Here is a 115,343-nt window from a genome sequence, read left to right as displayed (position 1 = left end):
AAAACCGCGTCGGCGTACTTGCCGGTGAACGTCTCGAAGGTGCGGTAGCTGCACCGTTGTGGCCCGAGCGGCGTGATCAGCTGGTCGCGCGTGCCGAGCAGGCCTGGGAACGTGTCGCCGGTGTCGTAGCGCAGCAGACGCGGTGGCTCGACCTCGCGGATGTACTCGCGGCTGACGAACGTTCCCTCGCCGCCGTCCGGACGGGGCAGCGTGAGGTCGATCGGCGAGTCGATCTCCAGCGTCGTGGCGACCGCCAGCGTGTAGGGATTCCACTGTGGATAGTTCGGGTAGTCGAGCAGCACCTCCCACACGAAGGAAGCAGGCGCGTCGATCTCGACGACCACGGATTCGATGAGGTGAGTCATGCCGGCATGTACTCCCCGCCGTTGACGTCGAGCACGGCACCGGTGACCTCGGAAGCGTGCCGGGACAACAGGTACAGCACCGCGCCGGCACACGCGTCGTCGGTCGGGATGCGGCCCAGCGGGTTGCGGGCGGCGATCTCGTCGTAGACGTCCTGCTCGGTGATCCCGCGCGCCTCGGCGGTGAACTTGAGGTAGAAGCGCACGCCCGGCCCGTCCAGCCAGCCCATCACGGCCTGGTTCGCGCGGATGCCGTGCTCGCCCAGTTCCAGGGCCAGGAACTGGGTCGCGGTCGCCATCGCGGCCTTCGCCACGGCGTAGCCGCCCTCGCCGCGCATCGGTTTGCGGGTCGTCATCGTGCCGACGTTGACGATCGAACCGCGCCCGGCGGCCTTCATGTGCGGCACGACCTCGCGCGTCACGTTCAGCGCGCCGAACAGGATGATGTCCATCGACCGGCGGACCGCCTTCTCCGGCGTCTCCAGCAGGTCGAACCAGCCCGGGTGCCCGAACGCCGAGTTGACCAGGCCGGTGATCGTGCCGAACCGCGCCACGGCCGTTTCGACCAGCTCCGCCACCTGCTCGGGCCTGCGCACGTCGCACTGCACGCCGACGGCCTCGCCACCCGCGGCGGCGATGTCCTTCTCCGCCTGCTTCATCACGTCGGCGGAGCGGGCGGCCATCACGACCTTGGCGCCCTCGGCGGCGGCGCGGACGGCGAGTTTCGAGCCCAGGCCGGGGCCGACGCCGGTGATCACCACCACCTCGTCTTGCAGCATCACAGGTAGACCTCCGAGTAGAAGGCGAAGTCACGGCGCAGCCGGTCCTCGGACAGCCCGAAGTCCTCTGGCGTGTAGGAGTGCGAGCCGTGCCGTTCGGTGCGGTTGCGCGCCAGGTAGGTCTCGAACGCCGCCTCGTCGGCGGGACCGGCGGGGAGGCCGAGCGCGTCCAGCACCTCGCGGGCGACTTCGAGCGGTTTGCTGACGGTGTCGGCGAACCGCACGTCCACGAACCGGTCCGGTCGCGCGGACCGGGCGGCGGCGAAGTCCCGCAACGTCTGAGCGAATCGACGGGACCAGTATTGTCCTATGAGGACCGAATCGGCATTTTCGCTGTACTGCGAGGACATCGCGCGCACCATCGACGCGTACGACGGCACGGCGTTGACCGGAGAGCGGTGCGTCATCACGATCTTGCAGGTGGGGAACTCGTCCAGCACGGTGTCGACGGCGGTCAGGTGGTGCGGCGACTTGAGCACCCACGGCAGTGAGCGCTCAACGTTCTGCCACTGCAACACCTGCAGCCACTCGCGCAGCTCGCGGTACGCCGGGCGCTGGTCGGCGGACCGCAGCCAGTCGCCGTAGGAAGGTACCCAGTAGAACGAGTCGAAGCTCATCGACACGAACGTCCGGTCCAGCAGGATCACGTCCTCCTCCGGCCCGTCCCACACGACGGTGTGCAGGTCGCCGAAGTCGGGGGAGAGTTGCGAGAACACCTCCATGCGTTCCTGCGCACGACGTTTGCGCTGTGCGGCGTCCGGACCTTCGCCGGGGAACGGCAGCGGGTAGGCGACCTCCCACGACAGCGTGGACGTGACCTGGGGCGACGCCGCCAGCAGCCGGTGCAGCAACGTCGAACCGGTGCGCGGCAGGCCGCAGATCTCGGCGGCCACCCGGACTTCGACGTCGAGCACCTCGGGGTTGGCACGCTGCAACGCGCGCAGGCGCAACCGGTCGGACAGCAGCGCCGTCAGTCGATGCCTGGTCAGCTCGAACCCCAACGGGGACAGGGCGGCCTCGGTGTTGAGGCTGCGCACGAGCACGTCCAGCGGCTCGCGGAACCAGTCGTCACCGAAGTCCGAGAGCCCGGTCTTGGTGGAGGCCTTCTCCAGCAGTTCCGGTACGTTCAGCGCGGTCGTGACCGTCATCGAACCTCCTCCAGGGGCACCACACGGCACTTCGGGATCGGATGAACGCTCGCGCCGAGCCAGCGCAGCAACGCGGTGCCGGAACTGTGGCCGCAGGTGTCGATCCAGTTGCCGACACCGGGATCCTCGGCGGCGACCACGATCGTCAAGCGCCCTTCGGACAACGACGCCGTGTGCTTGTTGACGGTGATCTTGCGGCGGTGGTCGAGCGACTCCATCCACCAGTTGTCCAGCTGGAAGTTCCAGTACGGGCAGTCCGGCACGTCGGTCTCGATCACCCACGCCTCACCGGGCCCCAGCACCCAGTACCCGTGCAGGTAGAAGATCTCCGGATCGCCGCCGGCCCGCTGGAACATCTCCTGACCGAAGTCGGGCAGTTCGTTGGGACGCGCCATGAACGTGCGCGTCCAGTGCGCGAACGTCGCCGCGGTGCCGTGCACCGACAAAGCCGCCCGCTGCAACGCTTTCGCCAGGAACTCGGGCGTCAGCGCGGCCGGTTCGGCAGGGCCGCCGATCTGCTCGATGTGCCACTGACCGGGAACTTCAGAGCCCCGGTCGAGGTACGTCTGGCGCACCACCAGGCCGGTGGAGTCGGGGGCGAGCGGCAGCCAGTTCCCGTCGTGGGGAGCGGCGCTCGCGATGATCTCCACCGTGCCGTCCGGCGCGATCGTCAGGTCCGCGTCGGAGAGTTCGCCGGTCGACGCCATCGTGCCGTCCTTGGCGTACCGGTTGGCCTTCGACCCGATGCTGAAGTACGCGATGGTGCCGCGGGTCCCGGTGATGCGGTACGTGCGGTCGCCGCGGACGTTCGCGGACAGGTAGACGTTGTCCGGGTTGTCCGCGCCGATCTTCACGAGGTCGAGCTCGTGGAACCGCGGGAAGTCGGGATCGGCGTTGTCCAGGCAGGAGTACAGCATCTCGCGCGTGAGCCGGGCGAGGTACCGGTAGCCCTCCGCCCGGTCGAGCGGAGTGTCCGGCGCCTGGTCGGACAGGATCACCTCACCGGCCTTCTCCAGCGCCCGGCAGAACTGGGACCACGCCTGATCCGGCACGACTTCCTCCAGAATTTAGAACGTGTTCTAGCTGAACGTACACGATTTTGGACAACGTTCAACAGACGCCGAGCGTGCGAAGCCTGGCCACCACGGCGTCGGCCGCGGCCTGCGGGCTCAGCGTCGTCGTGTCGAGCCGGACCTCGGGTTCCAGTGGCGGTTCGTAGGGGGAGTCGATGCCGGTGAAGTTCGCCAGCTCACCCCTGCGAGCCTTGCGGTACAGGCCTTTCGGGTCGCGCTGCTCCGCCACGGCCAGGGGCGTGTCGACGAAGACCTCGCAGAACTCGTCACCGCCGACGAGGCTCCGTGCCAGCGCCCGCTCGGCCCGGAACGGCGAGATGAACGAGACCAGCACGATCAGCCCCGCGTCGACCATCAGCGCGGCGACCTCGGCGATCCGCCGGATGTTCTCGACGCGGTCGGCGTCGGTGAACCCGAGGTCGGAGTTGAGGCCGTGCCGGACGTTGTCGCCGTCGAGCAGGAACGTGTGCCTGCCTTCGGCGTGCAGCGTCTTCTCGACCAGGTCCGCGATCGTGGACTTGCCCGCGCCGGACAGCCCGGTCAGCCACACCACGCACGGCCGGTGCCCGTTGCGCGCGATCCGGGCCTGCTTGTCGACGGTGAGCGTCTGCCAGCGCACGTTCGACGGGCTCAGCGCGAAGTCGATCATCCCGGCGCCGACGGTGGCGTTGGACAGCCGGTCGAGCACGACGAACGAGCCGAGATCGCGGTTCACCCGATAGCTCTCGAACGGCACGGGCGCGTCGAAGTGCACGGTGTCGACGCCGATCTCGTTGAGCCCCAACGCCTTCGTCGCGGTGAACCCGACCGTGCGCGCGCCGATCTTCGCCAGGTACTGCCGGCCGGGCAGCAACCCGTCCTCGTGCAGCCACACCAGCCGCGCCTGGAACGAGTCCGCGACGCCCGGCGGATCCTGCGCGGCGCCCAGGACGTCGCCCCGGCTCGCATCGACGTCGTCCGCGAGCACGACGGTGACCGACGATCCGGTCGGCGCCTCGTCCAGGTCGCCGTCCATCGTGACGATGCGGGCCACGGCGGTGGTCCGGTTGCCGAGACGGACCGTCTCGTCTCGTCGGAGAGTTCCGCCCAGCACGCGCCCGGACAGCCCGCGGAACGTCGCGTCCGGCCTGTTCACCCACTGCACCAGGAAACGAGACGAGACGTCTCGTCTCGCCAGAGGTTCCACCGATTCCAGCCACTGCAGCAGGGTCGGCCCGTCGTACCAGGGGGTGAGCTCGCTGCGCCCGACCACGTTGACGCCCTCGGTGGCCGACATCGGCACACAAGTGATCGCGTCGAGGTCCAGCTCCGCGGCGAACTCCGCGAACGAGGCGCTGACCTCGTCGAAGACGTCCCGCGAGTAGCCGAGCAGGTCGAGCTTGTTCACGGCCACGACGACGTGCCGAACTCCGAGCAACGACACAATGCGCGCGTGCCGGCGCGTCTGGCTGAGCACGCCCTTGCGCGCGTCGAGCAGGATCACCGCGGCATCGGCGGTGGACGCGCCGGTGACCATGTTGCGCGTGTACTGCTCGTGTCCCGGGGTGTCCGCGACGATGAACCGCCGCGCCTCGGTCGCGAAGAACCGGTAGGCGACGTCGATCGTGATGCCCTGCTCGCGTTCCGCCGCCAGCCCGTCCACCAGCAGCGCGAAGTCCAGCTCGCCGCCGCGCGTGCCGACCCGCCGTGAATCGGCCTCCAGCGCCGCGAGGTGATCGGCGTACAGCAGCTTCGACTCGTAGAGCAGGCGCCCGATCAGCGTGCTCTTCCCGTCGTCCACGCTGCCGCAGGTGATGAACCGCAGAAGCTCCATCAGAAATACCCCTCCCGCTTCTTGCGCTCCATCGACCCGCTCTGGTCGTGGTCGATCACCCGTCCCTGCCGCTCCGAGGTCGTCGCGGTCCGCATCTCCTCGACGATCTCCGCGACCGTGCGGGCCTCGCTGCGGACCGCGCCCGTCAGCGGATAGCAGCCCAGCGTCCGGAACCGGACCAGCTCCTGGCGTGGTTCCGAGGACAACGGCATCCGGTCGTCGTCGACCATGATCAGTGCGCCGTCGCGGTCGACCACGGGCCGTCGCGCCGCGAAGTACAGCGGCACCACGGGAATCCGTTCGCGCTCGACGTAGCGCCACACGTCGAGCTCGGTCCAGTTCGACAGCGGGAACACCCTGATGCTCTCGCCGGGCGCGACCCGCGTGTTGTAGAGCCGCCACAGCTCTGGCCGCTGGTTCTTCGGATCCCACTGGTGCTGCGCGGTGCGGAACGAGAACACTCTTTCCTTGGCGCGCGAGGCTTCCTCATCGCGCCGGGCGCCACCGAACGCCACGTCGAACCGGTGCTCGTCCAGTGCCTGCCGCAGGCCCTGGGTCTTCCACAGGTCGGTGTGTCGCGCCGAACCGTGGTCGAACGGGTTGATGCCCGCGGCCACGCAGTCCGGGTTGCGGTGCACGATCAGCTCCAGGCCCAGCTCGGCGACCGTGGCGTCCCGGAACTCGATCATCTCCCGGAACTTCCACGTGGTGTCGACGTGCAGCAACGGAAACGGCGGCCTGGACGGGTAGAAGGCCTTGCGCGCCAGGTGAAGCAGCACCGAGCTGTCCTTGCCGATCGAGTACAGCAGCACCGGCCGCTCACTCTCCGCCACGGCCTCGCGGAAGATGTCGATGCTGTCGGCTTCCAACTGGTCGAGGTGGTCCACGCCCTGAGAGTAGCGACCAAACCGAACAACGTTCAATATGCTTCTGAACGTTGTTCAAAGTAAGCTCCGATTCGTGAGCACCGAGCAAACGGCCTGGGGTGACGCGGAGGGCAGGCGGCGCGACATCCTGTCGTCCGCCGAGCTGATCCTCGAAGAGCAGGGCTACGCGGGCCTGACCATGCGCGCGATCGCGGTCGGCGCGGGCGTCAGCTCCGGCACCGTCTACCAGTACTTCTCCGGCAAGGAGGACGTCTTCGCGGCGCTGATGGAACGCCGCCTGGACGACCTGCGACGCACCCTCGCCCAAGTCGACCGCGGCCTCGGCATCGCGGGCGTGCTCAAGGAGATCGAGCCCCAGATCACCGAGCTGTGGCGGCGTTTCGGCCGTTCGGCGGCGCAGTGGGAGGCCAAGGTGCTCTCCGGCGGCCGCAGGGGCAAGGAGGTCGCCGGATCGGCCCAGGACTACCGCAAGACGCTCAAGGCGCTCGCGAAGACGTTGAACGAGACCGCGGAAGCCTGCGGCCAGAAGCTGATCGACGATCCCGCGCTGCCGCACTGGGTCTGGGACTCGCTGATCGGCCTCGCCGACGACCTGCTGCTGCAGGGCGCGCGGATCAACCGGGTCAAGCCGGCTCAGCTGATCGAGTTCGCCACCGGTGCGATCGAGCGGGGCGTCATCGCCCGCTGACGAGCTGGTCGTAGCGCCGCCGGATGCTCGTGCCCAGCACGCTGACGTCGGCCCCGTAGACGTGGATCGAGATCGCCACGGAGCTGGAGTTGTTGCACACCTTGTGGATGTCGCCCGGCGGCACCAGGTACGACGCCACGCCCTCCGGGGTCTTGTTGACGCGCAACGGAATCAGCCGATCGCCGCGCAGCCGGTAGGTGGTCTCTTCCTCTTCGCCGACGTAGGTGCCGACGACGCACCACGAGACGTGGTCGTGGATGCACGTTTCCTGGCCCGGCAACCAGACCAGCGCCACGACGGAGAAGCTGCCGTCCGGCTCCACGTGCAGGACGTGCTGGCGGTACGCGTTCGGGTCGGGTTCCCGTTGCGCCGCGCTCAGCAGGAACGGGTCGGTGAGGTGGCCTTCGAGCGTCCTGGACACCCGTGCGGCGACGGCCGCGTCGTCACCACCGCCGGCGATCGCGGCCCGGAGCGAGCCCACCAGAAGCGTGGCCGTGGGGGAGAGCAGGCTGTGCGTCATGAGCGGGTCCTCCTTCGAGGAACGGGGAGATCAGCCGATCAGCACCGTGCCTGTCAGCACGAGGACGACGATCACCGTGGTCGAGAGCAGGCCCAGCAGCAGCACCGCCGGGCCGGAGCGGATGAGGGAACGCAGGCGCACCGCCGTGCCCAGGGCGAACATGCCCGCGGCCAGCAGCACGTTGTCCACGAACGTCGCCGCCGACAGCACGACGTCGGGCAGCAGACCAGTGGCGCGGATCGCCGCCATGGTCAGGAATCCGAGCACGAACAACGGCACGAGCGGCGGACGCTGCCCGGACGTCGGGTACTTGAGGCGTTCGGCGAAGCTCACGGCGGCGAGCATCGGCGCGAGCAGCACGACTCGCGTCAGCTTCACCGCGACGGCGATGGCCAGCGCGCCGGTGACGGGTCCGGCCGCGGCGACGACCTGCGCGACCTCGTGCACGCTGCCGCCCGCCCACACCCCGTACTGCGCGGGCGTGAGGCCGGTGAGCGGGAACAACGCGGGCAGACTGAACATCGCGACGGTGCCGAAGAGCGTGACCAGGCCGAGCGCCTTCGCGACGTCGTCCTCGTCCTGCTCGCGCACGCTGTTCATCGCGGCGACCGCGGAGGCGCCGCAGATCGAGAACCCGGTCGCGATCAGCAGCGACAGGCCCTCGCTCACCCCGAGCACCCGGCCTAGCCACCGCGTCACGACGAACGTGACGACCACGGCGACGACCGCGAGCAGCAGGATCTCGTAGCCGAGCTTCAACACGTCCTGGAAGACCAGTTTCAGGCCGAGCAGCACGACACCGAGGCGCAGCAGACGGCGTCCGGCGAGCTTCACGCCCGGAGTGACCGACCGCGGCAGCGTCACGACGTTGGCCACGACGGCACCGAGCAGCACCGCGACGGTGAGTGCGCTGACCGAGGGCTGCAGCCAGGACACGACCATCGCGACCGCGACACCGCCCGCGACCAGGGCCAGGCCGGGCAGCACCGAGTCGGTCGTGCGCGGAGTGGTCCTGACGATGCCCATACCGCCAACCATGACCAGTGCGAGCTATGCGCAGTAGATGGCCATTTGTTGGGGGCGTATAAGGCGCGCTTATGCCTTCGCCGACGCGGAGATCAACGCGTCCACGGTCGCGCGCATGATCGGCAGTGTGATCAGGTCCGGCCACGTGTACAGCGAGGTGAGCCGTTGCGCCGCCGAGGCCACCTCGACCACGGTCAGACCGGGGTGCTTCAGGAACGACAACAGCAGCCTCGGCACCAGTGCGACGCCCAGACCTGCGGTGACGAGACTCTGGATGGCCAGGTTGTCGTCCGTCGAGCAGGTGATGTCCGGGACGAACCCGGCCGCCCCGCACGCCAGGTGCAACGCGCGCTGGCACCGCACACAACCGGCGATCCAGCGTTCCTCAGCCGCCTCGGACAACGACACGCGCTCGCGCCCGGCGAGCCGATGGCCCGAGGGGACCAGCAACGCGAGCGGTTCGCGCAGCAACGGCACGCTCAGCATGCCGTTGACCGTGGCCTCGTCCTGCGGTTCGTCCAGGTAGCTGAAGCTCAGCACCACGTCGACCTCACCGCGCCGCAGCAGCGCGAACGAGTCCGGCGGCTCCTCCTCGACGAGTTCGAGCCGCAGCTGAGGCCGTTCCTCGGCCAGGATCGCCGCCGCCGCGGGCACCAGCGAGACGTTGGCGCTGGGGAACGCGCAGATCCGGATCGTGCCGATGTCGTGCGTCGCGATCGCGCTGACCTGCTGGTGCGTCGTCGCCAGCTGGTCGAGCAGGTCCGACCCGCGTTCGGCCAGGATCCGGCCGGCCTCGGTGAGGTGCAGTCCGCGACCTGTCCGCACGAACAGCGGCCCGCCCACCTGCCGTTCCAGCGCCCGCATCTGCTGGCTGACGGCGGGCTGGGTGCAGTGCAGCAGTCGCGCGGCGGCGCTGAACGATCCGGTTCGCGCTACCGTCGCGAAGACCTCGAGCTGGCGGGTGTCGAACATTTCCGCACTGTAAGCCTCACTTGCCGGTGACGAGCGAGTCCAGCGTCGCGCCGTTGTGCTCACCGCAGTGGCGGCGGGACGCGTCGAGCGTCATCGGTTTCTCCGCCTCGGCGGGTCTGCCGACCTGCCCGAAGAGCCGTCTGAGCAGTTCGATCTGCTCGTCCAGGCCTGCCCGCAGGAAGTCCCCGCAGCTCGACTGGACGGTGAGCCGGTTGTCCGACGGCATCAGGTCCACCGGCCCGAGGACGAACAGCAGGGCGATGACGATCGCGAGCCCGAAACCGATGACCGCGCCGCTGGTGGAGCTCTTGCGCGGTGCCAGCCAGATCTCGGCCTGTTCCACGAACGGCTCGGCGGGCGACAACTCGGTGTCGATCCAGAACTCGATGCTGTCGCCGCCGGTCACGTCGAACTGGACGTGCCCGGCGGCGAGCATGATGCGCACTATCTGGCCGCGGTCGTAGGAACCCGTCCAGAACGGCTCGGGCCGCACGAGCACCAGCCGGTCGGGCAGCAGGAACACGACGTCGCGCTCGCCCCTGGCGAGCCGCTCGGTCTGGCCGGGGCCGACGACCGTGCCGGCCAGGCGGGCCATCACCAGGGCGTGTTCGTGCTCGTCGAGGGCCTCGGCGGCCGACGACCACAGATCGGGTTCCACGTCACTGCTATCGCTGCAGGCAGGGACGTTAGTTAGCCGTGGCCGCCGAGGTTCCTCCGAATGCCGTTCTAGAAGGTCAGCTTCCAGGAGTTGATGTAGCCGGTGTCCTGCGCCGCGACGTCCTTGACCTGCAGCTTCCAGGTGCCGTTCGCGACCTCGCTCGACGCGTTGACCGTGTAGGTCGCCACGACGTTGTCGGCACTGTCGTTGCTGCTCGAAGCCTTGAGCCGGTACGCCGTGCCGTCCGGGGCGATCAGGTCGATGACCAGGTCACCTCGGTAGGTGTGCACGATGTTGACGTCGACCTTCAGCGTCGCCGGGGCGTTGCCGGTGACGCCCGAGACCGTGATGGGGCTGGTCACGGCCGCGCCGGCGTCCGGGATGGCCACGTCGGCGGTGTTCTCGAACGAGTTGCCGGGAGGAGTGCCGGTGTCGACCGCGGCGTACGCGTCGGCGCGACCCTCACCGAAGAAGTTGTTCTTCGCCGTGGTGCCGCTGCAGCGGCTGTCGGTGCAGCTCAGGTCGTCCGCCTGGGTCACCAGCAGCGTGCGCAGCTGGGCAGGGGTGGCGGTGGGGTTGGTGGACTTGAGCAGCGCGGCGACGCCCGCGACGTGCGGGGAGGCCATCGACGTGCCGGACTTGGAGCCGTAGCCGCCGCCGGGGACCGTGGAGTAGACGCTGTCACCGGGCGCCGCGACGTGGATCTTGTCGGTGCCGAAGTTCGAGAACGACGACTTGGCGTTGCCCGAGGTGATCGACGCGACGCTGACGACGCCGGAGACCTCGGTCGGGACGCTCAGGCAGGCGTTGGTGACGGTGCGCGTCGCCGGAGTGGAGTCGTTGGGGCTGGTCGTGTCACGGGACTTGCTCGCGAGGTTGTAGTTCTCGTTGCCCGCCGCGGCGACGCTGAGCACGCCCTTGCCCTCGGCGTAGGCCACCGCGCGCTTCACGCCTTCGAGGATCGCGTCCTGGTCGGCGTTGTCCGGGCAGTTGAACAGCCACGGGTCGGTGTAGTAGCTGTTGTTGGTCACCTCGAAGCCGCGGTCACCGGAGAAGACCATGGCGCAGATGGTGTTCTCGGGGAAGAACAGCCCGCTCGGCTTCTCGGCGATGCGCACCGACGCGATCTTCACGCCGGGGGCGACACCGATCACGCCACGCCCGTTCTTCGCGGCCGCGATCGTGCCGGCCACGTGCGTGCCGTGCGTGTCGGTGTCACGCCACGAACCCGCACGCGTGTCGAGCTTGCCGTAGGCGCACGAGCCGGAGTTGGCGGCGTCGAAGTTGCCCTTGAGATCGTCGTGCAGGTCGTCGACACCCGTGTCGAGCACACCGACCGTGACGCTGGACGACCCCAGGTTCTTCGCCCACGCCTTGTCGGCACCGATCTGGGTCATGTCCGAGCGCACCGGCTCGGTCGTCGACGGAGCGGCCTGCGACTTCGCGGCGGGAATCGGCGGGTTCGCCGCTTCGGCGGGGATGTCACTGGTGCGCGTGGCACCGACCTTCTGCACACCGCTGATGGTGCGCATCTTGGTGGCGAAGTCAGCGGCACCGGAGTGCGCGACGATGACACCGATGGCGTCGTAGCTCGTCCACACCGTGCCACCGTTGCTGCTCACAGCCGTCGCGGCACCGGCGGTGGCACCGGGCGCCGTGATGACGAGATAAGCACGCGTACCTGCGGCGGGTGCCGCCGCGGCGGGGGTGGCCGCCGTCAGCACACCGGCGCCCACGGCCGCGGCGATGACCGCGGTCCGCAGGCGTGATCGTGAACCCAGGAACACGATTCCTCCAACTCCTAAGCGGGCGTTGCCCGCGCACTTCGCGCGGGTGCAGGGGCCCGTCGAGTCATTAGAGGAGGTGGGACGGCATTCGGGACGCGCGATTTCAGAAATGCCCCGTTCGGCTCACTACGAACGTCGCACGTCAGGCGTGGCGCGTGAACAACCCGACGAAGTGGTTCATGTCGGCCTGCACGCACGCCTCGTCGGCGTGTTTGCCCGTGCAGCCCGGCGCCCACCCGCTGCCGTCGCCGTAGTCGGAGAAGTGGAACCCGATGCCCGCCGCGGTGAGGTTGGCGGCCGTGACCAGTGCGGTCTCCCTGGCCCGGTGCTCGAACACCGCCTGGATCGGGTTGACCGTCAGGTCACCGCCGTTGCCCGTGTACAGCGCGACGCCCATGCCTCGGAGGCTTCCGACGTGGTGCGCCGGGCTCTGCGCGTTCCAGATGCTGTCGAACGGCCAGATCGGCGGCCCGAAGACCGCGTCGGCGTTCACGGTCGGCGTGCCACTCGCCGGGTTGACCAACGTGGCCGTGATCGCCGCACGCAGCTCGGAGTTCCGCAGGTCGAGCCCGCCGGAGAAGCTGCCGGCGTAACCGAACAGGTCGGGCCGGTGCTCGGCGTAGTGCAGCGCCCCGAAGCCGCCCATCGAGTGCCCGACGATCGCGCGATCCGCCTTGGCCGCCTTCGTGCGCAGGTTGGCGTCGACGAACGGGATCACCTGCTCCAGGTGGAACGTCTCCCAGTTCTGCGGCCCCGCGGCGCCGGGGTTGACCCAGTTCGAGTACCAGCCGCGGCCACTCCCGTTGGGCTGCACGGTGATCAGGTCCTTGCCGGCCGTCGCCTTCTCGACGACCCGCTGGTTCCACTGCGCGTCGGGCCGGTCCGGGTGGCCGTGCAGGTAGTACTGGACCGGGTAGCTCTTGGTCGTCGCGTTGTAGTCCTCCGGCAGCGTGACGACGATGGCGTGCCTGCCGGGTTCCTGGCCGTCCAGGAGAGTCGGCGTGGGCACCTGGTTCGTGGACACGCTGAAGATGAACGTGCGGTGGTTGTCGTCGACCCACCGCGGCTGGCTCGTGACGACCAGGCCGAATCCGTCGGTGAATTGCGGTGGTGACGCCTCGGCGGCTTTCGCCTCGGGACTGGACAACGCCAGTGCGGCGGTCAGCACGGCGAACAAGCACGTTCCGCGTTTTCGCGCGGTGCGAAATCGAATCGACATGGAATTCCCCCTCCGGTTTTCTTTCGAGCACGTCGATCATGGCGTTGTGCCTGCTCGGTGACCAGGCCAGGGACCGGCCATTGGTGGCCGATTGGACACGCCGAGCCGCATTCCGGGACCCTGACGCCATGACCGAGCCGTCGAAGCAGTTCCCGATCCGGGCAACGACCTCGGGATTCGGTTCGGTGCTGAAACTGGGGGCGGTAGGGCGGCGAAGAAACGGCCTGGTGAATTCGCAGGCGGAGAAACTCGCGGAAACCATGAGCCGGCACTGCCGCCGGGAGGAGGAGAACCGCGGCCTGTACGACCCCGGCCCTCTGGCGGTCCGATGGCGGGCGCGGACCGCCCTCGGCGCGGGGAAGGAGGAGGACACGATCGCGGACGTCTACCGGAACCTCCCCGGCGAACGGCTGGTCGTGCTCGGCGAGCCCGGCTCCGGCAAGACGATGCTGACGATCCGGTTCGTGCAGGAGTTCGTGCGCGACCGCGCCGCCTCGGACCCGGTGCCGGTCATCTTCAGCCTCGCGTCGTGGGACCCGGCGCGCCTCAGCCTGCGCGACTGGCTGATCGAACGGTTGTTGCGCGACCACACGGGCATGGACGCGCAGGTTCCCGGCGGTACGAGCCTCGCCGCCGAACTGGTCGAGGACGGCTGGATCCTGCCGGTGCTCGACGGCTTCGACGAGATCGCGTCCGGTCTGCACGACAGAGCACTGGAGGCGCTGAGCTGCTCGACGCTCCCGTGGCTGCTGACCAGCAGGCTCGGCGAGTACGAGAAGGCGAGCCGCCCGCTCGGCAGGTCGGCGGCCATCGAGCTGTCCGGCGTCACCGCGGCCGACCTCTCCGCCTACCTGCCGGACACCGGCGAGTGGGCGCCGGTGCTCGCGGAGATCGAGGCCCATCCGGAGGGCCGCCTCGCCAAGGTGCTGCGGACACCGCTGATGGCGTCCCTCGCGCGAAAGGTCCACAGCGGCGCCGAGAGCCCGTCCGCGTTGCTCGACGCGAAGAGGTTCCCGGACGAGGCCACCACCGAGGAGCACCTGCTCGGCGGGTTCGTGCCGGCCGCTTACCGCGACTGCCGCCGGTGGGATCCCGACGACGCCCGCCGGTGGCTCGGGCACCTGGCCCGGCTCGGCACGCGGGATCTGGCGTGGTGGGAGCTCGGCGGCGTGGTGAGCCGCTTCCGGCGCATCGCCTCCGTCGTGGTGGCGGTGTCGCTGCTGACCGCACTCTTCGACTGGATGATCTACATGCCGGTGTACTCGGCCGAGTCGGGCATGGCGAAGGGCGTGCGCACGGCGTTGCTGGAGGGCATGTTCTTCGCCCCTACCGCCGGCATCGTGTTCGGCCTGATCTACGGCGTGATCACGATGCGAGGCCACGTCGTCAGGCCGTCGCGGGTGCGACTGCGGCTGCGCGGCCCTCGCACAGGACGGTCATTGCGCGGCTCGATCGCCCTCGGCCTGAGCGGAGGATTCGGGCTGGGAATCGGCTACGGCGTGGTGACCACCCTGCTGCGCGTGTTCTTCGACGAGTTGTTCGGAGACGTCCCAGAAGAGGTGACCATCGCCGACGTGCTCGTGATGACGGTCGTCAACTCGATCGCCTGGGGCCTGATCTTCGCCGTCGCGGGTGGCGCGGTGCTCGGCCTCGCGGCGGCTCTCGAGTCGCCGCTCGACATCAGAAGGGAGTTCGACCCCGTCAGCCTTCTGGTCGAGAACCGCGTGACCGCCCTGCGTCAGGCCGCGGCGTTGGTTCCGGCGGTCACTCTCATGTTCGTGCTCAGCAGCCTCCTGGTCATCGTGCTGCTCGACGGGGTGGTCGCCGTCCTGGAATGGCAGCCTCTCGGCCTCCTGGCGATCGGAGGCATCAGCGGCTGCGTCGGCGCGCTCGGTTACCTGGTCACGTTCACCGCGTGGGGCCAGTGGCTGATCCTGGCCCGCTTCTGGTGGCCGGTGACCGGGCGGATGCCGTGGGCGATGATCGCGTTCCTCGAGGACGCCTACGAACTCGGCGTGCTGCGGCAGTCCGGCGCGAACTACCAGTTCCGCCACGAACGGCTGCGCGACCACCTCGCCCGCCACTAGTCCGCGGCAGGGTCGTAGACGATCCGCCCCTGGTCGAACGCCGGCGTGCGCATCCCGCGTTGCACGCTCTCCACGATGCCGATGTCCTGCTGCTGCAACACCTCGTCGATGTAGCGGACGCCGTCCAGTTCCGCGGCGGTCAGGTCGGTGGTCTCGAAGTAGAGCCCAGAACGGTCGGCAGGCGTTCGAAGCCGCGCAGGATGCGGGTCGGGCGGCGGCGCGCGCCCGGCAGCGGGGCGAGGTCCGGGAAGCGGTCGAAGATCGTGCGCAGGCCGATCTCGCCCTCCATGCGCGCGAGCTGCGCGCCGAGGCAGTAGTGGCGGCCGGCTCCGAACGACACGTGGTCGCGGGCGTTCGGGCGGGTGACGTCGAACGCCGCCGGGTTCTCGAAGACGGACGGGTCGCGGTTGGCTCCGGCGAGCACGGTCGTGATGAGCTGGCCGCGGCGCACGGGAATGCCGGCGATCGTCGTGTCGCGGGCGCACATGCGGCCGGTCAGCAGCACCGGCGGGTCGTGGCGCAGCACCTCGTCCACGGCGTTGCCCCACAGCTCTGGGCGGGTGCGAAGCATCTCGAGTTGCGCGGGATGCTTGGTGAGCAATGAGATTCCGTTGCCGAGGAGGTTCACGGTGGTTTCGAAACCGGCGGCCAGCACGAGGCCCGCGGTGGCCTTCAGCTCGCGTTCGGTGAGGCCTGCGCCGTCCTCGCGGGCGGTGATCAGGCGGCTGAGCAGGTTGTCGCCGGGGTTGGCGCGCAGGGTGTCGAGGTGGCGGGAGAGCCAGGCGTCGAACGTGTTCAGGCCGGTCTCGACGTTGCGGAACACGCGCCACGACAGGCCCAGGTCCAGGCTCGGGGCGGCGGCCGCGCCGAGAGCGAGGACGGTCGCGCGTTCCTGGGGTGGCACGCCGAGGATCTCGCTGATCACGGTGACCGGCAGCAGGCCGCAGTATGCCTCGATCAGGTCGACCGGGCCGGCCGGGTCGAGGTCGTCGAGCAGGTCGTCGGCGATCTGCTGGGTGCGGACGCGCAGCTGTTCGACGGCGCGGGCGGTGAAGACTCGGGTGACGAGCTTGCGGTAGCGGGTGTGGTCAGGCGGTTCGACGGCCAGCAACGACGGCGGCTGGACGGGGTGCATCACATCGGTGGCGGACCACGCGGCGAGCTTGCCGAGGATGCCGGCTCCGAAGCGGGGGCGGGCCGTCACGAACGCGTCGTCGGACAGGATCGCCTTGACGACCTCGTGCCGTGTGGTCGTGTGGCCGATCTTCGTGGCGGCGAGCGGGCCTTGGGCGCGGATCTCGTCGAACAGGGCCGTCAGATCGGCGCCGGTGGAGGCCTCGACGGTGATGCGGCCCTGCAGATCGCCGCGGCGGGCGGCCAGGCGCAGCACGGCACGCGGCAGGGCGTGGCCGATGCTCCAGCGCACAGCCGGTTTGACGTGCTCCTCAGCCAGGCTCGTCACGGTTCGCAGCGTGCCCAGTACGCCGCGGTGAGTCAAGGTCTCGGCCATCCGGCGGAACCCGTGGTCCACTGGGGACAACGCGCTAGGGTGCCGCGCCATGGAGCTCCGGGCGCTGCTCGACCGCATGGACGACGACCGCTTCCGGCTCGAGGCCGAGGAGTTCGTGCGCGAGCAGGGGATCACGACGTTCGGCGGGCTGATCGAGCTGATCACCACCTCCCAGGACGGTCAGGTCGTGCGACAGGGTTACCGCGTGTTCTCCCTGGTGAAGGCGGACGACGAGACCTACCTCGACGCGTTGCGGCACCCTCATCACGGGATCCGCCGGGCGGCCGCGAGCATGTTCCGGGGCGAGACGGCGCTCAAGCACGCGGCGACACTCCTGCCCGTTCTCGCCGACGAGGACCACTACGTGCAACGGGAAGCGCTGTGGGCGTTCGGGACCATGGGACCGGATGTGTTGCCGTTGCTGCAAGAAACCCGCCGCACGGCCAAAGGCGCGTTGCGCAGGGGCGCGTTGATCGGCATCGCGGAGGTCGCCGGACCGGACGCGTTCTCGCCGGAGGACCGCGAGGTGGTCGACCGGTTCGTCCGGTTCAAGCTCGACGACGACCTGTACAGCGTCGACGAGATGCACCTCTGCGGCGGCTGGTACGCGATCAGGACCGAGAACCAGGCGGCGGTGCTGGAGGTCTGCGGGCTGCGGGACCCGGTGCCGGTGACCAAGGTGCTGGGCGCGCAGGCCTGGAACAACGACCACCACGCGTGGACCAAGGACGACGAGCACGTCCGCTGCGCCAGGGTGTACGTCACGGGCTCGTGGGACGGCTGGACGCTGGTGTTCGGGGAGCCGTTCGAGCACGCGACCCGTCCGGTCACCGAGATCTGCGCGGTGCTGAGCGCTGTGTTCGGCGAGGCGCACTACTACGGCATGAGCTGCGGCGACGGCTGGACGGCGTGGTGCGTCGCGGAACAGGGCGAGATCGTCCGCTACTACGACGCGTTCAAGCCGGAGGACCAGGTCGGTGAGCTCGACGTGGAGGACGGCCGTGGCCTGCCGCACGACACCAGCGACGAGAACGACGACCTGGACGACATCTGGGCCACCGAGATCGCCGAGGAGCTGTCGGTCAACCCCGGCTACTTCGAGGGCGACGTCGAGGGGCATGGCGTGCTCGCGCTGACCGAATGCGGCCGCACGCACGGTTCTCCCAAGGGCTACCTGCAGGTCATCAGCTAGGCCTGGATGACCGGCACCTCCAACGCGCGCACGGTCTCGTTGTCCGCGTCCGTGATCACGCCGGCGACCTCGGCGAACGGCAGCACGGAGAACCGCGACGCCGTGCCGATCTTCTCCGAACTGGCCAGCACGTAGGTGTCCGCGGCCTGATGGGCGAGCGCGCGCTTCATCGCGGCCTCGTCCGCGTCACCGGTCGTGAGTCCTGCTTCGGGGTGCACGCCCGTGACGCCGACGAAGAAGAGGTCGGCGTGCACGCCCCGTGCGGCCTCCACGGCAGCGGCACCGCACGCGACCATCGAGTGCTTGAAGAGCCGCCCGCCGATGACGTAGACCTCCACGTCCCGGTGCTCCTCCAACGCGCTCGCGATCGTCGGACTGTGCGTGACGACCGTGGCCTGCAGATCGAGCGGTAGCGCGCGCACGACGGCGAGGGTGGTCGTGCCGCCATCGAGGATCACGGTGCTGCCCGGTTCGATCAACGCGGCCGCCGCTCGTGCGACCCGTTGCTTGCCATCGACCTGCACGCTCTGACGCGTGGCGTAGTCGGCGATGGCGGGGGATACGGGCAGTGCGCCGCCGTACACACGTTGGCAGAGCCCCGCCGCCGCCATGTCGCGCAGGTCGCGGCGGATCGTGTCCTCCGAGATGCCGACTTCGGCGGCGAGGTCCTTGGCGACGATCCGGCCGTCCGTGCGCAGTCGTTCGAGCAGCAGGTCACGGCGTTGGGCAGCCAACATGCACGTTTCTCCTTGTTTTTGCCGAGTCTTGCACATTATGGTCGGTCGCATGCTGATTCTGATCGCAGGGCCCTACCGATCCGGCACCGGGGACGACCCCGCACTCCTGGCGCGCAACCTCGAACGGCTGGAGGAGGCCGCGTGGCCGATCTTCCGCAGCGGCCACGTGCCGATGATCGGCGAGTGGGTCGCGCTGCCCGTGCTGCGCGGCGCCGGGGGAAGTTCGCCGGCCGACCCGATCGCGTCCGAGATCATGTACCCGACCGCGCAACGGCTGCTGGAACGCTGCGAGGCGGTGCTGCGGTTGCCCGGTGAGTCGACCGGCGCGGACGAGGACGTGCGGATCGCCCGCGAGCGCGGACTGCCGGTCTACCGCCGGGTCGAGGACATCCCCGGCTACCGCGCGGCCTGATCTGGATCGAGGACGGCGAGATCGTCTCCGCTGACCCGGCGCGCCCGCCGGTGACCGGCCTCGACTGGACACAGCGGACACGTTGGCGCGCAAGGAGATCTACGTCAGCACCGCGACGGGAAGCGGGTGGTCCAACCGCGAGCGGCAGCGACGAACTCGCGCATCCGGCCGTGGTCCTTCACACCACGGCTCGACTCGATGCCGCTGGACACGTCGACACCCCACGGCCGAGCAACGCTGATCGCCCCGGCCACCGTCTCCGGAGACAGCCCGCCCGCCAGCAACCACGTGCCGGTGGGCGGGTTGTCGGCGAGCCGCGTGATGTCCCACTGCTCACCGGACCCGGCGACGGGGGAGTCGATCAGCAGCAGCTCCTCGCCGAACGCCCCGGTGCGCACGTCGGTGTCCGGTCCGAGCGCCGTCGCCCGAACCAGTCCGAACGGCAGATCCGCCAACTCGTCGAAGGCCTCACGCGGGTAGTCACCGTGCAACTGCAACGCCCGCACGCCCGTCTTCAGCGCCAGCTCACCGGCTTCCGCAGCGCCGATCCCGCGCACCACGGCGACGGTCAGGACATCAGCGGGCACCTCCGCCACGAGCCGGGACGCCAGGTCGACGTCGATCTGGCGGGGACTGCTCGTCAGCACGAAACCGACGGCGTCAGCCCCGGCCTCGACCGCCACGGCGACATCGGACTCGGTGCGCAGACCACAAAGCTTCACGAACACACCACTGACCCTAGTGGTGTGTCCACGGACGCACTGTCACGCAGCTAACAGTCACAAGCAGAAGCGCTGCCCGGTCCTACTTAATGGAAGAGACGGGCAACGGAGGCCGCGATGACTGAACAACAGATCGCAACGTCAGTGCTGGTGATCGGAAGCGGGGGCGCGGGACTGCGCGCCGCCATCGAACTGGCCGAACGCGGAGTCGACGTGCTGGTCGTCGGCAAGCGCCCCAAGAACGACGCGCACACCGCCCTCGCCGCCGGCGGCATCAACGCGGCGCTGGCGACGATGGACCCTGCCGACACGTGGCAGCAGCACGCGGCGGACACCATCAAGGAGAGCTATCTCCTGGCCAACCCGGAGATCGTGCGGGTCGTGGCCGAGCAGGCGCCGCGCGGCATCGAGGACCTCGAACGCTGGGGCATGCCGTTCGCGCGGGAGACCGACGGGCGCATCTCGCAGCGGTTCTTCGGCGCGCACACGTTCCGCCGCACGTCGTTCGCGGGCGACTACACCGGGCTGGAGATCCAGCGCACGCTCGTGAACCGGGCCACGCAGCTCAACGTCCCGATCCACGACTCCTGCTACATCACGCGGATCCTGGTGCGCGACAACGTGGTGTTCGGCGCGTACGGGTTCGACCTGAACACCGGCAAGCGATACGTGTTCCACGCGGACGTCGTCATCCTCGCCGCGGGCGGGCACACCCGGATCTGGCGCCGCACGTCGAGCCGCCGCGACGAGAACACCGGCGACTCGTTCCGCCTGGCCGTGCTCGCGGGCGGCCGGATCCGCGACCCCGAACTGGTGCAGTTCCACCCGTCCGGCCTGCTCGAACCGGAGAACGCGGCCGGCACGCTGGTGTCGGAGGCCGCGCGCGGCGAGGGCGGCATCCTCACCAACGCCCGAGGTGAGCGGTTCATGGCCCGCTACGACCCGCGGCGCATGGAACTGTCCACACGGGACAGGGTGGCGCTCGCCGCGTACACCGAGATCAAGGAAGGCCGCGGCACCCCGAACGGCGGCGTGTGGCTGGACGTGTCGCACCTGCCACGCGAGCAGATCATGCGACGCCTGCCGAGGGTGTACCAGACGCTGCTCGAACTGCAGATGAAGGACATCACCCAGGAAGCCGTCGAAATCGCGCCGACCGCGCACTACTCGATGGGCGGCGTGTGGGTGTCACCCGCGGACCACTCGACGGGCGTCGACGGCCTGTACGCGATCGGTGAGGCGTCCAGCGGCCTGCACGGCGCGAACCGCCTCGGCGGCAACTCGCTCATCGAACTCCTGGTGTACGGCCGGATCGTCGGCGAGGCGGCGGCCGAGTACTCGGCTTCCCTGGACGCGCAACGGCGTTCGCACACCGCGCTCGGCGAAGCGAGGTCCGAAGTGGACGGACTGCTCGCCGCCGACGGCCCGGAGAACGTCCGTGCCCTGCAACGCGCGCTGCGCAACACGATGACCGAGCACGCGGGTGTCGTTCGTGACGAAGCCGGACTGCGCAAGGGACTCGCGGAACTGGACGAGCTGGAGGAACGCATCCGCAACGTCGGCGTGCACCCCGACCTCGCCGGTTTCCAGGACCTCGCGCACGCCTTCGATCTGTTGGCGTCGGCGCTCTCCGCCCGCGCGACCCTGGAGTGCGCCCTCGAACGCCGCGAGACGCGTGGCTGCCACAACCGTTCGGACTTCCCGGACATCGATCCCGCGCAGCAGGTGAACCTCGTCTGGGCGGGCCCCGGCCGGGTCGACCGCGAGGTGATCTCCGCGGTGCCGGAGGAGATCACGTCGCTCATGAGGGACGTCGACACGGCCGGCAAACTGGTCGAGTGAGAACGAGGGGCGGGGAGCGGTCCCCGCCCCTCGCGTTCGTCACGGCCGGGGTGCCCTGAGGTGCTTGCGCGCCTCCAGTTCGTCCGCCTCCACGACGGTCAGCATCGGCTGGCCGGGCGCGCAGAACATCGTGACGACGAAGGCGGATTCCTCGTCGGCCAGGTGGTTGCCGTCCTGGTAGTGGATGACGTCGCCGCCCGGCTCCCAGAACGTCCCGCCCGCGCGGACGACCCGCTCCGGCTCGCCTTCCAGTTCGAAGACGATGGCGCCCTTGACGACGTAGCCGTACGCGGGACCGGAATGGCGGTGCGGCGGCGCTCCGGGACTCGACGGCGGCAGCGTCACGAAGATGGTCATGGCCTCGGCGCCGTCCGGGATCTGGGGTGCTCCCGGCACGGTGCCGATGACCTCGATCTTCGGCGGCGGCCCGCTCTTGTCGGGGTTGTCCAGCTGGTGCGTGTGTTCGTGGCTCATACCAGTGAAGACCGGACACGCCGCCGATCTGTGACAGCGCCTAGACCTGGTGAGCGAGCCTGGTCCGCAGCGCGTCCGCCTCCGGTGAGTGCAACGCGTCCCACTCCTCGACGGCCTGCTCCCACGTCTCGCGCGCCTCGTCGTGATTGCCCATGGCCTCGTGGGTCTCGCCGAGGTGGGTCAACGCCTCGGCGAGCATGTACCGGTCACCCGCGTTCTCGGCGATGCCGATCGCCGTCTGGAAGTGCTGCACCGCCTCCGCGTGGTTGCCGCGGTGGTGCTCGACGTACCCCAGTGTGTCCAACCTGCCGGCACTCGCGACCTCACCGGCCGCGATCGCCTGTTCGGCCCGCACCAGCGCCTCGTCGAACTCGCCGAGCATCGTGAGGCACCAGGCGACTCCGTTCAACGCGTCCGCCTCGGCGGAGCTGTTGCCGGATTCCTGGAAGCACGCGAGCGCGTTCGACACGAGGTCCAGCGCCTCGCGGTGGCCGCCCTGCACGCTGACGAGCCGGGCCAGGCCGAAGTAGGTGTAGCCGAGCGCGTCCGCGTCGCCGGAGACGAGGTCGACCTCCAGCGCCTGGTCCAGCAACACCCGCGCCTCGGCGTGACGGCCCGCCCTGGTGTGCACCCGCGCGATCAGCTTCCACAAGGCGACGAGTTGCCCTTGGTCCCGGGTGAGCGCGATCGCCCGGTGCAGGATGTCGACGTTGGCGGACAACCGGCCGCCGACGTCGAGGAAGTTCGCGATGGCCCGGACCGTCGCGACCACCTCCCGCGGGAATCCGTGATCGGACCGCACGATCGCCAGCAGGGCGGGTGTCTCGGTCTTCAGCCACGACCTGGCGGCGGTGACGTCGGCGTAGGCGACGGCCACCACTCCGTCCGGCAGTGTCGGCTCCGCCAGCCTGCCGGGGTGTTCTTTGGCACGGGCGTGCTCCGCGTTGTACCGGTAGTGCGCCACGAGCCGATAGAGGGCGTCGTGCCGTTCGTCTGGCTGGACCTGCTCGGCCGCGTAGGCGCGCAACAGGTCGTGGAACTCGAAACGCCCCGGCGTGCGTTCCACGATCAGGTGGGCGCGGGTGAGCTCCTGCATCACCCGCCGCGCCGACGTCAGCCCCGTGACGCTGGCGGCCGCCGCGAGGGAGATCTCGGTGCCGGGGTGCAGGCCGAGCAACCGGAACGCCCTGGCCGCCGCAGGGCTCAGCGCCAGGTAGGAGCAGGCGAACACGGCCCGCAGGTCCGTCGCCTCGTCCCCGCTGCCGAACCCGTCCAGACCGCCCAGCTCCGCGGCGTAGGCCGTCAGCGAGAACGACGTGTGCGCGGCCCGTGCGGCCACGACGGCCAGCGCGAGCGGCAGCCCCGCGCACCGGTCGATGATCTCCGCGACGGCGGCGGGCTCCGCGTCCACCCGCTCGGCGCCGAGGCGGTCGGCCAGCAGCGCGTGCGCCTCCTCCCGGCTGAGCAACGCGAGCGGCAGGCTGCGGGCGTTGGTCGTCGCGATCAGCCCGGTGAGGTCGTGGCGGCTCGTGACGACCACGAGGCTGCCCGGCGTGCCCGGCAGCAGCGGACGGACCTGGGCGGCGTCGCGGGCGTTGTCGAGCACGACCAGCATCGCGCGGCCCGCCATCAGCGTCCGGAACTTCGCGGCCTGCGCCTCCACGTCGTCGGGGACGCTGCGGGACGGCACGTTCAGGGCCTCCAGGAACGCCCGCAACGCCTCGCCGGGTGCCATGACCGCGCCGCTGGGGTCGAAACCGCGCAGGTCCGCGTACAGCTGGCCGTCGGGGAAGCGGTCGGCCACCCGATGCGCCCAGTGCAGCGCGAGGGTCGTCTTGCCGATCCCGGCCGTTCCCGAGATCGCGCTGATCACGACGGTCGACGTCGCGCCGCCGTCAAGGACCGCGTCGAGCCGGCCGAGCGCGTCGCCGCGGCCGACGAAGCCCGCGAGTTCGGGTGGCAGCTGGCGGGGCGTCGGCGCGGGTTCGGCACTGGCGGCGGAGAGCAGGTCCTCCTGCTCCTGGGGCCGCAGCGCCAGCGCGGCCGCGAGCTGCCGGACGGAGGCGAGCTGCGGGTTGCGGCGCTTGCCGGTCTCCATGCCGCGGATGGTGCTGACCGAGATCCCCGACCGTTCGGCGAGGGCCTCCTGGGTGAGGCCCGCACGGAGCCGGAAACGCCGGACAGCCCCGGCGAACTCATCAGTCACGAACATTTCGTACCAGGTCTTGGCGATCTTGCGCGCTCGTTTCGGGGTGAGTCGAAACGTCGCCGGCAGGTCAGGTCAGACGCTTCTCCAGCAGCGACGCCTCCTCGGTGCGTCCCTGCTGCCGGTACAGCTCCAGCGCCTCCTCCCACGCCGAACGCGCCTCGGCCCGTTCCCGCACGGCGAAGTGCGAGTCACCGAGCCGTTCGAGGGTGTCGGCCGTTTCCACGACGTTGCCGAGAACCCGGTACAGCGCAACGGCTTCCTGGTAGTGGCCGATGGCTTCGGCGTACGTGCCGCGCTGGTGTTCGGTGAACCCGAGGCTGTCCAGCGTCTGCGCCTGGCCGGCCAGGTCCTCGATGCGCCGGTACAACGCCAGGGCGGTGTGACAGTGCTCCAACGCGGCGTCGTGTTCGCCGAGACGGGCGTGGAACCAGCCGACGGCGTTGAGCGCGTTGCCCTCCCAGGCTGCTTGGCCGATGGAGCGGTACACCGTGAGGGCCTGCCGGGCGTGATCCAGTGCCTTGCGGTCTTCGCCTTCGCGTTCCCAGGCGGAGGCGAGGGTGTAGTGGGCGTGGCCCTGATGTGGTGCGTCGCCCTGTTCCTCCGCCAGTTCGAGGGCGCGTTGCATGTGCGCGATCGCCTCCTCGTTGTGACCGAGCACGACGAGTGCGCGGCCCAGCAGGCGCAGGGCGAGCGCCAGGGAGAGCGGGTCGAGATGGGCCGCGGAGGCGGCGCCGGTTCGCCAGGCGGACAGCTGGTCGTGCCGGTGCCCTTGGCGGTAGTGGAAGTTGTTGAGTCCCCAGGCGATCTCCCACGCCCTCGCGTGGTGCCCGCGTTCTGCCGCGACGCGCTGCGCTGCCAGGAGGTTGGCGTGCTCGGCGATGAACCACGTCATGGCCGTGCCGATGTCGGGCATCGGCAGCGGAGTGGCTCCCGAAGGGGCGAGATCGATGAGGTGGCGGTGGGTCTCCACGACGGTGTCGGCGGCGGCCGCGGTGTGTGCGTAGAAGCCCAGCAGGCGTTGCAGCGCATCGGAAGTGTCACCGGCCAGGTCGGCGGCGTAGCGCCGGATCAGGTCGTGCATGCGATAGCGGCCGTTCGCGTCCTGGACGACGAGCGAGGCTTGTGTCAGGGCGCGCAGCACGGTCCGGGTGCGGTGCTCACCGAGTCCCGTCAGCCTCATGGCCGCGGGCAGGCTGATGTCCGGGCCTGGTGCGATCGCGAGCAACGAGAACACCTCGGCCTGCTCGGCCGTCAGCGCGCGGTGCGAGGACGACAGCACGGCGGGCAGGCTCGCGGCCGGGTCGATGTCGTCGAGCGCGTCCAGCGTGCTCTCGCGCAGTTCGAGGGCCAGCGCGGCCAGTGTCAGGTGCGGCTGCACGCACGCCCGGCCCGCGACGATGCTCAGCGCCAGCGGGAACCCGCCGCACCGGCCGATCAGCTCGGCGGCGGCGTCCGGCTCGGCCTCGACCCGCGCGGAACCGAGCCGGGCAGTCAGCACGCTGGAGGCCTCGTCCGCGGTGAGCGTGCCGACGGACATGTGGTGCGCGCCGTGTCCCGTGATCAGCCCGGTGAGCGTGCTGCGGCTGGTGACGACGACCGCGCACGTGCCGGTGCCCGGCAGCAGCGGCACGACCTGGGCGGTGTCGGCGGCGTTGTCCAGCACCAGCAGCACGCGGCGGTCCGCGACCAGGCCGCGGAACATCGCCGCCTGCGCGTGCGGGTCGGCCGGGAGGCGGCTCGGCTCGACGCCCAGCGCGTCGAGGAACCCGCGCACGGCCGCCGCGGGATCCATCGGCGCGCTGCCGGGGCTGAACCCGCGCAGGTCGACGAAGAGCTGGCCGTCGGGGAACCGCGCGGCGTTGCGGTGCGCCCAGTGCAACGCGAGCCACGACTTGCCGATCCCGCCCGCGCCGGAGATGACGGAGATTCCCGCGGTGCCGACCTGGTCGAGCACGTCCTGCCGTCCCGCGAACGGCGCGGGCGGCGCGGGCAGCTGGCGCGGCACGGGCGTCGCCGCCACCGGCCGCCCGGTCGCCGCCGCCAGCAGTTCGTCCTGCTCGCCGTCGGTCAGCCCGAGCGCGGCTGCGAGCTGCCGCACCGACGTGAGCTGCGGGTTTCGGCGCTTGCCGGTCTCCATGCCGCGGATCGTGCTGACCGAGACGCCGGACCGTTGTGCGAGCGCCTCCTGGGTGAGCCCCGCCCGCAGCCGGAACCGCCGCATCACCGTCGCGAACTGATCTGCCACGGGCACGTTCCTATCAGGCGTCAGACAGCGAGTCCCAGGCCCGCCACCACCTTCGTCGTCACCGAGGTGGTGCCGATGACCTGGCCCCGCTTCAGGCCCCACGCGTCCTTCGCCAGCACCGTGCGGGAACCGAGGTACTCGCCGGTGGTCTGATCGATGACGATCTGCTCGGTCGTCTCGTTCTCGGTGACGCCGAGCGCGGTGCCGCTGCGGCTGTCGATCACGGCCGCCTCCTCGACGATCTCCAGCCTCGGCAGGTAGGTCAGGGCCTTGTAGACCGAGGCGCGCACCTGTGCCGGGTACACGCCGGTGTCCAGGCCGTCGTTGATCATCTGCAGGAAGGTCAGGCCCTCGTCGCCCGCCACCTCGTCGCGGAGCTTTCCGTACAGCTCACGCGGGTCGAGAGGAAGAGAGGCGAGGTACTCGGGCGACGGGTCGCGGAAGCTGGGCTTGATCTCGTCGTGCAACGCGGGCCCGCCGACGGAGGTGAACTCGCCGTCGGTGTGCAGGTTCTCGGGCACGTCCCGCGCGTTGGCCGCCTCCGACCCGATCAGCCACTGCCTCTCGCCGGTCTTGGTGTGCCGGTAGAGCCATGTGCCCGTGCGGTCGGACGGGATCCACGTCTGCAGCGTCTGGTCCTGCAGGTACATCCACCTGTGCCCGGCGTCGGACACCGACCAGCGGGCGTACTGCAGCACCTGGAGGGCCTGGCCCGGCTGCAGCTTCGCGTCACCGGTGTGCGTCGCGGCCTGGTGGAGCAGTTCGGCCGCGGCGGCGCTGCCCACGCTCGGGCCCTTGTCGCGCGACATCATCGACGGCGCGATCAGGGCGGCGCCCGCGATCACGACCATCGCGGCGGCCGCGGCCACCACCGGGATCCGGCGCCGGCGGCGTGGTGCGAGCGCGACGACCTCGCCGGACTCCTCCGAGTCGATCCGGGCGAGCAGCGCCGCGCGGCCCCGGTCGAACGCGTCGTCGCTCATCGGGGCGACGTCCGACATCGCCCACTTGACCGTCTCGTCCTCGACCTGACGCGTCACGTCACGCATCGTCGTCACCCTCCTGTCCGTTGATCTTCGCCCGCAGCTTGGCGCGTGCCCGGAACAACCGGGTCCGCACCGTCGCCACCGGCGTCTCGGTCACCTCGGCGACCTCGGCCGCGCTCAGATCGGCCCACGCCACCATCAGCAGCACGTCCCGTTCCTCCGGCCGCAGGTCCGCGAGCGTCTCGCCCAGGTCGCTCAGCAGCGACTTGGCGTCCACCACCGCCGCCGTGCGGTCGTCGACGCGGTCGGTCACCGCGCGCCTGCCGTGGTCGCGCGCCCAGGCCCGCAGGCGTCTGCCCTCGGAGCGCACGTGCTGGCGCAGCAGGTTCGTCCCGATCCCGAACAGCCACGCCTTGACGCTCGCGCGGGCCGGGTCGAAGCTCTCACGGCGTTCCCAGGCGATGAGGAACGCCTCGGACACCAGGTCGTCCGCGATCGCGGCGTCCACCCGCAGCGCCAGGTAGCGGTGCAGATCGCGGGCGTGCCGGTCGTACAGCTCGACCCAGGCGTCCCTGTCCAGAGGCTTCGTCACCCCCGGCCCTCCTGTTCGCGCCGGCGGCGCTGTCTCGGTGCTCACGGAAACTATTGGCCGATCGGTGCCGGCGCATTCCCGGCCGGACGGTGTGACCTGCCTCGCCTGATCATCGGCAGCTCCACGAACCGGTGGGTCAGATCGGCGATCCCGATCGCCACCACGGACGTCAACAGCGCCATGACCAGGCCTGATGTGCCCGCGAGCAGCACGATCGAGTGCGCGATCGACTGCACCAGGTAGATCGAGTACGACCGCTCGCCGAGCCACACCATCGGGCGAGCCGACAGCAGCCGTTGCGCCCACCCCGGCGCCAGCAGCGCGGGCAGCATCAGCCCCACGGCGACCGCGTAGATCGGCACCACCGACACGAAACCGGGGATCGCGCCGTCCAGCGCGCCGGAGATGTACGGCACCGACAGATGCACGCCGAGGAACAGCAGGATCACCCACGGCGTCATGAACGGCCTGATCAACGCGAACCCCCGCTTGTTGTTCATCACCAAAGCCAGCGCACAGCCGACGAGCACGGTGAAGTAGTGCACCGACCAGCCCTTGGGGTCGGAAGACACGGTGAACGGCACCACGGCCAACGCGAGCGCCATCAGTCCGACGGTCACCGCCGGACGCCAACGGGGCAACAACGCGAACGCCAGCAACGGCCACACGAGGTAGAACTTCTGTTCCACGCCAAGGGACCACGACTGCCCGTACGCGCCGCCGTGCCCGAACTCGTTGAGGAACGTCAGGTACAGAGGGAAGTCACGGCCGAGCGGGTTCTGCCAGAACTGCCCGGCGATCAGCAGGCCCGCCGCGGTGACGAGCAGGACCACGAAGTAGACCGGCAGGATGCGGAAAGCCCTGCGACGGTAGAACTCCTTCAGGTTGATCCGGCCGTCGCGCGCCTGTTCGCGCAGCAGCAACGTGGTGATCAGGAACCCGGACAGCACGAAGAAGATCTGGACCCCGAGCCATCCCTGCAGGAAGCCCGGCCCGCCGTAGTGGAAGAACACGACCATCAACGCGGCGATGGCACGCACGCCGTCCAGCGCGGGAAAGCGCTTCAGCGCAAGGAACTGCTCGTGGGTCATGGCTCTTCTTGGTCGATGATCCTCTGAGCGTTCCCATGAGGACTGTCACAGTCCCGTTGGTGAAACGCAGATCCGCGGTCCGGCCAAGAAGTAGTCGTGAACGAGATGCTGTTGATCAGAGGGCTCGCCGACGAGGTCCCCCCGATGTCCGCCGGCGCGTTCGAGTCCGGCAGGAGACGACTGCTGACGCGGCACCGCTGGGTGGCCGCACGCAAGGTCGTGCGCGTGCTGTGGTTCGTGGCACTGTCCGCGCTGCCGATCTCCTTGATGGGCATGGGTTTCTACTTCCTGGACCTGCAGGTCTACCGCACCGGCGGGGTGGCCTGGCTGCAGGGACAGGCGCTCTACGTCGGCTTCCCCGGCTCGCTGGACGGCCCGAGGCTGCCGTTCACCTACCCGCCGATCGCCGCGGTGCTGTTCAGCGGCCTGACGTTCCTGCCGGTGTGGGCGGCGAACTCGCTCGTGGTCGTGGTGAACTTCCTGTGCCTGTCGGTGGTGAGCGTTCTCGTCACCGCACGCCTCACCCAGCGTTCGAACGTCGTGTGGACCGTCGGGCCCGCGGTCGCGATCCTCGCCGTGGCACTGGAACCGGTGATCTCGACGCTCCTCTTCGGACAGATCAACCTGCTGCTGATGGCGCTCGTCGTGGTGGACTGCCTGGCTGTGCGCGACCCGCGGTTCCGGGGCCTGCTGGTCGGGGTGGCCGCCGCGATCAAGCTGACCCCGCTGATCTTCCTGCTGTACTTCCTGGTGCGCAGGGAATGGCGGGCGGCCGCGATGTCGACGGCGGCCTTCGCCGGCCTGGCCGTGCTGGGATTCCTGTTCGCCGCCAAGGACTCCGCCGAGTTCTGGTTTCACGCGCTGCTCGATCCGAGCCGGGCCGGTGGTCTCGCGTACATGGCGAACCAGTCGTTGCGCGGTGTGCTGCACCGGATCAACCCCGGCGAGCACGCGGAGTCGTTGCTGTGGCTGGGATTGTCGCTGATCGTCGTGGCACTCGCGGTCGTGGCCGCGCACGGAGCTCGCCACGAGGTCGCGGCGCTGACCGCGATCGCGACGGCGGGCCTGCTCGTCTCGCCGGTCTCCTGGTCGCACCACTGGGTCTGGTGCGTCCCGGCGTTCCTGGCACTGGGTTTCGCCCGCAGGAGCTGGGCGTGGCCGACGCTCGGCGCGCTGCTGGTGATCTTCCTGGTGCAGCCCTTCACGTGGCTGCCGAGCACCGGCGACAAGGAGATGCTGTGGTCGTGGCAGGAGCACGTCTACGGCGACGCGTACACGTGGGTCGCGATCATCGGCCTGGTGGCGGCGGCGATCACCGCCACCAGGCGGGAGCTCAGCAGCGCTTCACGCGCACCGCGCCGCGGCTGGATTCCACGATCGCGAAGGTGAGCCGGTCGGGGTCCGCGGACCCGAGCGCGACGCGGACCTCGGCGTTGATGTTGATGTTGCGCCGTTCACCGCACGGCGCCCACTGGATCTCGGCCGAGCCCGGGCGGTACTGGATCTGCCAGCTGTCGCTGAACGGCCCGGTGAACGGCCGGCTCACCGTCGCGGTGGGCGAGGTGCCCTGCAGGTAGGTGCTGACCCGGCTCAGTCCGGTCGCGCCCTCCTGGAGGTGCGCGTAGCCCTCGTAGGTGGTTCTCGCCAGGCCGTAGGTGAAGCCTTCCGGCACGTTCACCCGAAGGTTGACCTGGCAGTTCTTGCGCTGGTCGAGCGGGGACGAACCGTTGCCCGCCCGCGCGAGGAAGGTGTGGTAGCCGATCGTGAACGTCCGGCCGTCGGTCTGGACGTCGGCGTCGCCCGCCGGACACCCCGAGCCGTTGACGGTCACGACCTCCAGGACGGGTGCCGGGGCCTCTTGTGCGGGCGCGAGGGCGGATAGGGCGATGAGTGCTGCCGCTGCCGTGGTGAGCATGTGGAACCTCTCCGAGGGGTCCGTGGCGGCGGCAGCACCAGACGCTATGACGAATCGCGGTTCGTCAACTGACGGTCACCTGACGATTCACGGCTTGAACGGCACGAGTTCCTCCTCGACGCCGGGCCTGACCACCACGCACGTCGACTCCGGCACCTCCTGCCAGGCCCCCACCAGGTCGGCCAGCGGTTCGGACACGATGAGCCGCGAGTCGTCGGTGAGGTGGTGCAGCGCCGGGTTGTCCGGGTACTGACGGCGCAACGTCGACACGTCGGTGCTGTGGAACAGGCTCCGTGACTTGCCGCGGCTCGAGTAGCGGAACGCCCAGGTCGTCGAGCCGTCCGTGACCGCGACCGTCATCTGGATCGGGTACTCGACGCCCGCGCGCCTGCCGACGTCCTCGACGAACTCGACCATGCGCGCCACCCCGGCCGGCGGATCCTGCTCCATCCCGAAGCTGACGGCCAGGTAGAACATGATCTCCGAGTCGGTCGACCCCTCGATCAGCGGGAACAGCACGGGGTCGATCGCCAGCATCAGCTCGCGCCGCACCAGCGGGAACTTGGCGATGAGCCCGTTGTGCATCCACAACCAGTTCTGGTGGCGGAACGGGTGGCAGTTCGACCGCTGCACCGCGCCGCCCGTGGAGGCCCGCACGTGCGCGAACACCCGGTCGACGGTGATCTGCGCGGACAGTTCCCGCAGGTTGCGGTCGTTCCACGCCGGCTCGGTGCTCAGGAAGAGGCCGGGCGTGCTCGTGTTGCCGTACCAGCCGATGCCGAACCCGTCGCCGTTCACCGCCGTGGCACCCAGCTTGGCGTGCTTGGACTGCATGACGAGCGAGTTCTCCGGCGCGTAGAGCAGTTCCTCCAGCCGGACCGGAGAACCGGAGTACGCGAGCCACCGGCACATGACGAACCTCCCTATAACCAGGCGTTACATGGGAACACGGACATCATGTGAAATGCGAGGTTTGCGGCGGCGCGCCTTCCTCGGGCAGCATGGCGGGGGTGACGGTCCCTCCCGGCTTACGGCCCCCGCCCTACGAGCAGCCGCGCGGGAACTTCGAGACGATCGAGGTGTACGCGCCTGTCGTGCAGGTGGCGCCCCCGGCGGAACCCTCGCAGGAGCCTGAGGAACGCTCGGACATCGCCGTCATCGGCCCGATCGCCGCGCTCGTGCTCGCCCTGACCATCAGCACGCTGATCCTCGAACACCCGGCCGCCCGCGCCGTCGCCGCCGGCCTGGCCACGATCGGGCTGGTCGTGGCCGTCGCGCTCATGCTGATGAGCAAGAAGCCGAAGCCCGGCAAGCACGTGGCCCGGCACGCCATCGATCCCGAGGCGACGGAGCGGATCAATCCCGGCTGGAGCACGCCCGACCGGCGCCGCTGACGGCCTCCCGCATCACCTGAGGGTCGCGAGACCAGCCTTCGCGAACTTCTCGTCCAGGTCACCGCTGGGCGCGCCGCCGACACCGATGCCCGCGACGGACGTCCCGTCGACCGCCACCGGCACGCCGCCGGCCAGGAACAACGTGCCGGGGATGTCCCGCAGCGTCGCGCCCTGGCCCGTGACGCGGCCGGCGAGCTCCGAGGTCGGCGCGTTGAACGACACCGCGGTGAACGCCTTGCGCCGCGCCGACTCCTCGGTCTGCGGGCCCGCGCCGTCACCGGCCAGCAGCACCACCAGGTCGCCGCTGCGGTCGACGACGGCCACGGTGACGCGCTGGTTCTCCTTCTCCGCCGCGTCGAGGGTGGCCTGAGCGGCCCTGATCGCCGCGTCGACGGTCAGCACCTTCTCGGTGCGGGTGGTGGTGTGCTGGTCGGCCGCCGCGTAGCCGCCGCCGATGCTCAGCACGACCAGGGTGGCGACTGCGATCTTCTTGAGGTTCATGGCTCCCACGATGCGCTGATCAGCGCGATTTTCCCTGGTGGTGACGGTTGAACCTCGGTTCAACCCATCGGTTGACCCGCCGGGTGGGCGCGGTCGCCTAAGGTCGCCGACGTGTGGCTGCACAGAGCGATGCACGCGGGCTTCTACGTGCTGCTGACGGCGTCGGCGGCGCGGTACGTCGCGTACCACGGCGCCGATCTCGTGGTGCTCGGCCTCGCGCTCGCTCTCGCCGTGTTCTATCCCGCGAGCGTGCGGTGGACACGGGCGTTGCCGGTCGTGCTCGCCGTGTGGCTGGTGCTGGTGTGGCTGGCGCCGAGCTTCGGCTGGTGCGCGATCCCGTTGTTCTTCCAGTGCCTCCGTCAGCTCAAGCCGCGGGTGGCGCTGCCGATCGCGGCCGTGCTGACGGCGGCCGTGGTGCTGGCCCAGATCAGGCTGGCGGCGACGTTCGACTGGTCGCTGGTGCTCGGCCCGGTCGGCGTCGCGGTGCTGACGGCGGCGGTGTTCTTCGATCGCGCCCGGCTCCTGCACGAGGCCGGGGTGCTGGAGGAACGCCAACGCCTCGCCCGCGAGATCCACGACACCCTGGCCCAGGGCTTCTCCAGCATCAACCTGCTGCTGTCGCTCGGGGAATCCGAGCGGGCCGCCGAGGTCGCGCGCGAGAACCTGGGCGAGGCGCGCCGGTTCGTCCGCGACCTGTCGCCGATCCAGGGCACGCTGATCGACGCGCTGCACCGGCTGGTCCCGCACGTGGAGGTGGACGGCGACCCGTACGCCCTGAGCGTGCAGACCGAGGTGGCGTTGCTGCGGGTCGCGCAGGGCGCGGTGGCCAACGTGGCCGAGCACGCGGGAGCCAACAGGGTGGCGATCACGTTGTCCTACCTGGGAGACGCGGTGACGATGGACGTGGTGGACGACGGCCGCGGTTTCGACCCGTCGGCGGTCCAGACCGAGGACGGCCGCGGCTACGGTCTGGCGTCCATCCGCGGGCGCATCGCCGAACTGGGCGGCACCGTGTCCGTGGAGAGCGCGCCGGGGGAGGGAACCGCGGTGGCCGTGACGGTGCCGACGCCATGAAGGTGCTGGTGGTCGACGATCACCCGGTGGTCCGGTTCGGACTCGTCGGCTTGCTGTCGCGCGACTTCGAGGTGGTCGAGGCCGCGAACGGCGAGGAGTCCGTGCAACTCGCGTCCACTGTGGACGTCGTACTGATGGATCTCCAGCTGGGCAGGGGAATTGACGGCGTGGAGGCCACCAGACAGATCCGCGCGATGGAGAACGGGCCGCAGGTCGTGATCCTCACGACGTACGACTCGGACGCCGACATCGTGCGCGCGGTCGAGGCAGGCGCGATCGGCTACCTGCTCAAGGATTGCGCCCCGGAAGAACTCGCCAGGGCCGTGCGCACCGCCGCCACGGGCCAGACCGTGCTCTCCCCGGACATCGCGCAACGGCTGCTGGGCCAGGTCCGCGACCCCGCGCCCAAGCTCAGCAAACGCGAGATCCAGATCCTCGAGAGCCTCGCCAAGGGCCTCGCGAACCGGGAGATCGCGAAGGAGTTGTTCATCAGCCAGGCCACGGTGAAGACCCATCTGGTGCGGATCTTCGCGAAGCTCGGCGTCGAGACCAGGACGGCGGCCGTGACGACCGCCGTGGAACGCAAGCTGATCCGGCTCTAGCCGCTTCTCTTGTCCGCTGCGGCGCTCAGCACACCGGCGACCTGCGTCAGCAGGATGCCGCGGCTGAGCCGTTGCTGGAGCACGCTGAGGACGCGCCGGTTTTCCTGCCGTCGAACGGCCGTGTCCCAGCGGAGTTCGACCTGCGCGGCCCATCTGGAGGACTCCCTCCGGGCTTGCGTTAGGGCGTACTGGACGTCGATGTCGTTGAGCACCAATGGATTGAGGTCCGGGATCAGTGAGAGCAGATGCACTGCTTTCGCCGCCGCTCGTCTGCGCGACGTCGCCCGTACGACATGGAGCAGCTGGGCGGCGATGTGCTGGTCCTCGCCCATCAGTTCCCAGAGTGTTTCGGGGTACTGCAGCATCGACAGGAGGCACAGTCGCGTCGGCAGGTCCCGGTCGGGGAAGCCGAGTCTGGCGAGGCCGATGACGATCGGCACCTGCATCGGGCCGAAGTCGCGTTGGCTCAGGCGTGCCGCGATCTGACAGACGACCTGCCGGAACTCGTCGAGGTCGGCGGGAAGCGGGCGATCAGGGCGCAGCGACTCGTGCAGCAACTCCGCCAGCATTGGCGTCACGTCCACGCCCGGAATGAGAGCGGCGTCGGCGATCGAGGCGAGGAACGCTGGTGGCAGCGGATCTGTGCTGATGCGGGTCAGTCTGGTCAGACGCATAAGGAATTGCGCACGCTGTGATGGAAATTTGACAGCTCGTGCGTGGTTTACAGCCTCCGTGATCAGACTGTCGTTAGTCACCTTTGCTGCAATATCAAAGGGGTTGGGGTAAGGGAATGCCAGTTGCGCGAGTATCTCCGCGCCGAACGGGCGGACGTCCTTCTTCTGTTGATTGAGCGGAGCGGAGCGCATCATCGGTGAGAGCGTGGAGAGTGCCCACTCGACCTCGGGGTTGCGCGCCAGCAGGTTCAGCCGGAACAGAGTCTCCAAAGAAGGGCTGAGCCGCAACATCTCGAGAGGTATGCGCAGCCCGTTGCTCATCGAGATGGCCAAAGCGTCGTTGTCTGCTGTCCTGGTGATGACGACATCCGTCAGCAGCTGCCAGGACTTCGCAGGCAAGGTTGCCTGCCAGAGCGCCGTGAGCCGCGTCCATTCCTCTCGTGGATCGGGAGAGTGCGGGAACAGCATCTTCGGAGTGGCTTCCCCGCCGAAGATGAGGACGAGCAGCAGCAGGTTCGCCGTGCGCAGACTGAGCCGCGCGGGGATCGTCGGCATACGGGGTCGATACCCCGGCACGTCGCCCCAGTTGTCGACGAGGAGTGTTTCCCGAAGCGCGTGTGCCAGCAACACCGTGACGGCCCGCAACGTGGCTGGTGCCGTGCCCTTAGTCGCGTGTTGCATGAAGGACGTGACCGTGTTCCTGGAACACAGCAGCTCGAACGACAGCAGCGCACCCAGGATGCTGAAGTCGGGCTCGTTGCTCTTCACCCGCAGCGTGCGATCGCCACGTCTGCTGTCGTCGTAGATGTCCATGACCACCCGATGGGTGAGCCTCGCGACCAGGTACTCGCCGAACGTCGCATGCAGGAACTCGTAGGCGCTTTTCGTCCTCTCTTCGACACCGTCGACGGAAGTCGCCTGGGACACGTGGACGAAGAAGAAGCGGCTGACCAGTTTTCTCGCCTTGTCCGGCAGCGTGACGTGCCGGACCGGGGACGAGTCGAACGCGTCCAGGTCCGCTGCGAGCTCGTCTTCGAGAACGGCCTGGCTGCCCCTGTTGAACATGGCGAACGCCGCGACAGCGAGGGTTTCGAGCTCCTTCTCCACGAACTGTTGAAGCTCGTAGTCCTCGGCGTTCGGATGCAGTTTGCGGGTCTCGCGTTCGGCGAACGACGTGAGCAGGCGTTCGTAGAGATCCGCGTCGACCAGCTTGTCTCCCTCTCGCTGGAGTGCGTTCTCATGTGCGTCGTAGAGCGCGAGCATGAACAGCAGCAACGGCTGGACGGCTAGTCCTCGGTGCGTCAACGCGATGGACAGCGGCAGCGGATTCTTGCCCGAGGTGCGGAAGTGGCCGGCGTGGTGGCGGTTCCACCGGTTGAGCCAGCGCGCGACACGCTTGTCGTCGAACGGTTCGATCCTCATGATCGGGGTCGCCTGAGGTATCCGCACGCGCTGCGCGACGATCGTCCTGCTCGTCACGATCACGATGACGGGGCGGCCCATGATGGCCTCGCCCCGCTGGAACTCGCGCACCAGTTCCAGGTAGTCCGCGCGACTGACCGCGCTGCTCTGGATCAGTTCGTCGAGTCCGTCAAGGATGACCACGGGCGACTCGGGCCGTGCCACGCGAGCGAGGTCCGACCACTCGATCCGCCGGGTCAGCGCCGTCTCGATGGCGGAGGACAACTGCTTGTAGATGGGTGCGTCGGCGGCCACCGCACGGAGGTCGACCCGGACGACCGGTCGCTTCATCGCGCCCAGTCGCGCGGCGAGCACTCTGGTCAGCGCGGACTTCCCGGTACCGGGGTGTCCGAGGATCAGCAGCGGCAGCCTGCCGGCAGACGGTGTCGTGAGGTAGCGGATGAGGAACTCCTGTATCTCCTCCCGGATCTGCAAGCCGTCCCACCACTTGTCCTCGTGTGGCAGACCGGTGCCCGAGTCGTAGGACGTGACGCGGTAAGCCGGGTTGACGTAGGAGTCGCGCAGCGTCGGAAGGCTGGGCAGTCCGTGCCCGCTGTCGCCGATCTCCTTGTCGATCTCGGCTTCGTACACCATGGCGAGTTCGGTCCACTCGTCCTCGGCCGTGCTCCCCGTGGCAGTCAGTTCCGCGATCGCGGTCAGCCCGGCCAGCCCGGTGTTCTTCTGGCCCAGCCTGTCCCGGATGCTGCCGATCGCCCCGACGTGCCGGCCGTCGCGCGGATAGGAGGAAGGCTGCCCGTCACCGGGTCCGTCCCGCAGCAGCGTCCAGATCGTGAACTCCGGGCTGCTGTCCGCCACCGCCAGTACCTGGTTGTGGTAGCGCTGGAACACGAGGTGGGCCAGTCTCTCGGTGTCGATGCGCTCGGCGGCGGTCGGCCAGATGACGAAGAGGCAGTTGCTGATGTGCGCGGCTGAACGCCAGAACGTCTCCAGCAGGCGCCAGCCGAAGTCGTCCCACAGTTCGGTGGGCTGGGGGACGGGTATCAGCGTGCCGAGCAGGAGACTCGCCGTCGTGTCCCGTTCGGCCTCCGAGGCCTTGCCAGCCCAGTTCCACTGATGCGGACCTACACGGATTCCTGCCTCTTCAGCCCAGTGCAGGTCCGCCGTCTCGGTGAAGACGGCCAGCAGAGCGAGAACCGTGTGGGCGGCGATCATCACGTCGCCCTTGGTGGACCGGTCCGCGGTGCGCAGCCTGGTGATGGCGATCCGCCCCAGTTCGGCGAACGATCGTTGCAGGTCACTTTCGGGATCGAACAGCCCGGCGGTCAGCACCTCCGCGAGGGAGTCCCCTTCAGGGGTGGGATCGTTCTGGGCGGATTCCACCCATCTGGCGATTTGGTTCTCGCACGGTTGGAGAGCTCGGACGGCATCCGCGAGAGTTTGCGTGTGAGCCATCAGTCTCGTCCCGCGTGCGACTCCATCGCGGTGCGCAGCAGGTCGAGCACGGCGGCCGCGTCGAGCGCCCGCTGGTGCACGTCCGCCGGCGTCGGACCGGTGAAGGTCCAGCCGAACCGCTGATCGGCGTCCGGCCCGTACCTGAGGTGTGCGTGCACCGCGCCGCTCTGAGGTCGTTCGTCGCGCGTGTGCTCGCGGACGACGCCCAGGAGCACCGCCCGGTCCGCGGTGTCGCGTGTGGACAGACGGAGCGGCTCGAACGTCTCGAAGGCGATCACGAGATCGCCCAGTGAGACCGTCCGCGCCACCTCGTCGATCTTCACGTCCGGCAGTGCCTCGCGGAGGTCGTCATGGGCGTCGGCGAGGATCTCGTCCAGGTCGGCCAGTGCTCGGCGGCGCAGGCCGTCCTGCCGCTCGGTGTCGGCCTCGGCGGCCGAGGCCGAGGTCTGCCGGGTCATGAGGCGTTGTTCGACGCCCAGTGCCGCGTTGACGAGGGAGTCCTGCTGGGGTGTCAGGGCGTACGGCGCGAGCCCGTCGTACACCGCGCGGGCGTCCTGGGGGCGTTCGGAGGGGCGCTTGTGCAGCAGGCGCAGGACGTGGCGGGCGATCTTGGGGGAGAGGCCGTCGAGGGAGGGTGGCGCGTCCTGCAGGTGCTGGCGCCGGAAGTCGTCCTCGGGGCCCTTGAACGGCAGCTCGCCGGTGAACACCTCGAAGGCCAGCACGCCCAGGGCGTACAGGTCCGACATGGCGTCCGCCGGGTGGTTGAGCCACAGCTCGGGGGCCGTGTACGGATCCGTTCCATACGCCGCCAGGGTGTAGGTCCCGGTCGCCTCCGAGAGGTCCCTGGACAGGCCGAAGTCGGCGATCTTCCAGACAGGGCCGAACTTCAGGACGTTGGCGGGCTTGAGATCGCGGTGCACGATGCTCTGCCGGGAGAGCTGCTGGAGACCCAGGGCGACCTGGCGCACCACGTCGACGCCGGCCGCGGTGGGGAACGGCTCTTCCACCAGAGCGGCTTTCAGCGACTTCTCCGCGCGGGGCATGACGATCAGCAGGTCGTCGTCCAGGAAGCGGTAACCGTGGGGCAGGACCAGGTGGCTCGTGTCGTGGCCGGACCGGTTCGCGCGCAGCAGACGTTCGACGATCTCGATCTCGCGGTCGCGTTGCCGCTTCTTGCTCTCGGTGGGGCGGGGCAGGGAGATCTTCTTGATGGCGACGGACGTGCCGTCGGCCGCCAGACCGGCGAACACCTGGCCCATTCCGCCCCGGTCACCGATCGGGGTGTCCTCGTCCAGACGCCACTCGGCTCCGTCGTTGTCCTCGAAGCGGATCATCGACCCACATGCCCCTTCCTCCGTGCGCGACGCGATCAGGACGTTCGTCGATCGCGCGCGCCGGGGCGTTTCGAGGGCTGGGAAGTACTACTCGTTTGGAGCAGTGAGGTCTGGTGGCGTGGTGTTGGTCAGGCGGGCGTCCGGCTGGCTGCCCGACATCGCGAGTACGCCCCGCAGCACCTGCAACAACTTCCGCAGGCCGCTCGGCTTCTTGCGGTCGATTCCGCCGATCACCTGCTTCAGCACGGACAGCTGGTCGAAGTAGATCCGCTCGGTGACGAGGTTCTCGTCGGCGTCGAAGATGAAGTACGCGTTCATGCGCGTGCGGTGCTTGCCGCCGGTCGCCGGGATCTTGCCCAACGGCCCGAGGTGCGTGCCCAGCAGCCAGAACTCCACGATCACGGCGTCGACGCTGTGCCGGAACGAGATCAGCTCGTGGTGCTGGTCTGGGAACGCCACGCGCGTGTCGGTGTAGTACTGCCGCACCGCGTCGTCGCCGTCGTGCACGACCATCTGCGCGATGATCTCGTAGTGGGGGTGGGGAAACGTCGAGAGCGTGGCGTCCCAGTCGTGGGCGACCTCGTCGCGGAAGTGGTCCAGCACGAGCTTTTCGCGGGCGCGCAGGACTTCCTCGGGTGGCAGGACGAAACGCGAAGGCATCGGAAGCTCCTCAGTGGACGATCTGGCCGTGGCTGAACGTGGGTCTGGTGCCGGGGTTCGTCCAGGCGCCGGTGAGTTCGCTGGAGGGGAAGAACTGCACGAACCGCGGGTCGGCCTGGCTGCGGTCGGCGAGCGTCTTCTCCAGGATGATCGAGTTGTACTGGTCGGCGGTGCTCTCGACGGTGTTCGCGTTGAGCACGACCTCCTGCTGCCACCGGCGCGTCCACGACGCGAGGCCGGGCAGCTTCGAGTGCTCGGGCGTCAGCGCCTCGGCGGCGATCACGTTCTCGCTGCTCACCCAGATGCCGGTCGAGGTGTTGACGACGAGGCTCTGGTTGCCGAACACGTGGCCAGGCGTCTTGATCACCGCGACGCCCGGTCCCAGCACGACCGAGCCGTCGATCGGCAGGAACGCGTCCCGCGGCAGGTCGCGGTAGGTGTCCGGCTGGTACCAGGGCTTCTGCAGCGGGTGCAGTTCGGTCAGGGCCGCCAGTTCGTCGCGTTGCACGATCACCTTGGCGTTCGGGAAGTACGGCGTGGCGCCGATCCAGCGCCGCAGGTCCTGCGTGTGCAGGTGGTCGAACATCAGGTAGTCGACGTCCTCGGGTGCGATGCCGAGCCGTTCGAGGTGGCCGGGCACGGTGCCGTGGACCTTGACCACGCGCCGTTCGATCACGTCCGGCGTCCGGCTCGACAGGTCCTCGAAGTACGGCGTGTACCGGCCGTACTCGTGGTCGCTCGGCTCGAACAGCAGGATGCGCTCGCGGCCGTTGTCGTGCCAGCGGATCACCAGCATGCGGTTCGTGATCGACAGGAACGGCGCGATCGCCCGCGACGCCCTGAACAGCCCGAACCGCGTCGGGTACGGCAACGTCACCAGGTCGCGCGTGACGATGCTGTCCGGCGTGCCGGTCGTGGCGAACTCCCGCCGGAACGCCTCGCCGCGTTCGCGCACGACCCGCAGCCGCGCGCCCGGCCCGCCCTCGACGTCCATCTTGTCGAGCGTGTCGATCCTGGTGAAGCTCATCATCCCCTCCAATACCCACAGTGTGGGTTAATTTGGAGGTTAAACCCACGGCGTGGATATCCGCAAGGCACAATGGCCGGGTGACTGAACCGCGCCGAGGGCGTCCGCGCACGCCGCTGCTGTCCCGTGAGTCGATCGTCGCGGCGACGCTGCAGGTCATCGACGTGGAAGGCGTCGCGGCCGTGGGCATGCGCTCCGTCGCGCGGGCGCTCGGGGTCGACGCGAAGAGCCTCTACAACCACGTCGACGGCAAGGACGGCCTCCTCGACGCCGTCGCCGAACACCTGCTGGGCGGCCTGGTCCTGCCGGAGCCGACCGGTGACGCGCGTCGCGACCTGCACGCCATCGCCGACGCGTTCCACTCGCGCGCCCTGGCCCATCCCGGCGCCGCGCCGCTCGTGCTGACCCGTCAGCTGTCGTCGCTGGAGGGCCTCGCGCCGGTCGACGCGGTGCTCGCCGTCCTGCTGGCCGCGGGTGCCTCGGCCCAGGAATCCGTGCACCTGCTGCGGATGCTGCTCGCCACGTTGATCGGCACGTTGCTGCGCGAGGTGTCGGCGGCACCGACGTTCGGCGGTGACGACGGGGCGCGCCGCGAAGTGCTGGAAGCCGCCGGGCTGACCTCGGTGGTCGCGACGGCGCCGCACCTCGCGGAGTTCGACCGCGACGCGGAGTTCGAGTACACGGTGGACCTGGCGATCACCGCCGTGCTGGACCGGATCGGTCAGCGGTCGGGGCCCAGGTCCTCGTAGAGGCCCTGCAGCAGCCGCCCGGTCGGCTCGCCGCCGGACGTCTCGACCAGGGCCCAGCCGGGCTCGCCGGGGCCGGGGTCGTCGAGGAAGTGCAGGGCGGCGAACAGCGATTCGAAGGCGACCATGCGGGCGAACGCCCGCAGGTCTTCCGGCGCCGCTCCCCACGCCAGCAGCCGCTCCTGCGCGGCCTCGCCGACCTGGTGGGTCTGGCCGTTCGGCGGGCCGTGCTCGTCGACGATCGCCCACATGCCGCGCAGGAACCGGGATCGAGCCTCGTCGTGAACGTCCATGCCGGACAGCATGCCGGTTGATCTTCAAGAAGCGCGCTGGGCCGAACGGCGGCAGACTTCCCCGAGTGAACCATCGACGGTGGCCCGTGGTCGCGGCGGCGGGGTTCGTCTTCGCGGCGATCGTGTACGTGCTCGCGGTGCTGACGAAGGCCGGCCAGACCATCGAGAACGCGGCCCTGCGCGGCGCCGACCAGGACAACGTGTCCGAATCGGACGCCGCCTGGAACGCGCTCGGGCAGATCACGATCTACTCGCTGGCTGCGGCGGTCGTGGCGGTCGCCCTCGTCGGTGTGCTCAGAAAGCGCTGGGACCTCACGATCGCGGCGGTTGGGGTGATCGTCGCGGGCCAGGTCGTCGTGCAGGCGCTCAAGCGGTTCGTCCTGCCGCGCCCGGCGCTGGTCGAGGTCACCGGCGATTACGCGCACAACAGCCTCCCGAGTGGACACACGACGATCGCGATGACCGTGCTGTTCGCGGCGATCATCGTGGTGCCGTGGAAGTGGCGCGGCGTCATGCTGTTCTTCGTGCTGCCGTGGGCGACGGCGATCGGCCAGTACACGCTGACCGCGAAGTGGCACCGTCTCAGTGACACGCTCGCCGCCGACGGCATCGCGCTCGCCATCGCGGCGCTGGCGGCGTGGTGGTTGCAGCGCAAGGGATCCCTGGAGCCCTACATCGGACCGCGCCGCGTCGGCCGGGTCGTGCTGGTGGTGTTCTGGTCCGCCATCGCGGTCATCACGCTCGCGCTGGGCGCGATCCTGTGGGTGTTTCCGCTGGCTCAGGAGGGTCTGAACGCCGACGAGTGGGTCATCTACCTCGGCGCGGGCTCGTTCGCCTCGGCCGGGTCGCTGATCGCCGCGCTCACGTACCTCGCGTGCTGGCGCCGAATCGCCTGACAACCAGTTGATCTCTCGCACGTCCTGTCCTGTGGAGAGGTTTCCGAAGAAGGGGACAGGACGTTGAGCGTTAACCGACGTGCCGTGCTGGCATTGGGCGCCGGAGCGGCACTGGCCGTGGCCGTGCCCACCACCGCACAGGCCTCGACGGTCACCGGCAAGCTGCGTGAGCTCGAGAAGCAGCACAACGCGCGCCTCGGCGTGTTCGCGACGGACACCGGCTCCGGTCGCACGGTGCTGCACCGGGCGGACGAGCTCTTCCCGATGTGTTCGACCTTCAAGGCCATCGCGGCGGCGGCGATCCTGCGCAAGGACCGCGACGGATCGTTGCTGAACAAGGTGATCACCTACACGAAGTCCGATGTGGACAAGTCCGGCTACGGACCGATCACCGGCAAGCCGGAGAACCTCGCGAACGGCATGAAGATCTCGGCCCTGTGCGAGGCGACCATCACCTACAGCGACAACTGCGCGGCGAACCTGCTGCTCAAGGAACTGGGCGGCCCCACGGCCATCAGCCGCTTCAGTCGCTCGATCGGTGACCCGGTCACGCGCCTCGACCGCTGGGAGCCGGAGCTGAACTCGGCGGAACCGGGCCGCGTCACGGACACGACGTCGCCGCGCGCCATCGGCCAGAGCTACGCGCGCCTGACGCTGGGCCACGCCCTCAACTCGAACGACTCCGACCAGCTCGTGAAGTGGTTGCTGGCCAACACGACCGGCGGCAACCGCGTCCGCGCGGGTCTTCCGGCGGCATGGGGCTGGGGCGACAAGACCGGCACCGGCGACTACAGCACCACCAACGACGTCGGCATCGCGTTCCCGCCCGGCCGTGCGCCGATCGTGATCGCCGTGCTGTCGACGAAGAAGGACACCCCGAAGGGCGGGGCCGACGAACCGCTGCTGGCCAAGACCGCCGAACTCGTGGCGGCGTCGTTCAGCTGATCGGCACCCCAGAGCCTGGTGAACGGCCTGGAACAGCCCGCGGGCTGTTCCAGGCCGTTCTGATCTCGTGGAACGACGCGGATCGTCGAATCGCTGGTCGAATGCGGAACGACCGGCTACGGTTCAACGCGAATCTCGTTCACGTTCCCAAAGGCGGCGGCGATGCGGCGAGCAGTTCTGCTGGTGGTCCTTTTCCTCTTCTCCCTGGTGGTCACACCGGTGCGCGCGGAGTCGTTCGACGGCTCCGAGCTGCGGGTGTCCGGCGGGGTCTTCCGCGACGAACACGGCCGTGAGGTGGTGTTGCGCGGCTTCAACGTCTCCGGAACGGCGAAACTCGCCGAGTACCGCGGGCTTCCGTTCGCGAACACGGCCGACGCACGCAAGTCAGCGCAGGCGATGAAGCAGCTGACCGGCGCGAACGCCGTCCGGTTCCTGCTCACGTGGGCGTGGATCGAACCGCAGCGCGGCCAGATCGACCACGCCTACCTCGACGGCGTCACGAACCAACTGCGCCAGTTCACCGACCTCGGCATTCGCGTCTACCTCGACTTCCACCAGGACCTGTACTCGCGCCACCTGTTCAACAAGGACAGCTGGTACACCGGCGACGGCGCGCCGGCCTGGGCGGCGAGCGGTTACCCCAAGGAGTCGTGCGGACTCTGCTTCCACTGGGGCCAGAACATGAAGAACAACAACGCCGTCACCGCCGCGACCTACGACTTCTGGCACAACCGCGACGGCGTGCAGGACTCGTTCGTGAACGCGGCCGGCGAGGCGCTCAAGCACGTCAGGGAAGCCTTGCCCGCCAACGAGTTCAAGCTCGTCGTCGGCGTCGACCCGCTGAACGAGCCCTATGCCGGCAAGTACGACGCCGGCCAGACCTCGCAGACGTGGGAGCGCGACCTCCTGATGCCGTTCTACCACCGCTTCCGCGCCGAGATGGACGAGGCGGGCTGGGCGGCCAAGCCCGCTTTCGTGGAACCGCTGGTGTTCTGGAACCAGAACGTGGACTTCTTCGCCGAACCCGGCGGCCTCACGCTCGTTCCCGGCCTCGGCGAACGGTTCGTGTTCAACGCGCACTTCTACGACGGCAAGGCGCAGTCGGGAGTCCTGATGCCGGGCAAGGCGGGCGACGGCCAGTACACCGAGGCGTTCGGCACGATCCGTCAGCGCGCCGCGGCACTGGGCACCACCGCGATCGTCTCCGAGTTCGGCCACCCGGTCTCGGGCTACACCTCCGACAAGACGCCGTCCGTGCTCAAGGCGATCTACCAAGGCCTCGACTCGACGGCATCGGGCGCGCGCTGGTGGTCGGCGCCGCGCGGGAGCGTGATCTCGGGCAGCCAGTGGCACTGGGACACCAACTACGGCCGCCACCACGAGCTCATGAACGACAACCCGGGCAAGGTGAAGACCGACGGCGACGCCATGAACGACGAGCACTTCTCGGCGGTCAAGCTCGACGCGGCCGGCAACGCGGTGCTGAACGTCGACCGGGCGATCGTCGACCGCGTCTACCCGCAGGCCGTCGCGGGCACGACGCTCGCGTTCACCTACGAGGACCGCGCCTACCAGACCTGGCAGCAGATCCCGCTCCCCAACGTCCGCGCGCTGGTCGGCTCAGCCCCGTTCGCCGTGATCGTCTGGGACTCGAACGGCGGCAGCGCGCCGACCGAACTGCACCTGCCGGAGTCGCTGCGCTCGCCGTTGGTGATCAGCTCGGTGCCGTCGGCCGTCAACGGCGACAAGCTGCTGCTCCACGGAGGCCAGGGACGGCAGTTCGCGCTGATCACAGCCCCGTCCGGTGGCAACGTCGCCGCGGCGGAGGCCGAGATTCGACAGTGGTACGTAAGCTGGTGAAGTGCGAACTAGGCCCACTCTGAGCTGGTCGAACCCGGGCCCGTCACTGCCGCGCGCCTCCACCCTCACCGACGTCGTGCCGATCGTCGCTGAGGGTGGGGTGCTGGTGCTCAGCGGTGCCGGCCTCTCCACGGAGTCCGGCATCCCCGACTACCGCGGCGAGGGCGGGTCCCTGCGCAAGCACACCCCGATGACCTACGACGAGTTCACCACCAGCCAGGCGGGCCGGCAGCGCTACTGGGCACGCAGCCACGTCGGCTGGCGCACCATCGCCCGCGCGCACCCGAACGCGGGCCACCACGCCGTCACCAGGCTGTCGGCCAAGCTCTCCGGCGTCATCACCCAGAACGTCGACGGCCTGCACCAGGCCGCGGGCTCGTCGGACGTCGTGGAACTGCACGGTGGCCTGGACCGCGTGATCTGCCTGGACTGCGGGCTGCTCTCCCCGCGCATCGACCTCGACCGCCGCCTGCGCGAGGCGAACCCCGACTTCCACGCGACGACGGACGAGGTCAACCCGGACGGCGACGTCTTCCTGCCCGAGGAGACCGTGAAGGACTTCGTGGTCGTGCCGTGCGCGGAGTGCGGCGGCGTGCTCAAGCCCGACGTCGTGTTCTTCGGCGAGAACGTGCCACGTCCGCGCGTCGAGCAGTGCTACGAACTCGTGGACAACGCCCGGTCCCTGCTGGTCCTCGGCTCCTCGCTGACGGTCATGTCCGGGCTCAGGTTCGTGCGCCGCGCGGCCACCGCCGGAATCCCGGTCGTGATCATCAACCGGGGCGAGACGCGCGGCGATCCGCACGCGTCGCTGCGCGTCGACCTGCCGCTCGGAAAATCGCTGACGGAGCTGGCTGAAGTCGTTGTAGGGTAAGGAATGGTGACCTTTTCGGTCGATGACGTGACGCCGGTGACCGACGCCCTGCCCACCCTCCCGATCGCGGAACTGTTCCCCGGAGCGCTCGCCACGGGAAGCAACGCGCGGATGCTGAAGCCCAACGGCGTGCACCCGTTGCTGCACGCCGTCGGCAAGGCGTTCGCCGAGCACCGGCCGCTGATCCTCTCCCCGGACGCGGTGTGGCTGACCATCGCGCGAGGCATCTCCGACCACGTGAAGCTCAACGCCGAGGAACTGCGGCCGATCCTGGTGGGTCACGAGGGCAAGGCAGTGCTGACGGTGGACTACGGCCCCGCCGACACGTGGGACTCCGTCGTCGAGGGGCTGGCGAAGCAGGTCGGCGACACGATCTTCGAGTGCGACTTCAGCACCAGCACCGCCGTCGACCGCCTCGCGGGCCGCGTCGCCATGATGGACGCCTACTCGCCCTATTACGGGTACTGGATGATCGGGGTCTGCGGCATCCCGTCGATCACGCTGACCGGCACGCCGGACGACTGGCGCAGGATCCGCGCCAGGATCGACGACCTGCCCAGGTTCGGCCTGGAGCACTGGTGCCGTTCGCTGCGACCGATCACCGACGAGTTCGTGCGTGCCGCCGAGGGGAACGCCGACAAGGAGTTCTGGCAGCGGATCTACAACCCGGTCGACGCCTACGGAGGCGACCACGTCACTGGCTGGGTCACGCGTTTCTACCCGTACCTGGACTTTCTCAGGGACGCGAACGTGCCCAATCCGATGCTGGATCTCCCGATCGGCGAACCGCGGGACGGCACCAGTCCGTCCGTCACCACGGACAGCGTGCCCGCCACCCTGTGCCGCGCGGTGATCAACGTGAACGACCGGCTCGACATCAGCGCGGTGGCGCTGGACGCGGGCCTGGCCGGTGTGACCCAGCACGAGGACGGCGCTCTGGAACCGGTGGCGGGCTGGGCGGTGCTGCCCTGGCCACCGGACATCGCGAGGGTGCTGGACCGCCTGGTCGCCGAGCACGAGTGGACTCCACCACGGCCGATGGAGCAGGAGGTGGAGCTGCTCGGGAACAAGATCACGTTGCGGCACCGCGTGCAGGGAGGCGGCGAGCTGATCGCGCTCTACCAGCGCGTCGGAACCGCGTCGCTGCACGGCGGCACCTGGCGGGTGCGTGCCTACGACGGAGGGAAGAGCGAATGGCTCGGCCGCTACCACGTCCAGCCCGTGTTCGACCTCGCGGACGGGCGGACCGCCGGCGAGATCACCGACTTCCCCACCAGCCGGACCCACTGGGTGATCTTCCGGTCCGGCGACCAGCCGCAGGACGTCCCGGTCCTCGGTTCCTCGCTCGCGACGCTGCTGGAGTCTCTGCTGGACCACGGCGAGGTCGGGCACCTGGAGACGATGAGGCTGTCCGACCTGGACTAGTGGTTCTGTGACCTGAACTGGTCCAGCACGCGTCGCTCCCGCTTCGTCGGACGCCCGGCACCCCGGTCGCGCCGCGCGATCGGAGCCTCCACCGGCGGCGGGGGAGTGCGGTCGAGGAAGCACGTGGCCGCGTCCGCCGCGCCGACCCGTTTCTGGATCACGCGCACGACCACGACCGTCCACGTCTTGTCGTTGACGCGGGCGCGGACCGTGTCTCCGGGAACGACGGTCGCCGAGGCCTTCGCGGGCTTGTCGTTGATGCGCACGTGGCCGCCCTTGCACGCCTGGGCGGCGTCCGGGCGGGTCTTCGTCAGCCGGACCGCCCACAGCCAGCGGTCGATGCGCGTGGACTCCACCCCGCCATCATGGCACTCTCGGAGATCATGAGGCTCCTGGCGGTCGCACTGAGCCTCGCCGGGTCACTCGCCCCGTCGGCCCGCTCGGTGAGCTCACCGGCCTCGCCCAGGAGAACGCGCTGGCCGAGGCGCTGCGACCTGTCTGCTCCCGGATTTCCCCGGAACTAGATGTCCACTGTGGACTGAAGGCCGAGCATCCGCGCGAGCCCTGACATTTCGAGCACCTTCGTCACCTGGCCGGACGCGGCAGAGAGCTTCAACCCACCCGCGGCGGCCGAGGCGCGGGCGTGGCCACGCACCAACGCGCTGATGCCGCTGGAGTCGCAGAACGTGACGGCTGTCAGGTCCAGCACCACGTAGCGGTGGCCCTGGTCGAGAAGGCGATCGAGCTTCGCGAGCAGCCGCTTCGAGCCTGGACCGGCGAGTTCGCCGGAGACCGCGACGAGGGTGGAGGCAGGCGACGACTCGGTCACCGTGACTTCGAGCATTTCGCAGCTGTACCCGGTGGTGGCCACCGCGAAACTGTTTCGCATGCGCGTTCTGCTGACCTCGTTGCCCAGTCGCTCCCACCTGGAACCAGTGGTGCCGCTCGTGAAAGCGTTCCGGGAGCGGGGGCACGACGCAGTGGTCGTGACGGCGCCGTACGACCTGAGTCCTCCGTCGTCGTGGATCCCCGAACGCGACGGCGTGCTGAAAGCGCCGTTCTGGTCGGCGGAGCTGGTGGTCACGACGGCCGCGAACGTCCTCGACTTCGCCCGCACCTGGCGCCCCGACGTCATCCTGCGCGAGACCAGCGAGTACGGCGGCCAGATCGCCGCCGAGGTGCTCGGCATCCCGCACGCGCTGGTCGACACGGCCCCGTTCGCGCCGCTGGAGATCCCGCTCCTCGACGAGCTCATGGACAAGGTCCGCGCGAAGTTCGGGGTCGGGGCGACCGAACCGGTCTTCACCGCGGGCCTGACCCCGGCGTTCTGGCATCCGGCCCAGCGCCACTTCCGAATGCCGATCGAACAGGACCGCGGGGTCGTCGCGTCGTTCGGCGCCCACCTGCCGTCCGGCTCGCAGTTGCCGCACGTCGTGGTGGAGGCGCTCGGCAAGCTCCCCGTCGCCGCGAAGGTGGTCGTCACGCACGCGGGCTACAGCGACGTGCGGGAGGCGCTCACCGCGGGCGTGCCGATGGTCGCGGTGCCGTTGTTCGCCGACCAGCCTCGCAACGCCGCACGAATTCAAGATCTCGGCACGGGCGTCCAGGTGGAGGTGAAAGGACTGACCGCGGCAGTCCTCGCTGATCGAATCCAGCACGTCCTGAACACGAGGACTTATCACGACGCCGCTGAGAGCCTGGCCGCGCAGATCGCCGATCTCGAGGAATTCACGAATATTCCGGACCACCTCGTATCCGCTGTGTGACCACATTTTGGTTTTGGCCAAAAGCTTCGACGGTAATTTAGACCGTCTGGAGACTGGTGGTGGGGCAGGTGCTTGTTGGGGAGAACAGGTCGCCTGACAGAGGGAAAAACAGGGGGAAACATGAAGAGGCACGTGCGCGACAGTTTCTTCGTCGTGGGCGAAGGTGTGCTGGAATTCGACGGCAAAGGTGAGGCCACCACGCGTCAGCCCTCCACGGCGGAGGAGTTGCGCAGGTTCCGGTTCTCGCGACTGGGGCCGAAAGGGCCGCGAACGGACGAGGAGACGCGGGTAGCCCTCGCGACCGCGATCACCGCGAACGTTCCGCAGCCCGATTCGGCCGACCCGGCCGTGCCCGCGGGGTTCACCTACCTCGGCCAGTTCGTCGACCACGACCTGACCATGGACCGCACCGAGTCGCAGCTCGGGCAGGACGTCAACCTCGACGAGCTGATGCAGGGCCGCTCGCCGGCGCTGGACCTCGACTCGGTCTACGGCCGCGGCCCGCGCGACAAGGACGACCAGGTCTTCTACGCCCAGGACGGCGTGAAGTTCAAAGTCGGCACCACGACGCCGGTGCCGTTCCCGGACGAGGGCACCAACGTCCCGTTCGAGGGCTTCGACCTGCCGCGCCGCGGTGGGACGGGCGGCACGGCGGCGGATCGGCGGCTGCCGCTGATCCCGGACGCCCGCAACGACGAGAACCTCGTGGTGGCGCAGACGCACCTCGCGTTCCTGCGCTTCCACAACCGCGTGGTCGACGAGCTCGCGCTCACCGGCCTCACGGGCGAGCGGCTGTTCCGCGCCGCCAAGGAACTCGTGGTGCGGCACTACCAGTGGATGCTGAAGACCGACCACCTGCCGCGGATCATCGACCCGGCGATCGTGGACGACGTCTTCACGAACGGCCGCAGGTTCTTCGAGGTGCCCGGCCGCAGCCGGCACGACTCGCCGACCATGCCGATCGAGTTCTCGGTCGCCTCGTACCGCTTCGGGCACAGCCAGGTCCGCGGCGCCTACGAGTGGAACCGCGTGTTCCGCAGCGGCGGACCGTTGCAGGTGCCGGCGTCGTTGTTCCAGCTCTTCACCTTCACCGGGGTGAGCGGCAACTTCGACCCGTCCTCCGCGCTGCCGGCCCACCTGGACGACGTGACCAGGGGCGACTTCTTCACGTTGCCCAGCAACTGGATCGCGGACTTCCGCAGGCTCTACGACTTCACCGAGGCGGACCGCGACGACCTGGTCGCGCCGGAGGAGTTCGACGGCGGCAACGTCACCAAGCGGATCGACACGCTGCTCGTCGACCCGCTGACGCAGCTGCCGGCCGGCACGTTCGGCGGCCGCGGCACGCAGTTCCGGGAGATCGAGCGCAACCTCGCGTTCCGGAACCTGACCAGGGCCTCGATGATGGAACTCGCCACCGGTCAGCAGATCGCCGAGCTGTTCGAGGTCGAGCCGCTCACCGCCGAGCAGATCCTCACCGGCAACGGCGGCGCGGTCCTCGACGGCCTGTCCGAACAGCAGAGGTCGCAGCTCGTCGAGGCCACCCCGCTGTGGTTCTACGTCCTGCGCGAGGCCGAGGTCGGCAACGGGCTGATGGGCCCGGTCGGCGGCAGGATCACCGCGGAGGTCTTCCACCGCGCGATGGAGGGCAGCCGGATCTCGATCGTGCGCTCGCCGTACTGGCGGCCCACGCTCGGCCCGGACTCCAGCACGTTCCGGATGGTCGACCTGCTGTTGTTCGCCTTCGAGGGCAAGGCCGACCTGTTGAACCCGCTGGGGGACCCGATCAGCTGATCTTTCCTCGCACCTCCTGTCTGGCTGGGTGGTGGCAGTCAGACAGGAGAGGGAGATCATGTCCAGTCCGGAAACCACACGCCGTGAAAGCGCGGAAGAACGCCTGACTCGTTTTGCGCGAGAGTCGGGAATTCCTCTGCTGCGCATTGGGCTGGGGGTCGTGTACCTCTGGTTCGGCGTGCTGAAGCTCTTTCCCGGTGGCAGCCCTGCCCAGGATCTCGTCGAACGCACGGTCTCCGTGCTGACGTTCGGGATCGTCCACGGGGATTTGGCCCGAGTGAGTGCCGCGATCACCGAGATCGGGATCGCACTGGTTCTGCTGAGCTTCCGCGCACCGCGATCGTGCGCGGTCCTGCTCGTCGGCCACGTCGTGCTGGTGTCGACACCGCTGGTGTTGTTCCCCGGCGAGATGTGGGCCGGTCCGCTGCAGGCGTCGTTCGAAGCCCAGTACATCCTGAAGAACCTGGTGACCGTCGCCGCCGCGGTGGTCATCGCCTCATCGCACCCGAGGGTGCGATGACCGGGAGCCGCTCGATCCTCGGGTCGGGCGGCTCCCGCCGTTATAGGTTTTCCTGATGGGGGCATCGTTCGCGCCGCTGGCGCATCCGTCTTTCCGCTGGCTTCTCGCTGGCCGTTTCACGACCATCGCGGGCAACGCCATGGCGCCGATCGCGCTGGCGTTCGCCGTTCTCGACCTCACCTCGTCGATCACGTCGCTGGGCATCGTCGTCGCCGCGCGGTCGCTGACCAACGTGGTGTTCCTGCTGTGGGGCGGTGTGGTCGCGGACCGGCTGCCGCGCCACCTCGTGCTCGCCGGGTCGTGCGCGGTCAGCTTCGCCAGCCAGGCCCTGATCGCCGTGCTCGTGCTGACCGGGACGGCGTCGGTGACCTGGTTCGTGGTCCTGTCGGCGGTCAACGGGATGTCGAGCGCCTTCTCCCTGCCGGCCTCCGCCGCGCTGGTGCCGCAGACCGTGCCCGCCGACCTGCGGCTGCAGGCGAACGCGTTGCTGCGCCTGGGGTTGAACTCGGCGCGCATCGGTGGCGCGGCACTGGGCGGACTGCTGATCGCCTTCACCGGTCCCGGCTGGGGCCTCGCCGTGGACGCGCTCTCGTTCGCGCTGGCCGGCGTGTTCTTCGCGTTCGTGCGCGTGCCCGCCGCCCGTGTCGCCGCCGAGCACAAGCCGTCCGTGCTGGGGGAGTTGAAGGTCGGCTGGACGGAGTTCGTGTCACGGCAATGGGTCTGGGTCGTGGTCGTGGCCTTCACGTTCGTCAACGCGGCCCTCGTCGGCGGCGTGATGGTCCTCGGCCCGGTGCTGGCGGACACGACGTTCGGACGGGAGATGTGGGGCCTGGTGCTGGCCGCGCAGACCGCGGGCATGGTCGCAGGGGCGTTCGTCGTGATGCGGATCAAGGTGCGGCGCCCGCTGCTGCTCGGGGTGGCGTGCGTGGCGGGGTTCGCGCTGCTGCCGGTGGCCATGGTCGTGCACCCGGCGCCGTGGCTGCTGCTGCTCACGTCGTTCGCGTCCGGGCTGGGCCTGGAGCAGTTCGGTGTGGCGTGGGAGGTGGCGTTGCAGCACCACGTGCCTGCTGACCGGCTCGCACGCGTGTACTCCTACGACATGCTCGGGTCGTTCGTGGCGATTCCGCTGGCCCAGCTCGCGATCGGGCCGGTGTCGCACGCGTTCGGGACGTCGGCGGCCCTGCTCGGGTGCGCGGCGATCTACCTGCTCGCGACCGCGGGGATGCTCGCGTCCCGGTCCGTGCGGTCGCTGGAGAACGTGCCAGAGCCGGTTCGCTGATCCGTGCAACGGGACCTGAGTCCGAGGCGTCTATGTGGACGGATGCGCGGTGATGATCAGCACTCGATACAGTTCGACCGCGCTGGATCCACTTCAAACTGGGGAAGTGAATGAAACTGAAGCGTTTTGCCGTGCTGGGCACGGTTGTCGCGCTCGCCGGTGCGAGCCTCGCGCCGGCGGCGTCGGCCGACGAGTACCACCGCCCGCTGGCCGACCGGCTGCGTGAGGCGATCGTCGCGCAGAACTTCAAGGACGTCATCGACCTGACCCCGCCGGAGCCGGGCGCGCGGTCGGCGGGCAAGCGGGAGAAGTACGACGCCTCACCCGCCGAGCTGATGAACAAGGCCCGGTCGTTGACGGCGGCGGCGGCGGGCAAGCCGTTGCACCAGACGCCGAACATGGACGCGGCGATCATCGAGCTCGACGTCCTCGGCCGCCCGAAGTCCGTGGCGAACGTGCTGCTCAGCCCGCAGTACCCGAACGGCGTGGTCGTGCCGGTCACGCAGAAGGGGCTGTCCACCGACCAGGTGCGCTACCGCTGGTGGGACGACACCGAGTGGGACGTCAACGGCGGCAAGGGCACCGTCGACGTGCTGCCCGGCCGGGAGAACGCGGCGATCGACTTCTCGTCGCCGTACCCCGCGTCGGTGCTGAAGCTGATGGTGGGCTTCGGCGTCCTGCGCCTGGCCGACCAGGGCAAGATCGATCTCGACGCCGACTACGTCTACGCACCGAACCCGGTGCGCCCGGCGTGCGGCGGGCCGACGGTGAAGAAGATCCGGCAGCACTTCGACGAGATGATCACGAAGTCGCAGAACGAGTCCACCTGCTCGCTGATCAAGCTGATCCACGACCACAACGCGTGGGGCGAGGTCAACCAGACGTTCGCCGACCTCGGCATGCCGACCCTGATGGTCACCGGCACGCTGCCCGGCAACGGCGGCCAGTGGATCGGCTCCAACATGAGCGGCCTCGACACCGCGAAGCTCCTGCTGCTGGTCAACGGCGGCGCGGGCGTGCTGTGGACGACCGACAAGGGCAAGCCGGTCACCCGCAACGAACTCTCGTCCTCGTCGCGGAAGTTCTTCCAGGAGACGCTGGCGGGCCAGGGCCACAACGAGATGCTGTCCACGCCGAACTGGTGCGGTCGCGACTACCCGACGCAGGGCATCCCGCAGCAGGTGCCGTCGCGCTGGATCAAGCCGGACGGCACCGTGACCGTCGGCGACGCGGTCTACGACCGTGACGTCCGCCCGTGCAACGACGCCGCCGAGGTGACGTTCGCGCACAAGACGGGCTGGGTCGACACGACCGGCTCCGACGCGGGCATCGTGAAGTCCTTGCGCGGCAAGGACAACCGCAACTACATCGTGGTCGTGTTCTGCAACCTGGGCACCGACTACGTGGACGCGAACCGCCCGGCCGACCCGCCCGGCGTGTATCCCGTGCTGTACACCCAGAAGTACGCGCAGCTCGGCAAGGCGATCGACACCATCATGAAGAACCTGTAGTCAGCGGTGCGGCACCGCGGTCACACGGCCGCGGTGCCGATCAGCCCGTTGCGCGTCACCCGTTCCGCCAGCTCGGCTTCGGAGAGGTCTTCCGTGCCAGAGGGCCGGCGCGGCAGCACCATGTACCGCGACTCGGCGTTCGCGTCCCAGACCTCGATCCTGGTGGTCCCGGGCAGCGTCAGCCCGAACTGCTCCAGCACCTCGCGCGGGTGGCTGACCACCTTCGAGCGGTAGGCCGTGCTCTTGTACCAGGTGGGGGACGGTCCGAGCAGCGAGAGCGGGTAGCAGCTGCAGAGCGTGCAGACGATGACGTTGTGCACGTCCTCGGTGTTCTCGACGACGTGCAGCCGTTGCACCTGCAGGCCGCCGCCCATCGACAGGCCGAGTTCGGGCAACGCCTCGTTCGCGTTCTCCAGCAGCCGCGTCCGGAAGCCGTCGTCGGTCCAGGCCCGTGCCACGACCCGGAACCCGTTGGCGGGGGAGGCCTTGTGCGCGAACGCCTCCAGCACCTGGTCCAGTTCCCGGGGGTCCAGCAGCCCCTTCTCCTCGAGGATCGCTTCCAGCTCCCGCACGCGCGCGGCGATCGGGGAGTCGTCGTGGTCGTCACTCATCGCTGAGGTAGTCCTCCCAGAGGGACAGCGTCACGCTGTGGTCGCCGTGGCCGAACAGTTCGCGTGCGGAGAACCGCACCAGGTACACCTGTTGTGGCTGCTGGATTCCGCGCGCGCTGAGGTCCGCCAGCGGATGGACGCCGTCGTGGCCGATCACCGTGCCGCGACGGCCGCGCGCGTAGTGCGGCAGCCGGGTGTGGTGATCCGGGTCCACTGTGGACGTCCGGACGCGGTCGCCGGTCCGGTAGCGCTCAGACAACGCCGCGCTCCTTCAACAGGGTCTGGATCGCGCGGAACCAGTTCTCGTAGTAGGACGACTCGTGCGACATGGTCCGTTCGACGGCGTCCCGGAACTGGTCCAGGTTGTAGACGCCCTGCCCGATCAGCGCGCGGTTCATGGCCATCACGTGCGCTTCCCAGTCCGCGTGGAAGGGCGGCTCGTCGAGCTCCTCGATCACGGGCCCGAACCCGTCCTGCCCGCCGACGTCGTTGATCCTCGGCATGTCACCTCCTGCGCTCAGCCAGATTCTGCGCCGCCTCCCGCCAGTTCGGGAAGTGGAACTCGAATCCGGCCTGCCCGAGCCTGCCCGGCACGACCCGGCGGCTCTTGAGCAGCAGCTCGGTGTCGGTGCGCAGGGCGAACGCCCCGAGCCCGGCCATCCAGCGGGTCGCGGGCAGCCCCACGGGCACGTTCCAGGCCTGGCGGAGGTCGCGCATGAACTCCCGCTGCGGCACCGGGTTCGGCGCCGCGAGGTTGACCGGCCCCGCGATCGGCTCCCTGATCAGCAGCGCGACCGCCCGCACGAAGTCGTCGTCGTGGATCCACGAGACGTACTGGCGCCCGCCCGCCACCGAGCCGCCCAGCCCGAGCCGGGTCAGCCACGACAGGTAGTCGAACACGCCACCGCGGTCGGGACTCATCACCATCGCCGACCGCAGCGCGACCTTGCGGGTGCCCGGCGTGTCGGCCTCGTCCAGCTCGGCCTCCCAGCGCTTGGCGATCTCGACGCTGTACGCCCAGTAGCCCGGCACGTCCGGCTCGCGCCCGCCGACGACCCCGGTCTCCTCGTCGTTCGCGGCGTCGAACCGGTGCGCGTAGATCGTCGCCGTGCTCATCTGCAGCCAGACCGAGGGCGGGTCGTCCGCCTTCGCGATGGCCTCGCCGACCACCCGCGCCGAATCGACCCGCGACCGCATCATCTGCCGCAGGTTCTCCGCCGTGTAGCGGCAGCTCACGCTCCGCCCGGCCAGGTTGACCACGACGTCGGCGCCGTCGATCTCCTGCGCCCACCTGCCCAGCGTGTGGCCGTCCCACCGCACGCCGGCGCTACGACTGATGATCACCACGTCGTGGCCCGCCGCCCTGAGCGCGCGGGTCAGCACGCCGCCGACCTGCCCGGTACCGCCTGGAATCACGATCTTCATGTCTGGTCGTCCCCCTCGGCGCCGACGCTAGCCCCCGGTCGCTGAGAGGTGTTTCAGCTATGCTCCGGCAAAACGCTCAAACGAACAGGCGGTCGGTCATGCGGGAGTCCAGCGAGGCACGGCGGCAGCGGATTCTGGCCGTCACGGCATCGCGGGGCACGGTCAAGGTGAGCGATCTGGCCGAGGAGCTGGACGTTTCGATCGTCACGATCCGGCGGGACGTCGAGGAGCTCGCCCGGCTCGGCAGGCTGCGCCGCGGGCACGGGGTCGCGCGGTCGCTCACACCGGTCGAGCAGCCCGCGCCGAAGCAGGCCACGAACGGGGCGATCGCGCTCGTCGTGCCGGAGCGCCACACGTACCTGTACGAGACGATGAACGGTGCCCGCAAGACGCTCGAAGAGGCCGGCATGCGGGTCGTCCTGCACATCGCGCCGCAGGTCAGAGGTGCCGAGCGGCCCATCGTCGAGAAGGCGCTGACCGAGCAGGTGCAGGGGCTGCTGATGGCGCCGCGCTGGCGCACGTCCGAGGAGGAGGCGCAGGACGACTGGCTCGCGGACACCGGCGTGCCGACCGTCCTCATGGAACGCCGCCCGAGCGGAGGCCTGCGGGCGATGAACTCCGTGTGCTCGGACCACTGGTACGGCATGCATCTGGCCGTGAAGCACCTGACCGACCTCGGACATCGTCGGATCGTGCTGGCCGCACGCGACGACAGTCCGACGGCGCGGGTGCTGCGCAGGGCGTTCCAGGAGATCTCGGCGGACCTGGAGGACGCCGTCACGGTGCGGAGCTCGCCGGACACCGGCCTCGTGGACGTGCTGCGGAAGCATCGCGCCACGGCGGCGGTCCTGCACGGCGACGAGGACGCGTTGATGCTGGTCCAGCAGATGATGCACGCCGGGATGGAGGTGCCGCGGATGTGCTCGGTCGTCTCGTACGACGACGTGGTCGCGTCGCTCGGCAGCATCCCGCTCACGGCCGTCGCGCCACCGAAGACCGAGGTCGGCCGGGTCGCCGCGGAACTGCTGCTCCGGAAGCTGAAAGGCGAGGCCACAGCCTCCGAACGCATCGAGCTGCTGCCCGCGTTGAAGATCCGCTCATCGACTGAGCGTTTGACCGTTTCTTGACGACAAAGCGATCAGGCGATCAGGATGCGCTCCATGCGCCTGAGTCGTCGCACACTTCTCGCGGCGGGTCTCACGGCACCATTGGCGGCCTGCTCCACTCCGCAACGCCGCGGTGCCGGAGGTCCGGTAGAGATCACGTTCTGGTCGGCCCTGCGAGGTAGTCAGCAGGTCGTCGACGCGTTCAACTCCTCGCAGAACCGCATCAGGGTGGTCTTCCAGCAGATCCCCTCCGGTGGGCAGGGCGGCTACGCCAAGCTCAGCAACGCGGCTCGTGCGGGCAACGCACCGGACATCGCCACGATCGAGTACCCGCAGGTGCCGGGGTACGCGATCGACGGCGTCGCCAGGGACATCACCGACCTCGTGACCGATCGCGTCAAGCAGAAGCTCCTGCCACAGGCGCTCAAGCTCACGACCTTCGACAACCGCGTGTTCAGCGTCCCGCTCGACATCGAGCCGATGGTCCTGCACTACCGCGAGGACCTGTTCCAGGCCAACGGTTTCGAGATCCCGACGACCTGGGACGAGTTCGCCGACCTCGCCCGCACGGTCAAGAGCAGGTTCCCGGAGAAGAAGCTCGCCCTGTTCCCCACCGACGGTGGCACGCAGTTCGCGTGCTTCGCCTGGCAGGCCGGCGGGCAGTGGTTCGACACCAGTGATGGCAAGTGGCGCGTGTCCCTCGCCGACGGGCCCACCCAGAAGGTCGCGGCCTACTGGCAGCGGCTCATCGACGAGGACGTCGTGTTCCGCAACGCGGGCGACAGCAAGCAGCACGACGCCCAGATCGGCCAGGACCGCGTCCTCACCAGGCTGAGCGGCGCGTGGGACGCGGGCGCGCAGATGCGGGCGCGGCCCGGTCAGAAGGGCAAGTGGCGCATCGCCCCGATGCCGGTCTGGGACGAGCAGGTGGTCGGCACGCACGGCGGCTCCACCTTCGCGATCACCAAGGACTCCCAGGAGCCCGAGGCGGCCATGGAGTTCATCGAGTGGCAGACCACCCACCCGGACGCGCTGACGGCGCGGTTGAAGAGCGGCACCAGCAGCCAGTACCCGGTCGCGCCCGGCCTGGTCGAGGCGGGCGCCAAGGCGTTCCCCGGCGAGTACTACGGCGGTCAGGACATCTACCGGCTCTTCGAACGGGAGGCGAACAAGATCCGCGACGGCTGGGTGTGGGGGCCGCGGATGACCGCCACGCTGAAGGTGATGCAGGACGGGTTCGCGAAGGCGGGCGCCGGTGAGGGCACGCTGATCGACGCCGTGCGGACGGCGCAGAGCGGCACGATGCCGGACCTGAAGGCCCTCGGTCTGTCCACTGAGGAGGGTGCGCGATGAAGGGCAAACTCGCCTGCGCCGTCCTGATGGCGCCGTTCTTCCTGTTGCTGGTCACGGTGTTCCTGATCCCGACCGGCACCGCGATCTGGCTCAGCTTCTTCGCCGCCGACCAGCCGGGACTGGGCTTCGGCCCGGAGAGCACGGTGTTCGTCGGCCTGCGCAGCTACGTCGCCGTGCTCAGCGACCCGACGTTCCGGGGCGGTCTCCTGACCGTGGTCCTGTACTGCCTGCTCTACATCCCGCTGATGGTCGTCGGCGCGCTCACCCTCGCGCTGCTGCTGGACTCCGGGGTGGCGAAGCTCCGCGGCTGGATGCAGATGGGCCTCTACCTGCCCCACGCCGTGCCGGGCATCATCGCGGCCCTGATCTGGCTCTACCTCTACACGCCAGGTCTGAGTCCGATCATCGACCTGTTCGCCCAGGCCGACATCCAGATCAACTTCCTCGGCATCCACACGGTGCTGCCGTCGATCGTGAACATCGCCCTGTGGAGCAACCTCGGCTACAACATGGTGATCTTCTACGCCGCGTTGCAGGCCGTGCCGCGCGAAGTTCTGGAAGCGTCCGTCGTGGACGGAGCCGGTCCGGTCAAGCAGGCGCTGCGGATCAAGGCGCCGCTGGTGCGCGGCGCGATCGTCACGGTCGGCATCTTCACGCTCATCTGGGCGCTGCAGCTGTTCACCGAACCCGTGCTGCTCAGCCAGTCCACACCCATGATCAGCGCCCGGTTCTCGCCGAGCATGTACATCTACGACGCCGCCTTCACCCGCAACAACTACGGCCTCGCCGCGGCCGCGTCCGTGATCCTGCTGGCCTTCACGGTCGCGCTGTCCTTCGGCGTCACCCGCTGGACGAACAGGAAGGCCGCCTGATGACCCTCCTCGGCCGGACCACGGTCAACGTCGTGATCGGCGTCGCGGTGCTCTACACCCTGCTGCCGGTGATGTGGCTGGTGCTCGCCGCCACGAAGAACGTCGACGCGTTGTTCCAGAGCAACTTCTTCTCGTTCAGCGACTTCAGCTTCGTGGAGAACGTCAAGAACCTGTTCGCGATGGACAAGGGCCTGTACGGGCGCTGGTACGTCAACAGCCTGCTGTACGCGGTGATCGGTGCCGCCGCCAGCGCGTTCATCTCCATCGCCTCGGGTTACGCGTTCGACAAGTACTCGTTCCGCCACAAGGAGAAGCTCTTCGGGCTCGTGCTGGCGGCGGTCATGGTGCCGCAGACCGTGCTCGCGCTGCCGCTGTACCTGATGGCGTCCGAGGCGGGCCTGGTGAACACGTTCTGGGCGGTGTTCATCCCGGCGCTGTTCAACCCGTTCGGCGTCTACCTCGGCCGGATCTTCTCCCAGGGCTACGTGCCGGACGAGGTGCTGGAGGCGGCCCGCATCGACGGCGCGGGCGATCTCGCCACCTACTTCAAGGTCGCGCTGCGGATGCTCGGGCCGGGCATGGTGACGCTGTTCCTGTTCCAGCTCACCACGATCTGGAACAACTTCTTCCTGCCCATGGTGATGCTGTCCGACCAGAAGCTCTACCCCGTCAGCCTTGGCCTCTACCAGTGGAACAGTTCGGCCACGGTGTCTCCAGAGTACTACCCGGTGGTGATCATGGGATCTCTCTTCGCGGTGCTGCCGCTGATCGTCGCGTTCATGTTGCTGCAACGGTTCTGGAAGGCCGGCATGACCGCGGGAGCCGTCAAGTGAGGGCCGCGGGCGTGATGTCGGAGGAGGCCGCCGCCGCCGTCCTCGCGCCCGTGCTCCACGACCTGAAAGCGCTGTGCGACTTCGAGGGCGTCAGCGAGGACTTCGCCGGCGTGCCCGACGTCGACCTGCTCGTCACGGGCTGGGGCTGCCCGCCGATCACCGCCGAGGTGCTCGATCGGCTGCCCAGCCTCAAGGCCATCGTGCACACCGCGGGGTCGGTCAAGGGCTTCGTCACCGACGCCTGCTGGGACCGGGGCATCGCGGTGTCGTCGGCCGCCCAGGCCAACGCGCTGCCGGTCGCCGAGTACACCGTCGCGATGATCCTGCTGAGCGGCAAACGGGTGCTCGAACGTGCCCGCGAGTACCGCGAGACCAAGCAGATGTCGGTGTACGGGGTCTCGCCGTCCGTGGGCAACTTCGGCGCCACGGTCGGCATCCTGTCCGCGTCGCTGATCGGCCGCCGGGTGATCGAGCTGCTGGCGCCCTACGATTTCCAGGTGCTGGTGCACGATCCGTTCGTGACCGAAGTGGACGGTGCCGAGTCCGTGAGCATCACCGAGCTGTTCGACCGCAGCGACGTGGTCAGCGTGCACACGCCGTTGCTGCCGGAGACCGTCGGGCTGGTCAGCGCCGAGCTGCTCGGCCTGCTGCGCGACGACGCCGTGCTGATCAACACCGCCCGCGGCGCCGTCGTCGACCAGGACGCGCTGGCGGGCGAGGCCGGCCGGATCCGGGCGGTGCTCGACGTGACCGATCCCGAGGTGCTGCCGGCGGACCACCCGTTGTGGCGCAACGACCACGTGCTCATCACGCCCCACCTGGCGGGCTCACAGGGCAACGAGTGGGGCCGCCTCGGGCAGCACGCTTTGGGCGAGGTCCGCAGATGGGCGGCCGGCGAGCCGTTCGAGACACCCGTGCCCGCGGAACGAAGGGAACACATCGCGTGAGCCACAGCCGCGAACAATGGGTCGGCACGGCGGACGCGCTGCTGGGCTCCGCCTGGCGGTACGCGTCCCCGGACCAGGCGTTTCTGGATCTGCCGGGCAGGCCGTCGCGCAGCGGTGTCCGGTCCGACGGGCTGGAGGGGTACGCCCGCACGTTCCTCGCCGCCGCCTTGCGCACCGCGCACGGCGAGGACCCGCACAACTGGCTGGAGCGCTACGCCGCGGGGCTGGCGGCCGGCACGGCGGGGGAGTGGCCCGCGATCTTCGACGTCGGCCAGCCCATGGTCGAGTCGGCCTCGGTGGCACTGGGCCTGCGCCTCACCAAACCGTGGCTCTGGGACAAGCTTCCCGAGGCCGTGCAGGACCGGGCGGAGGCCTGGCTGCGGGAGGCGCTGCGGCACGTTCCCGCCGCCAACAACTGGTACTTCTTCCCGTACACCGTGGCGTCGTTCCTGGAGTCGGCCGGACGTGGTGACGACGAGACCCGTCAGGCTCAGGACCGCGCCATGGAACTGCTGGAAGGCTGGTACGTCGGCGACGGCTGGTACTCCGACGGCGACGGCCGCGCGTTCGACCACTACAACGGCTGGGCGCTGCACCTCTACCCGGCGCTGGACGCGCACCTGAACGGCCGGCCGGTCACCACGCACCTGCGCGAACACCTGGAGAGCTTCCACCTGATGTTCGGCGCGGACGGCGCCCCGCTCTACTTCGGACGTTCGCTCACCTACCGCTTCGCCGCCGCGTCGGCCGTGGCACTGGGCGCGGTCACCGGCGAGACGCCGCTGAGTCCCGGCCACTCCCGTCACCTCATCGGCCAGACCCTCCAGTACTTCCTCGACCGGGGATCGCTGTCCGACGGCCTGCTCAGTCTCGGCTGGCACGGCCCGCACGAGGCCGGTCTCCAGGTCTACTCCGGACCGGCCTCGCCCTACTGGGCGTCGAAGGCGTTCGTCTGCCTGCTCGCCGGCCCCGACCATCCACTGTGGACGGCACCGGAGGAGAGCCAGGACGAGGACCGCACGCTCGCGCTGCCCGGCCCGGGTTTCCTGATCCAGCGGCACAACGGCGTGACACGGCTGCACAACCACGGCAGCGACCACGTCCGTCCGTTCGAGGGCGAGTACGCGACCGAGGACGACCCGCTCTACAGCCGCTTCGCCTACTCGACGGCCAGCGGCCCGACCGCGCAGCACAACGTCGCCGACAACCACATCAGCCTGGTCGTCCGGGGCGATCGCAGCGTGCGCAGGCGGATTCACCCGCTGGGCGCGGCGGACAACTGGGCCGCGTCCTGGCACCGGCCGGTGTTCGACGCGAACCAGCACATGGTGCCGGGCCTGCGGATCGAGAGCGTCACGGCCGTCTGGGACGACCAGGAGCTGCGCATCCACCGCGTGATCGGCGCGCCGCCCGGTACGAGGGCCGAGCTCACCGGCTGGGCGACGGACCTGCCGTCCCCGCTGGTCGGGGTGCGGGGCTGGACCGGTGAGGAATCGCGGACCGCGCCGCAGGGCACGGCGTTCACCACCACGGCGAAGGTCCCCGTGCTGACCGCGGACGTCGAGGGCACCGTGACGCTCGCGGCGGTAGCGGTGCTCAACGGCACCGTTGCGGAAGTCGACTGGAATGCCCGTGTCGACGAGATCCTCCGGCTGACCCTGGACGCCTGAACGGGGTAACGCGGCGGCGGCAGGCCCGATGAAGGGATGTGCGCATCACCCTTCTCGCCGCCGCCGCGTTCCTGCTCGCCGCCTGCACCTCCACGCCGGAGGCCGCGCCGTCGCAGGTGCCGCCGGCGCCGACCACCGTCGAGCAGCCCGCGGGCAACGGCCCGAACTGCGCGAACGCCAACTCCTCCGTCGTGGGCAAGGCTCTCGGGCTGAGGCTGCAGGGTCAGCAGGAGACCGTCGACAAGGCGGTCACGACCTGCCGTTACGTGGGCGCGGGCATGCCGGTCGAGGTGCGGTTCACGGCGAACGCGACCGCCACCACGTTCGCCAAGGGCAAGCCGGAGAAGGCCAAGGCGCTCGAGGGCCTGTTCGACGAGGCCTACGAGGCGACCGCCGGTGGGGCCGAGACCGCGCAGCACACGGTGGCCGCGCGCAAGGGCAAGACCCAGATCGAAGTGATGTCCCCGGCGGGCGTCGAGCCGTCGAAGAAGCTGATCACCGACCTCTTCGGCCGGATCTAGACGGGGACGTCGAAGAACGAGAGCACGCGCGCGCCGGGTGCCAGCCACGGTTCCAGCAGCGCGTTCGCCCGGCCGGGATCGCGGTGGAACAGTCCGACCCGCACCGCGAACACCAGGTCGAACCGCCGATCGCCGAGGTTCATGTCCTCCAGCGACGCGATGAGGAACTCCGCCCTGCCCGACGCCACGTACGACGCGTTGCGGCGGGTCGCGGCCTCGATCATCTTGGTGGAGCGGTCGATCGCGGTGAGCGAGCCGGTGGACAGCAGTTCGCACACCAGGGTGGCGGCCACGCCCTGACCGCAGCCGATCTCCAGCACCCGGTCACCGGGCCGGATGGCGAGTTGGCCGACCACACCCCGCAGACGCTCGCTCATGGTCCACATGATGCGTCAGCACGGCGGGCGGGGCTACTCCCGCAGCCCCGGCCCGCAGTGATCGAGTGCTGCGGTGATCAGCCCAGGCCGCCCAGGTTGACCATCCAGTTGACGCCGAACTTGTCGACGAGGTCGCCGTACTCGTCGCCCCACATCTGCTTCTCCAGCGGGGTACCGACCTTGCCGCCGTCGGCGAGGGCGTTGAAGTAGTCGCGCAGCACTTCCTCGTCGCCCGACAGCGACACCGTGATGCTGGAGCCGGACTTGTACTCCATGCCGGGAGGCGTGTCGGCGGCCATGATCGTGTAACCGGCGTCGGTCTCCAGCTGCGCGTGCATGATCTGGTCGGCCTGCGGCGTGTCCTGCATGCCGAACTCGCCGAAGGTGTTCATCTTCAGTTCGCCGCCGAAGACAGACTGGTAGAACTCCATCGCCTGGCGGGCCTGACCGTCGAAGCTGATGTACGGGTTGAGGCGAGTGGCCACCGGAATCGCTCCTTCTGGAAGACGGATCCGCATCCTCGCAAACCCTTGGTACACCTACAACTTGAACTTACTCGGTAACACCGGAGTCACCCTGAGCGACCTTGCCCGTGTACATGAGTGTGGCTTCGGGTGTGAGCGGGTGGAACGTTCCGGCGCGCACGTCGCGGTAGGCGCGTTCCAGCGGCGACCGCTTGAAGAACGACCGTCCACCCAGGACCTCCATCGCGACGTCCACGACCTCGATCGCCTCCACCACGGCCTGCCGCTTGGCCAGCATCACGGTGACGGTCGACTCGGCGTTGGCCGTGTAGTCGTCGCCGAGCTCATCGATCGAGCCCATCAGCGACCACCACGCGGTGCGCAGCTTGTAGTCCATCAACCCGATCTGCCTGGTGGCGTTCTTCGACGTCGTCCGCACGGCCACGTCCCGCGCACCCGACGCGATGCCGAAGTACGTCGCCCCGCACACCGGTGCGAAGTGGACGACCGCGGCGAACAGGGGCGCGCCGAACTCGCCGTACGGCCGGCGGGCGGCGATCTTCTCGGCCGGGATGAACACGTCCTCCAACACGACGTCGTGGCTGGCCGTGCCGCGCATGCCGAGCGTGTCCCACGTTTCCTCGATGCGCACACCGTCGGCGTTCAGCGGCGCGCTGAAGTGCAGCACCTCGTCGCCGAGAACAGCGGACGTCGCCACGACGTTCGCGCGCGGCGACTGGCTGCAGAACGCCTTGCGGCCGTTCACCAGGAAACCGCCGTCCACGGGCGTCGCCGTCGTCGTGGGCCACAGCCAGTCCGAGCCGCCGCTGGTAGCGATGACCAGGCCTTCCGCTGCCACGCGTCGCAGCACGCCCTCCGCGTCCGGTGCGCCCTTGCGTCTGCGATACCCCTGCATCAGCGTCAGGTACAGGTGCATGGTGACGGCCAGCGCGGTGGCGCCGTCGTGCCGTGCGAGCTCGGCCTGCGCGTAACAGACCTGGCGCATCGTGGCGCCGAGCCCGCCCAGTTCCTCGGGTACGGCCAACGCCAGGTAGCCCTCCTCGCGCATGGCCTCGTACGCCTCGCTCACGAACGTGGCGTCGCGGTCGTGCTCCGGTGCGTGCGCCGCCGCGACCGCGCCGATGCGGGCGGCCATCTCGACGAACTTCGCGTCGTCGTCTCTGGTGACGGTGGGGAACGTGCCGGTCACCCGCGGTGTCTCAAGTGTTGTCATGCGACCAACGTAAGAACGCGCAAGCCCCGCAGGTAGTTCTGAAAGTGAACCGGACGGCGGTAACGAAACGTCCGCCGCGACGGAGACTTTCCCTGTGAGGACGTATGCGCAGTACTGCCCGATCGTCCGCGCCGTCGAGGTGCTGGGCGACCGGTGGACGTTGCTGATCGTGCGGGACATGCTCGTCGGTGCCTCGCGCTTCAACGAGCTGTCCCGGGGCCTTCCGGGACTCTCGCGGGCCCTGCTGTCCCGGCGGCTGCGGCAGCTCGCGAACGCCGGTCTGGTGCAGCGCAACGGCGACGGCTACACGCTGACGCCGCCCGGACTGGCGTTGCGCCCCTTGGTGTTCGGCCTCGCCGACTGGGGCGCCCGGTACGCGTTCGGCGATCCGCGCGCCGACGAGCTCGACCCCGAGGTGCTGATGTGGTGGATGCACGGCCGCATCGACACCGGCACGCTGAGCAAGCGCGCGAACATCGAGGTCCGCATCCAGGACCGCCGCCGCACGTTCTGGCTCGTCGTCGAACCCGGTGACGCCTCGATCTGCTACACCGACCCCGGCCTGGAGGTCGACGCCGTGCTGGCGTCCGACATCGCGACGCTCTACCGGATGTGGGAGGGCGAGGTCGGCCTGCTCGACGCGGTGCGCGCGGGCACGATCGAGCTGACCGGCTCGCGCTGGGTGGTGCGCGGCCTGCCGGGGTGGCTGAAGCTCAGCCCGGTCGCCGAGCACGTGCGCGCCGCGAAAGCGGACGCCTGACCAGCGGCGACAAGAATTTCGAAGATTTTCTGGGCTGTCGTGTCGATCCGGGCCGGTGCCCGTTCGACGCATCAGTGGAAGGACACGACAGCCCAGGAGGAACTCGACATGACCGCCACGATCACCACGCCCGCCGTTGTTGTTCGCAAGTCGGCCGCCGCGCGGCACGCGACGCTCGTGACCCGCGTGCTGACCGGCCTGCTGTTCACCGTCACCGGCCTGAACGGGTTCCTGAACTTCATGCCCGCACCGGACCCGAGCACGATGGCGCCCGCCGGGGTCGCGTTCACGACCGCCCTGTACGCCACCGGGTACATGCTGCAGCTGGCCTCGGGTGTGCAGCTCGTCGCCGGTGTCCTGCTGGTGATCGGCCGGTTCGTCCCGCTGGCGCTCGCGATCCTGGCTCCGATGGTCGTGAACATCTTCCTGATCCACGTCTTCCTGGAGCCGTCCGGTCTCGGCATCGCGATCCTGGTGGTGCTGGCCGAGATCGGTCTCGCGTGGGCGTACCGCGACCAGTTCCGCCCGATGCTCCAGGCCCGCTAGACCCCTACCGCGCCATGAACGCGGCCAGCAGCGCCTGCACCTCGTAGACGTCGACGCCCTTGCCGAACTGCTTGGAGATCGGGGCGTCGGCGCTGGAGACCCAGATCTTCAGTTCCGCGTCCATGTCGAAGTGGCCGGCCGTCTCGACGGAGAACTGCGTGATCGCCTTGTAGGGCACGGAGTGGTACTCGACCTTCTTGCCCGTCATGCCCTGCTTGTCGACCAGGATCAGCCTCCGGTCGGTGAACAGGAACGAGTCTCGCACCAGCTGGTACGCCGCGTGGATCTGTTCCCCCTGCGCCAGCAGCCGCCCGAACTCCTTCGCGGCGTCCCGCGGGTCGAGCTTCGACGCGTTCCCCATCATTCCGCTGAGAAGTCCCATACGTCCACGTTTACCAGGCTTTCCCAAAGCTTGTCCCGGTACTGGGACTCTGCTGTCCGAGCGCTTCCCGTCGTAGCCCGAAAGTGGATCTCAACAGCCACTCGATCGGGGAGAACGACACGATGCGCAAGCACCTCATCGGCGCCGCCGGACTGGCGGGGGTCACCGCCCTTCTCGTCGGATGTACCAGCGCCCCAGCACAATCCGCCACCACGGAGGCGGCGCCGGCGCCCGAGCAGATCAAGGCGTTGTTCGCCGACTGGAACAACGCCCTCGCCACGGGGGACGCCCAGAAGGTGGCCGATCGCTACGCTCCGAACGCGGTTCTGCTGCCCACGGTGTCGAACCAGGTGCGGTCCACGCGCGCCGAGATCGTCGACTACTTCGAGCACTTCCTGCTGAACAAGCCGAGCGGGGAGATCCTCGACTCGCACGTCGCCGTCCTCGACACCGACGACGCGATCGACGCGGGCACCTACCGGTTCTCGCTCACCAAGGACGGCAAGCCGACGACCGTGGACGCCCGCTACACGTTCGTCTACGAGAAGATCGGCGGGAAGTGGCTCATCGTGAACCACCACTCGTCGGCGATGCCGGAGCAAGCCTGATCCGCACGCACAACCCGCCGCTGGACGAGGCCTCCAGCGACACCGCGCCGCCGTCGTCGGTGACGAGCTGCTTGACGATCGCGAGGCCCAGGCCCGATCCGCCCTTGCCGGTGAGGCCCTGACCGCGCCAGAACCGGTCGAACGCCCGCGCCCGGTCGGCCTCCGGCAGGCCGGGGCCGGCGTCGAGGACCTCCACCAGGCCCGGCCGCGTGGTGCGGACGAGGATCGTGGCGCCGTCCGGGGACACCTCCAGCGCGTTGGACAGCACGTTGTCCAGCACCTGCTCGAGGTGCCCCGGCGTCGCGAGGACGCGGATGTCGAAGCCCTCGCTGAGCAGGGAGATCGAGCGTTCGTCCGCGGCGGCGCGCCACGCGGTGAACCGTTCCGCGACGACGTCGAGCACCTGCACCGGTTCGGGGTGGGGCACGTCCGCCTCGGCGCGTGCCAGCGCCAGCAGGCCGTTGACCAGCCGCGACATCCGCACGACCTCGGCCGTCGCCATGTCGACGTCCTCGCGGACCACCGGGTCGTCGACGCCGTCGGCCACGTTGTCGAGCGAGAGCCGCAGCGCGGTCAGCGGGGTGCGGAGCTGATGCGAGGCGTCGCCGATGAACGCCCGCTGCGAGCCGACCAGCGTGCCGATCGTCTCGGTGGCGTTGTTCAGGGTCCTGGCGAGCGTGCGGGTCTCCGGAGGTCCCGTCTCCTCGGCCCGCGCGGACAGGTCGCCGTCGCGCAGCCGGCCCGCCATCGCGTTCAGTTCGCGCAACGGCCGGGTGACCCTGCGCGCCAGCCACAGTCCCAGGAACGCCGCCAGGATCAGCACGCCCACGGCGAGCGCGGCCCGGAAACCCCAGATCTGCCAGAGCCGTTCCGTGATCGGACCGTCCGGATAGGACAGCCGGATCGCACCGACGACCGTGCCGTCCGGTGTCTTCGCCGGCACCGTGAGCTTCAGTCCCTCGTCGTCCCAGACCGTCGACTCCGCCTGCGGTTCGAGGACGTCGATCTGGCCGGGCGTCTGGCGTTCGTAGGCGTCCACCAAGGCGTTCAACGACCGCGTGTCACCGGAGGCGAGCAGCAGGGCCGCGGTCTCGGCCTCGCGGCGCGCGGTGTTCACGGCGTCGCCGTAGATCTGGGCGTTCAGCGTGAACGCCACCGGCACCGTGAACGCGGCGATCGCCACCGTCACCAGGAGCACGTAGCTCCAGGCGAGCTGGCGGATCACGGGAGCACCAGCCGGAATCCCACGCCCCGCACGGTTTCCAGCGAGGCCGCGTCACCGAGCTTGCGGCGCAGCACCCCGACGTGCACGTCGAGCGTCTTGGTGGGGCCGAACCAGTTCTCGTCCCACACCGCCTCCATGATCTGCTCGCGGGTGAACACCGCGCCCGGTTCCTCGGCCAGGAACGACAGCAGGTCGAACTCCTTCGGCGTCAGCTCGACCTCGTCCCCGTCGAGGTGCACCCGCCGCCCGCGCCGGTCGATGCGCACCCGCCCGTGCACCTCCGGCTCGCGTTGGGCAGGCTGCACGCGCCGAAGAACCGCACGCATCCGTGCGACGACCTCGCGCACCCCGAACGGTTTGGTGACGTAGTCGTCAGCGCCGATCTCCAGCCCCACGACCCGGTCGACCTCGTCGGACCGCGCGCTGATCACGATGATCGGCACGTCCCCGCGCGCCCGCAGCTCACGACAGACGTCGAGGCCGTCCATGTCGGGCAGCCCCAGATCGACGAGCACCAGGGCGAACTCCCCGGCCGTCAGCGCTTCCGCACCCGTGCGCACCCACGTGACCTCGAACCCGTAGCGGGACAGCCCTCGCGTCAGCGATTCCGCGATCGGCTCGTCGTCCTCCACCAGCAGCACCCGCATGGGCGCTGATCATTCCATTGAACGAGGTAGAGCGTTGCGCAGGCGGATGCCGCTGAACTCCAGCGAGCTTCTGGTCACCTCGTCCCAGAACGGCCAGAGGTTGGCCAGCACACGCAGTTCGATCCCCGCTTCTTCGTGCAGTGCGAACAGGTCGCCGACACGCTCGGCCGGACCCAGCGGCATCACCGGTTCGGTCGCGACGTGGGCGTGCGCACCGCCGGCGCCGTCCTCGCCGAACGGCCGGAACATGCTCGCGGGCAACCGGTACGCGTACAGCTCCACGGTCCGCATCCGTTCCAGCCACCCGTACTCGATCGCGTGCACCCTGCTCGTGCCGTCGCTCGTCCACGCCATGGCCCGCGGGCACTGCCGGGGAAACCAGTAGTCGGGGGAGCGTGCGGCATCCACGGCCCACACGTACTCGCCGGGCTGCCGCGCCGTTGCCGCCAGATGCGGGACGAACCGGGTGATCGAAGGATCTTCGGAGAAGTGCAACACCTGACCGTGTGCGGGCCGCATGTGGTCATACTGGCCCGCATGCGGAGGTTGACGCTCGCGGTTTTGCTGGTCCTCACCGGCTGCTCTTCAGGCGGTGCGGACAACACGGTCGGCTTCACCGTCGTCGACCTCACGGCCCCGCCCGAAGCGTTGGCGACGCACGGCGACATGCTGGTCATCGGCACCCGCCCGTCCGACCACCCGGAACTCGTCACGCGGACCAAGGACGGCGCGCTGAGCAACTCCAGGCTGACCCCGGCGACCCCGTACGGCAAGGAAGCGCACTGGTACGGCATCACGTCCGACGGCACCACGATCACCGGCGTCGGCGGGGAACGGGGCGGCGCGCACGGCAACGTCCGCTGGAGCGCCTGGACCGGCGACACCCGTGCCATCAACGAGAAACCGCAGGCCTTCAGCACGTTCGGCGGCTACGGCGCGGGCGAGCTGATCGGCCCGGTGCGCACCGCGAAGGGCCCGTTGATCGTCGGCACCTGGCAGAGCGCCAGGGCGGGCCTCGACCTCGCGGCCTGGACGTTCGCGGACGACACCTGGACCCGGCAGCCGTCCGCCGGCACCGTGCTGGAGAGCTCGCAGGAACTCCTCCGGTTCCCGCTGGCCGTCACCCCGGACGGCGACGGAGCCCTCGTCGTCGGCTGGCAGATCGCGAAGGGCGTGGTGAGCGCCGCTGTCTGGCGGTTCGACGGCACCACCTGGACCACCGCGACCCTCCCCGACGGCGACGCCGCGCTGGCCGCCCGCTGCTGGAACGGCACCTGCCACGTCGTCGGCCGTGCCCAGGGCAAGCTCGCCTGGTGGTCGGGCCCGGACTGGAAGAAGCTGGCCACCCCGGACATTCCGGTCGGTGACGACGACACGCTCGCCGCGCCCGTCTCCGTCAACGGCACGCCGACGTTGTTCGTCGACCACAACGGCGTGAAATTGGTGTCCGAAAAGGACGAACGCCCGGCGGAGGGCCCGTCCGGCAAGGTCGTGGCGGCGGAGAAGGTCGGCGACCAGGTGTTCGTGATCGCCGGCGGGCGGCTGTGGCGCCTCAGCTGACCGGCGACTCCTTCAGGCCGGAGAACACGGTGTCGATCAGACGCCGTCCCTGAGTCACACCCTCTTCGTTGTTGGGGACGCGCCACAGGAAGCTCATCAGCATGATGACGTCCGCGGGGTCGTGCCCCGCGGCGATGGTGCCCTCGGCCACGCAGGCGTCGACCAGTCTGCCCACCGCCTCGCCGGCCGGTCCCCAGGACTCGCGGACCATCTTCTGGGCCGCCTCGCTGTGCAGCGCGTCGCCGAGACCGTGCTTGAGGCGGATGTAGGCCGACAGGGTCTCGAACCACTCGACGAACGCGGCCCGCGCCGACGAGTGACGTGCCAGGACCTCGTCGGCGGTGGTGACCAGGCGGTCGATGTCGTGCTGGTACGCCCCGAGGACCAGGTCCTCGCGGGTGGGGAAGTGGCGGTAGAGCGTCCCCGCGCCGACGCCGGCGCGCTTGGCGACCTCGCTCAGCGTCGCCAGCGGGTTCTCCGCGAACAGCTCGTGAGCTGCCTCGATGATCGCGACACGGTTGCGCGCGGCGGCCTTGCGCTGCGTGCCGTAGGTGCTCGGCGTCTCGTCGGTCATGGGTCGATGATGCCCTCCGGTTGACTCGCGGAGGATCCTCCGTTAGTTTCGGTCTCACTCGCGGAGAATCCTCCGCATCTCTGTTCAGGGGGAATCCCCATGCGCTACGTGAAACTCGGTACCACCGGCCTCGACGTCTCGCCCGTCGCGATCGGCGCGATGACCTACGGCGATCCCGAACGCGGCCACCCGGTCTGGTCGCTCGGCGAACAGGACGCGCGGCCGCTCATCAAGCACGCGCTGGACGTCGGCATCAACTTCTTCGACACCGCGAACATGTACTCGAACGGGTCCAGCGAGGAGATCCTCGGCCGCGCGCTGAAGGACTTCGCGAACCGCGACGATGTGGTGATCGCGACCAAGCTGCGCCACCCGATGCGCCCCGGCCCCAACGGAAAGGGCCTGTCGCGCAAGGCCGTCATGACCGAGGTCGACCACTCGCTGACCCGGCTCGGCACCGACTACATCGACCTCTACCAGGTGCACCGAAACGACCACGCGACGCCGCTCGAGGAGACTCTCGAAGCGCTGCACGACCTGGTGAAAGCGGGGAAGGTGCGCTACCTCGGCGCGTCGTCGATGTTCGCCTGGGAGTTCGCCAAGGCGCTGAACCTGCAGAAAGAACACGGCTGGGCCCGGTTCGTGTCGATGCAGGACCACTACAACCTCCTGGCCCGCGAGGAGGAGCGCGAGATGATCCCGCTCTGCCTCGACCAGGGCGTCGGCACGATCATCTGGAGCCCGCTGGCCCGCGGTCGTCTCGCCAGGGCCTGGGACGACGCGAGGTCCACCGCCCGCTCCGGCACCGACGGCGACTACGCCGACCTGCTCTACACCGCCGAGCAGGAGGCCTCGAACCGCGCGATCGTCGACGCGGTGGGCGAAATCGCCGCCGCACACGGCGTGAGCAGGGCGTCCATCGCTCTGGCCTGGCTGCACCGCCAGCCGGTCGTCACCGCGCCGCTGGTCGGTGCCGGTTCGGTCGAGCAGATCGACGACGCCGTCGCGTCGCTGGACGTCGACCTCACCGACGACGACGTGCGTGCCCTCACCGTGCCCTACACGCCGCGCTACGACTGGCAGGGCGTCTCGGACGAGGCCGCCATGAACGCGCTCCGCGCCCGCGTCCCGGGAATGGTGCTCGCGTGAGGCCGATCGTCCGCTCCGGCCCGGCGGCCCGCGCCGGAGCGTTGCTCCTCCTCCTCGGCCCGCTGGTGTCGTGGGCCGCGGAGCTCGTCACGGCGGCGGCCTGGCAGGACCCGCACTACTCGCCGCTGCACAACTGGGTCAGTCACCTGGGCCTGACCGGTCCGAGCCAGGTCGCGTTCGGTCAGGTCGGCAACTCCCCGCTGGGCGCCGTCATGGACGTCGGCTGGGTCGTCTACGGCCTGCTGCTCGTCGTCGGCGCGTGGCTCACCTTCGACGTGCGCGAAGGATGGCGCCCGGTCGCGATCGTCGCGCTGGCCGTCCTGTCCGGTGCCGGCGTGTCCCTCGTGGGAATCTTCCAGGGGTCCAACGAGAACGTCGCGAACGGACTGATCATCTTCCACACCCTCGGCGCGCAGGGCGTGATGATCGCCGGCAACGTCATGGCGGTCGTCGTCGGCCTCAGCGGCGCGAGGATCGGCCTGAGCCGTGGCCGCGCCGTCGCGAGCATCGCGCTGGGCGTCCTCGGCCTGATCGCGTTCCCCGCCTTCATGACCAACGTGTTCACCGGCTGGATGTGGAACATCGGCCTGTTCGAACGCGGCGTGATCTACCCGATCATGGTCGCCCACGTCCTTCTCAGCACCGGCCTCCTGGGCGAGCGTGCTCCGGGAGGTGTGACGCGCTTCACGACGTTCGGTCCAGCGGCCGCTGCGCCGCCCGGACGACCTGCCTGCTCCGCGTCGATGCAGTAACAGCGCAGGTACAAGGCGCTTCAGAGCGTGATGCCCGGTTTCTGATCACATTGCGCTGCTTGTCCCACATCTTCTGGTCAATGCATTCACCCAGATGCGTCACATCCATCCGTGGTGAGACAGAACTTCACGGTGAATACGGCGATCCGGCCGCACAATGGTCACGCTTCGGCACACAATTGACGAGAGTCAACTGTTGATGTGGCAGTTCGGCCGACCTTTCCTCCACGCATGGGTGACTATGGCCCGGTCAGTGGGCCCCCGCGTAATGGTGGGGGTGGGCAGCGGTCCGCCAGATCGGCGGTTAATCTCTTGCAACTCGTCCACTGCAATCCAGTGTGCCGATGTCGCAACCACCGGGGAGAGGACTGAACACGGGTGGCCGGATTTCTGTTGCGGCGGTTGGTCAACTACGTGGTGCTAGCCCTTGTGGCGACGTTCCTCGCGTTCACGTTGGCCTCCGCCACCTTTGACCCGATCGGGGTGCTGCAACAACGCAACCCACCGCCACCGGCGGCGTCGATCGAGGCGAAGAAACGAGACCTGCACCTCGACCAGCCGATCCCGCAGCGGTTCGTCACGTGGATGGGCGGGGTGGTGCAGGGCGACTTCGGCCGCACGATCACCGATCGCCCGATCACCGACGAGCTCGGCAGGCGCATCGGCGTGAGCTTGAGGCTGTTCCTGCTGGGCATCACCATCGGCATCCTGTTCGGCGTGCTGCTCGGTGTGGTGAGCGCGATCCGGCAGTACAAGTTCAGCGACTACTTCGCGACCCTGTTCAGCTTCATACTGCTGTCCACGCCGGTGTTCGTGCTGGGCACGCTGCTCAAGATGGGCGCTCAGGGGATCAACGACTCGATCGGCTCGAACGTGCTGATCTTCGTCGGTGAGACGACGCCCGGATTCCAGGGCAACTGGTTCGAGCACCTCGGCGACCGGCTGCAGCACCTGATCGTGCCGACGCTCGCCATCGCGCTCGGCCAGATCGCCTACTACAGCCGCTACCAGCGCTCGTCGATGCTCGACGTGCTCGGCAGCGACTTCCTGCGCACCGCCCAGGCCAAGGGGCTGACCCGCCGCAAGGCGCTGTTCAAGCACGGCCTGCGCACCGCGCTGATCCCGATGGCGACCCTGTTCGCGTTCGGTTTCGGCCTGCTCGTCGTCGGTGGCACGTTCACCGAGCGGATCTTCGGCTGGTTCGGCATGGGTGACTGGCTCGTCACCGGCATCTCGGCGCAGGACACGAACATCACCGCCACGGTGACGCTCTTCGTCGCGGTGTGCGTGCTGTTCTCCGGCTGGCTCGCCGACGTGCTGTACGCCGCGCTCGACCCCCGAATCCGCGTGAACTAGGCAAGGTGACGACGACGTGACCGTGATCCTCAACGAGGGGGACGCCGCCGGAACCACCGGCGCCGCCTCCGGTGGCCCCGTCGACGCGGCGCCCGAACCGGGCAAGGCGATGACGCGCGGCAGGCTCGTGTTCATCCGATTCATGCGCAACAAGCTGGCTCTGGTCGGCCTGGTGATCATCCTCGGCATGTACGTGATGGCGTTCGTGGGCCCGTTCCTGACGAAGTGGACCTACGACACCCAGGACTACAGCGCGTTCCTGGAGCCCCCCTACTCCGAGCACATCTTCGGCACCGACAAGATCGGTACCGACATGTTCGCGCTGACGATGCGCGGACTGCAGAAGTCGTTGATCATCGGCCTGCTCGTGGCGCTGATCTCGACCACCATCGCCGCGGTCGTCGGCGCGGCCGCCGGCTACTTCCTCGGTGTCGCCGACAAGACGCTCATGTGGGTCGTCGACCTGCTGCTGGTGCTGCCGTCGTTCCTGATCATCGCGATCCTGAGCCCGTGGTTCCGCGGCAAGTCGTGGTTCCTGCTGGTGCTGATGCTCGCGGCGTTCCAGTGGATGATCACCGCCCGCATCGTGCGCGGCATGACGCTGACGCTGAAGGAACGCGAGTTCGTGAAGGCGGCCAAGTTCATGGGCCAGCCGGCACGCAAGATCATCGCGAAGCACATCGTGCCGAACATGGCGTCGCTGCTCATCATCGACGCGACCATCAACGTCGGTTCCGCCGTGCTCGCCGAGACGGGCCTGAGCTACTTCGGGTTCGGCGTCCAGTCGCCCGACGTCTCGCTCGGCACCCTGATCGGCGGCAACGCCGAGTCCGCGACGACCTTCCCCTGGCTGTTCCTGTTCCCGGCGGGCTTCCTCGTCGTGTTCGTGCTGGCGGTGAACTGGGTCGGCGACGGGCTTCGTGACGCGCTCGACCCCACCTCCACGCGCGTGCGCCGCAAGGAGAAGAAGGACACCAAGGAGAAGGCCGCCTGATGACCACCTCGGAGCTTCAGTTCGACACTCCGGCCGACCCGGTCGCCTCCGGCCCGGTTCTGCAGGTCGAGGACCTTCACGTGTCCTTCCCCAGCGAGTCCGGACGTGTGCGGGCCGTGCGCGGCCTGAGCTACCACGTCTCGCCCGGCGAGGTCCTCGGCATCGTGGGCGAGTCCGGCTCGGGCAAGTCCGTGTCGTCGCTCGCCGTCATGGGCCTGCTGCCGTCCTCGGCGCGCATCACCGGTTCCATCAAGTTCCAGGGCCGTGAGCTCATCGGCCAGAACGACGCCGAGCTGTCGAGGATCCGCGGCCGCCGCATCTCGATGGTGTTCCAGGACCCGCTGTCCGCGCTGACGCCCGTTTACACCGTGGGCGACCAGATCGCCGAGGCGATCCTGGTGCACCGCAAGGTGTCCAAGGCCGCCGCGGCCAAGCGCGCGGTCGAGCTGCTCGACCTCGTCGGCATCCCCAACGCCGTCGAGCGCGCCAAGGCGTTCCCGCACGAGTTCTCCGGCGGCATGAGGCAGCGCGCGGTGATCGCGATGGCGATCGCCAACGACCCCGACCTGATCATCGCCGACGAGCCGACCACCGCGCTCGACGTGACGGTGCAGGCTCAGGTGCTGCAGCTGATGGAGACCGCGCAGGAGGTCACCGGCGCGGGCATCGTGATCATCACCCACGACCTCGGCGTCGTCGCCGGGTTCGCGGACCGGCTGATGGTCATGTACGCGGGCCGTGCCGTCGAGACCGGCATGGTCGACGACATCTACAGCCAGCCGCGCATGCCGTACACGCTCGGCCTGCTCGGCTCGATCCCGCGTCTCGACGTCGGCGAGAAGCAGGCGCTGGTGCCGATCAAGGGCCAGCCGCCGTCGCTCACGGACCTGCCGGACGGCTGCCCGTTCGCGCCGCGCTGCCCGATGGTCGTCGACGCCTGCCACACCTCCGAGCCCCCGCTCGTGGACGTGGACGGGTCGGCCGAGCACCGCGCCGCGTGCATCCGCACCAACGAGATCGCCGCGACCGACGCCGAGGGCGCCGAGGCCGCGGTCGAGATCTTCGGCGCCGAGGTCGCGGCCGAGCCCGAGGTCGCGAAGATCCCGCGCGAGCAGCGCGACATCGTGCTGGGCCTCGACAACCTCGTCAAGGAGTACCCGGTCAACAAGGGCGTGGTGTTCAAGCGCCGCGTCGGCACCGTGCACGCGGTCGCGGGCATCACGTTCGACGTCCGCGAGGGCGAGACCCTGGGCCTCGTGGGCGAGTCGGGTTGCGGCAAGACCACGACGCTGATGGAGATCCTCAACCTCCAGAAGCCCATGGGCGGCGAGATCTCCGTGCTCGGCACGAAGTCGTCCGAAGTGGACACCAAGCGCCGCTTCGCGATCCGCCGCGACATGTCGGTGGTGTTCCAGGACCCGATGGCGTCGCTCGACCCGCGTCTGACGATCAACGACTGCATCGCCGAGCCGATGCAGGTCCACGGCTACGCCAAGGACGAGATCAACCGGCGCGTGCCGGAACTGATGCGGCTCGTCGGCCTGCGTCCCGAGCAGCTGTCGCGCTACCCCGGCGAGTTCTCCGGCGGTCAGCGTCAGCGCATCGGCATCGCGCGGGCGCTCGCGCTCGAACCGAAGCTCGTCGTGCTCGACGAACCGGTGTCGGCGCTGGACGTCTCCATCCAGGCGGGTGTCATCAACCTGCTGGAGGAGCTCAAGTCCAAGCTGGGCCTGGCCTACCTGTTCGTGGCACACGACCTGTCGGTGGTGCGCCACATCGCGGACCGGGTGGCCGTGATGTACCTCGGGAAGATCATCGAGATCGGCGAGGTGGACTCGGTGTTCGACGCGCCGCGCCACCCGTACACGCAGGCACTGCTGTCCGCGATCCCGATTCCCGACCCCGTCAAGGAACGTCAGCGGGAGAGGATCATCCTCACCGGCGACCTGCCGAGCCCGGCGAACCCGCCGTCCGGCTGCCGTTTCCGCACGCGGTGCTTCCTGCACGCCTCGCTGCCGCCCGAGCAGCAGCGCAAGTGCATCGAGGTCGAACCGCCGCGCGAAGTCCAGGCCCCCGACCACGAGGCCGCCTGCCACTTCGCCCAGATCCGTCAGGTGCTCTGATGCATCCGTCGCCTCAGAAGCCCTGCGAGCACGAAGGAACAGTGTCCCCGGCAACTGGTGTCCGGGCACGAGGGAGGTTCACGACAGTGAGTCGACGTACCAAGGTGGGTGTGACCGCGCTGGCCGTCGTCGCCCTCACGCTTACCGCGTGTGGGGGGCCCAGCAAGACCGACTCCGGGCTCAAGGGCGCGGACAACACGATCGGCCAAGCGGACATCAACCCGCAGGACGCGGCCAAGGTCAAGGACGGCGGCGAGTTCCGCTGGCCGGTCGACCAGTTGCCGGACAACTGGAACTACAACCAGCTCGACGGCACCAACGCCGACGGTCGTCGCATGATCGACACCGTCATGCCGAACCTGTACAAGCAGAAGGCCGACGCCACGATCGAGGTCAACAAGGACTACCTCGACGACGCGAAGCTCGCCTCCACCGACCCGCAGGTCCTCGAGTTCAAGATCAACTCGAAGGCCAAGTGGTCGGACGGCACCGCGCTGTCCTGGCAGGACTTCGAGGCGATGTGGAAGTCCCTCAACGGCGCCGACAAGGCGTTCGAGGTCGCCGGCACCACCGGGTACGAGGACGTCGAGAAGGTCGAGAAGGGCGCGACCGACCAGGACGTCAAGGTGACCTTCAAGAAGAAGTTCGCCGAGTGGAAGGGCCTGTTCTCGCCCCTCTACCCGAAGGCCATGTCCTCCTCGGCCGAGGAGTTCAACAAGGGCTGGGCCGACCAGCCGAAGATCACCGCCGGTCCGTTCAAGATCGGCACGATCGACCGCACCGCCAAGACCGTCACGGTCGTGCGCGACAGCAACTGGTGGGGCGACAAGCCCAAGCTCGAGAAGTTCACGTTCCGTCAGGTCGACCGCCCCGCGCTCGCGGACGCGCTCGCCAACGGCCAGATCGACTTCTTCGACATCGGTTCGAGCGTCGACAACTTCACCCGCGCGAAGTCGATGCAGGGTGTGACGATCCGCCAGGCGATCACGCCGGACTACTCGCACATCACGTTCAACGGTGCGGACACCTCGATCCTCAAGGACCCGAAGCTCCGCGTCGCCCTGATGAAGGGCATCGACACCAAGGTCATCTCCAAGGCGCTGCTCGGTCAGATGCTGAAGGGTGACGCTCAGGTCACCGGTAACCACTTCTTCCTGCTGGGTTCCGCGGGCTACAAGGACAACTCGGCCGTCGCCGCGTTCGACAAGGAAGCCGCGAAGAAGCAGCTCGACGAGCTGGGCTGGAAGCTCGAGGGCGAGACGCGCAAGAAGGACGGCAAGGAGCTGGTGATCCGCTACATCATCCCGACTCCGAACCCGATCTCCGACCAGATCGCGAAGCTCACGCAGTCGCAGCTCAAGGAGATCGGCGCCAAGGTCGACATCCAGGCCGTGCCGTCGACCGACTTCTTCAAGCAGTTCGTGAACGTCGGCAACTTCGACATGACCGGCTTCCGCTGGCTGGCCTCGGCCACGCCGATCTCGGACAGCAAGGGCATCTACTCCCTGGACCCGGCCAGCACCAACCAGAACTACGGCCGCATCGGTTCCGAAGAGGTCAACAAGCTGCTGGAGCAGGCCAACGGTGAGCTCGACGACACCAAGCGCATCGAGCTGGCCAACGAGGCCGACAAGAAGATCTGGGAGCTGGGCGCCCAGCTGCCGCTGTACCAGCTGCCCGGCGCGGTCGCGGTGAAGAGCAACGTCGCCAACTTCGGTGCCGTCGCGTACGCGAACCGTCCGTACGACTACATCCACATGGGCTTCACCGAGTGATGATGTAGCTGGCTGTCGAACGGCCCGGCGGGTCTTTCCGCCGGGCCGTTTCTTTCTGTTTGGAGCTCGTCTTGCTGCGTTCCCGGGTTCGTGCGCTGCGCCATGGCCTCTTCGCCACGGCGGTCGTGCTGGTCGTGTGCTTCGTGGTCGCGTTGTTCTCGTGGCTGTCCTATTCGGACGATCGCGCGGTGCTGGCGTCGCTGACGTCTCGTGACACGGGTTCCGTGGTGTCCTTTTCGGACGGTGCGGTCGAGGTGCGCTCGCCGTCGGGGACCGCCCGCGTCGCGTACGAGAACGGCGCCCGGATCGTCGGGAAGCAGACGCAGGTGGCGTTCGACCCCGCCGACCCGTCCCGTGCCGTGATCCCGGGCTCGGACCTGTTCCTGGAGATCGACCGCGCGCTGGGCGGCGTGACGTTCTCCGTCGCGGTGGCGCTGCTGGTGGTCCTGGCCGGTGTGGTGAGGGTGCTGCTCGCGGTGCGGACGGCGCGTTCTTCGTCCGTCCCGGTGTCCGTGCGGCGGATCCGGCTGCAGTCGGGGCTGATGGTGCGGTCCTGGCTGGAGATCGACGGACCGGTCGAGCGCTGGCTGCCCGTCTACTACGACCCCGTGCTCGTGACGCTGCCGTCGCCGGCCACCGTCGAGCTGCGCGGCGGACGGGTCGCCGTCGTCGACGGCGTGACCGTCTACCCGTCCGGGCGCCCGGTGACCAAGCACCCGCGCGGCCGCCGTCTCGACAACCCCGTCCGGCCCGATCCGGAGACGCGCGCACCCCGTGGCCTGGCCGCGCAGTTGCGGGCCGACGCGGTGTTCATGGTGCCCGCACCGGTCGTCGGCCTGTTCTGGGCCTACCTGGACGGCAGCGGGTTCACCGGCTGGATCACGGCCACGGTGATCGCCGGGGTGCTCGGTCTGTGGTGGGGCGCTTTCCGGGGTTCCGACCCTTCGTAATGCTTTGCGCTCGGCGAGCGACCTTCCGGTAGGAGGCCGCTATGACCGACGTCACACTGCGCGTCCACGAGGACGGGGCCGACGACGAACGCATCGAGCAGCTGACCGCCTTCCTGCGGTCCGAACTGAGCGAACTCGTGCCGGTCTCCAGTGTTCCCGGCGATGCTCCCGAGGGCACCAAGGCCCTCGACGTGGCCGAGCTCGGCACGCTGCTGACCACGATCTCCCAGTCCACGGTCCTGGCCGCGCTCATCACCGCCGTGTCGTCGTGGCTGGGGCAGCGCCGCGGGCGTTCCGTGACGGTCGAGGCCGACGGCGAGGCCCTGGAACTCACCGGCGCGCCGACGGAGGCGGAACTGGCGGAGCGTTCCGCGTGGCTGGGCCGTCACCTCCACCGCTACGCCCTGATCATCGCGAGCCACGAGTTCGCCGACCCCGGCCTGTCGTCGTTGCGCGCCCCCGCCCACGACGCCGCACGCCTGGGTGAGGTGCTGGCGGACCCGCGCATCGGCGGCTTCCACGTGCGCACGCTGATCAACTCCCCGGCCGCCGAGGTGAACGAGGCCGTCGAGGACTTCTTCGCCGACCGCGAGCCCGACGACCTCCTGGTGCTGCACTTCTCCGGCCACGGCGTCAAGGACGAGGCGGGCGAACTCCACTTCGCCACGTCGAGCACCAAACTCTCCCGCCTCGCGGGCACCGCCGTGAGCGCGGACTTCGTGGCCCGCCGCATGAACCGCTCCCGCTCCCGCCGCATCGTGCTGCTGCTGGACTGCTGCTACTCCGGGGCGTTCGGCCGGGGCATGGTCGCCCGCGCGGGCGGCACCATAGGCCTGGAAGAACAGTTCGGCGGCAGCGGCCGCGCCGTCGTCACGGCCTCGTCGGCGATGGAGTACGCCTTCGAGGGCGCCGCGGTGGCCGACTCGTCCGAGGGCGAACCCTCGGTCTTCACGTCAGCGTTGGTGGAGGGCCTGGAATCGGGCGAGGCGGACCGCGACCAGGACGGCCACGTGGGCCTGGACGAACTCTACGAGTACGTCTACGACCGCGTCCGCCGAGTCACCCCGCACCAGACGCCCGGCAAGTGGATGCTCGACGTGCGAGGCGACCTGCGCATAGCCCGCCGCGCCCGCCCGGTTACCGTGCCGGCCGCCCTGCCCGCCGAACTGAGGGACGCGATCGACCACTCGCTGCCGGGCGTGCGGGCCGGCGCGATCCCGGAACTGCGCCGCATGCTGTCGGTCGCGCACGAGGGACGGGTGCTGGCGGCCCGGCTCGCGTTGCGGGGGCTGCTGGAGGACGACAGCCGCATGGTGGCGTCGGCGGCCCGCGAGGCGCTGGGGGAGAAGCCCGCACCCGCGGCCCCTGCACCCAAGCCGGCCACCGCACACAAACCGACCAGCACACCTGCTCCGACCAAGGCATCGGTGGCGACGAACGCACCTGCACCCACTCCACCCGTGCCGGCAGCGCCCACCGCACCCGCACCCGCGCCGACGCCGACGCTGCCCAGGCGGACACTGCTCACCGCGTCCGGCTCGGGCTCGGCTCACTCCGGCTCGATTCCCGTGCGGGAACCGGAAGCTGCTTCCGGTGACTCCAAACCCCTCGCCACCGTCACGACCGTCCTGCCCCGTCTCGCCGCAGGCCTGGCCCTGGTGCTCCTGGTCGTAGGCCTGATGGAGATCTCCGGCGGCATCCTCAGGGTCCTCGACACCGGCCCCAACACCTTCGTGTTCGCCGCGGTCTGGCCGTGGGCCCTGGTGGCGGCGCTGTTCGTGATCACCTGCCGCGACCACCCGTGGGCACCGGGCGCGGCGCTGGGCCTGCTGGCCGGCACGACGGGCCTGTTCATCGGCGGCGACACCACGCTCACCTGGATCCCGTACGCGCTGGCGGCCACGGCCCTGGCCGTCGCGTGCACGACGACCCCGTGGTGGCTGGCGGCGGCAGGAGGCGCGCTGGGTGCGGTGGGCATCTACCTGATCGCCTACGCCGCCCACGACCTGACGCCGATCAACGACGACGGCGAGGAGATGACGCTGTTCGCGGTAGCGGCCGCCCTCGTCTGCCTCGCGGCCTACCGCGTCTGGCGGGAGCGGTGGTGGCCGGGTGCGGTCGCCCCCGCGCTGTTGCTGCTGGACGCGGTTCTGATGCTGTCGGCGGAAGTACCGGCGTTCGTCACGCACGCGAGCCTGGCGGGCCTGGTCGTGATCCCGCTGGTCGCAGCCCTGACCACCGGCCCGGCCAGACTGGCCGCGTACCTCATCATCGCGGCCGGGCTGCTGGTGCGCGCCAACGACTACGTGTCCGCCAACGAGCCGTCGTTCACCAGCGTCGCCCACGTGACGTTGCCACTCGCGGCCGCGATCGTCGCCTACTTCTCGCGCTCCCGCTGAGCCTTGCGCCGCTTGCCCTCGTGCATCGCGACGACGCGGGCGACCGGGATGGTGTGCCCTTCGGCGATCAGGTCGTCGGGCAGGCGTTGCGGCTTCGGCATCAGCGACGCCCACGGGTCGCCCTCGAAGCGGGTCTTGATCGTGAAGTCGGCCGGCGTGACGTCCTTCAACGACTCCCACGGCACGGGGAACGAGATCGGCAGACCTTCGCGCAACCGGGGGCTGTAGGCGGCGACGACCGTGGCGCCCCAGGCACGCGTCGAGTCGAGGAACACCTTCCCGCCCCGCTCGGCCCGGATGTACGCGGTGGTCGCGAGCGAGGGGTCGAGCTTCTCCGCCCGCACCGCCACCGCGCGCGTCGCCGCGGCCACGTCGTCGGGAGAGTGCTCCTCCAGCGGCACGAAGATGTGCACGCCCTTGGCGCCGCTCGTCTTCACCATGCTTTCCAGACCGGCCTCGACCAGCGCCTCGCGAATCAGCAGCGCCGACCCGACCACGACGTCGAAACCGGCGCCCTCGGGCGGGTCGATGTCGAGCACCATGTGGGTCTGGTGGTGGTCCTCGCCGAAGTGATCGCCGAGGTACAGCGGCACGTGGTACTCGACCGCGCGCTGGTTCGCGAACCACATGAGCGTCTGCTCGTCGTCGCAGATCGCGTACTTGATCTTGCGATGCGACGCCTCGGCCCAGACTTCGACGGTCTTCACGTACGAAGGCGTGTACTTGGGGACGTTCTTCTGCATGAACGGGTCCTGGCCGCGCAGGATCCGCCACACCGACAGCTGCCGCCCGGCCAGCACCGGCACGAACCTGTCCGCCACGAAGTCCAGGTACTCCACCAGGTCGCCCTTGAGCAGCCCGCCGAACAGCGGCTGGTCGAGCGACGAGAACTTCAGCGGGCTACTGCTCATCAGGAACCTCGAGTTCGTCACGGGCGGCCCACTCCAGCAGCGGTTCGATCGACCACACCGCGTCGTCGATCCCGGCGTGCAGGTCGCCCAGCTCGGCATAGCGCTTCGGCACGGTGGCGATGGTGAAGTCGTGCGGGTCGACGTCCGGGATCTCGTCCCAGCGGATCGGCGTCGACACAGTCGCCTCCGGATAGCCGCGCACGGAGTAGGCGCTGGCGATCGTCCGGTCGCGCGTGTTCTGGTTGTAGTCAACGAACACCAGCGAAGGGTCGCGGTCCTTGCGCCACCACGTCGTCTCGACGTCGTCCGGCGCGCGTCGTTCGACCTCGTGCGCGAACGCCAAAGCCGCCTTCCGCACGTCCTGGAACCCGAAGTCGGGCTTGATCCGCACGTAGATGTGCAGGCCTTTCGACCCGGACGTCTTCGGGAACCCCGTCGCGCCGAGCTCGGCCAGCACCTCCTGCACCACCAGCGCCACCCGTCGCACGCGGTCGAACGTGCACGTCGGGCCGGGGTCGAGGTCGATGCGCCACTCGTCGGGCTTCTCGGTGTCCGCGGCGCGCGAGTTCCACGGGTGGAACTCCACTGTGGACATCTGCACCGCCCAGATCACGTCCGCGAGGTGCGTGACGCACAGTTCGTCGGCGTGCCGGTTGTAGCGCGGAAAATGCACCCGCACGGTCCGCACCCACGGTGGCGCACCGTTCGGAAGCCTTTTCTGGTGCACTTTCTCGCCCGTGACGCCCTCGGGGAACCGGTGCAGCATGCACGGCCGTTCCCGCAGCGCGCGGACGATTCCGTCACCGACGGACAGGTAGTAGTTCGCGAGATCCAGTTTCGTCTCGCCGCGCGCGGGAAAGTAGACGCGGTCGGGGTTGGAGATCCGCACGACGCGGTCCTCCACCTCGAGCTCCACAGCCGGGGACTTGCCCATGCCGTCCAACCTAACTCTTCCGAGGCGTTTCCTCAGTGCAAACGGTGCTTGCATCGATGCCGTGGCCTCCACACTCGACACCGATCTCTGGTTCCGGCGACTCTCCGAGGCGCCTCCTGACGCGCCTCGGCTGGTGTGCTTCCCGCACGCGGGCGGCTCGGCGAGCTGGTATCAACCGTTCGCGCGGCACTTCGAAGGACGGGCCGAACTCGTCGCGGTCCAGTACCCGGGACGGCAGGACCGCAGGTCAGAGCCGTTGATCGACGACATCCGCGCACTGGCCGGCCAGATCGCGCCGCTGCTGACCCGCGATCGCCCGCTGCACCTGTTCGGGCACAGCATGGGCGCGATGATCGCGTTCGAGGTGGCACTGCGGCACGAACCGGACCACCTGTTCGTCTCCGGCCGCCGCGCGCCGCAGCTCGTCCGCGACGACCGCGTGCACCAGCGCGACGACGCCGGCCTGATCGCCGAGGTCCGCGGGCTCGCGGGCACGAACGCACGGGTGTTCGACGACGAGGAACTGGTGCGGATGGTGCTGCCGGCGATCCGCGCCGACTACCGGGCCGCCGAGACCTACCGCTACCGGCCGGGCCCGGCGCTGCGGTGCCCGCTCACGGCGCTGACCGGCGACGCCGACCCGAAGGCGTCGGTGGACGAGGTGGGGCGGTGGCGCGAGCGCACCACCGGTGATTTCACGCTCAAGGTGTTCTCCGGCGGCCATTTCTTTCTGTCCGACAACAGAAGCGCGGTCGCGTCCTTCGTTTCCGGCGAATCCCCTAGTGCCTGAACCCCTAATTTTGCAAGGGATTCAGGTCCGTCCCGTGTCGGACCAAGCGGTAAGGCGATGAGAGGAAACGGGATGACCAAGCGGGCACTGATCACCGGGATCACCGGCCAGGACGGGTCGTACCTCGCGGAGCACCTGCTCAAGCAGGGTTACGACGTGTGGGGACTCGTCAGGGGGCAGGCGAACCCGCACAAGATGCGGGTGTCGCGGCTCATGTCCGAACTGTCCTTCGTGGACGGTGACCTGATGGACCAGGCCTCGCTGGTGTCCGCTGTGGACCTGGTTCAGCCGGACGAGGTCTACAACCTCGGCGCCATCTCGTTCGTGCCGATGTCGTGGCAGCAGGCCGAGCTCGTCACCGAGGTCAACGCCATGGGCGTGCTGCGCGTGCTGGAGGCGATCCGCATCGTCTCCGGTCTGTCCAGCAGCCGCCACAACGGCGCCTCCGCCAAGAACATCCGCTTCTACCAGGCGTCGTCGTCGGAGATGTACGGCAAGGCCGCCGAGACGCCGCAGCGCGAGACCACGATCTTCCACCCCCGCAGCCCTTACGGCGTGGCGAAGGCCTACGGGCACTTCATCACCCGGAACTACCGCGAGTCGTTCGGCATGTACGCGGTCGGCGGCATCCTGTTCAACCACGAGTCGCCACGCCGCGGCGCGGAGTTCGTGACCCGCAAGATCTCCCTCGGTGTCGCGAAGATCGCGCAGGGCCTGCAGGACAAGCTGGCCCTGGGCAATCTGGACGCGTTGCGCGACTGGGGTTTCGCGGGCGACTACGTCCGCGCGATGCACATGATGCTGCAGCAGGAGGAGGCCACGGACTACGTCGTCGGCACCGGCGAGATGCACTCGGTGCGCGACGCCGTGCGCCTCGCGTTCGAGCACGTGGGCCTCAACTGGGAGGACTACGTCTACATCGACCCGGTGCTGGTCCGCCCGGCCGAGGTCGAGATCCTGTGCGCCGACACCACCCGAGTGCGCGGTGAGCTCGGCTGGAAGCCCGAGGTCGACTTCTCGGCGCTGATGAAGATGATGGTGGAGGCCGACCTCAAGCACGTCGCCACCGAGCACCAGTACGGCGAACTGCTGGCCGCCGCCAGCTGGTAGATCCACCTCCCCGGGATCCACAGCCGTTGTAGTTTGCGGCTGTGGATCTTTTTTCACTGTCCTGGACGAAGTTGCGCGACGCTGTGCAGAAGCTGCCCGGCGAGGACTTCGCCGCGCCGTCCGGATGTGCCGGCTGGCTGGTGCGGGACCTGGTGTGCCACCTCGTCATCGATGCCCAGGACGTGCTGATCACCCTGGTCTCACCGAGCGACGCGGAACCGACCCACGACGCGGTGACGTACTGGTCGGTCTCGCACACACCGCCGACGGGGCAGGACCCGCTGGACGCGTTGATCGTCCGGCTGGCAGCCGCCTACGAGGACCCCGAGCTGCTGAAGTTCCACCTCTCCGACGTGGGCGAGGCGGCCGGTCGGGCGGCGATCCTCGCGGATCCCGCGGCCGGCGTGGGGACCCAGGGCATGGCGCTCACCGTGGAGAGCTATCTCGGCGCGTACGTGTGGGAATGGACCCTGCACCACCTCGATCTGCGCGCCCACCTGCCACACGTGCCCGAGCCGCCCGCCGAGACGCTCACCCGGTGCCGCGAGATCCTCGAAACGATCGCCGGATCCGCTTTCCCCACCTCGTTCTCCGACACCGACGCGCTGCTGGTGGGAACGGGACGGCGCGCCCCGACCGAGGCGGAGCGCGCCGAACTGGGGGACCTGGAGATCCCGTTCGTCCTAGGCTGAGTACAGCCGGGCGTAGAAACCTCTGGCGGCCATCAGTTCCTCGTGCGTGCCGCGTTCCACCACGGCGCCCTGGTCCATCACGACGATCAGGTCGGCGCCCCGGATCGTGGACAGCCGGTGCGCGATCACGAAGCTCGTCCGTCCCGCCCGCAACGACGTCATGGCCTGCTGGATCAGGACTTCCGTGCGGGTGTCGATGGACGACGTCGCCTCGTCCAGCAGCAGGATCGCGGGCTGGGCGAGGAACGCGCGCGCCAGCGTGATCAGCTGCCGTTCGCCCGCGGACAACCCGCCGTGCTCCTCGTCGAGCACCGTGTCGTAGCCGTCGGGCAGCGACCGCACGAACCGGTCCACGCACATGGCCTTCGCGGCCTCGATGACCTCGTTCCGCGTCGCGCCGGGCCGTCCGTAGGCGATGTTCTCGGCGATCGTGCCCTCGAACAGCCAGGTGTCCTGTGAGACCAGCCCGATGGCCGAGCGGAGCTCCTCGCGGGTCAGGGTCGTGATGTCCGTGCCGTCCAGCAGGATCCGGCCGCCGTCGAGCTCGTAGAACCGCAGCAGCAGGTTGCCCAGTGTCGTCTTGCCGGCGCCGGTCGGCCCGACGATGGCGACGAGCCGGCCGGGCGCCGCGGACAGCGACAGATCGTCGATGAGCGGCTTGTCGGGCGTGTAGCGGAAGGAGACGCGGGAGAACTCGACGTGGCCGCGCACCGGTGAGACGGTCGCGGGCCTGGCGGGCGCCGGCGACTGCTCCGGCTCGTCCAGCAGCTCGAACACCCGCTCGGCCGAGGCGATGCCGGACTGCAGCTGACCGGAGAAGTTCGCGACGTCGATGATCGGCCGGGAGAACATGCCGGAGTACTGGATGAACGCCTGCACATCACCGATCGACACCGAGCCCGACGCGACCCGCAGCGCGCCGACGACGGCGACGAGCACGTAGTTGAGGTCGGTGATGAACCGGGTCGCGGGTCCGATCAAGCCGGAGATGGCCTGAGCGCTGAACGATGATCGGTACATGGTGTCGTTGCGCGCGGCGAACTCCCGCGCGGCCTGCTCCTGGCGGCCGAACGCGGTGATCAGCGCGTGTCCGCTGTACATCTCCTCGACGTGCGCGTTCAACGCGCCGGTCGACTGCCACTGCTCGGCGAACTTCGGCATGGCGCGTTTGGAGATCCACGCGGCCAGCACCAGTGCGATCGGCACGCAGATCAGCACCAGCACGGCGAGCTGCACGGAGATCACCAGCATGATCGCCAGCACGCCGAACACCGAGATGACCGACGTGAGCATCTGGCCGATCGACAGCTGCACGGTCCGCTGCAGGTTGTCGACGTCGTTGGAGACGCGGGAGAGGATCTCGCCGCGCGGGTTGCGGTCGAAGTAGGCCAACGGGAGCCGAGTCAGCTTCGCGTCGATCTCCTCGCGCAGCTTGAAGACGGCGTGCTGCACGATGGTGTTGACGACCCGGCCCTGCATGAGCATCGACATCGATCCGATGACGTACAGGCCGAGGATGAGCAGCAGCAACTTGCCGAGCGTGTCGAAGTCGACGCCCTGGCCGGGCACGAAGTCGACGGTGCTGATGACGTTCGCCAGGGTGTCCTTGCCCTCGGCCCGCAGCTGGGCGAGTACCTGCTCCTCGGTGGCGCCCGCGGGCAGACCGCGGCTGACGAGGCCGGTGAAGATCAGGTCGGTGGCGCGGCCGAGCAGGATCGGGCCGAGCAGGTTGAGCCCGATCGTCACGACCGCGAGCAGTCCGATGATCACGAGCTTGCCCCGGTACGGCACCAGCAGCCCGAACAACCGCCTGGTGGTGCTGGGATTCCTCGGTTCCGGGACCTCGGACCGGACTTCGGGATCGGCGAGCAGGGTCATCGGACGGTCCCTCCGACTGGCTGGGAGAGGGCGATCTCCCGGTAGGTCTGGTTGGTGCCGATCAGCTCGGCGTGCGTGCCGGAGCCGACGACCTGGCCGTCCTCCAGCACGATGACCCGCGACGCCGCCTCGACCGTGCTGATCCGCTGGGTGACCAGCAGGATCGTCGCGTCGTGCAGCTCGCGGTCCAGCGCCGCGCGCAGCCGGGACTCGGTGCCGAGGTCGAGCGCGGAGAAGCAGTCGTCGAGCAGGTAGATCTCGGGCCGCCGCACCAGTGCCCGCGCGATGGCGAGACGTTGCCTCTGTCCACCTGAGACGGTCGAACCGCCCTGCGAGATCTGCGCGTCGAGCCCGAGCGGCCGGACGAACTCGGCGGCCTGCGCGATCTCCAGCGCGTGCCACAGCTCGTCGTCGGTCGCGTCCTCCTTGCCGTACCGGAGGTTCGACGCGATCGTGCCGCTGAACAGGTGGGCCTTCTGCGGTACGTAGCCGACGATCCGGTGCAGTGCCGGCGGGTCGAGGTCGCGGATGTCGGTGTCGTTGACCATCACCTGACCGCCGGTGACGTCGTAGAGCCGCAGCGCCAGCGACAACAGCGTCGACTTGCCGCTGCCGGTGCTGCCGAGGATCGCGACCGTCTCGCCCGGCCGGGCGGTGAGGCTGACGTCCCGCAGCACCGGCTTCTCCGCGCCGGGGTAGCCGAACGTGGCGCCGCGCAGTTCCAGATGTCCGCGCGTCGCCATCTTCGTGACGGGTGTTCGCGGCCGGGCGATGCTCGACTCGGCCAGCAGGACCTCGTTCACGCGGTTCGCGGACACGGCGGCGCGCGGGGCCTCGGTGAACACGAGCATCGCCATGATGATCGCGACGATGATCAACGTGACATAGGACAGCAACGCGAGCAGCGCGCCGAGTTGCATGGTGCCGTCGTCGATGCGATGACCGGAGAGCCAGATGATGCCGATCGTCAGCACGTTCATCACGGTCATGACCATCACCGGCATCGTCGCCATGATCCGCCCGACCCGCCGGGATGTTCCGTGCAGCTCACCGTTGGTGGCGTCGAACCGCCCGCGTTCGTGCTGGTCACGGACGAACGCGCGGATCACCCGAACACCGATGATCTGCTCGCGCAGCAGGTGGTTGATGCGGTCGAGATAGCTCTGCATCGCCTTGTAGAACGGCGACAGCCGCTTGAGCATCAACGTCAGGCCGGCGATCACGATGATGACCAGCGCGATCAGGATCATCGACACCGGAACGTCCTGCACCAGCGCCAATGCGATACCGCCGACGCACATGATGATCGCCGACACGGCGACGTCGGCGGTCGTGAGCACGATGCTCTGGACCTGCCCGACGTCGTTGACGGTCCTGGTGATCAGCGACGGCGCGCCGATCTGGTCGACCTCCCGCGCCGACAGGGTCATGACCCTGCGGAACACCTTGTCGCGCAGGTCCCGGCCGAGGCCGGCGGACGTGCGGGAACTGAGCAGCATCGCACCGCTCGCGGTGAGGATCTGCACCGCCGCGACCCCGAGCATCGTGAGGCCGGTGCTCCAGATGTAGCCGGCGTCGCCGAGGAGCACGCCGTTGTCGATGATCTGCGCGTTGAGCGTGGGCAGCAGCAGGGTCGCGGCGGTCTGGACCAGCTGGAGCACCACCAGGAGCACGAGTGTTCCCCGGTACGGCCGGAGGTGGTGGTTCAGGAATCGGGCGAGCACACGACCCAGCACACCCCAGTGGACGCACCGGCAATCCCTAGACTTGCAGGGCTCGTTTCTCTCGGGCATTCCCTAGGGCCGGTCCTCCTACCTTGAGGTGCATGAGCGAAATCCTGAGCGCCATCGAATCTGACGACGCGGTGGCGCGGGACTTCGAGGCGCTACCGGTGCCGGAGAGCTATCGCGCCGTGGTGGTCGAGGAGAGCGACGCCGACATGTTCGCGGGCCTCCCGACCTGGGAGAAGGACCCGCGGCGATCGCTGAAGATCCGCGAGGTCGCGACACCCGAACTGGCGCCCGGTGAGGCGCTGGTCGCCGTGATGGCGTCCGCGATCAACTACAACACCGTGTGGACGTCGATCTTCGAACCCGTGTCGACGTTCGGCTTTCTGAAGCGGCTGGGCGGCAAGCACCACCTGCCGTACCACGTCGTGGGCTCCGATCTCGCCGGTGTCGTGCTGCGCGTCGGACCCGGTGTGACGGTGTGGAAGCCGGGCGACCGGGTGGTCGCGCACTGCCTGGACGTGCCGTTGGAGCGCCCGGACGGCCACAACGACACGATGCTGGACCCGCAGCAGCGGATCTGGGGCTTCGAGACGAACTTCGGCGGCCTGGCCGATCTCGCGCTGGTCAAGGCGAACCAGCTGATGCCGAAGCCCGAGCACCTGACGTGGGAGGAGGCCGCCTCGCCCGGTCTGGTCAACTCCACCGCCTACCGCCAGCTCGTGTCCGCCAACGGCGGCAACATGAAGCAGGGCGACACGGTGCTGATCTGGGGCGCGTCCGGCGGCCTGGGTTCGTACGCCACGCAGTTCGCGTTGAACGGTGGCGCGACCCCCGTCTGCGTCGTGTCGTCCCCGGACAAGGCGGAGATCTGCCGGTCCATGGGCGCGGAGCTGATCATCGATCGTTCGGCGGAGGGCTACAGGTTCTGGAAGAACGAGCACGAGCAGGACCCGCGCGAGTGGAAGCGGTTCGGTGCGCGCATCCGCGAGCTGACCGGTGGCGAGGACCCGGACATCGTGTTCGAGCACCCCGGCCGGGAGACGTTCGGCGCTTCGGTGTTCGTTGCGCGCAAGGGCGGCAAGATCGTCACCTGCGCTTCCACCTCGGGATACCTGCACCAGTACGACAACCGTTACCTGTGGATGAACCTGAAGAGCATCGTCTCGTCGCACTTCGCGAACTACCGCGAGGCGTGGGAGGCGAACCGGTTGGTGGCCAAGGGAAAGATCCACCCGACACTGTCCAGGGTGTACTCGCTCGACGAGACGGGACAGGCCGCGCACGACGTGCACCGCAACGCCCACCAGGGCAAGGTCGGGGTGCTGTGCCTGGCACCGTCCGAGGGTCTCGGCGTGCTGGACCACGAGCTGCGCGGCAGAAACATCGACGCGATCAACCGATTCCGCTCCTCTTAGTGAAGGTTCCCGCTATGACGGAAGAAGTAATCGCGCCGGCTTCGGCGTGCCCGTTCCCCTTCGCCCGTGATCCGCAGAACCCGCTCGACCTGCCGCCGGAGTACGCCCGGTTGCGCGCCGACCGGCCGGTGCAGAAGGTGACCACACCGGCGGGCGACACCGCGTGGCTCGTGGCCAGGTACTCGGACGTGCGCGCTCTTCTCGCTGACACGGAACGGTTCTCGGCCGAGGTGATGAACCCCGGTTACCCGCGCTACCTGTTCCCGGTCGACCCGCAGCCGGGCGCGTTCGTCACCGTCGACCCGCCGGACCACACCCGGTACCGGCGCATGATCATGTCGATGTTCACCAAGAAACGGGCCGAGGAAGTGCGCCCCTCGGTGCAGAAGCTGGTGGACGAGAGGATCGACGCGCTGCTGAAGGGCCCGCAGCCGGTCGACCTGGTCACGCACTTCGCGCGCCCGATCCCGCTGACCGTCGTGTGCGAACTGCTCGGCGTCCCCTACAAGGACCGCCTCGCGTTCGGCCGCTGGATCAACACCCTCGTCGAGACGACGTCGTCACAGGCCCACCGCAACGCCGCGGCGGGCGCCCTGTTCGGCTATCTGACGAAGCTGGTGGCGCAGAAGGAGAAATCGCCCACTGATGACGTGCTCGGCCGGTTGGTCGTGAACCAGATGGCCGCGGGCGAGCTGAAACGCGAAGAGGCCGTCGTCATCGGCATGATGCTGCTGTCGGCCGGCTACGACACCACGGCGTCGTCGATCGCGCTGAGCATCCTGACGCTGCTGGAACATCCGGAACAGCTCGTGAAGCTCCGCGAGAACCCGGACCTGGTCGTCGGCGCCGTCGAGGAACTGCTGCGGCATCAGAACGTGATGCAGTGCGGTGTGGGCCGGGTGGCCAGGGTGGACCTGGAGATCGCCGGCCAGCCGATCAAGGCGGGGGACGGGATCATCGCCCTGCTCTCGTCCGCGGACCGCGACGAGAGCGTGTACTCGGATGCCGACAAGCTCGACATCACGCGCCAGGACTCGACGCCGCTGGCGTTCGGGCACGGCATCCACAGCTGCATCGCGAAGTTCCTGTCCCGCGTGGAACTCCAGGTGGCGTTGCTGACGCTGATCACCCGCATTCCCACCCTTGCGTTGGCCAAGCCGGCGGAGGAGCTCCGGTTCCGCGACGGCGCGATCGTCTACTCACTGCGGGAGCTTCCCGTTACCTGGTAAGAGCTTCGTCGTTCAGGGGCACCCCTCGCCGTAGGGGTGCCCCTGTCCGTGTCTAGGGGTATGCCAGGCGCTCGGACGCGAGGATTCCTGACAGGTCGCGTCTCGAGATGGGTTGAGGGATGGACAACGAACAGAAGCTCCGGGACTACCTCCGCCGGGCAAGCACGGACCTTCAGCGCACCAAGAGGCGCCTGCAGGACATCGAGGCTGCCGCGGCGGAACCGATCGCCGTGGTCGGCATCGGCTGTCGTTTCCCCGGTGGGGTGCGCGGTCCCGAAGATCTGTGGCGGATGGTCGTCAACGGAGAACACGGCATCCGTGCCTTCCCCGACGACCGCGGCTGGGATCCCGAGATGCTCGCCCTGTCGTCGAGCGACCAGGGCGGTTTCCTGGAGGGAGCGGGCGAGTTCGACGCCGACTTCTTCGGCATCTCCCCCCGCGAGGCCCTGGGCATGAACCCGCAGCAGCGCGTGCTGCTGGAGGTCACCTGGGAGGCCCTGGAACGCGCGGGCATCGACCCGCACGCGTTGAAGGGCACCTCTACGGCGGTCTTCGCGGGCGCGATGAACCAGGACTACCAGCTCGGCCCTGGTGAGGGCGGCGAGGGCATGGTCCTGCTCGGCTCCTCGAACTCGGTCATCTCGGGCCGCATCTCCTACACCCTCGGCTTCGTCGGCCCGTCCGTCACCCTGGACACGGCCTGCTCTTCTTCTTTGGTGGCAATGCACCTGGCGATGCAGTCCCTGCGCGCCGGTGAGTCCACTTTGGCCTTGGCCGGCGGCGTCACCGTCATGGCGAACCCGGCGACCTTCGTGGAGTTCTCCCGCCAGGGCGGCCTTTCTTCGGACGGCCGCTGCCGCTCGTTCGCCGACGCGGCCGACGGCACGGGCTGGTCCGAGGGGGTCGGCATGCTCGTGCTGGAGCGCCTCTCCGACGCACGCGCGAACGGCCACGAGGTCCTGGCCGTCCTGCGCGGTTCCGCCGTCAACCAGGACGGCGCCTCCAACGGCCTGACCGCCCCGAACGGCCCGTCGCAGCAGCGAGTCATCAAGTCCGCGCTGGTGAACGCCCGCCTGACCAGCGATCAGATCGACGTGGTCGAGGCACACGGCACCGGCACCGTCCTGGGCGACCCGGTGGAGGCCCAGGCGCTTCTGGCCACCTACGGCCGCAACCGCTCTCCCGAACAGCCTCTGCTGCTGGGCTCGGTGAAGTCGAACATCAGCCACACCCAGGCAGCGGCGGGCGTGGCCGGCGTGATCAAGATGATCATGGCGATGCGTGCCGGTGTCGTGCCGCAGACGCTGGGGGTGGACGCGCCGTCCACGCACGTCGACTGGGAGGCCGGTGCAGTTCGGCTGGTCACGTCGAACACGCCGTGGCCTTCGACCGGTCAGCCGCGTCGTGCGGCCGTGTCGTCGTTCGGCCTGTCCGGCACCAACGCGCACACGATCATCGAGGAAGCGCCTGTTCAGGAATTGTCAGACCTCCCTGAGATGATTGGGATGGGGGGTGGATCCCCCCAGGGGGCCGGTGAATCCGTATCGATTCCGAACGTGGGCGCCGTGCCGTTCCTGGTCTCGGGCCGCTCCCGTGAGGCGTTGCGCGCCCAAGCCGAGCGCCTCCTCGCCACCGACGCCGAGCCACTCGACCTCGCCTACTCCCTCGCCACCACCCGAGCCTCCTTCGACCACCGCGCCGCCATCATCGGCGACCTCCGCACCGGCCTCGAAGCCCTCCTCACCGGCACCCCCGCCCCTGGCCTGATCCAGGGCACCGCCACCCGCGCGAAACAGGCCTTCCTCTTCACCGGCCAGGGCGCCCAGCGCCTCGGCATGGGCCGCGACCTCCACGCCCGCTTCCCGGTCTTCGCGGAGGCCTTCGACGAGGTCCTCCAACACCTGGACCCGTACCTCAAGGCCGTCATCTGGGGCGACGACGAGGAAGCCCTCAACCGGACCGAGAACACCCAGCCCGCGCTGTTCGCCATCGAGGTCGCCCTCCACCGCCTCGCCGAGTCCTGGGGCCTGAAGCCGGACTTCGTCGCCGGCCACTCCATCGGCGAGATCGCCGCCGCCCACCTCGCCGGTGTGTTCAGCCTCGAAGACGCGGCCAAGCTGGTCCAGGCCCGCGCACGGCTCATGCAGAACCTCCCGGCCGGTGGCGTGATGATCGCCCTCCAGGCCACCGAGGACGAGGTCACCCCGCACCTGACCGCGAACGTCTCCATCGCCGCCATCAACGGCCCTACGAGCATCGTCATCGCGGGCACCGAAGCAGAAACCCGCGAAGTCGCCAAGCACTTCGAAGACCGCAAGACCAAGCAGCTGAGCGTCTCCCACGCGTTCCACTCACCGCTGATGGAGCCGATGCTCGACGAGTTCCGCGCAGCGATCGCGGACATCACCTTCGAAGCACCGATCATTCCGCTGATCTCCAACGTCACCGGCGAACAGGCCCGCGTCGAGCAGATCACCACCGCCGACTACTGGGTCTCCCACGTCCGCGAGGCCGTCCGGTTCGCCGACGGCGTCAGCTGGCTGAAAACCCACGGCGTCACCCAGTTCCTGGAGATCGGCCCCGACGGCGTCCTGTCCGCGCTGGTCGAAGAGGGCGCCATCCCGTTGCTGCGCAAGGGCCGCGACGAGATCGAGGCCATCACCACGGCGTTGGCGGGTCTGCACGTCCGCGGCGCCAAGGTCGACTGGAACGCCTACTTCGCCCACACCGACGCGAAGCGCGTCGACCTGCCGACGTACGCGTTCCAGGCCAAGCGCTACTGGCCCAAGGGCGGCGGCGGTTTCCACGACCCGCGCGCCGCCGGACTCGGCGCCGCACAACACCCGCTGCTCACCGCCACCGTCTCGTTCGCCGACCAGGACGGCGCGCTGCTCACCGGCCGCCTGACCCGGCAGACCCACCCGTGGCTGGTCGATCACGCCGTGCGCGGCGCGGTCCTGTTGCCCGGCACGGCCTACCTGGAACTGGCGATCCGCGCCGGTGACGAGGTCGGCTGCGACCGCGTCGAGGAACTGACGCTGACCGCGCCGCTGATCGTCCCCGAACGCGGCGGCGTCCAGGTGCAGCTGTGGATCGGCAATGCCGACGCGAACGGCCGCCGCACCGTCAAGATCTACTCGCGCGCGGAGGGTTCCGACGACGAACCGTGGACGCAGCACGCGATCGGCGTGCTCGGCGCGCCCGCACGTGAACTCTCCTTCGACACCACGGTGTGGCCGCCCGCCGGCACCACCGCGCTCGGCACCGAAGGCTGCTACGAGAACTTCGCCGCGATGGGCTTCGAGTACGGGCCCGTCTTCCAGGGACTGCGCCAAGCCTGGCGCGGCGAGGACGGCGTCGTCTACGCCGAGGTCGCGCTGCCCGAAGGCGTCGACCCGGCCGGGTTCGGCCTGCACCCGGCACTGCTGGACGCGGCCCTGCACGCCGCGATCATCTCCGGCGAGGGCGAGGCCGGGCTGCCGTTCTCGTGGGAGGGCGTGTCGCTGCACGCGACCGGGGCCTCCTCGCTGCGCGTCCGCCTGACCCGTTCCGGCGACAACGCCTACGCCATCGCCGCTGTCGATGGTGCCGGCGCACCGGTCGCGTCCGTCGACTCCCTGGTGGTGCGGCCGGTCGCGGTGCAGTCCTCCGCGGACCGCGACTCGCTGTTCAAGGTCGACTGGGTGCCGGTGACGGTGCCCGCGGCCGATGCGGACGCTGACGTCCTGATCGTTCCCCTGCAAGGGAATGAGGACGTCGTCGCATCGGTCCACGAACTGACGGAGCGCGTTCTCGGCCTTCTGCAGGAAGAGCGAGACGAACGCATCGTGTTCGTGACGAGCAGCTCGGACCTCGCGTCCGCCGCGGTCTGGGGCATGGTGCGTTCGGCGCAGTCCGAGTCGCCGGGCCGTTTCTCGTTGATCGAGCTGGACGGCACGGAAGCCTCCCAGGCCGCCCTCGCCGCGGCCGCCGGATCTGACGAGCCGCAGCTGGCGTTGCGCGACGGTGAGATCTACGCGCCGCGCCTGGCCCGCGCCGAGATCGAGGAAACGCCGATCGACTGGGGCCGGCAGGTCCTGATCACCGGCGGCACCGGCGGCCTGGGCAAGGTCATCGCACGGCACCTGGTCGCCGAACACGGCGTGCGCGACCTCGTGCTCGTCAGTCGTCGCGGCACGGGTGACGTGTCGGAGCTGGAAGCGTTGGGCGCCAACGTCTCCGTCGTCGCCTGCGACGTCGCGGACGCCGATGCGCTCGCCGCTCTCGTTGCCGAGCACGAGATCTCCTCGGTCGTGCACAGCGCGGGCGTGCTGGACGACGGCGTGATCTCGTCGCTGACCCCGGAGCGCCTGCACACGGTGCTGCGCCCCAAGGTCGACGCCGCCTGGAACCTCGCGCAGGCACTGCCTTCGGTGCCGCTGGTGCTGTTCTCGTCGCTCGCCGGCACCTGGGGCACACCCGGCCAGGCGAACTACGCCGCCGGCAACCACTTCCTCGACGCCCTGGCGGAGTTCCGCCCGAACACCGTCTCGCTGGCGTGGGGCGCCTGGGCCGTCGAGGGCATGCTGTCCGACGCGGACGCCGAACGCATGGCGCGCACCGGAATGCCGCCGCTGACCGTCGAGCAGGGCCTCAGCCTGTTCGACCGCGGTGTCGCCGCTCAGGCGCCGGTGCTGGTGCCGGCCCGCCTTGACCTGGCGACGCTGCGGCAGCGCGGCGAGGTGCCGCCGTTGCTGCGCGGCCTGATCCGCATGCGCACGCGCCGCGCGGCCTCGGGTTCGGAGACCGCGGACACGTTGATCCGCCGCCTGTCGGTGCTGGGCGCGGAGGAACGGTCGGACGCCGTGCTGGACCTGGTCCGCGGCCAGGTCGCGGCCGTGCTCGGCCACGCGTCCGGTGACGAGATCGAGCCGTCCCGCCAGTTCCAGGACCTGGGCTTCGACTCGCTGACCGCCGTCGAGCTGCGCAACCAGCTGACCGCGGTGACGGGCCTGCGCCTGCCCGCGACGATGGTGTTCGACTACCCGACGCCCGACGCGCTGTCCGCCCACCTGCTGGACGAGCTGTTCGCCGGCGACACGGACGTCGTTGTGCCGGAACAGGTACGTGCCGCGGCCTCGGACGACCCGATCGTGATCGTCGGCATGGGCTGCCGCTATCCGGACGGCATCGGCTCGGCCGACGACCTGTGGCGGATGGTGTCCGAGGGCGGCGACGCCGTGTCGGGCCTGCCGTCCAATCGCGGCTGGGACCTCGAGAACCTCTACCACCCCGACCCCGACCACCCCGGCACGACGTACTCGCGCTCCGGTGGCTTCCTGCACGACGCGGGGGAGTTCGACGCCGGGTTCTTCGGCATGTCCCCGCGTGAGGCTCTCGGCACGGACTCGCAGCAGCGCATCCTGCTCGAAGTCGTGTGGGAGGCGATCGAACACGCCGGAATCGACCCGGTCTCGTTGCGCGGCACGCAGACTGGCGTGTTCGCGGGCGTCATGTACAACGACTACGGCGCGCGTCTGGCCGGCGGTGACTTCGAGGGCTTCCAGGGCTCCGGCACCTCACCGTCCATTGTGTCTGGTCGCGTCTCCTACACCCTCGGCCTGGAAGGCCCCGCGGTCACCGTCGACACGGCGTGTTCGTCGTCGCTGGTCGCGATGCACTGGGCGATGCAGGCCCTGCGTGCGGGGGAGTGCTCCCTCGCGCTGGCCGGCGGCGTGACGGTCATGTCGACGCCGACCGCGCTGGTCGAGTTCTCCCGGCAGCGCGGCCTCTCGCCGGACGGCCGCTGCAAGGCGTTCTCCGACTCGGCCGACGGCGTCGGCTGGTCCGAAGGCGCCGGTGTCGTTGTGCTGGAACGACTTTCCGATGCCGTGCGCAACGGACACCCCGTACTTGCTGTTGTGCGAGGCTCGGCCGTGAACCAGGACGGCGCCTCGAACGGCCTGATGGCCCCGAACGGGCCCGCTCAGCAGCGTGTGATCCGTGCCGCGCTGGCGAACGCCGGCCTGGCGACGTCCGATGTGGACGTCGTCGAGGCGCACGGCACCGGTACCACCCTGGGCGACCCGATCGAGGCGCAGGCCCTGCTGGCCACCTACGGCCAGAACCGCACGGAACCCCTGCTGCTCGGCTCGGTGAAGTCGAACATGGGCCACACGCAGGCCGCCGCGGGTGTGGCCGGCGTGATCAAGATGGTGCAGGCGATGCGCCACGGCGTGCTGCCGCAGACCCTCCACGTCACCACGGCCTCCTCGCACGTCGACTGGACCGAAGGTTCCGTCGAACTGCTGACCTCCTCGCGTTCGTGGCCTTCCGTGGAACGCCCACGCCGTGCCGGTGTCTCGTCGTTCGGCATCTCGGGCACCAACGCGCACGTCATCATCGAGCAGCCGCCGGCTGCTGAGGCCACGCCGTCCGAGCCTTCCTCGGATGTCGTGCCGGTGGTGTTGTCCGGCCGCACTCGCCGTGCCGTGCGAGGACAGGCCGCGCGCCTGCGTTCCTACGTCGAGTCGTCTGACGTTTCGTTGCACGACTTGGCTTTCTCGCTGGCGACGACGCGTTCGGCGTTCGAGCAGCGGGCCGCTGTGGTGGCTTCCGATCGTGAGTCGCTGCTGCGGGCATTGGGCGCGCTGGCGACGGAGAACCCCGACGCCGCCGTGGTCGAGGGCGAGGTCGTGCCGGGCAAGGTGGCGTTCCTGTTCTCCGGACAGGGATCGCAGCGCCTGGGCATGGGCCGTGAGCTCTACGCCCGTTACCCGGTGTTCGCCGCCGCTCTGGACGAGGTGCTCGACCGGCTTCCCGTTCGTGACGTGATGTGGGGGTCTTCTGAGGAGGACCTGCGGCAGACCGGCAACGCCCAGCTCGCGCTGTTCGCCTTCGAGGTCGCGCTGTTCCGGCTCGTGCGGTCGTGGGGCGTGAAGGTCAACGCCGTGGTCGGTCACTCGATCGGCGAGGTCGCCGCCGCGCACGTCGCCGGTGTGCTGTCGCTGGACGACGCCTGCACCCTCGTGTCGGCCCGCGCCCGCCTGATGCAGGCGTTGCCGACCGGTGGCGCGATGGTGGCGCTTCAGGCGACGGAAGCCGAGATCGCCCCGCTGCTGACGTCCGGTGTCTCGATCGCCGCGATCAACGGCCCGGAGTCCGTGACGATCGCCGGCGTGGACGACGAGGTTCGTGGGATCGTTGAACGATTCGACGATCGCAAGTCCAAGTGGCTCGACGTCTCGCACGCCTTCCACTCGCCGCTGATGGAGCCGATGCTCGACGAGTTCCGTCAGGTCGTCGAGGGGCTTTCGTTCAACAATCCGACGATCCCCCTGTTCACTCGTGGGATTGTTGAACAATCCGACTACTGGGTGCGCCACGTCCGCGAGGCCGTCCGATTCCACGACGCGGTCGAGGCGGCCCGCGCCGCCGGGGTGACGACGTTCGTGGAGATCGGTCCCGAGGGTGCGTTGTCGGCGCTCGTCGACGGCGCGATCCCGGTGCTGCGCAAGGACCGTTCGGAAGAGGCGTCGGTCGCGCTGGCCCTGGGCCGCCTGTACGCGTCGGGCGTGTCCGTGGACTGGAAGACCTTCTTCGGCCCGGCGCAACGCGTGGCGCTGCCGACCTACGCGTTCCAGCACGAGTACTACTGGCCGCTCGGCTCCACCGCTCCGGCCGTGTCCGACACGGACGCGGATCCGGCTGACGCCAAGCTGTGGGCGGCCATCGACCGCGGCGACGCCCGTGAGCTCGCGGCCCTGCTGAGGCTCGGCGAGGAGCAGAGCGCGTCGCTGGACTCCCTGATCCCGGCGTTGTCGTCGTGGCGCGCGGGCAACCAGGAGAAGTCGCAGCTCGATTCGTGGCGCTACCGCGTGCTGTGGGCACCGGTCCGCGTCACGGGCACGCCGGTCCTGTCCGGTCACATCGCCGTGCTGACGACCCCGGCCGTCGACGCCGAGCCCTACCGCGCCGTTCTCGCCGCGCACGGCGCCGAGGTCACGGTCGTCACTTCGATCGACGACGTGCCCGAGTGCGATCTGATCGTGTCGCTGGTGGCGCTGGACGAGTCGCCCGCGGACGTCCTCACGACCGGCCTGGAGCAGTCGATCCTGCTGGTCAAGTCCGTCGGGACGCCGATCTGGACGGTGACGTCCGGCGCGGTCGCCGCCGAGACCTCCGACGAGGTGCGGTCCGCCGCGCAGGCCGCGGTCTGGGGCTTCGGCCGTGCCGCCGCCCTCGAACTCCCGCAGCGCTGGGCCGGTCTGATCGACATGCCCGCGGCGCCCGACGAGAACGCGTTGCGCCGCTTCGTGTCCTGCGTCGCCGGACTCGACGGTGAGGACCAGTTGGCGGTCCGCTCGTCCGGTGTCCTGGGACGCCGGCTCGCGCACCGCCCGGTCGACGCGCTGCCGTCCGACTACACCGCGCACGGCACCGTGCTGATCACCGGCGGCACCGGTGGGCTCGGCGCCACGACCGCGAAGTGGCTGGCGGAGCGCGGCGTTCAGAACCTCGTGCTCACGTCCCGTCGTGGCATGGACGCTCCCGGCGCCGCCGAACTCAAGGCCGCGCTGGAGGAACTCGGACCACACGTGTCCATTGTGGCCTGTGACGTCGCTGACCGCGACGCCCTGGCCGCCGTCATCAACGACATCGTGGATCTGTCCGGTGTCGTGCACACCGCCGGTGCCGCGCAGCACGCCCCGCTCGAACTGACCGAGTTGCCGGACTTCGCGAACGTGTTGTCCGCCAAGGTGATCGGTGCCGCGAACCTCGACGCGCTGGTCGGCGAGGTCGACTTCTTCGTGCTGTTCGGCTCGATCGCCGGCGTGTGGGGCAGTGGCGGCCAGGCCGCCTACGGTGCCGCGAACGCCTACTGCGACGCGCTCGCCGAAGCCCGCCGGGCCCGTGGTCTGCGCGCGACGTCGATCGCCTGGGGCCCGTGGGCCGAGGTCGGCATGGCCACGCACGAGGCCATGTCCGACAACCTGGCGCGCCGCGGCCTCACGTTCCTGAAGCCCGACCAGGCCGTCGTGGAACTGAACCGCGCCGTGATGCACGACGACACCTGCGTCACCGTCGTGGACATCAACTGGGACACCTACCACCCGCTGTTCACGTCGGTCCGGCCGTCGCCGCTGCTGTCCGACCTGCCCGAGGTCAAGGCACTCGCTGTCGTCGAGGAGGTCAAGCGCGACGACTCGGAGTTCGCGAAGAACCTCCGCTCACTGTCCGAAGAGGACCAGAAGCGCAAGCTCGTCGAACTCGTGCGCGCCGAGGCCGCCGCGACCCTCGGCCACAGCTCGGTCGAGGAAGTGGGGGAGAACCGGGCGTTCCGCGACATCGGCTTCGACTCGCTGACCGCCGTCGAGCTGCGCAAGAAGCTGTCCGACGCCACCGGTCTGCCGTTGCCCGCGACCCTCGTCTTCGACTACCCGACCCCGCTCGTGCTCGCCGACCACCTGCTGGCCGAACTCCTCGGCTCGGCGGAGGAGGCGCTGACCTACACGGCGAACGTCGACTCTGACGAGCCGATCGCGATCGTCGGCATGAGCTGCCGCTTCCCCGGAGACGCGAACACTCCGGAGGCGTTCTGGGAGATGGTGCTCGCCGGCACCGACGCGATCACCGAGTTCCCGGCGGACCGCGGCTTCGACATGGCGCAGATGTACGACCCGGACCCGGACCGCCCCGGCACCACCTACACCACCGCCGGCGGCTACCTGCCGGACGCGGGCGACTTCGACCCGGCGTTCTTCGGCATCTCGCCGCGCGAGGCCACCGGCATGGACCCGCAGCAGCGTCTCCTGCTCGAAACCACCTGGGAGGCCGTCGAACGCGCGGGCATCGACCCGGCGGCGTTGCGCGGCAAGAAGGTCGGCGCGTTCATCGGCTCCTCCTACATCGAGTACGGCGGCGGTGACGGCGGTTCCGAGGGCTACCAGGTCACCGGCAGTTCGCCGTCGGTGCTGTCGGGCCGCGTCGCCTACGTGTTCGGCTTCGAGGGCCCGGCCGTCACCGTCGACACCGCCTGCTCTTCCTCTTTGGTGGCAATGCACCTGGCGTGCCAGTCGCTCCGCACGGGCGAGTCGGCGTTCGCCGTCGCCGGTGGCGCGACGATCATGCCGAATCCGAAGCCGCTGATCGCGTTCTCCCGCCAGCGCGCCCTCGCCAAGGACGGCCGCTGCAAGTCGTTCTCCGACACCGCGGACGGCATGACCCTGTCCGAGGGCATCGGCATGCTCCTGCTGATGCGCCAGTCCGACGCTCTCGCCGCCGGACACCGCGTCCTGGCCGTGATCCGCGGTTCGGCCGTGAACCAGGACGGCGCCTCCAACGGCCTGTCCGCCCCGAACGGCCCGTCGCAGCAGCGCGTCATCATGCAGGCGCTCGCCAACTCCGGCGTGACCACAGCCGACATCGATGCTCTGGACGCGCACGGCACCGGCACGTCCCTGGGCGACCCGATCGAGGCCCAGGCCCTGTTCAACACCTACGGCCGCGACCGCGACGCCGACCGCCCGCTGCTCCTGGGCTCGGTGAAGTCGAACATCGGCCACACCCAGTCCGCCGCCGGCGTCGCGTCCGTCATCAAGATGGTCATGGCCCTGCGGCACGGCGTCCTGCCCCGCACACTGCACGCCGCCGAGCCGTCCACGCACGTCGACTGGAGCCCCGGCACCATCTCGCTGCTGCAGGACACCACGGCATGGCCCGAGACCGGCCGCGCCCGCCGCTGCGCCGTCTCGTCGTTCGGCATCTCCGGCACGAACGCCCACGTGATCTTGGAGCAGGTGGCGACCGCTCAGGAATTGTCAGACCTCCCTGAGATGATTGGGATGGGGGGTGGATCCCCCCAGGGGGCCGGCCAATCGGAATCGATTCCGCCGAACGGAGCAGCGCCCCGGCTGACCGGAGCGGCACCGTGGCTCGTGTCGGCCAAGTCGGATTCCGCCCTGCGCGCCCAGCTCGAAGGCATCCGCGCGGTCGACGCCGACCCGGCCGACATCGCGTACAGCCTGAGCCTGCGCCCCAACTTCGACCACCGAGCCGTCCTGATCGACGGCACCGACACCAGGGGCATCGCCGACCTGGAGCGCAAGGTCGCATTCATCTTCCCCGGCCAGGGCTCACAGTGGGTCGGCATGGGCGCGCAACTCCTCGACGAGTCGCCGATCTTCGCCGCCCGCATGGCCGAGTGCGCCGCCGCACTGCAGCCCCACATCGACTGGAACCTCCTCGACGTCATCCGCAACGCGGGCAGCCTCGACCGCGTCGACGTCGTCCAGCCCGCGAGCTGGGCGATGATGGTGTCGCTCGCCGAGCTCTGGAAGCACCACGGCGTCACCCCGGACGCCGTCATCGGCCACTCCCAGGGCGAGATCGCCGCGGCAGCGGTCAGCGGGGCCCTGAGCCTCGAAGACGCCGCCAAGGTCGTCGCCCTGCGCAGCCAGGCCATCGGCCGCGTCATGTCGGGCCGCGGCAGCATCGTGTCCATCGGCCTCTCGGCAGCGGAAGTCCAGCCACACCTCGAAGAATGGGGCGACCGCCTCAGCCTCGCCGCCACCAACGGCCCGCACAGCGTCGCCGTCTCGGGTGACCTGGAGGCACTGGACGCGTTCTGCGGCAAGCTGGTCGAACAGGGCGTGCGGGTCCGCCGCATCGAGGTCGACTACGCCTCCCACTCGGCCCAGGTCGAGGACATCCGCGAGGACGTCCTCCGCGACCTCGCGACGATCACCCCGCTCACCCCGCACACGAAGTTCTTCTCCACGGTCACCGGCGAGTGGAACGACGCGAACACCGACGCCGAGTACTGGTTCACGAACCTCCGCCAGACCGTGCACCTCCACGAAGCCGTCGAGCAGCTGATCGGCACAGGACACCAGATGTTCGTGGAGGTCAGCTCGCACCCGGTGCTCACGCCGGGCGTTCAGGACGCGCTCGAAGGCAAGCGCGGCGTCGTCACCGGCACGCTGCGCCGCGACATCGGCGGCCTGCAGCGCGTCCTGCAGTCACTGGCCGAGGTCTGGGTCCGCGGCTACCCCGTCAAGTGGCACCTCGACGGCACCCGAGTCGACCTGCCCACCTACCCGTTCCAGCACGAACGCTTCTGGATCGGCCCGCCGCAGCACCCCGTCGCGGCACCCGACTCGGACCCGGCCGACTCCGCGTTCTGGCAGGCCGTCGAACAGTCCGACCTCGCCACCCTCACTCAGAGCCTGCACCTCGACGAGGCCACCCTCGCCGCCGTCCTGCCCGCCCTGAACACCTGGCGTCAGAGCAGCCGCGACCAGTCCACAACGGACTCGTGGCGTTACCGCACGACGTGGAAGCCGTTGCGCGGACTCGACAACGGCAAGATCACCGGCACCACGACCGTCATCACCACCGACGCCATCGACGACGCCGACGTGATCACCGCACTCGGCGACGTGCGCCGCGTCGTCCTCGACGCGGACGACGACCGCGCCTCGATCGCGGCCAAGCTCGGCGAGACGGACCGTCTCGTCTCGTTGCTGCCCACCGACGAACGCCCCGGAACCCTCGGCCTGCCCACAGGTCTGCTGCTGACCGTCCACCTGATCAACGCGCTCGGCGACGCCGGGATCAACGCACCGGTCTGGAACATCTCCCGCAGCGCCCTCTCGACCGGCCGCTCCGACACCGTCGACCACCCGGCGCAGGTGCAGGCGATCGGCATCGGCTGGACCGCCGCGCTGGAGCACCCGCAGCGCTGGGGCGGCTCCGTCGACCTGCCGGAGCAGCTCGACCAGCGTGCGGCGCAACGGTTCGTCTCGGCACTGGTCAACGCCGGCGACGAGGACCAGCTCGCGATCCGCCCGTCCGGCACGCTCGCCCGCCGCGTCGTCCGCGCCCCGTCCAAGCCGACCGAGAGCGACTGGACCCCGCGCGGCACCACGATCATCACCGGCGGCACCGGAACCCTCGGCCCGCACGTCGCGAGGTTCTTCGCGCACAAGGGCGCCGAGCACCTGGTCCTGACCAGCCGCCGTGGCCTCGACGCCCCCGGCGCCCGCGAACTCGTCGCGGAGCTGGAAGAACTCGGCACGCCCACCACGGTCGTGTCCTGCGACATCGCCCAGCGCGACGACGTCGAACGCATGCTGAACGACCTGCGCGCGGAAGGCCGCGAGATCCGCTCGGTCATCCACACCGCCGCGGTGATCGGCCTGCACTCCATCGACGGAGCCACTGTGGAGGGTCTGAGCGAGATCCTCGCCGCCAAGGTCGACGGCGCCGCCCACCTGGACGCGCTGCTGACCGAGGACCTCGACGCGTTCGTGCTGTTCTCGTCCATCTCCGGCATGTGGGGCTCGGGCAACCACGCGTCCTATGTGGCCGGTAACGCCTACCTGAACTCGTTGGCCGCCAACCGCCGCGCACGTGGTCTGCGATGCACCTCGGTCTCGTGGGGCATCTGGTCCGACGACATCGGCCTCGGCCGCGTCGACACCGACCAGATCCGCCGCAGCGGCCTGGAGTTCATGAAGGCACGCTTGGCATTGGCCGGTCTGCAGCGCGCGATCGAGGACGACGAGACCGAGATCGCCATCGCGAACATCGCGTGGGACCGCTACCACCCGGTCTTCACGGCGATGCGCCCGAGCACGCTCTTCGAAGAACTGCCGGAGGTGCGCGCGCTCGCCGTCGCCGCCGAGCAGGCCACGAGCTCGGACAACGACTTCGCGGCCAAGCTCAGGACCCTGCCGCCCGCCGAACGCGAGCAGCAGCTGCTGGAACTCGTCCGCGCCGAAGCCGCGTCCGTGCTGGGCATGGCCTCGACCGACGCGCTGACCGAGCACCGGGCGTTCCGCGAGGTCGGCTTCGACTCGATCACCGCCGTCGACCTGCGCAACAAACTCGCCGCCGCAACGGGCCTGACCCTCCCGACGACGATGGTGTTCGACCACCCGAGTCCACTCGCGCTGACCGAGTTCCTGCTCGGCGAACTCCTCGGCGCCGACACCCCGTCCACCGCACCGGTGATCGCCTCCGCCGCGTCCGACGAGCCGATCGCGATCATCGGCATGGCCTGCCGCTACCCCGGAGGCGTCGCCACACCGGAAGACCTGTGGAACGTCGTGATGAACGGCGTCGACGCGATCTCCGGCTTCCCCGCCGACCGAGGCTGGGACGGCGACTCCCTCTACAACCCCGACCCGGACGCCCCCGGCGGCGCCTACTCGGTGCAGGGCGGCTTCCTGCACGACGTCGCGGACTTCGACCCCGGCTTCTTCGGCATCAGCCCGCGCGAGGCCCTGTCGATGGACCCGCAGCAACGCCTCCTGCTCGAAACCGCGTGGGAGTCCATCGAACGCGCCGGCATCGACCCGCAGTCGCTCAAGGGAACCCTGACCGGCGCCTTCATCGGCGCCTCCTACCAGGACTACTCGGCGGGCAGCACCGACCAGCCCGGCGACGAAGGCCACATGATCACCGGCACGCTCTCCAGCGTGCTGTCCGGCCGCGTCTCCTACCTGTTCGGCCTCGAAGGCCCCGCCGTCACCCTCGACACCGCCTGCTCTTCCTCTTTGGTGGCACTGCACCTGGCCTGCCAGTCACTGCGCGACGGCGAGTCGTCTCTGGCGCTGGCCGGTGGTGTCTCGGTGATGGCGACGCCCGGTGCGTTCGTCGGCTTCTCCAGGCAGCGCGCGCTGGCTCGCGATGGCCGCTGCAAGGCCTACTCCGACGCCGCCGACGGCATGACCCTCGCCGAGGGCGTGGGCCTGGTGCTGCTGGAGCGGGTCTCCGACGCCGTCCGCAACGGCCACCGCATCCTGGCGGTGGTGCGCGGCTCCGCGGTGAACCAGGACGGCGCCTCCAACGGCCTCACCGCCCCGAACGGCCCGTCACAGCAACGAGTCATCCGCCAGGCCCTGGCCAACGCGCGCCTCGAACCGTCCGAAGTGGACGCGGTCGACGGCCACGGCACCGGCACCGCCCTGGGCGACCCGATCGAAGCCCAGGCGCTGCTCGCCACCTACGGCCAGAACCGCGCGCAACCGCTCCTGCTCGGCTCCATGAAGTCGAACATCGGCCACACCCAGATGGCCTCGGGCGTCGCGTCCATCATCAAGATGGTGCTCGCGCTGCGGGCAGGCGTGCTGCCGCGCACCCTGCACGTCGACCAGCCCTCGACGAAGGTCGACTGGTCCTCGGGCTCCATCAAGCTCCTCGCCACCGAGGAGTCGTGGCCGCAGACCGGCCACCCGAAGCGCGCCGGCGTCTCGTCGTTCGGCCTCTCCGGCACGAACGCCCACGTGGTGCTCGAAGAAGCCCCAGCTCAGGCGACCCAGCCGGAATTGTCAGACCTCCCTGAGATGATTGGGATGGGGGGTGTTTCCCCCCAGGGGGCCGGCCAATCGGAATCGATTCCGCCGAACGGAGCAGTGCCGGTCCTGCTGTCGGCGCGCGCGGACGAGGCCCTCAAACAGGTCGCCGGTCGCCTCATCGGCATCGACGAGGACCTCGCAGACCTGGCGGCCTCGCTCGCCACCAAGCGGTCCACGTTCGAGCGGCGCGCCGTCGTCATCGCGAGCGACCGCGACGAACTGGTCCGCGGCCTGACGGCCTTGCGCGACGACCAGCCTGACAAAGCTGTCGTGCGCGGCCAGACCACGCGCGGCCGCACGGCGTTCCTGTTCACCGGTCAGGGCTCGCAGCACCTCGGCATGGGCCGTGAGCTGTACGAGCGCTACCCCGTGTTCGCCGACACCCTCGACGTCGTCTGCGCCTACCTGGACGCCGACCTCGACCGCCCGCTGCGTGACGTGATGTGGGGCGACGACGAGAACGAGCTCAACCAGACCGGCTACGCCCAGCCCGCGATCTTCGCCGTCGAGGTCGCCCTCTACCGGCTCGTCGAGTCGTGGGGCGTCACCCCGGACTACCTGGCCGGCCACTCCATCGGCGAGATCGCCGCCGCGCACGTCGCGGGCGTCCTCAACCTGGACGACGCGTGCGCGCTGATCTCCGCCCGTGCCCGTCTCATGCAGGCGTTGCCGACCGGCGGCGCGATGATCGCCGTCCAGGCGACGGAAAGCGACATCACGCCGCTACTCACCGAGCGCGTCTCGATCGCCGCCGTCAACGGGCCGACCAGCATCGTGATCGCCGGCGACGAGGCCGAAGCCGAGGCGATCGCGGGCCGGTTCGAGAAGACCAAGCGGCTCAAGGTCAGCCACGCGTTCCACTCGCCGCTGATGGAGCCGATGCTCGACGAGTTCCGTGCCGTCGTCGACGGGCTTTCGTTCAACAATCCGACGATCCCGTTGTTGACTGGTGGGATTGTTCAACAATCCGACCACTGGGTCCGGCACGTCCGCGACGCCGTCCGGTTCGCCGACGTCGTCACGCAGCTGGAAACGAAGGGCGTGCGGGCGTTCCTGGAGCTCGGCCCGGACGGCGTGCTCACCGGCATGGCCCAGGAGTCGCTCACCGAAGAGGCGGTGCTCGTCCCCGCGCTGCGCCGCGACCGCGATGAGGTCGTCACGCTGCTGACCGCGCTCGCGGGCCTGCACGTGCGCGGCACGACCGTCGACTGGTCCGCGTACTTCGCGGGCGCCACGGCCGAGGTCGAGCTGCCGACGTACCCGTTCCAGCACCAGCGGTTCTGGCCGGAGCCCGTCACCGCGACCGCCGCCGAAGGAGACTTCGTCGACGACGACTTCTGGGCGGCCGTCGAACGCGAGGACTTCACCGCACTGGCGCAGTGGCGTTCGCGCAAGCAGAAGTCCACGGTGGACTCGTGGCGTTACGCGGTCACGTGGAAGCCGATCACGACGTCCACGACCCTCACCGGTCCATGGCTCGTCATCACCGACCACGACGCGTCCGAACTGATCGAGGCACTGGGCGTCGAGACGGTCACAGTCAACGCCACCACAAGAACAGAACTCGCCGAACAGGTCCGCGGCGACTACGCCGGCGTGCTGTCGCTGCTGGCGATCAACGCCGACGCCGAGGACGCGCTCGTCCGCACTTCCGTTGTCGTACAGGCACTCGGCGACGCCGGACAGAACGCACCATTGTGGGTGGCGACGCGCGGCGCGGTGTCGGTCGGCGGCGGCGAGCAGATCGCGAACCCGGACAGCGCCACGGTCTGGGGCCTCGGCCGCGTCATCGCGCTGGAACACCCGAAGCGCTGGGGCGGCCTGATCGACCTGCCCGCACAGCTCGACTGGAACACCGCGCGCCGCATCCCCGGCGTGCTGGCAGGCACGGGCGAGGACCAGGTCGCGGTGCGGCCGTCCGGCGTCTACGGCCGCCGGCTCGTCCACAGCACCCCGAGCGCGCTGCACCGCGACTACCGGCCGGGCCGCGTGCTCGTCACCGGCGGCACGGGAGCGATCGGCAAACAGGTCGCGCGGTGGCTGCTCGACCACGACGCCGAGCAGGTCGTCCTCGTCAGCCGCACCGGAACCGCGGACTTCGACGACCCGCGCGTGATCGTCAGGGCCTGCGACGTCGCCGACCGCGACGCACTGCAAGCACTCCTCGCCGAGCATCCGGTCACGTCCGTCTTCCACGCGGCGGGAGTCGTCGAGGACGGCCTCGTCGAGTCGATGGACGCCACGTCGTTCACGAACCTGTTGCGCGCCAAGGTCCACGCGACCCGTAACCTGCACGAGCTCACGGAGAACCTCGACGCCTTCGTGCTGTTCGCGTCGACCGCGGGCGTCATCGGCGGCGCGGGCCAGGGCAACTACGCCGCGGCCAACGCCTTCCTCGACACGTTCGCCGAACACCGCCGCTTGCAAGGACTTCCGGCCACCTCGGTGGCGTGGGGACCGTGGGGCGGGGCCGGCATGGCGGTCGCGGGCGGCGTCGCGGAACGCCTGAAGCGCGGCGGGTTCACGCCAATGGAGCCCACCCTCGCGTTGCAGGCACTCCAACAGGCCGTCGAACACGGCGACGCGGCCGTGCTGGTCGCCGAGATCGACTGGGAACGGTTCCTGCCCGCCCTCGCCGGTCTGCGTCCGGCGCCGCTGGTCGGCGACCTGCCCGAGGTCAAGCGCTTCCACACCACGGAGAAGGTCGTCGAGAACGAGCAGCCGCAGTTCCGCAAGGCACTGGCGGGCCTGTCGAAGGCCGAACGCAACCGCGCCGTGCTGGACCTGGTACGCGGCCAGATCGCCGCGGTTCTGGGCCACGGCAACGCCTCCGACGTCGACCCGGACCGCGCGTTCCTCGACCTCGGCTTCGATTCCCTGACAACGCTGGAACTCCGCAACCGCCTGCAGGTCGCGACCGAACTGACGCTGCCCGCGTCGCTGCTCTACGACTACCCGACCCCCTACGACCTGGCGGACTTCCTGCTGGGCGAGGTCGGCGACGTGCCCGCCGAAGTGATCACGCAGCGCGTCGACGACGACCCGATCGCGATCGTCGGCATCGGCTGCCGCTTCCCCAGCGGAGTGACGTCCCCGGAAGCGTTCTGGGACCTGGTCTCTTCCGGCGGCGACGGCATCAGCTCGTTCCCGGCCGACCGCGGCTGGGACCTGGCCGCGCTGGGCGCCGGTGCGTCGGCGTCCCTGGAAGCCGGTTTCCTGAGCGGTGTAGCGGACTTCGACGCGCACTTCTTCGGCATCTCGCCACGGGAAGCGCTCGCGATGGACCCGCAGCAACGCCTGGTGCTGGAAACCGCCTGGGAAGCACTGGAACGGACCGGCATCGACCCGCTGTCGTTGAAGGGCAGCGCGACCGGCGTGTTCGTCGGCACGAACGGCCAGGACTACGAGAACGTCCTGCGGCGCTCGCTCGACCCGGACATCCAGGGCTACCTCGCCACCGGCAACACGGCGTCGGTGATGTCCGGCCGCCTGTCCTACGTCCTCGGACTCGAAGGACCCGCAGTCACCATCGACACGGCCTGCTCGTCGTCGTTGGTCGCCATGCACTGGGCGATGCGCGCGCTCCGCTCAGGTGAGTGCTCTCTCGCGCTCGCCGGCGGTGTCAGCGTCATGTCGAGTCCTGACTCGTTCGTCGAGTTCACCACCCAGGGCGGACTCGCGCCGGACGGTCGCTGCAAGGCCTTCGCCGACGGAGCCGACGGCACGGCGTGGTCCGAGGGCGCGGGCATTCTCGTGCTGGAACGCCTGTCGGACGCCATCGCCGCCGGTCATGAGGTTCTGGCCATCGTGCGCGGCTCGGCCGTCAACTCCGATGGCGCCTCCAACGGCCTCACCGCCCCGAACGGCCCCTCACAGCAGCGCGTCATCCGCCGCGCTCTCGCGGACGCCGGTCTGTCCGTGAGCGACATCGACGCCGTAGAAGCGCACGGAACCGGCACGACCCTGGGCGACCCGATCGAAGCGCAGGCGCTCCTCGCAACGTTCGCCGACCGCTCCGAGCCGCTCTACCTGGGCTCGGTGAAGTCGAACATCGGCCACTCGCAGGCGGCGGCGGGCGTCGCGGGCGTCATCAAGATGGTCGAGGCGATGCGCCACGGCGTGCTGCCCCGCACGCTCCACGTCGACGCACCGACCTCGCACGTCGACTGGACGTCGGGCCCGGTGTCACTCCTCACGGAGAACACGGCGTGGCCTTCCGCCGGCCGCCCGCGTCGCGCCGGAATCTCGGCGTTCGGCCTCTCCGGCACCAACGCCCACGTGATCTTGGAAGCGCCGGCCGCGGGGATCCCCCCAATTTCCAGCGTACCTGCCGAAAACGCAGGTCAGGGCGGCGCGCAGGAATCTGTGGACAACTCCGTGCCTGTGGACAACTCGGCAGTTGTCGATCTTGCCGGCCCGGAGTCGCCGGCCTCTCGTGCGACGATTGGAGTGGGGACTTCGCGTCCCCCCAAGGGGGCCCCCGTCGTTGTCTCGGCGAAGTCCTCCGATGCGCTGCGCGCTCAGATCGATCGGTTCCGCGGGGTCGAGGCCGATGAGCTCGACCTGGCGTTCTCGGCCGCGACGACGCGGGCGCAGTTCGCGCACCGTGCGTTGCTGATCGACGGTGTCGAAGTCACGAGCGGTGTGGCGCGCAAGGCAGGCACGACGGCGTTCCTGTTCACCGGCCAGGGCTCGCAGCGCCTCGGCATGGGGCGTGAGCTCTACGAGCGGTTCGACACTTTCCGGCAGGCCCTCGACGAGGTGCTCGCCCACCTCGACCCGAACCTCAGGAACATCATCTGGGGCGAGGACGAGGAGCAGCTCAACCAGACCGGCACCACGCAGCCCGCGCTGTTCGCGATCGAGGTCGCGCTCGCCCGGCTCGTCCAGAGCCTCGGCGTCCTGCCCGACCACGTCGCCGGCCACTCCATCGGCGAGATCGCCGCCGCGCACATCGCCGGCGTGCTGACACTCGAAGACGCCGCGAAGCTCGTCACCGCCCGCGCCGCGCTCATGCAGGCGCTTCCGGCCGGCGGCGCGATGGTCTCCGTTCTCGCCACCGAAGCCGAGGTGCGCAAACAACTCGGCAAGTCCAAGAAGGTGTCGAT

The 115,343-nt window shown here is 69.3% G+C and carries 92 protein-coding genes (2 of these 92 running past the window's edge); 45 read left to right on the top strand and 47 right to left on the bottom strand.

All coding sequences use genetic code 11. From position 1 onward, the window contains the following. The 6 genes in view from SK854_RS03830 to cysD are tightly spaced (at most 58 nt apart) and all read right to left on the bottom strand, a layout consistent with a single transcriptional unit that may run on beyond the window. On the bottom strand, positions 1-365 hold the 5' portion of the coding sequence (locus SK854_RS03830; RefSeq protein ID WP_319973534.1) for an SRPBCC domain-containing protein. The gene continues 88 nt to the left of window position 1, outside the view; 365 of the gene's 453 nt are visible here — the first part of the coding sequence; its start codon is at positions 363-365; its stop codon lies beyond the left edge, outside the window. After that, positions 362-1,141, bottom strand: coding sequence for an SDR family oxidoreductase (locus SK854_RS03825; protein WP_319973533.1), 780 nt, complete (start codon positions 1,139-1,141; stop codon positions 362-364). Before SK854_RS03825 ends, SK854_RS03830 begins: the two co-directional genes overlap by 4 nt. Next, the gene (locus SK854_RS03820) at positions 1,141-2,289 is read right to left on the bottom strand and encodes a sulfotransferase family protein (protein ID WP_319973532.1); all 1,149 of its coding nucleotides are present in this window, start codon (positions 2,287-2,289) and stop codon (positions 1,141-1,143) included. Before SK854_RS03820 ends, SK854_RS03825 begins: the two co-directional genes overlap by 1 nt. Further along, positions 2,286-3,341, bottom strand: a complete 1,056-nt coding sequence (locus SK854_RS03815; protein WP_319973531.1) for a DUF1214 domain-containing protein — start codon at positions 3,339-3,341, stop codon at positions 2,286-2,288. Before SK854_RS03815 ends, SK854_RS03820 begins: the two co-directional genes overlap by 4 nt. 58 nt (positions 3,342-3,399) lie before the next feature. Further along, positions 3,400-5,175: an adenylyl-sulfate kinase gene (gene cysC, locus SK854_RS03810; RefSeq protein ID WP_319973530.1), complete on the bottom strand. Its 1,776-nt coding sequence runs from the start codon at positions 5,173-5,175 to the stop codon at positions 3,400-3,402. Further along, positions 5,175-6,062 (bottom strand): sulfate adenylyltransferase subunit CysD, encoded by an 888-nt coding sequence (gene cysD, locus SK854_RS03805; protein WP_330277719.1) that lies wholly within the window; start codon positions 6,060-6,062, stop codon positions 5,175-5,177. Before cysD ends, cysC begins: the two co-directional genes overlap by 1 nt. A 73-nt stretch (positions 6,063-6,135) precedes the next feature. Here cysD and SK854_RS03800 point away from each other — a divergent pair, with 73 nt between their 5' ends. Then, complete coding sequence (locus SK854_RS03800) at positions 6,136-6,750, top strand: TetR/AcrR family transcriptional regulator (RefSeq protein ID WP_319973528.1); 615 nt, start codon at positions 6,136-6,138, stop codon at positions 6,748-6,750. Here SK854_RS03800 and SK854_RS03795 read toward each other — a convergent pair. From SK854_RS03795 to SK854_RS03770, 6 genes are all read right to left on the bottom strand, one after another. After that, on the bottom strand, positions 6,737-7,270 hold the full coding sequence (locus SK854_RS03795) for a cysteine dioxygenase family protein (RefSeq protein WP_319973527.1): 534 nt from the start codon (positions 7,268-7,270) through the stop codon (positions 6,737-6,739). The two genes, SK854_RS03800 and SK854_RS03795, sit on opposite strands and share 14 nt — an antisense overlap. A gap of 30 nt (positions 7,271-7,300) precedes the next feature. Then, positions 7,301-8,296 carry a YeiH family protein gene (locus tag SK854_RS03790; protein ID WP_319973526.1) on the bottom strand — a complete coding sequence of 332 codons (996 nt, stop codon included), beginning with the start codon at positions 8,294-8,296 and terminating at the stop codon, positions 7,301-7,303. 69 nt (positions 8,297-8,365) lie between these two features. Next, positions 8,366-9,268, bottom strand: coding sequence for a LysR family transcriptional regulator (locus SK854_RS03785; protein ID WP_319973525.1), 903 nt, complete (start codon positions 9,266-9,268; stop codon positions 8,366-8,368). A 16-nt stretch (positions 9,269-9,284) separates the two neighbouring features. Continuing rightward, complete coding sequence (locus SK854_RS03780; protein ID WP_319973524.1) at positions 9,285-9,926, bottom strand: hypothetical protein; 642 nt, start codon at positions 9,924-9,926, stop codon at positions 9,285-9,287. Between the two features lie 68 nt (positions 9,927-9,994). Next, entirely contained in the window at positions 9,995-11,713 is a 1,719-nt protein-coding gene (locus tag SK854_RS03775) for a S8 family peptidase (protein ID WP_319973523.1), read from the bottom strand. Positions 11,714-11,855: 142 nt separating this feature from the next. Beyond that, positions 11,856-12,881, bottom strand: a complete 1,026-nt coding sequence (locus SK854_RS03770) for an alpha/beta hydrolase (RefSeq protein WP_319973715.1) — start codon at positions 12,879-12,881, stop codon at positions 11,856-11,858. 179 nt (positions 12,882-13,060) lie between these two features. Between SK854_RS03770 and SK854_RS03765 the strand changes: the two genes are divergently transcribed. Then, positions 13,061-15,019, top strand: coding sequence for an NACHT domain-containing protein (locus SK854_RS03765; RefSeq protein ID WP_319973522.1), 1,959 nt, complete (start codon positions 13,061-13,063; stop codon positions 15,017-15,019). Between the two features lie 139 nt (positions 15,020-15,158). Here SK854_RS03765 and SK854_RS03760 read toward each other — a convergent pair whose 3' ends face one another. Next, complete coding sequence (locus SK854_RS03760) at positions 15,159-16,529, bottom strand: cytochrome P450 (protein ID WP_406601725.1); 1,371 nt, start codon at positions 16,527-16,529, stop codon at positions 15,159-15,161. 49 nt (positions 16,530-16,578) lie between these two features. Here SK854_RS03760 and SK854_RS03755 point away from each other — a divergent pair, with 49 nt between their 5' ends. Next, complete coding sequence (locus SK854_RS03755; protein ID WP_319973520.1) at positions 16,579-17,721, top strand: HEAT repeat domain-containing protein; 1,143 nt, start codon at positions 16,579-16,581, stop codon at positions 17,719-17,721. Here SK854_RS03755 and SK854_RS03750 read toward each other — a convergent pair. Continuing rightward, positions 17,718-18,458, bottom strand: coding sequence for a DeoR/GlpR family DNA-binding transcription regulator (locus SK854_RS03750; protein ID WP_319973519.1), 741 nt, complete (start codon positions 18,456-18,458; stop codon positions 17,718-17,720). The two genes, SK854_RS03755 and SK854_RS03750, sit on opposite strands and share 4 nt — an antisense overlap. A 49-nt stretch (positions 18,459-18,507) precedes the next feature. Between SK854_RS03750 and SK854_RS03745 the strand changes: the two genes are divergently transcribed. After that, the gene (locus SK854_RS03745; RefSeq protein WP_319973518.1) at positions 18,508-18,870 is read left to right on the top strand and encodes a DUF4406 domain-containing protein; all 363 of its coding nucleotides are present in this window, start codon (positions 18,508-18,510) and stop codon (positions 18,868-18,870) included. Positions 18,871-18,974: 104 nt separating this feature from the next. Here SK854_RS03745 and SK854_RS03740 read toward each other — a convergent pair whose 3' ends face one another. Then, on the bottom strand, positions 18,975-19,598 hold the full coding sequence (locus SK854_RS03740) for a phosphoribosylanthranilate isomerase (RefSeq protein ID WP_319973517.1): 624 nt from the start codon (positions 19,596-19,598) through the stop codon (positions 18,975-18,977). A 111-nt stretch (positions 19,599-19,709) separates the two neighbouring features. On the opposite strand from SK854_RS03740, the gene SK854_RS03735 reads away from it, so the two are divergent. Continuing rightward, positions 19,710-21,434 (top strand): L-aspartate oxidase, encoded by a 1,725-nt coding sequence (locus SK854_RS03735; RefSeq protein ID WP_319973516.1) that lies wholly within the window; start codon positions 19,710-19,712, stop codon positions 21,432-21,434. Between the two features lie 39 nt (positions 21,435-21,473). On the opposite strand, the gene SK854_RS03730 is transcribed toward SK854_RS03735, so the two are convergent. The 6 genes from SK854_RS03730 to SK854_RS03705 all read right to left on the bottom strand — a co-directional run bounded on the left by SK854_RS03730 (position 21,474) and on the right by SK854_RS03705 (position 29,031). Then, the gene (locus SK854_RS03730) at positions 21,474-21,908 is read right to left on the bottom strand and encodes a cupin domain-containing protein (protein WP_319973515.1); all 435 of its coding nucleotides are present in this window, start codon (positions 21,906-21,908) and stop codon (positions 21,474-21,476) included. Between the two features lie 40 nt (positions 21,909-21,948). Continuing rightward, positions 21,949-24,114 carry an ATP-binding protein gene (locus tag SK854_RS03725; protein WP_319973514.1) on the bottom strand — a complete coding sequence of 722 codons (2,166 nt, stop codon included), beginning with the start codon at positions 24,112-24,114 and terminating at the stop codon, positions 21,949-21,951. A 70-nt stretch (positions 24,115-24,184) separates the two neighbouring features. Then, entirely contained in the window at positions 24,185-26,362 is a 2,178-nt protein-coding gene (locus SK854_RS03720; RefSeq protein WP_319973513.1) for an ATP-binding protein, read from the bottom strand. A gap of 20 nt (positions 26,363-26,382) precedes the next feature. Further along, the gene (locus SK854_RS03715) at positions 26,383-27,411 is read right to left on the bottom strand and encodes a hypothetical protein (protein ID WP_319973512.1); all 1,029 of its coding nucleotides are present in this window, start codon (positions 27,409-27,411) and stop codon (positions 26,383-26,385) included. Then, positions 27,404-27,940 carry an RNA polymerase sigma factor gene (locus tag SK854_RS03710; RefSeq protein ID WP_319973511.1) on the bottom strand — a complete coding sequence of 179 codons (537 nt, stop codon included), beginning with the start codon at positions 27,938-27,940 and terminating at the stop codon, positions 27,404-27,406. Before SK854_RS03710 ends, SK854_RS03715 begins: the two co-directional genes overlap by 8 nt. A gap of 50 nt (positions 27,941-27,990) precedes the next feature. Next, the gene (locus SK854_RS03705) at positions 27,991-29,031 is read right to left on the bottom strand and encodes an acyltransferase family protein (protein WP_319973510.1); all 1,041 of its coding nucleotides are present in this window, start codon (positions 29,029-29,031) and stop codon (positions 27,991-27,993) included. Positions 29,032-29,136: 105 nt separating this feature from the next. Between SK854_RS03705 and SK854_RS03700 the strand changes: the two genes are divergently transcribed. Beyond that, positions 29,137-30,420 carry a glycosyltransferase 87 family protein gene (locus SK854_RS03700; protein ID WP_319973714.1) on the top strand — a complete coding sequence of 428 codons (1,284 nt, stop codon included), beginning with the start codon at positions 29,137-29,139 and terminating at the stop codon, positions 30,418-30,420. Here SK854_RS03700 and SK854_RS03695 read toward each other — a convergent pair. Next, a complete protein-coding gene (locus SK854_RS03695; protein WP_319973509.1) occupies positions 30,365-30,946 on the bottom strand; it encodes a DUF4360 domain-containing protein in 582 nt (193 codons plus the stop codon). The two genes, SK854_RS03700 and SK854_RS03695, sit on opposite strands and share 56 nt — an antisense overlap. Positions 30,947-31,033: 87 nt before the next feature. Continuing rightward, entirely contained in the window at positions 31,034-31,858 is an 825-nt protein-coding gene (locus SK854_RS03690) for a class II glutamine amidotransferase (RefSeq protein WP_319973508.1), read from the bottom strand. Between the two features lie 98 nt (positions 31,859-31,956). Between SK854_RS03690 and SK854_RS03685 the strand changes: the two genes are divergently transcribed. Further along, positions 31,957-32,340 carry a hypothetical protein gene (locus SK854_RS03685; RefSeq protein ID WP_319973507.1) on the top strand — a complete coding sequence of 128 codons (384 nt, stop codon included), beginning with the start codon at positions 31,957-31,959 and terminating at the stop codon, positions 32,338-32,340. 12 nt (positions 32,341-32,352) lie between these two features. Here SK854_RS03685 and SK854_RS03680 read toward each other — a convergent pair whose 3' ends face one another. Continuing rightward, on the bottom strand, positions 32,353-32,841 hold the full coding sequence (locus SK854_RS03680) for a GlcG/HbpS family heme-binding protein (RefSeq protein ID WP_319973506.1): 489 nt from the start codon (positions 32,839-32,841) through the stop codon (positions 32,353-32,355). 111 nt (positions 32,842-32,952) lie between these two features. Between SK854_RS03680 and SK854_RS03675 the strand changes: the two genes are divergently transcribed. Continuing rightward, a complete protein-coding gene (locus SK854_RS03675) occupies positions 32,953-33,915 on the top strand; it encodes a sensor histidine kinase (RefSeq protein ID WP_319973505.1) in 963 nt (320 codons plus the stop codon). After that, complete coding sequence (locus SK854_RS03670) at positions 33,912-34,517, top strand: response regulator transcription factor (RefSeq protein WP_319973504.1); 606 nt, start codon at positions 33,912-33,914, stop codon at positions 34,515-34,517. The genes SK854_RS03675 and SK854_RS03670 overlap by 4 nt, the downstream gene beginning before the upstream one ends. Here the strand turns inward: SK854_RS03670 and SK854_RS03665 are convergent. From SK854_RS03665 to SK854_RS03650, 4 genes are all read right to left on the bottom strand, one after another. Then, positions 34,514-38,065, bottom strand: coding sequence for an NACHT N-terminal helical domain 7-containing protein (locus SK854_RS03665; protein ID WP_406601715.1), 3,552 nt, complete (start codon positions 38,063-38,065; stop codon positions 34,514-34,516). The genes SK854_RS03670 and SK854_RS03665 overlap by 4 nt on opposite strands. Continuing rightward, complete coding sequence (locus tag SK854_RS03660) at positions 38,065-39,399, bottom strand: serine/threonine-protein kinase (protein WP_319973502.1); 1,335 nt, start codon at positions 39,397-39,399, stop codon at positions 38,065-38,067. The genes SK854_RS03665 and SK854_RS03660 overlap by 1 nt, the downstream gene beginning before the upstream one ends. Before the next feature lie 87 nt (positions 39,400-39,486). Then, positions 39,487-40,059 carry an ester cyclase gene (locus tag SK854_RS03655; protein ID WP_319973501.1) on the bottom strand — a complete coding sequence of 191 codons (573 nt, stop codon included), beginning with the start codon at positions 40,057-40,059 and terminating at the stop codon, positions 39,487-39,489. 10 nt (positions 40,060-40,069) lie between these two features. Beyond that, complete coding sequence (locus tag SK854_RS03650) at positions 40,070-41,086, bottom strand: MBL fold metallo-hydrolase (protein WP_319973500.1); 1,017 nt, start codon at positions 41,084-41,086, stop codon at positions 40,070-40,072. 80 nt (positions 41,087-41,166) lie between these two features. Here SK854_RS03650 and SK854_RS03645 point away from each other — a divergent pair, with 80 nt between their 5' ends. Next, on the top strand, positions 41,167-41,835 hold the full coding sequence (locus SK854_RS03645) for a TetR/AcrR family transcriptional regulator (RefSeq protein WP_319973499.1): 669 nt from the start codon (positions 41,167-41,169) through the stop codon (positions 41,833-41,835). Here the strand turns inward: SK854_RS03645 and SK854_RS03640 are convergent. Beyond that, positions 41,808-42,125, bottom strand: a complete 318-nt coding sequence (locus SK854_RS03640) for a hypothetical protein (protein ID WP_319973498.1) — start codon at positions 42,123-42,125, stop codon at positions 41,808-41,810. The genes SK854_RS03645 and SK854_RS03640 overlap by 28 nt on opposite strands. A 65-nt stretch (positions 42,126-42,190) precedes the next feature. On the opposite strand from SK854_RS03640, the gene SK854_RS03635 reads away from it, so the two are divergent. The 5 genes from SK854_RS03635 (at position 42,191) to SK854_RS03615 (ending at position 48,122) form a co-directional block, all read left to right on the top strand. Beyond that, the gene (locus tag SK854_RS03635; RefSeq protein ID WP_319973497.1) at positions 42,191-43,021 is read left to right on the top strand and encodes a phosphatase PAP2 family protein; all 831 of its coding nucleotides are present in this window, start codon (positions 42,191-42,193) and stop codon (positions 43,019-43,021) included. Positions 43,022-43,084: 63 nt separating this feature from the next. Beyond that, complete coding sequence (gene bla, locus SK854_RS03630; protein WP_319973496.1) at positions 43,085-43,966, top strand: class A beta-lactamase; 882 nt, start codon at positions 43,085-43,087, stop codon at positions 43,964-43,966. A 162-nt stretch (positions 43,967-44,128) separates the two neighbouring features. Further along, a complete protein-coding gene (locus SK854_RS03625) occupies positions 44,129-45,826 on the top strand; it encodes a cellulase family glycosylhydrolase (protein WP_319973495.1) in 1,698 nt (565 codons plus the stop codon). Between the two features lies 1 nt (position 45,827). After that, a complete protein-coding gene (locus SK854_RS03620; RefSeq protein ID WP_319973494.1) occupies positions 45,828-46,697 on the top strand; it encodes an NAD-dependent protein deacetylase in 870 nt (289 codons plus the stop codon). Between the two features lie 6 nt (positions 46,698-46,703). Beyond that, complete coding sequence (locus tag SK854_RS03615; RefSeq protein WP_319973493.1) at positions 46,704-48,122, top strand: DUF4419 domain-containing protein; 1,419 nt, start codon at positions 46,704-46,706, stop codon at positions 48,120-48,122. Here SK854_RS03615 and SK854_RS03610 read toward each other — a convergent pair. Both SK854_RS03610 and SK854_RS03605 read right to left on the bottom strand, forming a co-directional pair. Next, positions 48,119-48,478 carry an RNA-binding S4 domain-containing protein gene (locus SK854_RS03610; protein ID WP_319973492.1) on the bottom strand — a complete coding sequence of 120 codons (360 nt, stop codon included), beginning with the start codon at positions 48,476-48,478 and terminating at the stop codon, positions 48,119-48,121. The genes SK854_RS03615 and SK854_RS03610 overlap by 4 nt on opposite strands. Before the next feature lie 164 nt (positions 48,479-48,642). Continuing rightward, positions 48,643-49,011 carry an STAS domain-containing protein gene (locus SK854_RS03605; protein ID WP_319973491.1) on the bottom strand — a complete coding sequence of 123 codons (369 nt, stop codon included), beginning with the start codon at positions 49,009-49,011 and terminating at the stop codon, positions 48,643-48,645. On the opposite strand from SK854_RS03605, the gene SK854_RS03600 reads away from it, so the two are divergent. The 5 genes from SK854_RS03600 (at position 49,010) to SK854_RS03580 (ending at position 54,992) form a co-directional block, all read left to right on the top strand. Then, positions 49,010-49,888, top strand: a complete 879-nt coding sequence (locus tag SK854_RS03600; RefSeq protein ID WP_319973490.1) for a glycosyltransferase — start codon at positions 49,010-49,012, stop codon at positions 49,886-49,888. The genes SK854_RS03605 and SK854_RS03600 overlap by 2 nt on opposite strands. Before the next feature lie 120 nt (positions 49,889-50,008). Next, positions 50,009-51,682: a peroxidase family protein gene (locus SK854_RS03595; RefSeq protein ID WP_319973489.1), complete on the top strand. Its 1,674-nt coding sequence runs from the start codon at positions 50,009-50,011 to the stop codon at positions 51,680-51,682. A 160-nt stretch (positions 51,683-51,842) separates the two neighbouring features. Further along, complete coding sequence (locus SK854_RS03590) at positions 51,843-52,202, top strand: hypothetical protein (RefSeq protein ID WP_319973488.1); 360 nt, start codon at positions 51,843-51,845, stop codon at positions 52,200-52,202. A 55-nt stretch (positions 52,203-52,257) separates the two neighbouring features. Continuing rightward, positions 52,258-53,481 (top strand): MFS transporter, encoded by a 1,224-nt coding sequence (locus SK854_RS03585; protein ID WP_319973487.1) that lies wholly within the window; start codon positions 52,258-52,260, stop codon positions 53,479-53,481. Between the two features lie 131 nt (positions 53,482-53,612). After that, the gene (locus SK854_RS03580; RefSeq protein WP_319973486.1) at positions 53,613-54,992 is read left to right on the top strand and encodes a serine hydrolase; all 1,380 of its coding nucleotides are present in this window, start codon (positions 53,613-53,615) and stop codon (positions 54,990-54,992) included. 20 nt (positions 54,993-55,012) lie between these two features. Here SK854_RS03580 and SK854_RS03575 read toward each other — a convergent pair whose 3' ends face one another. From SK854_RS03575 to SK854_RS03565, 4 genes are read right to left on the bottom strand one after another with little or no spacing between them, the layout of a single operon-like run. After that, the gene (locus SK854_RS03575; protein WP_319973485.1) at positions 55,013-55,603 is read right to left on the bottom strand and encodes a nitrile hydratase subunit alpha; all 591 of its coding nucleotides are present in this window, start codon (positions 55,601-55,603) and stop codon (positions 55,013-55,015) included. Next, positions 55,596-55,862: an SH3-like domain-containing protein gene (locus tag SK854_RS48190; protein ID WP_090068687.1), complete on the bottom strand. Its 267-nt coding sequence runs from the start codon at positions 55,860-55,862 to the stop codon at positions 55,596-55,598. The genes SK854_RS03575 and SK854_RS48190 overlap by 8 nt, the downstream gene beginning before the upstream one ends. Then, a complete protein-coding gene (locus tag SK854_RS48185; RefSeq protein ID WP_330277663.1) occupies positions 55,855-56,106 on the bottom strand; it encodes a hypothetical protein in 252 nt (83 codons plus the stop codon). The genes SK854_RS48190 and SK854_RS48185 overlap by 8 nt, the downstream gene beginning before the upstream one ends. A 1-nt stretch (position 56,107) precedes the next feature. After that, the gene (locus tag SK854_RS03565) at positions 56,108-57,028 is read right to left on the bottom strand and encodes a TIGR01777 family oxidoreductase (RefSeq protein WP_319973484.1); all 921 of its coding nucleotides are present in this window, start codon (positions 57,026-57,028) and stop codon (positions 56,108-56,110) included. Positions 57,029-57,126: 98 nt separating this feature from the next. Here SK854_RS03565 and SK854_RS03560 point away from each other — a divergent pair, with 98 nt between their 5' ends. The 7 genes from SK854_RS03560 to SK854_RS03530 are packed head-to-tail and all read left to right on the top strand — an operon-like array spanning position 57,127 to position 64,330. Next, complete coding sequence (locus tag SK854_RS03560; RefSeq protein WP_319973483.1) at positions 57,127-58,155, top strand: substrate-binding domain-containing protein; 1,029 nt, start codon at positions 57,127-57,129, stop codon at positions 58,153-58,155. A 33-nt stretch (positions 58,156-58,188) separates the two neighbouring features. After that, positions 58,189-59,487 (top strand): ABC transporter substrate-binding protein, encoded by a 1,299-nt coding sequence (locus SK854_RS03555; protein ID WP_319973482.1) that lies wholly within the window; start codon positions 58,189-58,191, stop codon positions 59,485-59,487. After that, positions 59,484-60,359: a carbohydrate ABC transporter permease gene (locus SK854_RS03550; RefSeq protein WP_319973481.1), complete on the top strand. Its 876-nt coding sequence runs from the start codon at positions 59,484-59,486 to the stop codon at positions 60,357-60,359. Before SK854_RS03555 ends, SK854_RS03550 begins: the two co-directional genes overlap by 4 nt. After that, the gene (locus tag SK854_RS03545; protein WP_319973480.1) at positions 60,359-61,192 is read left to right on the top strand and encodes a carbohydrate ABC transporter permease; all 834 of its coding nucleotides are present in this window, start codon (positions 60,359-60,361) and stop codon (positions 61,190-61,192) included. Before SK854_RS03550 ends, SK854_RS03545 begins: the two co-directional genes overlap by 1 nt. Next, complete coding sequence (locus SK854_RS03540; protein WP_319973479.1) at positions 61,189-62,139, top strand: hydroxyacid dehydrogenase; 951 nt, start codon at positions 61,189-61,191, stop codon at positions 62,137-62,139. The genes SK854_RS03545 and SK854_RS03540 overlap by 4 nt, the downstream gene beginning before the upstream one ends. Beyond that, on the top strand, positions 62,136-63,809 hold the full coding sequence (locus tag SK854_RS03535) for a DUF2264 domain-containing protein (protein ID WP_319973478.1): 1,674 nt from the start codon (positions 62,136-62,138) through the stop codon (positions 63,807-63,809). The genes SK854_RS03540 and SK854_RS03535 overlap by 4 nt, the downstream gene beginning before the upstream one ends. Positions 63,810-63,847: 38 nt before the next feature. Beyond that, positions 63,848-64,330 carry a hypothetical protein gene (locus SK854_RS03530; RefSeq protein ID WP_319973477.1) on the top strand — a complete coding sequence of 161 codons (483 nt, stop codon included), beginning with the start codon at positions 63,848-63,850 and terminating at the stop codon, positions 64,328-64,330. Here the strand turns inward: SK854_RS03530 and SK854_RS03525 are convergent. The 3 genes from SK854_RS03525 to SK854_RS03515 form a co-directional block, all read right to left on the bottom strand. Next, entirely contained in the window at positions 64,327-64,707 is a 381-nt protein-coding gene (locus tag SK854_RS03525) for a class I SAM-dependent methyltransferase (protein WP_319973476.1), read from the bottom strand. The genes SK854_RS03530 and SK854_RS03525 overlap by 4 nt on opposite strands. A gap of 77 nt (positions 64,708-64,784) precedes the next feature. Further along, the gene (locus SK854_RS03520) at positions 64,785-65,192 is read right to left on the bottom strand and encodes a VOC family protein (RefSeq protein ID WP_093588285.1); all 408 of its coding nucleotides are present in this window, start codon (positions 65,190-65,192) and stop codon (positions 64,785-64,787) included. A gap of 67 nt (positions 65,193-65,259) precedes the next feature. Continuing rightward, positions 65,260-66,405 carry an acyl-CoA dehydrogenase family protein gene (locus SK854_RS03515; protein WP_319973475.1) on the bottom strand — a complete coding sequence of 382 codons (1,146 nt, stop codon included), beginning with the start codon at positions 66,403-66,405 and terminating at the stop codon, positions 65,260-65,262. Positions 66,406-66,499: 94 nt separating this feature from the next. Here SK854_RS03515 and SK854_RS03510 point away from each other — a divergent pair, with 94 nt between their 5' ends. Further along, complete coding sequence (locus SK854_RS03510) at positions 66,500-67,165, top strand: winged helix-turn-helix transcriptional regulator (RefSeq protein ID WP_319973474.1); 666 nt, start codon at positions 66,500-66,502, stop codon at positions 67,163-67,165. 108 nt (positions 67,166-67,273) lie between these two features. Continuing rightward, positions 67,274-67,711: a DoxX family membrane protein gene (locus tag SK854_RS03505; RefSeq protein ID WP_319973473.1), complete on the top strand. Its 438-nt coding sequence runs from the start codon at positions 67,274-67,276 to the stop codon at positions 67,709-67,711. Positions 67,712-67,715: 4 nt separating this feature from the next. Here SK854_RS03505 and SK854_RS03500 read toward each other — a convergent pair whose 3' ends face one another. Then, positions 67,716-68,093 carry a PH domain-containing protein gene (locus tag SK854_RS03500; protein ID WP_319973472.1) on the bottom strand — a complete coding sequence of 126 codons (378 nt, stop codon included), beginning with the start codon at positions 68,091-68,093 and terminating at the stop codon, positions 67,716-67,718. A 122-nt stretch (positions 68,094-68,215) separates the two neighbouring features. Here SK854_RS03500 and SK854_RS03495 point away from each other — a divergent pair, with 122 nt between their 5' ends. After that, positions 68,216-68,701, top strand: coding sequence for an SgcJ/EcaC family oxidoreductase (locus SK854_RS03495; RefSeq protein WP_319973471.1), 486 nt, complete (start codon positions 68,216-68,218; stop codon positions 68,699-68,701). On the opposite strand, the gene SK854_RS03490 is transcribed toward SK854_RS03495, so the two are convergent. The 3 genes from SK854_RS03490 to SK854_RS03480 are packed head-to-tail and all read right to left on the bottom strand — an operon-like array spanning position 68,658 to position 71,092. Then, positions 68,658-69,926, bottom strand: coding sequence for a HAMP domain-containing sensor histidine kinase (locus tag SK854_RS03490; RefSeq protein ID WP_319973470.1), 1,269 nt, complete (start codon positions 69,924-69,926; stop codon positions 68,658-68,660). The two genes, SK854_RS03495 and SK854_RS03490, sit on opposite strands and share 44 nt — an antisense overlap. Then, the gene (locus SK854_RS03485; protein WP_319973469.1) at positions 69,923-70,573 is read right to left on the bottom strand and encodes a response regulator transcription factor; all 651 of its coding nucleotides are present in this window, start codon (positions 70,571-70,573) and stop codon (positions 69,923-69,925) included. Before SK854_RS03485 ends, SK854_RS03490 begins: the two co-directional genes overlap by 4 nt. A gap of 9 nt (positions 70,574-70,582) precedes the next feature. Further along, the gene (locus tag SK854_RS03480) at positions 70,583-71,092 is read right to left on the bottom strand and encodes a DUF6886 family protein (protein WP_319973468.1); all 510 of its coding nucleotides are present in this window, start codon (positions 71,090-71,092) and stop codon (positions 70,583-70,585) included. An 18-nt stretch (positions 71,093-71,110) separates the two neighbouring features. Here SK854_RS03480 and SK854_RS03475 point away from each other — a divergent pair, with 18 nt between their 5' ends. Next, complete coding sequence (locus SK854_RS03475) at positions 71,111-72,133, top strand: hypothetical protein (RefSeq protein ID WP_319973467.1); 1,023 nt, start codon at positions 71,111-71,113, stop codon at positions 72,131-72,133. On the opposite strand, the gene SK854_RS03470 is transcribed toward SK854_RS03475, so the two are convergent. Continuing rightward, entirely contained in the window at positions 72,126-72,707 is a 582-nt protein-coding gene (locus tag SK854_RS03470; protein ID WP_319973466.1) for a TetR/AcrR family transcriptional regulator, read from the bottom strand. The genes SK854_RS03475 and SK854_RS03470 overlap by 8 nt on opposite strands. Before the next feature lie 99 nt (positions 72,708-72,806). Here SK854_RS03470 and SK854_RS03465 point away from each other — a divergent pair, with 99 nt between their 5' ends. The 8 genes from SK854_RS03465 to SK854_RS03430 all read left to right on the top strand — a co-directional run bounded on the left by SK854_RS03465 (position 72,807) and on the right by SK854_RS03430 (position 84,205). Next, a complete protein-coding gene (locus SK854_RS03465; protein WP_319973465.1) occupies positions 72,807-73,856 on the top strand; it encodes an aldo/keto reductase in 1,050 nt (349 codons plus the stop codon). Then, complete coding sequence (locus tag SK854_RS03460; RefSeq protein ID WP_319973464.1) at positions 73,853-74,608, top strand: DUF998 domain-containing protein; 756 nt, start codon at positions 73,853-73,855, stop codon at positions 74,606-74,608. The genes SK854_RS03465 and SK854_RS03460 overlap by 4 nt, the downstream gene beginning before the upstream one ends. A gap of 378 nt (positions 74,609-74,986) precedes the next feature. Then, the gene (locus tag SK854_RS03455) at positions 74,987-75,964 is read left to right on the top strand and encodes an ABC transporter permease (protein ID WP_319973463.1); all 978 of its coding nucleotides are present in this window, start codon (positions 74,987-74,989) and stop codon (positions 75,962-75,964) included. Positions 75,965-75,980: 16 nt separating this feature from the next. Then, positions 75,981-76,958: an ABC transporter permease gene (locus SK854_RS03450; protein ID WP_319973462.1), complete on the top strand. Its 978-nt coding sequence runs from the start codon at positions 75,981-75,983 to the stop codon at positions 76,956-76,958. After that, positions 76,958-79,081, top strand: coding sequence for an ABC transporter ATP-binding protein (locus tag SK854_RS03445; protein WP_319973461.1), 2,124 nt, complete (start codon positions 76,958-76,960; stop codon positions 79,079-79,081). The genes SK854_RS03450 and SK854_RS03445 overlap by 1 nt, the downstream gene beginning before the upstream one ends. Positions 79,082-79,167: 86 nt before the next feature. Beyond that, positions 79,168-80,856 (top strand): ABC transporter family substrate-binding protein, encoded by a 1,689-nt coding sequence (locus SK854_RS03440; RefSeq protein WP_319973460.1) that lies wholly within the window; start codon positions 79,168-79,170, stop codon positions 80,854-80,856. Between the two features lie 71 nt (positions 80,857-80,927). Further along, on the top strand, positions 80,928-81,806 hold the full coding sequence (locus SK854_RS03435; protein ID WP_319973459.1) for a hypothetical protein: 879 nt from the start codon (positions 80,928-80,930) through the stop codon (positions 81,804-81,806). Between the two features lie 41 nt (positions 81,807-81,847). After that, positions 81,848-84,205, top strand: coding sequence for a caspase family protein (locus tag SK854_RS03430; protein ID WP_319973458.1), 2,358 nt, complete (start codon positions 81,848-81,850; stop codon positions 84,203-84,205). Here SK854_RS03430 and SK854_RS03425 read toward each other — a convergent pair. Beyond that, positions 84,184-85,116: a DNA polymerase domain-containing protein gene (locus SK854_RS03425; RefSeq protein ID WP_319973457.1), complete on the bottom strand. Its 933-nt coding sequence runs from the start codon at positions 85,114-85,116 to the stop codon at positions 84,184-84,186. The genes SK854_RS03430 and SK854_RS03425 overlap by 22 nt on opposite strands. Beyond that, a complete protein-coding gene (ligD, locus tag SK854_RS03420) occupies positions 85,106-86,050 on the bottom strand; it encodes a non-homologous end-joining DNA ligase (protein WP_093588270.1) in 945 nt (314 codons plus the stop codon). The genes SK854_RS03425 and ligD overlap by 11 nt, the downstream gene beginning before the upstream one ends. A 61-nt stretch (positions 86,051-86,111) precedes the next feature. Here ligD and SK854_RS03415 point away from each other — a divergent pair, with 61 nt between their 5' ends. From SK854_RS03415 to SK854_RS03405, 3 genes are all read left to right on the top strand, one after another. Then, on the top strand, positions 86,112-86,840 hold the full coding sequence (locus tag SK854_RS03415) for a thioesterase II family protein (RefSeq protein ID WP_319973456.1): 729 nt from the start codon (positions 86,112-86,114) through the stop codon (positions 86,838-86,840). A 72-nt stretch (positions 86,841-86,912) separates the two neighbouring features. Further along, entirely contained in the window at positions 86,913-87,950 is a 1,038-nt protein-coding gene (locus tag SK854_RS03410; RefSeq protein WP_319973455.1) for a GDP-mannose 4,6-dehydratase, read from the top strand. 41 nt (positions 87,951-87,991) lie between these two features. Continuing rightward, positions 87,992-88,642, top strand: coding sequence for a maleylpyruvate isomerase N-terminal domain-containing protein (locus SK854_RS03405; protein ID WP_319973454.1), 651 nt, complete (start codon positions 87,992-87,994; stop codon positions 88,640-88,642). Here the strand turns inward: SK854_RS03405 and SK854_RS03400 are convergent. Together SK854_RS03400 and SK854_RS03395 are read right to left on the bottom strand one after the other, a co-directional pair. Beyond that, positions 88,634-90,520, bottom strand: coding sequence for an ABC transporter ATP-binding protein (locus SK854_RS03400; RefSeq protein ID WP_319973453.1), 1,887 nt, complete (start codon positions 90,518-90,520; stop codon positions 88,634-88,636). The genes SK854_RS03405 and SK854_RS03400 overlap by 9 nt on opposite strands. Continuing rightward, positions 90,517-92,244 carry an ABC transporter ATP-binding protein gene (locus SK854_RS03395; protein ID WP_319973452.1) on the bottom strand — a complete coding sequence of 576 codons (1,728 nt, stop codon included), beginning with the start codon at positions 92,242-92,244 and terminating at the stop codon, positions 90,517-90,519. Before SK854_RS03395 ends, SK854_RS03400 begins: the two co-directional genes overlap by 4 nt. 101 nt (positions 92,245-92,345) lie before the next feature. On the opposite strand from SK854_RS03395, the gene ccrA reads away from it, so the two are divergent. The 3 genes from ccrA to SK854_RS03380 all read left to right on the top strand — a co-directional run. Next, positions 92,346-93,665 (top strand): crotonyl-CoA carboxylase/reductase, encoded by a 1,320-nt coding sequence (gene ccrA / locus SK854_RS03390; protein ID WP_319973451.1) that lies wholly within the window; start codon positions 92,346-92,348, stop codon positions 93,663-93,665. Between the two features lie 14 nt (positions 93,666-93,679). After that, positions 93,680-94,894 (top strand): cytochrome P450, encoded by a 1,215-nt coding sequence (locus SK854_RS03385; protein ID WP_319973450.1) that lies wholly within the window; start codon positions 93,680-93,682, stop codon positions 94,892-94,894. Between the two features lie 119 nt (positions 94,895-95,013). Continuing rightward, positions 95,014-115,343 carry the 5' portion of a type I polyketide synthase gene (locus SK854_RS03380; protein ID WP_319973449.1) on the top strand. 6,367 nt of this gene lie beyond the right edge of the window, so the window shows 20,330 of its 26,697 coding nt (coding positions 1-20,330); the start codon lies at positions 95,014-95,016; the stop codon falls past the right edge of the window.

Source organism: Lentzea sokolovensis (assembly GCF_033949975.1).
In the GTDB taxonomy this organism is placed as follows: Bacteria; Actinomycetota; Actinomycetes; order Mycobacteriales; family Pseudonocardiaceae; genus Lentzea; species Lentzea sokolovensis.
Note: the sequence above shows the minus strand (reverse complement) of the source record. Positions and strands in the feature narration are given on the sequence as shown.

Coding starts and splice junctions, on each gene's coding strand:
- SK854_RS03825 (WP_319973533.1), bottom strand. CDS start 1,141: ATGCTGCAAGACGAGGTGGTGGTGATCACCGGCGTCGGCCCCGGCCTG.
- SK854_RS03820 (WP_319973532.1), bottom strand. CDS start 2,289: ATGACGGTCACGACCGCGCTGAACGTACCGGAACTGCTGGAGAAGGCC.
- cysC (WP_319973530.1), bottom strand. CDS start 5,175: ATGGAGCTTCTGCGGTTCATCACCTGCGGCAGCGTGGACGACGGGAAG.
- SK854_RS03795 (WP_319973527.1), bottom strand. CDS start 7,270: ATGACGCACAGCCTGCTCTCCCCCACGGCCACGCTTCTGGTGGGCTCG.
- SK854_RS03790 (WP_319973526.1), bottom strand. CDS start 8,296: ATGGGCATCGTCAGGACCACTCCGCGCACGACCGACTCGGTGCTGCCC.
- SK854_RS03785 (WP_319973525.1), bottom strand. CDS start 9,268: ATGTTCGACACCCGCCAGCTCGAGGTCTTCGCGACGGTAGCGCGAACC.
- SK854_RS03765 (WP_319973522.1), top strand. CDS start 13,061: ATGACCGAGCCGTCGAAGCAGTTCCCGATCCGGGCAACGACCTCGGGA.
- SK854_RS03760 (WP_406601725.1), bottom strand. CDS start 16,529: ATGGCCGAGACCTTGACTCACCGCGGCGTACTGGGCACGCTGCGAACC.
- SK854_RS03755 (WP_319973520.1), top strand. CDS start 16,579: ATGGAGCTCCGGGCGCTGCTCGACCGCATGGACGACGACCGCTTCCGG.
- SK854_RS03750 (WP_319973519.1), bottom strand. CDS start 18,458: ATGTTGGCTGCCCAACGCCGTGACCTGCTGCTCGAACGACTGCGCACG.
- SK854_RS03745 (WP_319973518.1), top strand. CDS start 18,508: ATGCTGATTCTGATCGCAGGGCCCTACCGATCCGGCACCGGGGACGAC.
- SK854_RS03735 (WP_319973516.1), top strand. CDS start 19,710: ATGACTGAACAACAGATCGCAACGTCAGTGCTGGTGATCGGAAGCGGG.
- SK854_RS03730 (WP_319973515.1), bottom strand. CDS start 21,908: ATGAGCCACGAACACACGCACCAGCTGGACAACCCCGACAAGAGCGGG.
- SK854_RS03715 (WP_319973512.1), bottom strand. CDS start 27,411: ATGCGTGACGTGACGCGTCAGGTCGAGGACGAGACGGTCAAGTGGGCG.
- SK854_RS03705 (WP_319973510.1), bottom strand. CDS start 29,031: ATGACCCACGAGCAGTTCCTTGCGCTGAAGCGCTTTCCCGCGCTGGAC.
- SK854_RS03700 (WP_319973714.1), top strand. CDS start 29,137: ATGCTGTTGATCAGAGGGCTCGCCGACGAGGTCCCCCCGATGTCCGCC.
- SK854_RS03695 (WP_319973509.1), bottom strand. CDS start 30,946: ATGCTCACCACGGCAGCGGCAGCACTCATCGCCCTATCCGCCCTCGCG.
- SK854_RS03690 (WP_319973508.1), bottom strand. CDS start 31,858: ATGTGCCGGTGGCTCGCGTACTCCGGTTCTCCGGTCCGGCTGGAGGAA.
- SK854_RS03680 (WP_319973506.1), bottom strand. CDS start 32,841: ATGAACCTCAAGAAGATCGCAGTCGCCACCCTGGTCGTGCTGAGCATC.
- SK854_RS03670 (WP_319973504.1), top strand. CDS start 33,912: ATGAAGGTGCTGGTGGTCGACGATCACCCGGTGGTCCGGTTCGGACTC.
- SK854_RS03665 (WP_406601715.1), bottom strand. CDS start 38,065: ATGGCTCACACGCAAACTCTCGCGGATGCCGTCCGAGCTCTCCAACCG.
- SK854_RS03660 (WP_319973502.1), bottom strand. CDS start 39,399: ATGATCCGCTTCGAGGACAACGACGGAGCCGAGTGGCGTCTGGACGAG.
- SK854_RS03655 (WP_319973501.1), bottom strand. CDS start 40,059: ATGCCTTCGCGTTTCGTCCTGCCACCCGAGGAAGTCCTGCGCGCCCGC.
- SK854_RS03650 (WP_319973500.1), bottom strand. CDS start 41,086: ATGAGCTTCACCAGGATCGACACGCTCGACAAGATGGACGTCGAGGGC.
- SK854_RS03640 (WP_319973498.1), bottom strand. CDS start 42,125: ATGGACGTTCACGACGAGGCTCGATCCCGGTTCCTGCGCGGCATGTGG.
- SK854_RS03625 (WP_319973495.1), top strand. CDS start 44,129: ATGCGGCGAGCAGTTCTGCTGGTGGTCCTTTTCCTCTTCTCCCTGGTG.
- SK854_RS03600 (WP_319973490.1), top strand. CDS start 49,010: ATGCGCGTTCTGCTGACCTCGTTGCCCAGTCGCTCCCACCTGGAACCA.
- SK854_RS03605 (WP_319973491.1), bottom strand. CDS start 49,011: ATGCGAAACAGTTTCGCGGTGGCCACCACCGGGTACAGCTGCGAAATG.
- SK854_RS03595 (WP_319973489.1), top strand. CDS start 50,009: ATGAAGAGGCACGTGCGCGACAGTTTCTTCGTCGTGGGCGAAGGTGTG.
- SK854_RS03585 (WP_319973487.1), top strand. CDS start 52,258: ATGGGGGCATCGTTCGCGCCGCTGGCGCATCCGTCTTTCCGCTGGCTT.
- SK854_RS03575 (WP_319973485.1), bottom strand. CDS start 55,603: ATGAGTGACGACCACGACGACTCCCCGATCGCCGCGCGCGTGCGGGAG.
- SK854_RS48185 (WP_330277663.1), bottom strand. CDS start 56,106: ATGCCGAGGATCAACGACGTCGGCGGGCAGGACGGGTTCGGGCCCGTG.
- SK854_RS03565 (WP_319973484.1), bottom strand. CDS start 57,028: ATGAAGATCGTGATTCCAGGCGGTACCGGGCAGGTCGGCGGCGTGCTG.
- SK854_RS03560 (WP_319973483.1), top strand. CDS start 57,127: ATGCGGGAGTCCAGCGAGGCACGGCGGCAGCGGATTCTGGCCGTCACG.
- SK854_RS03555 (WP_319973482.1), top strand. CDS start 58,189: ATGCGCCTGAGTCGTCGCACACTTCTCGCGGCGGGTCTCACGGCACCA.
- SK854_RS03550 (WP_319973481.1), top strand. CDS start 59,484: ATGAAGGGCAAACTCGCCTGCGCCGTCCTGATGGCGCCGTTCTTCCTG.
- SK854_RS03545 (WP_319973480.1), top strand. CDS start 60,359: ATGACCCTCCTCGGCCGGACCACGGTCAACGTCGTGATCGGCGTCGCG.
- SK854_RS03525 (WP_319973476.1), bottom strand. CDS start 64,707: ATGAGCGAGCGTCTGCGGGGTGTGGTCGGCCAACTCGCCATCCGGCCC.
- SK854_RS03515 (WP_319973475.1), bottom strand. CDS start 66,405: ATGACAACACTTGAGACACCGCGGGTGACCGGCACGTTCCCCACCGTC.
- SK854_RS03505 (WP_319973473.1), top strand. CDS start 67,274: ATGACCGCCACGATCACCACGCCCGCCGTTGTTGTTCGCAAGTCGGCC.
- SK854_RS03500 (WP_319973472.1), bottom strand. CDS start 68,093: ATGGGACTTCTCAGCGGAATGATGGGGAACGCGTCGAAGCTCGACCCG.
- SK854_RS03495 (WP_319973471.1), top strand. CDS start 68,216: ATGCGCAAGCACCTCATCGGCGCCGCCGGACTGGCGGGGGTCACCGCC.
- SK854_RS03485 (WP_319973469.1), bottom strand. CDS start 70,573: ATGCGGGTGCTGCTGGTGGAGGACGACGAGCCGATCGCGGAATCGCTG.
- SK854_RS03480 (WP_319973468.1), bottom strand. CDS start 71,092: ATGCGGCCCGCACACGGTCAGGTGTTGCACTTCTCCGAAGATCCTTCG.
- SK854_RS03475 (WP_319973467.1), top strand. CDS start 71,111: ATGCGGAGGTTGACGCTCGCGGTTTTGCTGGTCCTCACCGGCTGCTCT.
- SK854_RS03470 (WP_319973466.1), bottom strand. CDS start 72,707: ATGACCGACGAGACGCCGAGCACCTACGGCACGCAGCGCAAGGCCGCC.
- SK854_RS03465 (WP_319973465.1), top strand. CDS start 72,807: ATGCGCTACGTGAAACTCGGTACCACCGGCCTCGACGTCTCGCCCGTC.
- SK854_RS03445 (WP_319973461.1), top strand. CDS start 76,958: ATGACCACCTCGGAGCTTCAGTTCGACACTCCGGCCGACCCGGTCGCC.
- SK854_RS03430 (WP_319973458.1), top strand. CDS start 81,848: ATGACCGACGTCACACTGCGCGTCCACGAGGACGGGGCCGACGACGAA.
- SK854_RS03425 (WP_319973457.1), bottom strand. CDS start 85,116: ATGAGCAGTAGCCCGCTGAAGTTCTCGTCGCTCGACCAGCCGCTGTTC.
- ligD (WP_093588270.1), bottom strand. CDS start 86,050: ATGGGCAAGTCCCCGGCTGTGGAGCTCGAGGTGGAGGACCGCGTCGTG.
- SK854_RS03410 (WP_319973455.1), top strand. CDS start 86,913: ATGACCAAGCGGGCACTGATCACCGGGATCACCGGCCAGGACGGGTCG.
- SK854_RS03400 (WP_319973453.1), bottom strand. CDS start 90,520: ATGACCCTGCTCGCCGATCCCGAAGTCCGGTCCGAGGTCCCGGAACCG.
- ccrA (WP_319973451.1), top strand. CDS start 92,346: ATGAGCGAAATCCTGAGCGCCATCGAATCTGACGACGCGGTGGCGCGG.
- SK854_RS03385 (WP_319973450.1), top strand. CDS start 93,680: ATGACGGAAGAAGTAATCGCGCCGGCTTCGGCGTGCCCGTTCCCCTTC.